Origin of the sequence: Paraburkholderia phenoliruptrix (genome assembly GCF_019511605.1) — a bacterium.
Taxonomy (GTDB): domain Bacteria; phylum Pseudomonadota; class Gammaproteobacteria; order Burkholderiales; family Burkholderiaceae; genus Paraburkholderia; species Paraburkholderia phenoliruptrix_A.
Map to the genome: position 1 here is coordinate 1 of NZ_JAEUAV010000005.1, position 115,343 is coordinate 115,343.

A 115,343-nucleotide genomic window follows, 5' to 3' on the forward strand; every position below is an offset into this window, starting at 1 on the left:
GGGCGGGGGCGTTTAGCGTACGGACTCGCCGCCCATCGCCCTTGTATCAGTTGCCGGACGTCCCTCATTTCCCCCATACGTCATGCTGCGCGGACGGCATGTAAGCCCTGAAAAAGGGCTGTCTGCCCGATGCAACGCTTCGCCTGCCTGACCCCGCCCGTCATCAGCGCCTGCTAAACGTCGAGTCTTGATCTGACGCAAGTGGGTGCGGCAGGGCACCACAGGTAGGCCACTGCTTGCGGAGATACCATGAACGCATCGTTAGACGGGGCGCAGCAAAACGACGTAGCCCTGTAGAGGATGAAGCAATTGAGTTTCATCAATGGATCGTATTTATCAGGAGTATGAAATGTCTGCCACCTCCGTTCTGATCAGCATGGCTCCGATGTGGGGCATTCTGCTCATCGCATCCTGCTCTGCCGCGTATCTGGTTTTTTGGCGCAAGGTAATTAAATAAACACGCGCAGATTCCGCGTGCGAGCACCACGTGGGGCTCCTATGCGCCCACGCAACTTGCAAGGGTGACTACGACTGTCCGCGGACTGTCGGCGCGCTTAACGAGCTGCTCCACGGTGCCATGCCCAACGCAAAGTTCCGCCAGCGCCGCGTCAGGAGATACGGCCATCCGACGGCAACGCATTGAAACGCCACAGAAGCGCGGTTCTGTCCCGTCCTGTGACCGCGAGGCGACTGGGAGCTGACTGTGACCTGACCGTCTGCCGCGCTTGACCCAGATCAACGGGACAGTCTCGCGCGAGTGCGTAATATCGGTTCATGGTGGACAGAATTGCGGAGACAGGCCATGCGTGTATTCCTTCCGGGGCTACTGCTTAGAACGACGGTATGTTCAGTCGCTTGCCTGGCCCTTTCAATTTCCTATGCCGAGGTCCCGCCGGGCCCACCCTCGGCCTCGCCGGGTCAGCTGACGACGCCTGCAGAGCGGGCCGACTTTTGCGCTCAGATGCGCGAGGCGCCAACCGGTGCGAAGCGGCAGGCGGTCGCGCGAAAATGGCACGATCTGATGATCGCGCATGCAAAGGAGCGGGGCGTCGAGGTGCCACCCGGCATGCGTCGTTACGATGGACAGCACATGATGGACCACGACGGCGGGATGCACATGGGCATGGACGTGGACATGATGAGCGTGATGTGCAATCAGGGTGATGCAGGCGCCGCTGCATCCAGTCCACCTGCCGCTGCCGGTCTGGAGACCGGTCACAATAGGGGCATTACGTATGTGACAGGAGGCGTGGGCGAGGACGAAGCCGCGGCAATCCGCGCTGTCGCGTCACGCTACAGCATGCGAGCGCGGTTCACCACGAGCACCGGAGAGTTCACCTCCGATGTGTCGGTGCGCCTGTTCACGTCTGACGGGAAACTGATCTTCGCGGCAATCACAGACGGGCCCTACCTTTATGCGCAAATCCCGCCGGGCCGCTACCGGCTCAGCGCGACGCTGGATGGCGTGGAACGCTCACAAGGCATTGCGATACCGACGCATGGCGGCATCGGCGTTTCGTTGACATGGCCTGCCGCGCGTGCAGGCGCGGCAGGCTGATAGCAGTGATGCACCGGAGGGCGGCGACGTGGAAAGCTAGGTCCCCATCGCCAGCGCTGCAAATACCGCGTCTTCATTTAGCCGCCGTTCGAGAGCAACAAGCGTTTTCAGTGGCGACGAGGTTCTGCTACGGCGGTGCTGACATTCCACAAGATCGCAGCTGAATCGCCACCGCTTCACTCGGACAGCGAACAGACCGGGCGGCAGCATTGCCAGCAAATCGCCGAAGCTGACGCGCGCCTATAGCCCCGTCCAGCGGCAGAAAGCGCCCACGATATCGTGCAACTCGTGGCAGCAGCCGCGGAGCAGGTCCAAGGTCGAGAAAGGAGGGCGGACGCCGCCGCAGGCATCGAGGTTCAGACATGAGGAAAACGATTGCTGGAACCGTCATCCTGCTCGTCGCCATTGCTTTGCTCGGGGGCTGCTTGCCGCACTACGACGCAGATGATGTCGAGCGCAAAGCTGCACTGGGCGACCTGCTCCAGCAGTACGCGGAACGCACCGAGCTTTCGCGGCAACTGATTGCTCTGGTACAGCCTGCCTCGCGCGAGAACAGCGGGCTTGCCGATGCGGTGACCGCGGCACAGGCCAACCTCGACTGTATGCGCACCGACCGGGAGGCGCTGCTGGAACAGATACCTTTCGAGCGGTTCGAGATTGCGCAGCGCCAACTGGGGGACGCAATATCTCGTCTTGTGATCGAGGCCGGCAACGATCCGCACCTCGATCACGATGCGCGCTTCAGGTCCTTGCTCACACAACTGGCCGCAGCGGACCGGCGAATCGTCACGAAGCGAAAGGCATACGACGAGGCCGTTGACCGCTACAACCGCAGCCGGAGCGGCTATTTTCATGACATCGAGGCGCGCACGCTGACGTTTCGTATGCCGCCAGCACCCGGCCCGGTTGTAGCGATACCACCCGGCAACCGCGCGCTAACTCCAATGCGGTACGCGACCCTTTGCACGTATGGTCGAACGGTCGTGACATAGGCGCGGAAGGCGCCTGGCGCTGCCTGTTCCTCCGGGGCGCATGTGCCTCGCAGTGTTGCTGAATATCCGTTGACCAAGGTCAGACGGCGGGAATCATTCGGGCCGATCATTCAGTTAGCTGTGGCGATGGCCTGATCGAGGCGTCGGGGCTCGCTTGCGCAACCTCTACGAGGAGCGATTGATGTTCCAGAAGATCGTCGTGGCGCTGGACGGCAGCAATGCGTCCAAACGGGCGCTGTATGAAGCGCTCAATGTTGCCGAACTCGCGCAGGCCCGTTTGCACGCGGTATATGTCGTCCACCCGTGGTGCATGTCGCCGTATGCAGGCTATTTCGATCCAGAGCGGCTACGTGAAGTGCTACGCGAAGACGGGCGCCTTGCTCTCGATGCGGCGCGCCAGGCCATGGCCGAGCGTGGTGTGCCCGGCGACACCGAGATCGAGGAGACAGACGGCGCGGCCGACGATATTGCGCACTGCCTCGCCCGTTGTGTGAAACGGGAAGGGGCCGGCCTCGTCGTGATGGGCACGCAGGGACGGCATGGAATAGGGCGATGGGTGCTGGGGAGCGTGGCGGAAGCGTTTGCCAGGCGCGCAGACGTTCCCGTGCTGCTGGTCAGGTCTTCCGATGCTACGAACGCAATCTCTTCAGGCCGGTGAGGCATAGCAAAGGAGATTACACATAGGCGCCCCAAACTTCCGCCTGACGGTTGACTTCAATCAATGGCCGCGTGCAAGCGAGCCGTAGGCTGAGTAAATAAAGCGATCCCGGTGCGGCACACCCTGTATCTGTGGATGCACGTCATGGTATCGGTTCATGGACAGCGAGTTCAAAGCCGTCATAGATAGTTAGGAGGACAACCTTATGAAACCGGACAGTCAATTGAAGCAGGAAGTCGAGGAGGAACTGATGATGAGTCCGGCCGTCGACGCAAATGGAATAGGCGTTGCCGTGGTCGACGGCATCGTTACTCTCACGGGACATGTTCCGAGTTATGCGGCGAAGGTCGCGGCCGAAAAGTGCGCGCAGAGAGTCGCCGGGGTCGTCGCCGTGGTGGTCGGCATCGACGTCAAACTGCACAAGTCCGACGAGCGGACCGACGAGGACGTTGCATTGAGCGTTCGGGCCGTGCTCGACTGGATTGCGGGCCTCGAGGAACATGCAATCAGGATCAAGGTGGAAAAGGGTTGGGTGACGTTGAGCGGCGAGGTCGAAGACGGTTACCGCAGCCGTATCGCCGAGAAAAATATACGTCACATGCGCGGCGTGACGGGGTTGACGAACGACATCAGGATTCGAGGCTCAGCTTCCGCTATCGACATTGAATGCAACATTCGCAAAGCCATTGAGCGCCACACCGCACGCGAGTTGAAGCATGTGGGCGTCCAGGTCGAAGACGGCAAGGTGACGCTGTCGGGCCATCTCAGTTCGGCCGCTGAACGCTCCATTGTGACCGGTGCTGCGCGCTCGACACATGGCGTGAAGGCGGTTGTCGACCGTCTTGTGATCGGCTGATGTGAACACGTGGTCGCGGGCGGTGGGAATCTTGGTTCCAGAGACTGGTCGCCGCGACCCGTGACGGAGAACTATGCGATGGCCGTTCGCCGGCCGCCGTCAACAAGCGGAACCCGTCAATGTGTTCCGATTAGTAATTTGACATAAGATAAATTATCAACAGAACGGCTGTAGCGGCTATTTACAGATGTCGGGTTTCCGCCAGATTGAAATGTCGTGTTTGCGTGTTCCAAATCGGCCACTTCGGCGCCGGCTGCATGATCCAGCCAGCCCGCACGCCGCAGACCAAAGTCACCGCATTCCTACGAGCAACAACCCGTCGCGCCAACCGACCGGTCTCAATCCAACGTCCGCGATCCGTTGCGTCCCGCGCCGGTTTCATACGCATACGCATACCCAAGCAGCGCCGCCTCATCCCATTGCCGCCCGACGAAGATCAGCCCGAACGGTGCGCCCGACAGGTAGCGGCCCGCCGGCACCACGATGCCCGGCAGCCCCGCAATGTTGATCTCGCCGACCGTCGTCTCCTGGATCACTTCGGTGCCGTGAAGCGGAGGAATTTCACATCGCATTTGCGGAAAAACCAGCGCGTCCAGCCGCTGCGAGGTCATGACCGTTTCAAAGATGCGCAGATAACGGGCCTTCAGTTCGATGAACTCCGGCATCTCCGGCGGCAACGACGGATCAGCCAGCGCCGTCCTGAAGTCGGCCAGGTTATGCAGATAGCGCAGCACGCCGTTGGGTCCGAACGCATCGTCGTCCCGGGTCGCTTCGGCAAACTCCGCGAAGGTCTTGAGAGGCGCATGCTTGCCGAGCCGTTGCAGATACTTCTCAAGATCGTAAGGAATCGATTCGAGACCGCGCGCATCGAAGTGCTCAAGCGGCGGAGTCGGCTTTCGCAGATCCGCGAATCCGGAGCCCGCGAACGGATCGTCGACGAGCTCCGCGCCCAGAGCCGTCAGTTCCCCCTTGACGCGTTCATACAGCGTGGCGGCTTCGTCCGAAAGCGGCTGCGCGCGCCAGCCGGGGCCGTACAAGCCAATGCGCTTGCCCCTTAGCGCATTCGCGTCGAGCGCCGACGTATAGCCGCCTTGCGGCTGCTGACCGACGCTCGCGAGGGTTTTCGGGTCCTCGCTAGAGTAACCCGCGAGCACGTCGAGGCATAACGCGGCGTCCCTCACGTTCCGGGCAATGGGCCCCACAACGTCCCGGTTGCCCGACAACGGCACGACGCCCGCATTCGGAACCAGCCCGATGGTCGGCTTGATGCCGACGAGTCCCTGCGCCGAAGCTGGGTTTTGAATCGATCCGCCGGTCTCTTCCGCGAGTCCAAGCACCGCCATGCCCGAGGCAACCGCCGACGCGGTCCCGGCACTGCTGCCGCCCGGCACGCGATCGGGCATGGCGACATTCATCGTCGGCCCCGCCCAGCTATCGTTGGCATGCGATCCCGTATGGCTCAGGATGGGCACGTTCGTCTTGCCAAGCAGAATTGCTCCGGCACGCCGCATGCGTGCCACGACCGGCGCGTCCCGCTCAGGCATCAGGTCGACGCCGCCCTTCTTGCTGTACAGCCTCGCCCATCCTGCCGTAGTCGGAAAACCGACCATATCCATCGGATCCTTGATGACCACCGGCACGCCCGCAAGCGGCCCCAGCGCTTCGCCGGCCGCTCGCCGCGCGTCGATCTTGCGCGCATCGTCGATCGCTTGCGGATTGAGAAAGATCAGCGCGTTGTACTTCGCGTTGTCGCGCTCGATTCTGTCAAAGCAGGCGCGCGTGAGTTGCTCGGCCGTCAACGTGCCGGCCCTGAAAGCCGCCTGCACGGCTTCCACCGTGAGAGCGTCGAGATCGATGTCCATCGCCCTGCCCTGTGTCATTTAATGCTCCTGTTGGATTGTCGGTGCGCTAAGCGCTCAAAGCTGGACGCCGCGCGTGAGCGCGCCGTCGACCACGAAATTCGCGCCGCTCACGAAACTCGCGGCCGGACTCGCGATGAATGCCACCGCATTGGCAATTTCCTGCGGCCGGCCCATACGGCCGGTCGGGTTCAATGCAAGCGCGCGCTCGAACAGCGCCGCATCGTTATGCTCGATCCAGTCCCACACGCCGCCCTCAAAATACACATTGCCCGGCGACACGGTATTCGCGCGAATGCCCTTTGCCGCGAGCTGATTCGCCAGCCCTTGCATGTAGTGAACGAGCGCGGCCTTGAAGGCGCCGTAGGGGCCCGCGGCAAAGTCGATTTCACGCGCCGATACGCTCGAAATCGCGACGATCGACGCAGCGGCGCTCACCTCCAGAAACGGCATCGCCGCATCAACGAGATTGACGGTGCCGAGAAGATCCGTCTCGAACTCCTTGCGCCACGATTCGATGTCGTTGCCGATCGCGAGCGCGCTCACGTTGGCCACCACGATGTCGAGGCCGCCCCACTCGTCACCGATGCGGGCGACCCACGCCTTTAGCGCGGCGCCGTCCGACACGTCGACGGCCGTGCCCGACGCGCGTGCACCGCTCAGCTCTGCTAGCGCGCTCGCAGTTGATTGCACAGCCAGCTCATCGCGCGCACAGATGGCGACCTCTGCGCCTTCCGCAGCGAGTGTCCGCGCAATCGCAAGACCGATACCCTTGGTGCCGCCGGTCACGATCGCCTTCAAGCCTTTCATTTGCAGGTCCATGTTCGCCGCTCCTGTGCGTGTCGATCAGAAAACGTATGAAGGGGCGCTCAGTCCCGCTCTCGCCCTTCCCCGGATGCCAAGCCGCGCGCGATCTGCAACACCTCTCCCGCCTGAATGACGGAGTGACAGATATCGTCGATGGTCACGCGCTTTTCCATCGCCTGGGCGCGCAGAATGTCGTAGGCCTCGCGCTCGCTCACGCGATGCATGGTCATCAGAATGTTCTTTGCGTCCTGCAGATGCCGGCTGTCGAGCAGCTTCTGTTCGAGCTTGGCGATACGCTGTGCATGCTGACGCGAGCGCTTCGCGTGATACAACGCCATCACCACGGTCGCCAGCAGCCCCGACGCCCGGATCGGCGTTGTCACAATGCCGTCGGCTCCGAGCTTGATGGCCTGATCGATGAAGGTCGGGTTCTCGTACGCGACCACGCAGATAACGGGCGGCGCATCGGGCCCCGACCATTCGCCGCTCGGCGCGCGCTCCTCGGGTAACAGCGCGCGAAACACCAGGTCGACGCGCTCGGGCAGCGTGTCCATCGGCGGCCAGCATCGCTCCACGTGAAAGCCCATACGCCGCAGATGGTTCGCGAGCGTTTGCCCGTCGTCGTCGTCCGGATGAAAAACGACCACGCGCGCGTTACGCTCGAGGATCGAACTGGTGAGGCTGCGTTGGCCTCTGCCCGGATGCGCGCTCACGTCAATAATCCCGCGTGCTCAGCTTCGTGACCCAGTCCCCGAGCGTCTGACGCGTCATGTACGGATCGGGGCCGACGGCAAACTTGGATTCGCGCAGGATCGTGAACTGGCCGTCCGCATTGGCGCGGCCGATGCGCGGATAAAGCGCCATATGGTGATTCACGGGGTCGATCCGCACGCGGCCTTGCGGCGCGCTGAATTCCGAGCCGAGCAGATGGGGCATGATGGTCGCAAGCTCGTCGGAGCCTGCGCGTGCGAATGCTTCCGCGAACATGTGCATCTGATAATACGCAGCCTCCCAGTTCATGTCCGTGGGGATGTCCGTGCCATAGCGCGACTGATGATGCGCAACCGCGCGATGATTCGCTTCCGTGTCGATACTCTGGAAATACGGGGCCGCCGTGATGTGCCCCGCCGCGATGCCGCGCTCCATTGCATGAATTTCGGTCTCCGAGGTATTGAGGCTGCCGATGGGCATTCTGGCCGGATCGAAGCCCGCGTGTGCATAGGCGTCGTAGAGATACGGCACGGTCGTGCCTATCACCGTGCAGAAAATCCAGTCCGGCGATTTGCGGCGGATATCCGCGACGACCTGCGCAAACTGATCGCGCGTTGCGTCTAGCGGCAGATAACGCTCACCGAGAATCGCGCCCTCCGGGTGCTGGAGGATCAGTTCCTGCATGGTCCGATTGCATTCGTACGGATAGACGTAGCTGGAACCCACGAAGTAGACCCGGGCGCCGAAGGTTTCCGTCATGAAGTCCGCGAGCTGCACGCCGTTCTGATTCGGCGATGCGCCGCTGTAAATGATGTTGTCCGAGTACTCGAAGCCCTCGTACATCTGTGCGTAGATGAGAAGCCTGTTGTGCTTTTCGACAATGGGCAGCATCGCCTTGCGGCTAGTCGACGTATAGCCGCCAAAAATGGTGTTGACGCCGTCTTTCACGATCAGCCGCTCGGCCAGTTCGCGAAACGCGGCGGGATCGGAGCCGGGGTCGTAATGGAGCGCGACGAGTTCCCGTCCGTCAATACCGCCGCGCGCGTTGATCTCCTCGATGGCGAGGCAAGCGCCGCGCCATTGAGATTGCTCGAGCAACGCGGTGGAACCGCTCGTCGAGCACAGCAGGCCCACTCGGATGGTATCGGACAAAGCCATTTAATAACACGCTCACGGATAGGCGCGAAGCGGCCGCTTCGCGCTTGGGTCGATTCTTTTAATGGATGCTTCCGGCAAGCCTTTTGCCGGGGCACTGCGTTACTTGAGGTAGTGCTTGGCGACCATAGCGCCGACCGTATACTTTGGATCGACAAAATTGCCGAGTCGAACTTTGCCCACCTGACTCAGCATCATGTAGGCGTCCCATTTGTCGAAGCCGTATTCGGCGGCCATCCACAACACCAGTTCGCGATAGGCGATGCGGGTGGCGTCTTCCAGTGGCCGTGCGCTGCCGATGCTCATCAGCGCGTCCTCGTTTTCGAGTCGCGGCCAGTCGATTTGCCATTTTCTGATGAGATCGACGCGCACGGTCGTCGTGCTTTGATACTCGACGGCCGTGCCGCACACCTCGCCGTCGCCCTGACAGGCGTGCGCGTCGCCGATGAAAAGGCGCCCGCCGGGCGAGCGCACCGGCAGATACGTGATGCTGCCCGGGCCCATGTCCGGCACGTCCATGTTGCCGCCGTGGTTGTCGGGCGTGAGCGAATTGATCGAATCGATTTCCGGCGAGAGGCTGAGCGTGCCGATATGCGGCTTATAAGGCAGCGTATTGCGCTTGCTCCAGTACACGTTCTCTTCGTCGATCTTGATCTTGCGCACGACTTCCGGCAATGGCTCGTTGAGCAGGGCCGTGTAGTCGGTACCCGTCAGCCCGCCGAAGTTCGGAATCATGCAGCAGAAGCCGTGCGGATCGTCGCCGCGCGGCGCCATTTTTTCGATGTACACGGCGACCACATCGCCCTTCTCCGCACCCTCGATCATGATCGGCCCATTCTGCGGATTGAGAAACGGGACCTGCAGCACCTGCGACGGTTTGTCGGTTTCTTCCTTGATCTTGCCCTCGAACGCATCGCGCGTTTCCACCACGATTCGATCGCCAGGCTTCACGTGCAGCACCGGCTGCGAATATGGGCCGATGGTGTAGTGATACGTTTTCTGCAGCTCCTCCGTGAGATGGTGTTCCACCGGTTCCCGACCAGCGCCCACACCGCGTCTCATCATGATCGAATCCTCAAGCCATTTCATGTTCCGCTCTCCGTCACAGCGCCAGATACTGGCGAATCAGTTGCTCATCCCCGAGTTGCGCGGGACTCAATGTGTCGACAATCCGGCCTTTGTCCATCACGCAGCAGCGTGTCGCGATCCGTTCGACCATGCCCATGTCCTGCTCGACGAGCACCACGCCGATACCGGTTTCGCGTGCGATCTGCTGCAACGTCTCGCCGATCAGATCGACGATGGACGGCTGGATGCCTTCAGACGGTTCGTCGAGCAGCAGCACCTTGGGCGCGCTAATGAGGGCGCGTGCAATGGCCAGTTGCTGCTGTTCGCCGCCGCTCATGGTTCCCGCCTTTTGCGCATAGCGTTGCTTCAGAACAGGAAAGTAGCCGACGACCTGCTCTCTCATGCGAGCCGCCTGCGCGCGATTCGCCTGTGCACCCACCTGAAGGTTCTCGGCCACCGTCAGCGCGCCGAAAATCTCGCGGCCCTGCGGCACATAGCCCATGCCTTTCTGCGCGCGAACGTAGGGTTTCTCATGGCCGATTGCTTCGCCGTCCAGCCTGATCTCGCCGTTGTCCAGCTTGACCAGTCCGATCAGCGTGCGCATCAACGTCGTCTTGCCGACGCCGTTGCGGCCGATCAGCGCGAGCACCTCGCCTCGCGCGACGCGCACCGACACGCCGTTGAGCACGCGGCCGCCGCCGTATCCCGATTCCACGCCTGAAACGTCGAGCAACACGCTCATTTCTTCTTCCCCAGATAGACTTCGGCGACATCGTCGCGCGCGAGAATCTCGTCGAGCGGTCCGTCCGCGAGCAGGCTTCCGCCATGCAACACCGTCACCCGCGAGGCGATCTGCCTGACGAAGGTCATGTCGTGCTCGACCACCATCATCGTAAGACCGGCGTCCGAGAGACGCTTGATGAGCTCGCCCGTTGCGTGCGTTTCTTCCACCGACATCCCCGCCACCGGTTCGTCCAGAAACAGCAGTTTCGGACGCAGCGAGACGGCCATCGCGATCTCGAGCCACTGTTTCTTGCCGTGCGACAGGTTGCGCGCAAGCACGTTCTCTTCGTTTGCCAGCATGAAGCGCTGCAGCAGCTCATCGAGGCTTTCAGGACGATCGTCCTTCGCGCGATGCAGCGACAGCTTCAGGTGCTGGCGCACGCTCAGGTCCGGAAATGCGCCGGGAATCTGAAACTTGATGCTCATGCCCATGCGGATGCGCTCGTGCGGCAGCACGTGGCTCATGTCCTCGCCGAGAAATATGACACTGCCTTCCGAAGGACGATGCTCGCCGGTGATGAGTTTGAAGAACGTGCTCTTGCCCGCGCCGTTCGGGCCGATCACGCAGCGTATCTCGCCCGCCTCGATTTTGAAGTCGATGCCGTTGATGACGTGCGCGCCGCCAAAGTGCTTCTTGAGTCCGCGCGTTTCCAGCAGCGTCGTCATGACTTGCCCTCCTCTTGCTTCAGGCATGCTGTGCGCTGGTGCGCCCCATCGCGTGCAGGGCCCGACAGACGTTTCAGTTGCCGTGTGACGAATGGCAGCAGGCCTTCGGGCGCGGCCAGCACGACGATCAGCAGGATCGCGCCGAGCAGGATCAACGCATACTGGCTACCGTACACGGCGAGATTCTGCGAGACCCAGACCAGCAGCGCGGTGCCGAAAATCGTGCCGCCAATGGTCTTTCTGCCGGAGGTCGCGACCCAGATCACGGGCATCGCGGCCGCGGTGAGGCCCATTGTGGACGGCGTGATGTAGGACCCCCAGATCGTATAGAGAGCACCTGACAGGCCGCCCAGCGTGCAGCCGAGCACGAACACCAGCAACTGGTGACGGCGAATATCGACGCCCAGCATCTCCGCGCGTTGCGGATTCTCGCGGATGGCGATGAGCGTGAGACCGAAGGTGCCGTCGAGCAGTCTGCGCATGACGGCGTAGACCACGATCAGCAGGGCCAGCACGAGGTAATAGAAGCTTGCGTTCTCCAGTGTCAGCGGCCCGCCCGGCCAGGGAATCGTCAATGGCGCCATGCCCCCCATGCCGTTGTAGCCGTTCAGCCGCGCCTCGCCGATCGCCCATTGCGGCCCCGCCGTCTGCGACATGAAGGTTTCGAGCACGAGCGTGACCGACAGCGTGACGATGCCGATGAACACGCCCTTGATGCCGCCATAGAAAATCATGTAGCCGATCAGCGCGGCGACCACGACGCTCACCATGAGTCCCACGCCCAGACCGAGCCAGGACTCGAACCACATGTCGCCGTAGTTCAGCGTGAAGATGCCATAGCTATAGCCGGACAGTCCGAAGAACGCGGTTTGTCCGAACGACAGGATGCCGCCATAGCCCCACATCGCAGCGAGGCCCACGGCGCTAAAGGCCCATAAAAGGCAGTACGCGAGGTTGCCGCTCGTATTTGCGTCGACGATGAGCGGCAGACACAGCGCCACGAGCCACGGGGCGGCATGCAGCGCGCGTGACGTGCCGCTTTTGCGGGCCAGATGCGAAGACATGTTCGATCGCGTCACATCCGTCTCCTAGCGCAAGCGTGTGAAGAGATTGCCGAGGCCCTGCGGCAGCAGGCGAATCACGACGATGACCGTCACCAGCAAGCCGATCTGCCCGAACAACTGTCCATAAGAGGCCGTCAGCGCCGTCTGGATGATGGCGAGCACGCCGGCGGCCGGCGTTGTCCCCGCAATTACGTTCGCGCCTCCAACGACCACTGAAACGAATGCCTGCACGATGAAGTTGCTGCCCATTGTCGGCACCGCCGTCATGGTCGGGGCATACAGCGCGCCCGTGAGACCCGCCAGTCCCGCGCCGAGAGCGAAGGTCAGCGTATAGAGCCTGTCGGTACGCAAGCCGAGGCATTGGGCAATGTTCGCGTTCTGGATCGTCGCGCGTGCACAGACGCCATAGTTGGTCCTGAAGAACAACAGATAGAGACCGAACAGAATTGCCAGCGCGATGAGCGGCAGCAACGCGCGATACGTCGAGAACGAATAGTCGCCGACTGAGAACGAACCGAACGGCGTGCCGATCCCTTCCATCGACGGCCCCGCGACCAGCAGCATGGTCTGCTGCACGATCAGGCTGATTGCCCACGTCGCCACGACGGAATCGAACAGGCGGTTGTACAGATGACGGATCACGAGCCGTTCGACGATCACGCCGGCAAGCGCTGCCGCGATTGCGCCGAGCAGCATGGCGAGCGGCAGCGGCACGCCGCGCTTCGCCGCGATGATCGTGACGTAAGCCCCGCACATGATGAACTCGCCGTGCGCGAGGTTGATGACGCCCATCATGCCGAAAATCACCGCAAGACCGAGCGCCGCGAGTACCAGATAAGCGAAGTTGTCGCCGAACTGATAAACGAGCGAATAGAGAACCGATAAAGTGGCCATGCATGCTCCACGGTCAGGAAGCCGGCGTGCGCGCCTGCTGCAGGTGTCGGCCGCGCGCCGGCGTCGGATCAGGACTTCTTGGGCAGGTTCGACGGCGTGTACTGACGATGATCCGGCCTGTTCGGCAGATCGCAGCCGACCTTGCCGAGCCAGTACGGCTGAACGTCGTCCCATACCTTCGGAATCTCGACGGAGTGATCTTCCTTCACGTGCACGAGATAGATCGTATGACTTGCGTGATGGCTTTTCGGATCGATGCAGACCTTGCCTTGCGCGCCTACCGTGCAGATGTCGCCGCTTTCCAGCGCTTTGCGCACCGCGTCCTGGTTCGTCGACTTGGCCTTTTCTGCGGCGGCCTTGTAGAGATAGATCGCATCGTACGCATTCGCCGCTTCCTGGTTGATGTACGGCTCGTTCGGGAACTTGGCGTGAAAGCGCTTCTTGAAGTCGTTGCTGGCGGGTGAATCGACCTCTTCCACATAATTCGCCGTCACGTACATGTCCTTCAGAGCGGGCGGTTTGAAGCGCTTATGCTCGTAGGCCTGACCGACGTTGACCGAACTCGCCATCGGCAGATTCAGATGCGCGGATGCCTGCTGCTCGTAATACGACGCCTGGTTCGCGCCGACCAGCAGCGTGACCACGAAGTCGGGCTTCGCCTTCTGGATGTTCTGGATCGTCTGGCCGAATTGCGATACGGATAGCGGAATGAATTCCTCGCCGGCCATCGTGCCGCCGTTCTCCTTCACGATGTTGCGCACCCATTCCGCCGAGATCTGCCCGAAGTTGTAGTCGGCGGCGATGGTGTACACCTTCTTGCCGTATTTCTGCATCATCCATGGAATGAGCGTCGAGAACTGCTGCTCCGGCACAGCGCCGGTCACGAAGGTGTTCGTATCGCACACGCCCCCTTCGTACTGGTTGTCATACCAGTAAAGCTGATGCGCGCGGTCCATGATGGGCCGGATCGCCTCGCGCGAGGCACTGGAGAACGCGCCGAAGATCACGTCGGGCTTGTCTGTCTGGACGAGACGCCGCGCGAGTTCCTGAAACTTGGTGTTATCCGATTGCGTGTCGTAGGCGATCAGCTGAACGGGGCGTCCCAGAATGCCGCCCTTCGCGTTGATCTCCTCCACCGCGAGCTGGGTCGCGTGAATCTTCGGAATGGTCGCCAGCGCGAAATTTCCGGAAGCGTCCTCCAGCAAACCGATTTTCACGGGATCGGCGGCGCTCGACGCGAGCGAGGTCAATGCAAGTCCTGCGGTGAGGGCGAGACGGATCCAGCCCGACGGCTTCAGCAACATGCGGGTTCTCCAGAGGTAGGCGGCAAAACAGGGGAAAAAACTGGACAAAAAAAAGCCCCCTGACGAACTGGCAGTTCGTCAGGGGGCTTCTGTGCCGGGTCCCCGGGCGGACACCTTTGTCAGGCCACGAGGGATGACCCAAGTCTAAAGCGCCGTATTTTTGATTGTCAACAGCGGACAAAAATCCGCGCAAGCGCCTGCTTCAGTGTTTACCGGTCGCGCTCCGTTCGGTGCTGCGCCGGCAGGAAAGAACGCGCTAGCCGCGGATGAAAACCACCACATCCGATTCTGCGCCAGATCACTTCAGGGTGAACACATCGATATAACGTTAGGTATCCGGATCAAATTGTGCACGAGTAGAGCTATCAATTGCCTACGAACAGACAGGTTGCAAGCGCACCTAACCGCCTTTAACTGGCCACCTGAAAATCGCTAAAACCGGTCATTTCCCAAAGCCACCCGCACAGCTAATCTTTGCATCACTCACTCATTCATTCATCCGGAAGGGAAACTGACAATGAAGCTGATGCATGTGGATGCCAGCGCGAAGCGGGAGCGGTCCAACTCCCGTGCACTGAGCCGCTACTTTCTCGAGCGCCTGCGTGCCGCGCACGCAGACCTTCAGCTCGACTATCTGGACGTTGCAGCGGATACGCCGCCGCATGTGGACGAAGCATTCGCCATTGCAACCTACGCTGCGCCGCATGAGCGCACGCCGGCCATGCAAGAGCGGCTCGCGGCCTCCGATGCGCTGTGCAAGCGCGTGCTTGCCGCCGACGCACTGGTCCTGGCCATGCCCATGTACAACTGGTCGATGCCATCCGCATTCAAGGCGTTCGTCGACAGCATTTCGCGCAGCGGCGTGACGTACACGCATGCGGACGACGGCAGCATCGTCGGCCAGCTCGCGGGCAAAAAAGTGCTGTTCATCACGAGCCGCGGCGCGGACCTGCGGCCGGGTTCGCCGTATGAGTCAATGGATGCGCTCACGCCCGCCCTCAAAGCCGCGTTCGGTTTTCTCGGCGTGAAGAACCCGACTTTCGTCGACGCGCAGCCGCTGCAGTTCGCAAACCAGCAAGCGCGCGCAGAAGCGCTCAAACGGGCGCGCGACGAATTGGCGGCCATCGCGCTCGCGTGGGCCGACGCCGCGCGCAACGCAAGCGCCGGGCAAGCCACACGCCCCGCACAGTATGAAAACCTCGACTCGGAGATCGCGCAATGAAACTGCACACACTGATGGTCGCCGCAACACTTGCCGGCGCAGGCATGTTCGCAACCTCGCCATCCGCATGGGCCGCGGATGCAGCCGCCCACGAAAGCCACGAAAGCCACGAAACAGTTACGCCCGCCTTCGCCGAAGCCATTGCAAATGTGCCCGGCAAAAAGATGACCGCGCTCGTGGTGGACTATGCACCGGGCGGCAAATCCTCGCCGCACCGGCATGGGCAGGCGTTCGTGGTGGCTTACGTGTTATCCGGCTCGATTCGCAGCGGTGTCGACGGCGGCGAGCCGCACGTTTTTCATGCGGGCGAGCACTGGGTCGAAAAGCCGGGCGCGCATCATACGGTTAGCGAGAACGCAAGCGACACGGAACCGGCGAGGCTCCTCGCCATCTTCGTGGCAGACAGGAACGACAACAAGCTCGTCACCTTCGACCACCAGTAGACGCACCCCGCTTCTTTCAGACGGTTTGAACTGCGCTGTTACGCGATGCGTTTTCGCGCTAGAACTTTGGATGGCATTCGAAGTTCACCGAAGAAGCGTGCGTAGTGAGCATCGCCACCCCGCTCACCGATTCTTCGTTGATGCTGCTCTGCATACCGAGGCGCTCGCAGTAATCGCGCGCCTCGTTCAGTGCTTCTCCATGCGCGCGGGCCCAGGCCATGCGTCCGCCCGCGGCATGTGCGGCGACCGTGTAGGTGCCGGGTTTATCGGTGGCGACGACATGGGTCGACGTTGCGCAGCCGGCAAGCAAGCCGCCTGCCGCGAGCACCGCAATGGCGAGGCGCGCCCAATCGCGAAGCTTGTTCAACATGATGCACCTGAGTGTTCTGATCGTTCCGCGCATGACCGCCAGGTGCGGTCTTGCTGGTCACATTGGTTGGCAATATTTCGAATCGGATTATCGCGAATCTGCCGCGCGAGATCAGCCTCACCGGTCGAAAACACTGTTGCCGCTGTCCGAACAATCGTCCGTGCACACGCACGCCGGGCGCACCGTCCCTGCGCGCATTGGCGTGCCGGAACTGTTTAAAGCACTTCCCCATTCATGGTCGAGCGACTAGTCTTTAACGACATCTTCTGAACCATCCGGACCATGAACTGGAGGAGACATCGATGGAACTCGAAACACGTACCATGAAACGTGTAACGGTTCGGCTCGTGCCGTTCCTGATCGTCTGTTATTTCATCGCCTATCTGGACCGCGTGAACGTCGGCTTTGCGGCGCTGCAGATGAACAAGGCGCTCGGCCTGTCCGCGAGTGCATTCGGCTTTGGCGCAGGGATTTTCTTTATCGCGTACTTCTTCTTTGAAGTGCCGTCCAATCTTCTGCTCGAGAAATTCGGCGCGCGCCGCTGGATTGCGAGAATCATGTTCACGTGGGGCGTGCTGGCGGGCGCAATGGCGTATATCCCACATATCGCGCAATACACGGGGCTTTCGGCCGCGCATGTCTTTTACGGCTTGCGCATTCTGCTGGGCGTGGCCGAGGCGGGGTTCTTTCCTGGCGTGATCTTTCTGCTCACATTGTGGTTTCCCGCGGCGTATCGCGGCCGCGTGGTCGGCTATTTCATGGCGGCGATTCCGCTCTCCACGGTGATAGGCGGGCCGATCTCGGGCGCCCTGCTTTCCATGGACGGCCTCGGCGGCCTCGCCGGCTGGCAGTGGGTCTATCTGATCGAAGCGCTGCCCGCCCTGCTGCTGGCATTCGCGGTGTGGTTCTACCTGACCGACAAGCCGGCCGATGCCACCTGGCTTGCCGCCGACGAACGCACGTGGCTCGTCGCGCGCCAGCAGCAGGAACGCGAGCATCGCGAGGCGGTGCGCGCCTTCAGCGTGAAGGAAGCGCTGTTCAATCCGCGTGTGCTCGCGATCGCGCTGATCTACTTCGGTGCGAATGCAACCAACTACGGCCTGAGTTTCTTCCTGCCGCAGATCGTGAAGTCCTTCGGCTTGACCAATCTGCAGACGGGCTTTGTGACGTCGTTGCCGTATATCGTCGGCGTGATCAGCATGGTGCTGTGGGGGCGTCACTCCGACCGCAAGCTCGAACGCAAACGCCATGTGGCGATCGCATTGACGGTGGCGGCGGCCGGCATCGCGGCGTCGGCGGGGCTGGATAATCCGGTGGAAAAAATGATTGCGCTGTCGATTGCGGGCTTCGGTATTTTCGGCTGCCTGCCCGTTATCTGGACGCTGCCTGCGGCGTTCCTGTCGGGCGCCGCGGCAGCGGGCGGCATTGCCGCAATCAATTCGCTCGGCAATCTGGCGGGATTCTTCGGACCTTATGCGATGGGCTGGATCAAGGACAGCACTGGCGGCTTTGGCGCGGGCCTTTTGTGCCTGGCAGGCGCGGGACTGGTCGGCGCCGCGGCCGCCCTGCTGCTGCATCATGACGTCTCGCTGGAGACCGCGGCGGGTTCGGCAAGGCGTGAGGACATGGCGCGACCGGGCGTGGCGGAGTATTGAGCGGCGCGGGTGCAAAGGTGCTGGGGGCGCTGAACGACGGATGAAAGCGGACTCAGCGTCTGCTTAAAGCCTGCTTGAAGCCAACGTTAGGTCGGGTCGAGCCGAGGTCAGGGGCGACTTGAGGCCAGCTTGAAGCGAACTCAAAGCACGCTTCAAGCCGACTAAGAGCGAACTAAGAGCCAACTGCAAACCCAAGCCAAACCCAAGCCAAACCCAGGCGAAACCAACGCCAAACCAAGGCCAAATCAAGGCCAAATCAAGGCGAAACGAAAGCCCACTTCAAGCACGGTCAAAGCCCACCCAAAGCACGGTCAAAGCCGGGGCAAAGCACGCTCCAGGCACGCTCCCAGCCCACCCAAAGCACGCTCACACCCAGTCCAGCGCGCTCACGGCGCGTTACCCGCCCTGCCGGCCTGACCGTCGACGCCCGCTGCGTCCGGCGGCATCACGTCATCGGGCGTAGGCGTCGGCGCCGATGCGGCCGTGCCGGCGCCGCGCGCCTCGCCGTGAACGGGATCGCCGGGCAATGTCGGACCTGAAGCGCTGCCAGGCGCCGTCAGCAGCGGCGGCAACGCCCGCGATTCTTCGGCAGCCGCGCCCGCTGCGCTCGCCCCATCCGCCGCGCCGGAGGTCCCGCCAGCCAACGCGGACGCAGACGCAGACGCCACCGCAGCCGCATCCGATGCCGAAGCCGCAGACGACGCCCCCTCACCCGGCTCACGCCGCGTCACACTGCGCGCGGTGACGGGCGCCTGCTGCCGGGCCGGCGACGGCGTCGGCGCAAACACGTGCTCGAACCACGCGCGCAGCCGCTCCGAGCGCTCGGCAAACCAGCCCGGCTGCTGCTCGGTAGCGAATTTCACCCGCGTATCGACGAGTCTCGAGCGCTGCGCGCGCTGAAAGAAATCGCCGACGATAGGCAGCGCGCTATGCGCCCCTTGCCCCCAGTAGTCGCTGCGCAGAGTCACGCGGCTGTCGTTGAAACCGACCCACGCGCCCGCCACCAGTTGCGGATGGATCAGGATGAACCAGCCGTCCGCGTTGCCCTGCGTGGTGCCGGTCTTGCCGGCCACGTCGCCGCGCACGCCGAAGCGGCTGCGTATCGCCGAGCCGGTGCCGCGGTTGACCACGTCGCGCATCACGTCGACTAGCGTGCGGGCTGCGTCGGCAGGCAGTTCCTGTTGTGGCGGCACCGGCGCGAAGTCGGCCAGCACTTCGCCGTTGCGGTCCTCGATACGCGTGACCATGACCGGCTCGACATAGCCGCCCAGGTTGGCAATCGTGCCGTAGGCCGACACCATTTCCTTCAGCGTGACGGGGCTCGTGCCCAACGCGAGCGAAGGCACGGCCTCGAGCGGGCTGTCGCGCACGCCCATTGCGCGCGCGAGCCGCGCGACCTTGCCGGGGCCGACCGTTTGCATCAGTTGCGCGGTGATGCGGTTGCGCGAATACGCAAGCGCGTCGCGCAGCGTGATGGGCCGCTCGCTCGGATCGTCTTCGTCGCCCGGACGCCAGACTTCGCCGCCTGCCAGTTGAATTTCGACAGGCTGATCGAGCAGCGTGTCGGACGGTTTGGCGCCCGCCGCGAAGGCCGCCGCGTAGACGAACGGCTTGAAGGTCGAGCCCGGCTGACGCCGCGCCTGCTGCACATGATCGAACGGATCCTGGCTGAAATCGCGGCTGCCTACCCACGCCTTGATCTGGCCGTTGCGCGGGTCCATCGCGAGAAAATCGGCCTGCACGCGGGTTTTAGATTCGCACACCGACTGCACGAGGCTGCGGTTTGCCGACACGTGCTTGAGCGCCTCGTCGTCGGAGAGGCCGGCGTCTTTCGCGGCGCGGTAGTCGGGCGTTTCGCGCAGGAACGTCGAGAGCAGTTCCTTGCCGTTCGAACAACCGGCGCGGCTGCCCCACGCCGCGTTCGCAATGCCTTGCAGCTGGTTGCCCTGAAGGACCACGGCCTGCGTGGCCATGGTTTGCAGACGCGAATCGATTGTCGTGCGGACCACGAGGCCGTCGGAATAGATGTTGTAATCGTTGCGGTCGGCCCACGCCGCGAGCCACTTGCGCAATTGCTGCGAGAAATGCGGCGCCGGTCCGGGCGGCTCGGTCTGCCGTTCGAAGTCGATGCGCAACGGTTTTTTCCGCAGCGTCTCGTATGCGGCTGGCGTGAGCTTGCCGAACTTCACCATCTGCCCGAGCACCGTATTGCGCCGCTGCAACGCGCGCTCGGGGTTGAGCACCGGGTTGTAGTAACTGTTGCCCTTCAGCATGCCGGCGAGCGTCGCGCTTTCGAGCACGTTCAGCTCCGACGCGGACTTGTCGAAGTACGTGCGCGCCGCCATCTCGATGCCGTACGCGTTGTAGAGAAACGGCACGGTGTTCAGGTAGGTCTCGAGAATCTCGTCCTTGGTGTAGAGCGCCTCGATCTTGAAAGCCGTGATCGCTTCCTTGAGCTTCCTCGTGAGCGTCGGGGCGCGGCCGATTTCGTCGGGATACAGGTTGCGCGCGAGCTGCTGCGTGATCGTCGAGCCGCCCTGGCGGTCGCCGGAAAAGGTGTGCAGCGCGGCGGATGCGGTACGCCGCCAGTCGAGCCCGAAATGCTGATAGAAGCGGTGATCTTCGGTGGCGATCAGTGCGTTCACCACGTTCGGCGAGATGTCCGCAAGCTTGACCCACTCGCGGTTGGACGGCTTGAACTCGGCAAGCAGCTTGCCGTCTGCCGAGAGAATGCGGGCGGGCTGTTCGACCTTGGCCTTGCGAATATCGCCGATACCGGGCGTGAACGGAATCAGCATCAGCACATACAGCACGACGAGCACCGGCAGCGCCGCGCACGCCTTCAGAAGGCCGCGCCGCGTCGGATGACGCACGTGCCACAGCGCCCCGGCCACGAGCGGGTTCGCGCGGGTCAGACCTCGGTCGAGTGTCTCGAGAATCAGGGAAAAAAGGCGCTTCACACTGGCTACCGTCGGCGGGAAAAGGCTGAATCGTACCAAGATGTGTGGCGCGAACCGATTTTTATGCCGCTGGAATACGCTTGCCGTCTCGCGTCGCTCGTGGGCACGCGGCTGCCGGCTTGCGGCGCCTCGTGCGGCTCGCCGGCCCCTGCCGTTTCCTGCTGCCGCTTCCCGCTACCGTTTCCTGCTGCCGTCCCGCGTGCCGCGGCGGCAGCCGGCGCGGCCCACTATAATGTCGCCAATTCCGACAAGAGGTGCTTCATGATCATCAAACCGCGCGTGCGTGGCTTTATCTGCGTCTCCACCCATCCGACGGGCTGCGAGGCCAACGTCAAGGAACAGATCGACTACGTCAAGGCACGCGGCCCTATTGCCAACGGTCCGAAGAAAGTACTCGTGATCGGCGCATCCACCGGCTATGGACTGGCCGCGCGCATCAGCGCGGCGTTCGGCTGCGGCGCGGCCACGCTCGGCGTGTTCTTCGAGCGCGGCGGCAGCGAGACCAAGGCCGGCACGGCCGGCTGGTACAACAGCGCGGCATTCGAGAAATTCGCCAGCGCCGAAGGTTTGTACGCAAGCAGCATCAACGGCGACGCGTTTTCCGACGAAGTCAAGGCGCGCACCATCGAGATCATCAAGCGCGATCTCGGCCAGGTCGACCTCGTGGTGTACAGCCTCGCCGCGCCCAAGCGCACGCATCCGAAAACCGGCGAGGTGTTCACGTCCACGCTCAAGCCGGTGGGCCGCGCCGTCACGCTGCGCGGCATCGACACCGACAAGGAAGTGATCAAGGAAACGGTGCTCGAACCGGCCACGCAGACCGAAATCGACCACACGGTCGCGGTAATGGGCGGTGAAGACTGGCAGATGTGGATCGACGCGCTGCTCGAAGCCGGCGTACTGGCGGACGGCGCGAAAACCACCGCGTTCACCTACCTCGGCGAGAAGATCACGCACGACATCTACTGGAACGGTTCGATTGGCGCGGCCAAGAAGGATCTCGACCAGAAAGTGCTCGGCATCCGCGAAAAGCTTGCGGCTAAGGGCGGCGACGCGCGCGTGTCGGTGCTGAAGGCGGTTGTCACGCAGGCGAGCTCGGCGATCCCGATGATGCCGCTCTACCTGTCGCTGCTCTTCAAGGTGATGAAGGAGAAAGGCACGCACGAAGGCTGCATCGAGCAGGTGTATGGGCTGCTGAAGGACAGCATGTACGGCACGGCGCCGCACATTGACGACGAAGGCCGGTTGCGCGCGGACTACAAGGAACTGGACCCCGAGGTGCAGCAGCGTGTGGAAGCGCTGTGGAATCAGGTGACGAACGACAACATCTACGAGCTTACCGATTTCGCCGGGTACAAGACGGATTTTCTGCGTCTGTTCGGGTTCGAGATCGCGGGTGTCGACTACGAGGCCGACGTCAATCCGGACGTGCAGATTCCGCGACTCGTTCAGGTCTAAGCGTTCTGTCTGTATTCGGTCTGTCTACGGGTTTTTGCGGAGGTTTGCCGGGCGGTTGACGGGTGTTTGCGCCTCGCGCGTTTTCTCCCGTTTCGGCCCGCTTTCTGCGATTCCCGCGTGTTGTGAAAACGCGTAGGTGATTACGCCGCCCGTCCTGACGTTCAGTCGCCGCCCCCGGTCGCCGGCCCTTGGACGAGTGGCGTGTGCGCCAGGGTACGCCCGGGAATTGCCGCTGACGAATTCTGCGTGATATTGTTAATCCATGCGGAGGACGGCCGTACGCCGCCTCCCCCGGAAAGCACTTACCGCAGCGAGCGTCGCCATGAGTGATGTACGCCACCACCTGAGTCCGCGGGACCGCCTCGAGCTGTTGTGCTGGCTCACGTGCGGCAGTCTCGGCGCTTACTACCTCAACGAGGACTGGCCGGACGCGGCGTTCCACGTGCAGGCCGCGCACAAATGGCTGGACCGCCGCGCGCGGGAGGCCGACTGGCTCTCCATCGCAAAACTCTCTGCAACGGCGCTGGAAATTGCTCGCCGGCACGCGCGTTTTGTCGACACCGACTGGGCGCGCGACGCCGTCGAGGAAATTCTCGATACCGACGAACTCGATCCGCAGGCACGGCTCGTCCGCCAGGTTCTGGCGGACTGCGAGCGCGCGCTGGCTGACCGGCGCACCGCGGACTGATTCCTGGGCACAGGCGGCGGCGCGATCACCGCCAATGACGCATGCGTCATTGCGCAACGCATGCGGGGGCCGGCACTTCACTCAAAGTACACATACGCTCATTGCCGGCCCGACGCCCACCTATTTCCGCTCGGGCGCACGGCCCTTCATGAAGCGTGCGCCGGAGAGAATCAGCAGCGCGATGAGCACGCTCAGAATTGCGGTGGCCTCGCGCCCCAGCCCCGCCGCGACCCCGACGCCCGCGCTCAGCCACAGGCTGGCGGCCGTGGTGAGCCCGCGCACCTCGCGCTCTGCGCTGAGTTTGATGACGGCGCCTGCGCCCAGAAAGCCGATGCCCGACACGAGCCCCTGCAGCACGCGGCTCATGTTGTCCTGCGAGAAACCGGCTTGCAGAGGCACCACGACGAACAGCGCGGCGCCTACGGCGACCATCATGTGGGTGCGCATGCCGGCATCGCGCCGTGAGATCTCGCGCTCAAAGCCGATCACACCGCCGAGCACGAGAGCGAGACCCAGACGCATCAGCACCTGCGTGACGTCCGCGGTGCTGCCGAGGTCTGAGAATTCGCCCTTCACCGTTTGCCAGACAGTTGCCCATACCGTTTGCGATCCGCTCATCATGTACCCGACCCGACGTTTGCGAAAACGCCAAGCATAGCCGGGATGGAGTCTCGTGGGCAGACCCGTGCAGTCCGACTCCGACAAAACGATGCGCGGCGCCTGCGGCGGGGGGCGCCGCCCGCGGCCCGCGGCCCGCGCCTCAGGCAGACGCGGTCTTCTTCACGAAAGCGCTGACCACCGCCTCGAGTTCTTTCGTAATGGAGGTCATCACTCCGGCCACCACCGCGAATTCGCGGCCCGTCACGTTGGTACGGCTCGCCACGATCTGACCGTTGAAGGACACGATATGAGCCTCCTTCGCGATGGATTTGATCCGTTCGATCAGTTGCTGCTGTTCCCTCTTCTGCATGCGTGCAATGCGCCGGCTCTCCTGTTCGTAGACTGCCGTCACCGCATGCAGGTCGTTGAGCAACGGATCGGCCGAAGCGATCAGCGCCTCGACCGCTTGCTCGGCGCGCGCAGGGTTGCGTGCAATCGCATCGAGCGCCGCACCGGCGAGTGCAATGAAATCGGCGATCTTCTTTGCGACGTGGCTATTGCCGCTGGCGTTGCGCGTGTCGCCCTTACCATGGAACGCCTCGCGCAACGCCGGCGAAAAGAGCCCAGGCAAACCGTCGCGGCCTTGCACGAGCGCCGCGTGACTGTCCGCAAAGGTTCGCAGCGTATCTCGCGCGACGGCGAGCGCGCCGTGGCCCTCGCCTTCACCCCTGCCTTCGCGCAGTGCGAGCATCGCCTTGAAGACGATACGCTGAGACAGCATCCGTTGACGCCCGGCAATGTTGATCAACGAGCTCAATACCTCGTTTGTCACCTCATTTGATGCCTCGGTTTCCGCTGTATCGGAACGCACTACCTGAACCCGTTCTATCGTGGTGGCCATATCGACTTCTAAAGATCCAGCTCGGCGGGCCGCGTCCGCGCGCTTGTGGTTGCGCACCGACGCGGCCGCTGCCCGACTACTCTATTGTCCAACGCCGGGCATTGCGTCATTCCGTTGCGTGCGCATGCAGTGCGGCCGACTGCATCGACCACGCCATCCACGGACGGCGCAGCGCAACGATTGCGACGAACGCACATGCAGCAAGCGCACCGAACGTCGCAAAGCCCATCTGGTACGAACCGGTGCTCTCTTTTGCAATGCCCATGACCACCGGCAGATAGAAGCCGCCAATGCCGCCCGCCGCGCCGACAATGCCCGACATCAAGCCGGTGCGGCCGGCCCAGCGATGCGGCACGAGCTGAAACGTCGCGCCGTTGCCGAGCCCGAACGCCACATACAGGCAGACCAGCAGCGCAATGCCGCCCGCCAGCGTCGGCATGACTGCCGCGAATACGAAGTCGCACAGCGAGATCGTCGCGAGCAGCACGGTCAGTGCACGCACGCCGGAGACCTTGTCGGCGATCAGGCCGCCGAGCGGACGCACCAGAGCGCCGGTCGCCGCAAGCAGCGCCATAAAGAGCCCCGCGTCGATCTTGGAGAGCTGATAGAGGTTCGTGAGCAGCAGAGAAACATACGAAGACATCCCGACGAAACCGCCGAACGTGATGCTGTACACCAGCATGATGACCCACGTATCGCGCTCGGCGAGCACCGCGCGATACCGCTTGGGCAGCACTGCGATCGCAAGCAGCGCGCCGATCACCGGCAACAGCAGCACGCCGGTCTTGCCCGCGCCGAAAATGCCTGCCTCGACGAGCAGCACCAGCACGATCAGGCCGACCAGCGTCACCACGAAGCTGCCGAACGCGCGCAACACACTGCCGGTTTTTACACCCGCGTCGTTCGCCCAGAAATACAGCGTGATTCCGGCGATTGCGAGCAGCGGCAATGCACCGCCCGTTGCAACCTGCCAGCCGTAGTGCGTGGCAAGCTGCGGAAACAGAAAGCCGTCGAGCACCGCGCCGATATTGCCCGCCGCCGCGAGCCCCAGCACGAGGCCCTGCACCTTCGGCGGATAGTTACTGCCTGCCATCGGCAGCGCCACCGCGAAGCTCGCGCCACCCACGCCGAGAAACACGCCGAGCACCAGCAGCAGCGTGTACGACGGAACGAACGGCAGCACCGGCAACACGATGGTGGGCACTGCCGAGAGCAGCACGCCGAGCAACGCAATGCGCTTGCCGTGCGCCGACTGATAGAGGTTGCCGAGCGTCACGCGCAGAATTGCTGCCGAGAGCACCGGCACGGCGACGAGCAGCCCCTGCTGCGCGGGCGTCATCGCAATGCTCTTGCTGATGAACGGCGCGAGCGGGCCGTATAGAACCCACACCGTAAAACCGGTATCGAAATAGAGGAAACACGCGACCAGTGCGCGCCAGTCTCCACTCTTAAGCGAATTCATCACGTTTTTCATCAGACATCCTCACTAAACTGTTTTCCGATCACCCGACTCGCCGCATGCATCGCCACGCACCGGAATGATTACTTTGTTGGACCCCGCGCTGTTAATGCAACGTCCATGCCATGCGGGTCGTTCTCGCTGCGGAACTGCATACTCCATGAAACCTGCAATCGATGACTTCGCGCAGCGCGTCAATAAACGTCGCGTGCGTAGCGCTTTTCCTGCACGAGACGGCTCACGTATTCGCCGGCTTTTTCGTCACTCATCGCGCCGTGCCGCGTAATCACGTCCCTGAGCGCAGCGTCGACATCGCGCGCCATGCGGCTCGCGTCGCCGCATACGTAGAAGTGCGCGCCCTCTTCAAGCCACGCCCACAGTTGCGCGCCGTGCTCGCGCATGCGGTCCTGCACGTAGACTTTCTGTGCCTGGTCACGCGAGAACGCGACGTCCAGACGGGTCAATACACCGCTGTCGCGCAGCGCTTCGAGTTCGTCGCGATAGTAGAAATCGGTGTCCGCATGCTGCTCGCCGAAGAAGAGCCAGTTGCGGCCCTTGTCGCCGCGTGCACGCCGCTCGTGCAGGAAGCCGCGAAACGGTGCAACGCCGGTGCCGGGGCCGACCATGATCATCGGCGTGTCGGATTGATGAGGAGGACGAAAGTGTGCGGACTTCTGCACGAACACCGGTACGTTCACGTCGCCGGCGCGGTCCGCGAGAAAAGTCGACGACACGCCTTTGCGATGGCGCCGTCCATTGTTGTAGCGCACCGCCGCCACCGTCAGATGGACCTCGCCCGGATGAGCCTTCGGACTCGATGCAATCGAATAGAGGCGCGGCTGCAACCGCTTGAGCATGCCGGTCAATTCCGCGGCGGTGAGCTTGACGGGAAACTCGTGCAGCACGTCGGCGAGCTGTTGGCCCCATAGCCACTGCTTGAGGTCCGCCTTGCGTTCGGGCGCGAGCAGTTCGCGCAATGCACCGTTGCTGCTGCGTGACGCGATGAAGGCGAGCGCATCCGGATTGGGGCGGGCAATCTCATAGTGCTTGCCGAGCGCATCCGCAAGCCGCATTTCGCCGGCACCCGCGACGTGCACCGGCGCATCGGCGGACACGCCCGCGAGTTCAAGCAGCTCGTCCACTAGTTCCGGGCAATTGCTCGGCCACACGCCCAGAGCGTCGCCGGCTTCGTATTCGAGCCCGGAGTCGGCGGTGGCAAGCGAGAAGTAGCGCGTGTCCTTCGCCGCGCCCTGCCGGTTCAGGCGCAGATTGGCGACGAGCCGCGAGGCAGCCGGACGCGTCTTGGTCGGCACGGCGCCGGGCACCACCGCGTTGATCATGCCGTCTGGCGGCACCGCGTGCAGCGCAGCATCTTCTTCCTTGATGCGCACGATCACGCGCTCGAGCCATGCGTCCGCGGTTTCCTGATACTCGCCGTCGCAATCGACGCGGTCCATCAGACGCATCGCGCCTTGCGCAGCGAAACGTTCGTCCAGTTGCCTGCCGTGCCCGCAAAACTGGTCGTAGTTGCGATCGCCGAGCGCGAGCACGGCGAAACGCACGCCATCGAGACGCGGCGCATGCTCGCCACGCAGTTGCGTCCAGAAGCCTTGCGCGTTATCGGGTGGATCGCCGTCGCCGAACGTGCTTGTCATCAGCAAAACGTATTGCGCCTTAACGAGCGCCGACATCGCGTAGTCGGCCATGCAGGAGGTGCGAATTTCAAAGCCGGATTCCATCAGACGCGTCGCGTAACGCTCGGTGAGGGACTCCGTGTTGCCGGTTTGCGATGCCCATAGCAGCGTGACCTTGGGACGCATACGGACGATCCGCACCCCGGCCTCGCGCGGCTCGGCCAGCGCGTTATTAGACGCCGCATGCGGCGCGGCCGGAGCGTTTGCACTGCGGCTGTAGAGGCCGGCAAGCAGACCATCCACGTACAGCCGGTTGGCAGCCCGGATGGGCGCCGCGCCCGGCAACACCGGAACGGCACCGAAGCCTTGGGTTGCCGCCGAACGCAGCCCGTTCACGAAGCCCGCAAGGTAGGCGCGTTCGCTCTCGTCGAACGAAGGCGTGGGCGTGGGCGGCAATTGCAGGAGGTTCGCGAATGCGTCGATAAGCGGCACGTTTGCCTCGCTCGCGTTTGCCGTGGCTTCTGTGCTCGCCACGCCGTTCCCGGTGCTCACGGTGCTCACGGTGCTCGCAGCGCTCGCGAGGCCGTGTGCCGTCGCGGCGGCGACCGAGGTTTCGGAGAGCGCCGCGGTGTCGTCGTCGGGAACGGATTGCATCGTGTCGACCTCCACGCGGCTCAGAGAGACTGCGCAAAATTTCAGTTCAGGTTGCTGCGAAACAGGATCGATGGCGTCGCTCGTCACTGCGTTGATGCACAGGTCGTCGCCGAACACATCGTTCCAGTGCATCGGTGCAAAGCAGTTGCCCGCGCTCACGCGATCGCTCACCAGCGCGGGCAGGACCGCACGGCCACGGCGAGAACGCACTTCGACAGCGTCCTTAGGCTGAATGCCGAGCGTGGCCGCGTCTTGCGGATTGATCTCGACAAAAGGCCCTGGGTTCAGCTTGTTGAGCATGGCCACCTTGCCGGTCTTCGTCATGGTGTGCCATTGGTGTTGCAGGCGACCGGTGTTCAGCACGATCGGAAACTCGCGGTCGGGCGACTCGGCCGGCGCCGCGAAGGCGCGCGCGAAAAACGTTGCGCGGCCAGTCGGCGTCGGAAACACGAGCCGCGCGCGCGTGCCGTCGGTTTGCCTGAGCGGCTGATTCACGCCGTCGTTGAGGTAGCGAATCGGGTTGCGCACGGCGCCATCGCAGGACGCGAGCGGCCATTGCAGCGGCGTTTCCCTCAGTCGCCGATGACTCGCGCCGCGCAGGTCGTAGCCTGTTTTCGGATTCGACGCGCGGGTAATCTCCGCGAACACTTCTTCGGCGCTCGCGTAGCTGAACGCCTCGGCAAAGCCCATTTCGCAGGCAATACGCGCGATGATCTGCCAGTCCGGCAACGCGGAGCCCGGCGGCTCGATGCCCTTTTGCATCAGCGTGAGATTGCGCTCCGAATTGATCATCACGCCTTCGGCTTCGGCCCACAGCGCGCCCGGCAACAGCACGTCTGCGTAGCGGTTGGTCTCCGTGTCGAGAAACGCGTCCTGAGAAATCACGAGTTCGGCCGCGCTCAAACCGGCAATCGCGTTCTGCCGGTTGGCGACACTCGCCACCGGATTCGTGCAGATGATCCAGCATGCCTTGATCTCGCCGGCCGCCATGCGCGCGAACATGTCGATGGTGCCGTTGCCCACTTCGGTGCGCAGCGTGCCCTTCGGAACGCCCCACAGGTCTTCGATAAACGCGCGGTCTTCGTCGACCAGTACCGAGCGCTGCCCCGGCAAACCCGGTCCCATGTAACCCATTTCGCGGCCACCCATTGCGTTGGGCTGCCCCGTCAGAGAAAACGGGCCGCTGCCGCGGCGGCAGATCTTGCCCGTCGCCAGATGCAGGTTGCAGATCGCGTTGGTGTGCCACGTGCCATGCGTGCTCTGATTCAGGCCCATGGTCCAGCAGCTCATCCATTCGTGAGCCATGCCGATCATCTGCGCGGCGCGGCGGATGTCGTCCACGGCAAGCCCGGTGATGTGCGCGACTTTCTCGGGCGTGTAGTCGGCGAGAAACGCGGGCATCGCGTCCCAGCCGACGGTGTGCTCGTCGATAAAAGCGCGATCCGTATGGCCGTTTTCGTGCAGCAGATGCAGCAGACCGTTGAGCAACGCGAGGTCGGTGCCGGGCCGGATCTGCATGAACAGGTCTGCTTTTTCCGCAGTCGCATTGCGGCGCGGATCGACGACGATCAGCTTCGCGCCGGCCTTCACGCGGTCCATCATGCGCAGGAACAGAATCGGGTGGCAGTCCGCCATGTTCGCGCCGATCACGAAGAACAGGTCGGCATGGTCGATATCGTCGTACGATCCAGGCGGCCCGTCGGCGCCGAGCGAGAGCTTGTAGCCGCTGCCCGCGCTCGCCATGCACAGGCGCGAATTCGATTCGATGTTGTTGGTGCGAACAAAGCCCTTGGCGAGCTTGTTCATCAGATACTGCGCCTCGATCGACATCTGCCCCGACACATAGAACGACAACGCGTCGGGTCCGTGTTCGTCAAGGAGCTTGCGCAGGCGCGCTGCCGTGTCGGTAATCGCCTGTGCCATCGGCAGCGGCGCCGGGTCCTGGCCGCGCGCATGCCGCACGAACGCACCCTCGAGCCGCCCCGACTTGCGCAGCGCGACGTGTGCCGACTGTCCTTTGGTACAGAGCCGCCCGAAGTTCGCGGGGTGCTCCTTGTCCCCGGAAATCTTGACCACCTGCCCGTCCTCGACGTGCAGCACCATGCCACAGCCAACGCCGCAGTAAGGGCACACGGTTTTCACATTAGTCGAAGACATGGCGGATAAGCTCGTTCAAGGAGTCAAGGAAACGCGAGCAAAGAAAGCGCGCAACTCAAACGGCGACCCACACCTGGCCGTTTTCGACACGCGCGGGAAATGCGCTCACCGAATTCGCCGGTGTTTCCAGACACTCGCCCGTGCGCAGATCGAAGTGATGCTTGTAGATCGGCGAGGCCACCACGACACGCTCGCCGAGGCTGCCGATCAGCCCGCGCGAGAGCACCGCCGCGCGCGAGCCCGGATCGTAGTTCTCGATCGCGTAGACGGCCGCTTTGTCGTTGTCCGTGGTCACGTGAAAGACGGCAACCTGCTCACCGTTGACGAGCGCGCAGACGCCCGTGTTGGGCACAATGTCGTCGAGCGTACAAACGGGTGTCCAGGTTTGCGGCAAGCGGTCGTTACTCATGGCGTGGCTCCTTTCCAATCACGCTGAAAATCACACTGTTTCCACGACGACAGGAATTGCAGCCAGCTTCGACTGACGCTCGTCCGGTGTCGCCGGCCGGATCTGGCCGCGCTCCTTCACGAAGCTCACCGTGCTGTCCGCTGCGTCGCTGTTGACGAAGTGACGGAAGCGCTTGCGTGTCTCCGGATCGCTCACCGCCTTCTTCCACTCGCATTCGTATGTATCGATCACGCGCTGCATGTCCGCTTCGAGTTCCGCGGCGACTTGCAGCCTGTCATGCACCACCACGTCGATCAGATACTGCAGACCGCCTTCCAGACTCTCGCGCCACACGCTCGTGCGTTGCAGACGGTCGGCGGTACGCACATAGAACATCAGGAAGCGGTCGATGTAGCGCACCAGCGTGCCGCGATCCAGATCCGACGCGATCAGTTCCGCATGGCGCGGCTTCATGCCGCCGTTGCCGCAGACGTACAGGTTCCAGCCCTTTTCCGTCGCAATCACGCCGACGTCCTTGCCCTGCGCTTCCGCGCATTCGCGCGTGCAGCCCGACACGCCGAACTTGATCTTGTGCGGCGTGCGCAGGCCCTTGTAGCGGTTCTCCAGCTCCACCGCGAGTCCCACCGAATCGCCCACGCCATAGCGGCACCACGTCGAGCCCACGCACGACTTCACCGTGCGCAGCGACTTGCCGTACGCGTGGCCCGATTCGAAACCCGCTGCAATCAGCTCTTCCCAGATGAGCGGCAACTGCTCGACGCGCGCGCCGAACAGGTCCACGCGCTGGCCGCCCGTGATCTTCGTGTAGAGGCCGTATTTCTTCGCGACCTGCGCGACGGCAATCAGGCCATCGGGCGTCACTTCGCCGCCTGGCATGCGCGGCACGACCGAATAGGTGCCGTCGCGCTGGATGTTCGCGAGGTAGTAGTCGTTCGTGTCCTGCAACGACGCGTGCTCCTTTTTCAGCACGAATTCGTTCCAGCACGATGCAAGAATGCTTGCCACCACCGGCTTGCAGATATCGCAGCCGAGACCGTGCCCATGTTTTGCGAGCAGTTCGCCGAAGCTGCGCACGCCCTCCACCCGCACGATATGAAAGAGCTCCTGGCGCGAATACGCAAAGTGCTCGCACACGTGATTGTTCACGGCGAGGCCCTGCTTCTTCATCTCGGCCTTCATCACCTGGGTGACGAGCGGCACGCAGCCGCCGCACGAAGTGCCCGCAGTGGTCGCGCATTTGAGCGCGCCGATGTCGGTCGCGCCCGCGCCCACTGCCGCGCACAGTTGCGCCTTCGACACGTTGTTGCACGAACAGATCTGCGCGCTCTCGGGCAGCGCGTCGACGCCGAGGCCCGGCTTCGCTGCGCCGTCGCCTTGCGGCAGGATCAGGAATTCCGGCGACTCCGGCAGCGCGATGCCGTTGAGCATCATCTGCAGCAGCGTGCCGTACTCGCTCGCGTCGCCGACCATCACCGCGCCGAGCAGCTCCTTGCCCGACTCGGAGACCACCAGCTTCTTGTAGATCTGCTTGCGCTCGTCGCTGAACTGGTAGGCGCGGCTGCCCGGCGTCGTGCCGTGTGCGTCGCCGATGCTCGCCACGTCCACGCCCATCAGCTTGAGCCTGGTGCTCATGTCGGCGCCCGCGAAGGTCGCGTCGTTGCCCAGCAGATGTTTTGCCGCCACCCGCGCCATGTCGTAGCCCGGCGCCACGAGACCGTAGACCATGCCGTTCCAGGCCGCGCATTCGCCGATTGCGTAGATGTGCGGGTCGCTCGTGCGGCAGCTTGAATCGATCGCAATGCCGCCGCGCGGGCCCAGTTCCAGACCGCACGCACGCGCGAGTTCGTCGCGCGGACGGATGCCCGCGGAGAACACGATCATGTCCGTGTCCAGATGCGTGCCGTCGGCGAACAGCATGCGGTGCGTGCCCGCTTCACCGTCGACAATCGCCGTGGTGTTCTTCTGCGTGTGCACGCTCACGCCGAGTTCCTCGATCTTCGTGCGCAGTACGCGGCCGCCGCCTTCGTCCACCTGCACCGCCATCAGGCGCGGCGCGAATTCCACCACGTGCGTTTGCAGGCCCATGTCGCGCAGCGCCTTCGCGCATTCGAGACCCAGCAGGCCGCCGCCGACCACCGTGCCCGTCTTCGAGCGCGCGCCGCACTCCTGCATTGCTTCGAGATCCTCAATAGTCCGGTAGACGAAGCAGTCGCGCCGCTCGCGGCCCTGCACCGGCGGCACGAACGGCGAGGAGCCGGTGGCCATCACTAGCTTGTCGTAGGCGAGGGTTTCGCCGCTGGCAAGCGTCACGGTGCGCGCATCACGGTCGATCGACACGGCTTTCGCATTGAGTTTGAGCAGCACGTTCTCGCGCTCGAAAAAGCCCGGCTCGACAAGCGACAGGTCGTCCGCGGACTTGCCCGCAAAGAATTCCGACAGATGCACGCGGTCGTAGGCCGGACGCGGCTCTTCGCACAGCACGGTGATGTCGAGGCCGTGCGCGGCGTCCTGCGCCAGACACTCGACCAGTTTGTGACCGACCATTCCGTGACCGATTACGATGATTTTCATGAGCGCGGTTTTCCTCGAAGTGCTGGGCATCGGTCGCCGCGCTGCCGTCGTCGGCAAAGCGGCGCCGGAAATAAAAACGGCGTCCCGCGAACCAGTCGATGACTGAGTCCGGGGGACGCCGTTGTCCTGTCCATGGTACTGCGGCAAGCGCTTTGTGTAACGCTCGCGGCGGATCGCCGTTGATCCGATGGGCGGGTTAAATGCAAAGGCTATGCCAATCACGCCTCGCGTGCCTGCAAGCCGCGCCACGCGGCGCTTCGCGCGCAATTGCGATGACCGGTCCCGCCTTCAGCACAGGACACATTTCGATGCAGCCCGGCACAGCAATGGTGCGACGCAGCACTGTGCACGTGCGAAAAGCGGGCGCGGCGACGGTGCGTGCGGTGCTTCGCCTCGCTCGATTCGCAGCCTCATCACGCTGCACCTAATGGCTCCGTGAAGCGCCGTAGCACGCGGGGCTCAGCAGCTTCAGGTGCCCTCTGCAACGCGTTGCCCGGATACGCGGTCAGCCGTTGGCCTGGTCCTTGCATAAGCTGGCGCGATACCAGTCATGCGTGCGTCAGGCAATCAGCGCGAACGGCCGGAGCGCTTCGCGAGACACAACGTCGTGCCTCGTGCGGCTTAGAGCCTTGAGCAGTACAGCAACATCGGACAACGGCGTCCCCTCGTGATCGGCACGAGCGGACGCCGTTTTTGTTTGGGCGTCGGCGCCACGCCTGGGCGCCGCCACACAGTGAATCAGAAGGACATCGCGATGAATAGGAACTTCGGCAAGGTCACCTTATTGAGCGCCGGTCCCGGCGAACTCGATCTGCTCACGTTGCGAGCCGTCAAAGCGCTCGCGGCGGCCGACGTCGTTCTGCTCGACGACCTGGCTAACCCTGAGATCGTGACGCTCGCCCCGCAGGCGCGCGTGATTCGCGTGGGCAAGCGCGGCGGCTGCCGCTCGACCCCGCAGGCTTTCATCGAACGCCTGATGCGCCGTTATGCACAGAAAGGGCTGCACGTGGTGCGTGTGAAAGGTGGCGAAGCACTCCTCTTCGGCCGCGCCGGCGAAGAGATTGCGAGCTTGCGCGAAGCCGGCATTCCGGTTGCGATCGTCAACGGAATTTCGTCGGGCTTCGCGGCTGCGGCGAGTTTGGGCATCTCGCTCACGCATCGCCGTCATTGTCATGGCGTGACGTTCGTGACCGCGCATACCGAAGATCACGGCGAACCGGACTGGGCCGCGCTGGCGGCCACGCGCACCACGCTCGCCATTTATATGGGGATGCGGCGTATCGGCAGCATCGCCGACGCCCTGCTCAGAAGCCTGAGGGCCGACACCCCCGCAGCTGTCGTGCAATGGGCCGGCAGCGTCGACGAACGGCGTTTGCTCACGCGTCTGGACCGGCTCGCCGCCGATGCTGACGAGGCCGGCTTAGGCAGTCCCGCGGTGATCCTGGTTGGCGATGCAATCGGCGAAAGCGAGCCAGCGCTGTGGGCGCGAGACATGGCATCGCGCGAGGAAGCGGTGCATGCGCGGGCTGCGTGAAGTGCGGGAAAGGCAGGTCAGAATAAGCAGGTCAATAAAAGCAGGTCCGGAAAGCAGGTGCGTCAAACAATGCGGGTGCGCAAAAGCACCTGAAAGCACCTGAAAGCACCTGAAGGCGCACGCAAGGCAATGAAAAACACGGCGGAAAAGAAAAAGCGTGGCCGTCCTGCGTAGACGGCCGCGACTGCGACACACCTAGTCGCCGAAACCAATCTCCGCTTCGAACTCCTGCCCTACCCGCAGCCACGTGCCCGCACCGCTCGTCACCACCGCGTTGTTGCCGAACGTGACCGCACCGTTGCGCTGCGGATTCGCGCGATACACGCTCAGCGTATCGGACGGTTCGTTGGGCCATTCGGGGTCGCGCTCGCCCTTCGCCTGATCGATGGTCGGCATCGGGCAGCGCGCGCATAGCTTGACGAGGCGCAGTTCGACACGCGCTTCGGTCGGCTGCGTGCCGTCCATGCCGAGCGTCTCCACATAGTCTTCTTCATACGCATCCAGCCCGGTAAGCACGATGTTCGGACGAAACCGGTCGATTGGAATGGAAGGCGCGCCCTTCGCATTCAGCCGCGTGTTCAGGTCGTCGAGCGACGCCTGACCGATCACGAGCAGCGGAAAGCCGTCGGCGAAGTGAGTCGTGGCCCCGCCCACGCTCTGCGTATAAACCGGATCGACAATGCGCTCGCGCTCGGGATCGAAGCGCAAGAGCCGCACGGGCATGCCGAGGAAGTCCGAAAACCACGCGGCGCACGCATCGCCCGTGTCGAGCCCGTAGGCGGCATCGCGCCACACTTTTGTCGCAACCTTGGCGGGCGCGCTCAGTTGCGCGGCGTCGAGCGGCGTGCGCAATTCGCTCATGCCGGGTGCGCGGATCACCAGTTCGTGCCCGGCAATCTCCACCTTGATCAACGCCATGCGCGGATGTGCGCGCTGCGTGAGCATCGCGCCCTCGGCATCGACAGCCATCCAGTAACGATCGTATTCGAGCCCCGTAGCGAGCAGACGCGCCTCATTCAGCGCGATACCCGCGCACGATTTGATCGGATAGATGAAAAGCTCGCTGATGGTCGGCATGATGGGGGCCCCGTACGGTTCGCACGGTTTGTTATGTAAGAGGGCTCGATTGTAATTCGGAGCCGGCCGCCTCGTTCGAACCGCGATTCGCAACGGCGTGGGGCCCGCCCCGGACGCCGGCGTTTCCTCGTCGCCCGGCTCGACGTAGAATTCCAAGGCTTGGCACCGGCATTGCACATGCTGACAAGGTAAGCGAACTCAAGCGCGGCCGCGCGTTACATCGCCCGCCGCGGTGCCCGCCGCCTCTTCAGGCGCCGGGCGGACGTACGAAAGCATCCATACCATGAACGAGACAGGACATTGATTATGCTGAGCAAACCCGTGTTGACCGTAGCCGAAACGACCCGCATTCTCGAGGCCGCGCGCACCGAAGCCGAGAAGAACAAATGGGCCGTCGCGATCGTCGTCGTTGACGACGGCGGCCACCCGCTCGGCATGCTGCGGCTGGACGGCAGCGCGCCCGCGAGCGCGTACATTGCGACCGAAAAAGCCCGCACCTCGGCAATCGGCCGCCGCGAAACCAAGGTGTACGAGGACATGATCAACAATGGCCGCACCGCGTTTCTCAGCGCCCCGCTCTCGGGTACGCTGGAAGGCGGCGTGCCGGTCATCGTCGAAGGCCAGGTGGTCGGCGCGGTCGGCGTGTCGGGCGTGAAGTCCGATCAGGACGCGCACATCGCCAAGGCCGGCATTCAGGCACTGGGCCTCTGAGCCGGCCGTGGCGAGAGGCATTGCCCGCGCTTCACGAATGCCGTCGTGATGGCGTGGCCCACAACAGGACGCAGCAACACGGAAAACAGCAAAGCAGCTTGACCGGGTAGTAGCCCCAACGCGAGCCGATACCCCACAGCGGCCGCATTCAGACAGATGGAGCAGTCGATGACTCAGATGAACCCGCGCGGCGGCCTGCAGGTCGCCGTCAATCTCGAACAGTTCGTCGAAACGGAAGCCCTGCCCGGCACCGGAATCGACAGCGCCGCATTCTGGTCCGGTTTCGACGCCCTCGTGCACGAACTGGCGCCGAAAAACCGCGCGCTACTCGCAGAGCGCGACCGCCTGCAAACGGAACTGGACAACTGGCATCGCGCCAACCCCGGGCCGGTGCGCGACTTGCGCGCCTATCGTGCGTTTCTGGAGGGCATCGGCTATATCGTGCCCGCACCGTCGAACGTGAAGGCCACCACTGCGAACGTCGACACTGAAATTGCCGAACAGGCAGGCCCTCAACTCGTGGTGCCGCTGTCGAACCCACGCTATGCGCTGAATGCGGCGAACGCGCGTTGGGGCAGCCTCTACGATGCGCTCTACGGCACCGACGCGATTCCCGAGGCCAACGGCGCCGACCGGCAGAAAACCTTCAACCCGGTGCGCGGCGCAGCGGTGATCGCCTACGCCCGCAAATTTCTCGACGAAGCCGCGCCGCTTGCGAACGGCTCGCATGCGGACGCAACCGGTTACAGCGTAAAAGACGGCAAGCTCGTCGTCGCGCTGAAAAGCGGCACCAGCGAGCTGAAGACGGCCGCGCAGTTCATCGGCTATCAAGGCGAGGCCGGCGCGCCCTCGGCCGTGCTGCTCAAGCACAACGGCCTGCATTTCGAAATCCAGATCGATGCAAACGATCCGATCGGCAAGACCGACGCTGCGCACGTGAAGGACGTGGTGCTGGAAGCGGCGGTAAGCACCATTATCGACTGCGAAGATTCGGTGGCGGCCGTGGACGCCAACGACAAGGTCCAGCTCTATCGCAACTGGCTCGGCCTGATGAACGGCGATCTGAGCGAAGAGGTCGCGAAAAACGGCAAGACGTTCACGCGGCGCCTGAATGCGGATCGCCAATATGTCGGCGCGGACGGTAAAACGCCGGTCACGCTGCACGGCCGCTCGCTGCTGTTCGTGCGCAACGTCGGCCACCTGATGACCAATCCGGCGGTGCTGACGAAAGACGGCGCGGAGATTCCCGAAGGCATTCTCGATGCGGTGATCACCACGCTGTGCGCGCTGCACGATCCCAGCAACAAGCTGAACTCGCGCACCGGCTCCATCTACATCGTCAAGCCGAAAATGCATGGTCCGGCTGAAGTGGCGTTCGCAAGCGAGTTGTTCGCGCGTGTCGAAGATCTGCTGAAGCTGCCGCGCAATACGATCAAGATGGGCATCATGGACGAGGAGCGCCGCACGAGCGTGAATCTGCTTGCCTGTATTGCCGAGGCGTCGGAGCGTGTGGCGTTCATCAACACGGGTTTCCTCGACCGTACCGGCGACGAGATGCACACCGCAATGGAAGCGGGCCCGATGATGCGCAAGGGCGACATGAAGTCGAGTACGTGGATTGCCGCGTACGAGCGCAGCAACGTGCTCGTCGGTTTGCATGCGGGCCTGCGCGGCCGCTCGCAGATCGGCAAGGGCATGTGGGCCATGCCCGATCTGATGCATGCAATGCTCGAACAGAAAATCGTACACCCCAAGGCCGGTGCGAACACCGCGTGGGTGCCCTCGCCGACCGCCGCGACGCTGCACGCGCTGCACTATCACCAGGTCGACGTGCAAGCGGTTCAGCAGGAGCTGGAGCGCACCGACTATGCAAAGGTGCGCGACGAACTGCTGGACGGTCTGCTGACGATTCCTGTGGTCGAAACCGCAAAGTGGAGCGCCGACGAAATTCGCGCCGAACTGGACAACAACGCACAAGGCATTCTCGGCTATGTGGTGCGCTGGATCGACCAGGGCGTGGGTTGCTCGAAGGTGCCTGACATTCACGACGTGGGCCTGATGGAAGACCGCGCGACGCTGCGTATTTCGAGCCAGCACATCGCCAACTGGCTGTATCACGGCGTGGTCACGCGCGAGCAGGTCGAAGAGACTTTCAGGCGCATGGCGAAGGTGGTGGATCAGCAGAACGCCGCCGATCCGTTGTACAAGCCAATGGCGCCGAACTTCGACACGGTTGCATTCAAGGCCGCGCAGGCGCTGGTATTCGAAGGCCGTCAGCAGCCGAGCGGCTACACGGAACCGTTGCTGCACAAGTTCCGCCTCGAAGTGAAAAAGGGCTGAGCATGCCGGTCGCCGCGACTCGAACGGATGCAGTTCGAGTCGCGGCAAAAAAAGACGGGCGCCTCGCGTGGCTGCGGGGCGCCCGATTTCAAAGCGCTGGTGTTGCCGCGCTCTCTGCGTGATCAAATTTGTTTCATCGAGGCTGCCTGATCCAGGCGGATCACCGCAGCGGATCGAAGCGAACCTGAGCGTATTCTGTCCGACGCGCGAAAACGACTCCCGTACGCGCGCCGATCTCCGCCTTCGTCAAGCCGCTTCAGCGGTGTACTGTGCCGGCAGGTCCTGCCCGTTTGCCTGCATATAAGCCTGCAGATACGCTTCGAACTCGTCCTTCACCTCGGGATGGCGCAACGCGAACTCCACCGTCGCCTTCAGATAACCGAGCTTGCTGCCGCAATCGAAGCGCGTGCCGAAGTAGCGATACGCAAGCACCTGTTCTTCGGTGAGCAGCGACTGAACCGCGTCCGTCAATTGCAATTCGCCGCCGGCACCGGGCTTGAGCGCGCGAATGTGCTTGAAGATGGTCGGCATGAGCACATAGCGCCCAACCACGCCGAGGTTCGACGGTGCCTTGTCCGGTGCCGGTTTCTCGACAATGCCCGAGAGCTTGATGACGTTGTCTTCCCACTCGCGGCCGTCCACCACACCGTATGAGCGGCTGTCTTCGCGCGCAATGGTTTCAACGCCGATCACCGAGCTATGGTAGTGATTGAACGTATCCACGAGCTGGCTCATGACCGGCTTCGAGCTGTGCAGCAGGTCGTCTGCAAGAATCACCGCGAACGGGCTTTGACCGACCAGCTTTTCGGCGCATAGCACCGCATGACCGAGACCCAATGCTTCGGCCTGGCGAACATAGAAGCAGTCGACGTTGGCGGGCTTGATGCTGCGCACGAGGTCGAGCAGCTTCTGCTTGTTGCGCGCCTCGAGCTCGGCCTCGATCTCATACGATTTGTCGAAGTGATCTTCGATAGCGCGCTTGCTGCGACCCGTCACGAAGATCATCTCGGTGATGCCGGCAGCAACTGCTTCTTCGACAGCGTACTGGATCAGCGGCTTGTCGACGATAGGCAGCATTTCTTTCGGACTTGCCTTGGTAGCCGGCAGGAAACGTGTCCCGAGGCCCGCTACGGGAAACACGGCTTTGGTGACTTTCAGCATGGTAGGCATTCCCAGATCGGTTAGAAATTGGTTTGCGGGCATGGCGGCCCTTCGACGTCGGCGCAAAGGCTAACAAAAAAGCCACGCGAGATCACGCCTGAAATTTCTCAAACAGTACTTAATAAGGCCAGTTTGGGTGGATTTGCGCTTCGCATAATATGAAAGACAGCAAGATTTACAGTGCAGACTCGAATTATTTTCGGGAAATTCCGAAAAATTTACCCGTTGTGCCGTGAGTGCGGCGGGCCGCAGGCATTGCTTTATACGGGCCGCCGCGCGGCTTTCAGGAGCGGGCTTCCTCGTTCTCGTCCAGTTGCGGCAGCTGACCCGGATTGATCCGGAAACGCCGGATGGGCTCGTTGCGCAACGCCTCCCGGTAGGCGGAGGCGGCAACGAGAATCAGCAGGACGGCCACGCCGGCAAGCAAATGCAGGTTCATGATTACACCTCTCATCAGGAGAATCCGTGCTGTAAATTAGCATGACAAAAGGGACAAATAATTGTTCGGTTTCAAGGCAGCGGCTCAATTACATTTCGTCACAAAATGGCGCCTTTTAACGAAAGGATGGCGAAAAGGCGGCCGATTTTTTTATCGATTTTTTGTCCGCGCGGTGCACTAGCATGTGATGCACCGCGCGCGGCACGCGCGCGCATCCGCATTGCCACACTTCGAATAAAGGACCGCGCATGAGCGACTCAGCACTGGAAGCCGCCGGCTCATCCCTGCCCCTCACACCGCACGCGAGCCCGCTCGCGCCTCGCGCACAAAGCGAGGCGCGCGCCGACAGCGCGGGCAAAGAACACGTGATCGACGCTATGCGCGGCTTCGCCGCGTTGCTCGTCGCGTACTTCCATTGCCGGCAGATCGAATGGGTCGGCATGCAGGCTTTCCATCAGAATGCCGGGCACTCATTCAACCTGAGCACGATTGCCGCGTATCTGACCTTCCCTATCGCGTGGGGCTCGGCTGGCGTGCCGATTTTCTTCGTGATCAGCGGCTACTGCATTCACCGCAGCGCCGCCATGCGACTCGCGGGCAATCCGGCGTACCGGCTCGACGCCGCGAACTTCTGGGCGCGCCGTTTCGCGCGCATTTATCCGGTGCTGCTTGCGGCATTGCTGCTGACGCTCGCACTCGACTGGTTCAGTCTGCAATTGCCGCCGGTCAGTCACAAGATTCGCGAGATCGGTCTGGGCGCTTTTCTGGTCAATCTGTTTTCGCTGCAAGGCGTGGCGGGCAAGACGTATGGCTCGAACGGCGCGCTGTGGACGCTCTCGCTCGAAGTGCAGTTCTATGCGATCTATCCGCTGCTATTCGCACTGCGCCGGCGCATCGGCATGAACTCCGTGCTGGCAATCGTTGCCGTGGTCAACGTCGTGTCGGCGTACGCGCTCGAGCGGCACGACATTCAGTTCTTCACGTCGTACTGGTTTTCGTGGACGCTCGGCGCATGGATTGCCGACGCGAAAGCGCACGAGGCGTCGCAAACGCGCTCGTCGTGGTGGCTCTATGCGCTCGCCGCGGCGTTCGTCGTGCTGGGCTGCGCGGCGTTTCACTTCGGACAGTACGGTGCGTTCCAGTTGTGGGCGATTGGCTTCGCGTTCTATCTGTACCGGGCGCTCGAGGATAAGAAGAGCGAAAAGAACGAAAAGGGCAACAAGGGCAGCGAGAGCAGCCACAACGCACGCGCCGGTTGGGGCCTGCGGCTTCTGTCGCACTTTGGCGACTTCAGCTTCTCGCTGTATCTGATCCATCTGCCGATCTTCGTGCTGCTGTCCTCGCTGCTGTACCGCTCGTCGCTGCAGATGTCCATCTGGCCGTCGTTCGGGTACATGCTGGTCGCCGTGCCCGCTGCCTATGTGTTCTACCGGCTCGTCGAATTGCCGGCGATGAAGTGGTCGGCCAGCTTGAAGCCGAAAGCGAAAGGCGCATGGCAACGGTCGTGAATCGAAAAGAGCCGAAGGCCGGCGAGTTTTTCGCTGACCTTCGGCTCCGCGCTGATCTTCGAATCCGTTGTCCCGGTCTTTGCTGCGCAGGCTGACGTCAGGTCAGCTTCTGCTGTATGGGCTTGCGTGATGCCGGCTCGCGTAACGCCCACTGGCGCACCGGCGCCAGTTTGTGCAACATCCACTTGCGCATCGCCGACTCGCGCCGTCTGACATTCGCGCAATGCGCGTTGAAGGTCTGGCGCGCGGCAGTTAGCACTGCGCGCCAGACCTCCAACCAGATCATGCGCGAGCAGCCTTTGCCGCGCCCGCCACGCGCCTCAGGATCCGCTCGACGCTCTCCACGTAGGCATCGGTCCCAAAGCGGCTGAGCGCCGTCCTGTAGCCGTTTTTGACGAGCCTTGCGCGCAGTTCGTCGTTCGAGCGCAGCTCGGCCAGTGCGTCGGCCAACGCGTGCGCGTCGCCGGGCGTGCACAGCACGCCGTTTTCGTAGTCGTCGACGATCTCCAGCACGCCGCCCGCCCGCGCGGCCACCACGGGACGCTGCGCGAGCATGCCCTCGACGATCACGCGGCCAAACGGCTCCGGCGTGATCGACGTGTGCACCACCACGTCGACCGCGCACATGCACGCCGGAATGTCGTGCTGGAAGCCGAGAAAATGCACACGGTCGCCCAGATTGTGCGCGTCGACGAACGCATGCAGTTCGATCTCGTACTGGTCTTCGCCGAAGAGCGGCGCGCCCACCAGCACAGCGTGCATATGAGGATTGAGCACCATTGCTTCGAGCAGCACATGCTGGCCCTTCCAGCGCGCGAGGCGGCTGAACGAGCCGACCAGAAACGCATCCGGCGGCAGCTTCAGGCGCTCGCGCAGCGTGGCTTGCGGCACATTGCGCAAGGCGTCGAACGGCGCGGCGGAAATGCCGTTGAACACCACGTCGACGCGCTTGTCGTCAAAGCCGGTGAGCTGCGCGAATGCACGCGCCGACGCAGCCGAATTCGCGATTACGTGAGTGAGGCCAAGCCGCGCGCACCATTTGATGATCGCGAGCTGCTTGCCGCCGAAATGCTCGGGGCTCACGATATCGCGCAGATGCCACACCACCGGCCGCTTCGCGAGCTTGCCGGCCACCGCGCCGATCACCATCGCGCGCTGTGTGTTCGCATAGATCACCTGCGCGCCGCGCGCGCGCCGGGCGGTCGCGCGCACGAGCGACATCAGCCCTTTGAGCGCCGCGCCCTTGGGCAGCGAACCGCCCTGCTTGCGCACGTTGCGCAGCGCGCCGGCGTCCAGCACCTCCACACTCACGCCCGCCTTGTCGAGCGCCGTGCGAAACGGGCCGTCGTCGAACAGCACGACTTCAATGCGCGAGCGCAATGCCTTGACGATCTCGAGCAGTGACAACTCGGCGCCGCCGAGCACGCCGCTTTGATCGACGGCGAGAATGCGCGGTGCGCTCGCGGCAGGCGTGGCCCGATACGGCACGTAGGGCGGCAGCGTTGCATTGCGCAGCGCCGGCACCGAAGCGCGTACATGCGCGAAGAAGCGCTCGCGGAAATTGGCCGCGGAGAAACGCTCGGCGTTGGCGCGGCAGTCGAGCGGCGAAAAGCGCCTGGCATTTGCTTCGAAACGCTCGATCGCAGAGACAATCGACTCTTCGCTCTGCTCGTCGAAGAACATGCCGGTCGGGCGCGGCTCGGACAAATCACGCACCGTTTCGAGCGCCCCGCCCTTGCCAAATGCGATAACGGGGGTGCCGCAGGCCTGCGCCTCAACGACCGAAATGCCGAAGTCCTCCTCGGCGGCGAACACGAACGCCTTGGCGCGGCTCATCCGGTCCTTGAGTACATTGAACGGCTGGTAGCCCATGATCTCGACGTTCGGACCGGCCTTCGCGCGGATCTTCTGCATGTCCGGCCCGTCGCCGATCACGACGAGCTTGCGCTCGGGCATGCGTGCGAACGCCTGCACGATGAGATCGATCTTCTTGTACGGCACCATGCGCGATGCAGTCAGATAGAAGTCTTCCTTCGCGGTGCATAACACGAAGGCTTCCACGTCGACCGGCGGAAAGATCACCTGCGCGTCGCGTTGATACACCTTCTTGATGCGACGGGCAATGAACTCCGAGTTCGCGACAAAGCCGTCCACCGAGTTCGACGTGCGAATGTCCCAATTGCGGATGTAATGCAGAATCAGCCGCGCCATCGCGGACTTGGGTCCGCTCGTCAGCTTCGACTGCTGCAGATACTGATGCTGCAGGTCCCACGCATAGCGGATCGGCGAGTGCACATAGCTGATATGCACCTGGTCAGGGCCGGTGAGAATGCCCTTGGCCACCGCATGGCTGCTCGAGATCACCACGTCGTATGCGGACACGTCTAGTTGCTCGATCGCCAGCGGCATGAGCGGCAGATACGTGCGGTACTTGCTGCGCGCGAGCGGCAGATTCTGGATGAACGACGTGGTAACGGGCTTGCCGCGCAGAAAGCTGCGGTCGTCGAGAAAGTCGACGAGACTGAACAGGTCCGCGTCTGGAAAGCACGCGACGATCTGCTCGAGCACCTTCTCCGCACCCGCGTAAGTGACGAGCCAGTCATGCACGATCGCAATGCGCACGGCTTTTTCGCTGCGCGCTGCGCTGTGCCGCGGCGGCGTCTGTATGGCAGGAACGGTGGTGAGTTCGGCCAGTGCGCTGCGCGTCGGCGGTTGCAGCACGGCTTCTTCAAGGACTTCGTGGTTCATGCGCTTTTCCTCGGATTCAGTCGCAACAGCAGTGAGCGCGCCAGATCGCGCAAAGCGGGGGTCATCGTGATGGACCAGGCGATGTTCGCGCCGACCATCAACACGCCGGCTACGATCGCCATGGCGAGCCCCGGCAGGAAACTGGAAAGCCACAGGCTCGCCAGCAGGAAAGCGAGATGCGCCAGCATGTCGAGCGCGATCTGCCGCGCACGGATTGCAGAAAGCCGTAGCAGTACGACGTAGTCGAAGAGCGCGCGGCCGGCCACCGCCATCGCGGCGCCAGTCAGGCCGAAGTACGTGATGCCGAGCCACAACGCCCCTGCAAAGAGCGGCAATTCGAAGAGGCCGACGCGTGCGGCCGTAGCCGGATTGACCTGCGACTGGATCAGGATGCGCGTCACGTTGGCCTGCCCGACGAGCCACACGGCGACGATCATGATGCGTCCCACCGGTGCCGCGACGGTGGCGATCTCATTGCCGACCCACAGGTGCAGGAACGGTTCGAGCACGAGCATCGCGACAAGCGCGACGGGCGTGAACACGCCGTTGAGAAATTCGAGCGACTGCTGCGTGATGGTGTCGGCGTCCGCACGCCCTACCGCCGAAAGCCGTGGAAAGAGCGTGCGCACCATTGCAGTGGGCACGATGTTCAGGCGCGTGACGAGGTTTTGCGGCACCGTGTAGTAGGTGACGAAACGCGCGCCGAGGCCCGTGCCGAGCATCACGCGGTCGAGCGATTCGGCAATCATGTTGGTGACGCTTGCAATCAGCATCCACCCGCCGAAGTTGAAAAGCCCCCTCGCCACGCCGAGCTGGGGCGGCAGAATACTGCGTATTTCCAGCACTTTCAGCGCCGAGCGGCCGAGCAGAATGGCGGCGAGAATACGTGCGAACACTGCTGCGGCGAGCACGTTCTGCAGGTTCGCGCCGAGCCACAGTGCAGCGCCGAGCGGCAACAACTGGAACAGGAAGGTGCCGATGGTCTGGTTCGTGTTGTACACGCCGAACCGCTCTGCGCCGTTGATCGCGCCCGCAAACACCCACGACACGTTGGCAAGCGGAATCGCCACGGCGAGCCACGGCAGCGCCATGTAGACCTCATGCTGAAGTTCGGGCGAAACCTTCGTGAAGTACGCGGTATAGAGAAATGCGCCGAAGTAAATGATCAATCCGCCGATCACACCGGTTGCAAGATTCAGCCACGTCGCGCTCCAGAACACCCGCGCGCTTTCGCCTTTGTCGCCCGAGGCGCGCGCCTTCGAAATGTGGTTTTGCGCGGCCATGCTCATGCCGAGATCGAGAATGCCGAAATAGCCGATCAGCGTCCACACGAGACTGATCACGCCGTAGCGTTCGACGCCCAGCAGTTTGATATACGACGGCACGGTGACGAGCGAAACGAAAGTCGGCAGTACGAGGCCGAAGAAATTGATCGCTACGTTCTTGAGAATGCCTTTGTCCATCGGGTGCCCTGGTTTCGACTGCGATTGCCGGTGTTGTTCTTCATCTGTTCGTGCCGCGCCCTGCCGCGGCGGCGCAGTGCGCCGTGCATTGATCCGTCATGGCTTCCAGCGGTACATCAGCACCTTGCCGCGCGCGTCTTCCTCGACGAATACGAGGTACTCGCCGTTGCTGCGCTTGGCCGCGCTAATGCCGTTGGGCACGTCCACCCAGCCGGACGCGCGGCCGACTTCCGGGCCTGGCCGGATCACGCCGAGTTCGCGGCCGTTGTCCTTGTCCCATACGTGGACCGCGCCCACCGGCTCGACGCCGAAGATGTACTGCCCCTCGACCGTCACGCCGATGATCGTGGCAATGGGTTTGCCCTGGGTCTGCCAGGGCAGCGTGATCGAATAGCGCTGCACCGGCTTGCCGCTCGACCATTTGTCGTAGCGCACCAGCACGCGGCCCACTTCTTTCCAGAAGCCGCGCTCAGCCGGTGTGTCGGGCGTGTAGCCAGTCGCGTAGAGCGTGTCCGTGTCGGGCTCGTAGATCGCACGATGCAGTTCTGCAAACGGTTGCGGCACCGGGTATTGCGTGATGTCGGAGTACGCATAGACGGGGTTGCCTTTTGCGTCCAGGCCGCCAAAGCGGAACCGGTAAATGCCCTTGGTATCGCGCGTGCGCCAGATGTCGCCGGCGGTGTCGACCCACCAGCCCCAGCCGCCCGCGAGCTTCGTGCCGCTTGTGTTGAGCGCGAATTCGTCGACATTGAATCTGCCGTCGCCGTTTGCGTCGCGCCAGATCCAGTCGCCGCCGGGCGGCGCATTCGGCACTTTCGCCACCGCGCGCTCGCGGCCCGCGATAAAGCCAGACGGAATCGCCGTTTCGCCGTCGTGCTGCGCGTCGAAGCGATAGATCTTCAGATGGTCCGCATACATGTCCGTCAGATACAGGAAGGTGCGGCCCTTCAATTTGCGGGCGATCGGCAGGCCCGGATACTGGTCCGTGTGAAAAACCGGGTCGTCGGGATACTTGAAGCGATTCGAGAGGAATCCGACATATTTCCAGTCCTGCCCGGCGGGCTTCGACAGATCGAGTTCGAAGCGTTTGTTGCCGCTATACACGCTGTCGGGGCGCGCCGGATCGATCCATGCGCCGTCGACGAAAAGCAGCCCCTGCACCAGCCAGTTCTGTTTGCCGTCGGGCGCGTAGCTTTCCAGCGTCGCGCCGAGGCCCGCGCCGATCGGCTCGTAACGCGGCCCGATGCCGTTTGTCGATACATAGACATCGCCGCGCGCATCCACGCCCACGCCGGTGAGTCCGTTAAAGCGCTGCGGCCCGGGCCGTCCCGCGACGCCGCTGAAAATGCCTCCCCGCTCGCCGAGCGAACCGGTTTGCTCATAACGTCCGTCGCGCTTGTCGAAGAACAGCACCTGCTGACGCGGTCCGTTATCGGCAATGAGCACGCGGCCTTTCGTATCGACGGCGATGTCCACCGCGACCGTGCCGGCCGGCAACTCGAAGTTTTCGTCGAGGCGTTTTCCGGCCGCCGTGTAGTGCTCCACATGCGGCGTGCGATCGTTGCGCGTGCCGCTCAGCACCCACAGCGTGCCGTCCGGCGCGAGCGCAAGGCGACCCGGTTCGTGCACGCTCCACGTGGCCTTCTGCTGCATCGATTCCGCGTCATACAGCTCGACGCGATCGCGCGCCGTGTTGGCTGCATAGAGTGTCGTGTCGCTCGCCGCAAGGCCGCCGATTTCCGCGCTCGTGCCGGTCGGCACTTCGTTCATCATCAGAAAGCCGGCCGCGAGTTGCGCATGCGGGTCCGCGCGCTTCGCCGCGGGCTGGAACGGTGCCGCCTGCTTCGGATCGGCAATCTGCCGGCGCGAAATGCCGAACCACTGCTTGCCCTTTTCGGGCCACACGCCCTGCTCGACGAGGCGGCCTTTCTCATTGCCGACCGCAATCGCCACGAACGCATACTTGCGATTGATGGCGATCGCGTTGCCGCCGCCATTGCCCCAGCCATGCGTGCCGCCCGCGAAACCGAGCATCTTGCCGTTCTGGTAGACGCTCGCCTCCGCTCCGCTCTCATCCCACGGCGCATTCGTATAGACCTTGCCGTCGGGCGCAACGGCAATCGCCGTGATGTTGATCTGCGTCCACGTGCCGTCGCCGAAACCGAACGTATTGCCGATCCATGAAGTTTTTGCGTTCAGCGCCGTTTCGGCGCGCGCGGCAAAACCGGCCGACAAAGCGGCCAGGCCAACAATGCACGCGCATACCGCGAGACGGCTCCTGAACGTGGTACGGGGCAAGGCAGGTCCTCCAGTCGAAACGGATCGATGCTTTACAAAACGGCGGTGTTGCGGCGCTGGCATGCACGAACGCAAATACAGTGAAGCGTGACGGCAAGCAGGATGACGGCATGCGCCGCGAGCCGCGTGGCGAGCGCTAGGCAAGAAGGCGCGCCCTTCGCTACGCGGCTCCCGCGCACTCGAAGCGCGTGTGCATGACGAAGCGGATCGCGGTGCTCTGCGCACGCGCCCTCCTTCGCCACCCTCTGCGCACGGCTCACATTACGCGTAAAAAACCTCGCGACGAAAATCGAAAATAATTCAAAAATATTCGATGATTTTGATTGCAATAAAGAAATCAATTTTAAAATTGATTAAAGGAAAAGTTTGCCTGTCGGGCGCCGTGCGCGGCGCATCTGTGCCGCCGCCTTCGCCGTGTTTTTACCGGTATGGTGTCGTTTCGCCGGCAGGCGCGCCACTTCTTTCATAGCATCGCCGGGTGCGCGACACCAGCCGCGAACAACCACGAAACACGCCGGCAAATGCATAACGAAACACCCTGTTGCAATCTGATTCATTTATCCATTTCATTCGCGTTTTTTCGCGATTTTCTTTTGCCTAGAATCGATTGCAATCTTGTCGCGGCCGTGACGGGCGCGGCACTCTTTCGTGCAACGCCCTGCGGCATTCCGCGGCCTCCCCGCTTTACACCATGGACGGTTCATGACTGCTAGCGCCCTGCCCATCGCGCCTTCCCATTCACGCCGCATCGTGCAGCTCGACGGCTTGCGGGCGATCGCCGTGCTCGCGGTGTTCGCGCAGCATGCGCTGAAGGCGCCGCTGTGGATGGGCGTCGATCTGTTTTTCGTGCTGAGCGGCTTTCTGATCACCGGCATCCTGCTCGAGCGCAAGGCGCGCGGCCAGTCGTATTTCGGCTATTTCTACGCACGCCGGGCGCGGCGCATCCTGCCGCCGTATCTGCTGCTCATGGTGGTGTCGTCGATCCTGTTCGGATTCGGCTGGGCGCAGCATTGGCAGTGGTACGCGTTCTTCGCGACCAACATAGGCGATGCGCTCAATCAGAGCGGTCACGACAGTCTGAACGTGCTGTGGTCGCTCGCCGTGGAAGAACAGTTCTATATTGTCTGGCCGTTCGTGATCCTGCTCGTGCCCGAGCGCGTGCTCGCGTGGGTAGCCGCCGCGCTGATCCTGCTCGTGCCGGTGCTGCGCGCGGTGGCTACGCCGTGGTTCGATTCGTTCTGGCCGATCTATTACCTCACGCCGTTTCGCATGGACCTGCTCGCGGCGGGCGCGCTGCTCGCCGTCGCGGTGCGGCGCGACCGCGACGCGCTCGAACCGTTCAAGGGCCTCGCGGTGCTCGGCATGCTCGCCGCGCTGGCGGCGCTCGCGTGGCTGCACCTGCACTTTCCGCGCTTTCGCGCAGCCAATACGCCGCTCTCGAACGCGGGGCTCTACAGCATCTCGCTGGTGCTGTGCACGTCCGTCGTGGTCATCGCGCTGCAAAGCCGGGGCATCGTCAAACGGCTGCTGTGCAACCCCGTGCTGGTGTATATCGGCACCATCAGCTACACGATTTATCTGATCCACCTGAGCGTGCTGTATGCGCTGTGGCCGCTGAACATGAGCCGCTATGTCACGGCCGCGCTGGCGCTTGCTATCACCCTCGCCTATGCGAGCTTCACGTGGTTCGCGTTCGAAAAACGTCTGATCTTCGGTTCACGCGGCAGCGCGCACACAACGGCCGGCGCCGCTGCGAGCGTGCCGGGTACGGCGTCGCAAGCGCCGCAAAGCCGCGCATGAGAAGCCCGGCATGGCCTGCCGTCGCGGCCCTGCTCGCGTTGCTCAGTGTGCGCTGTGCGGTGGGCGCGGGTGCGGCCACCGAAGCAGCGCAGGCAGAGCAAGCCGCCAATGCAGCACCGCGCGAGATTGCCATCGAAGCCTACGGCGACTCGACGACGCTCGGCATTTCCTGCAGCGAGGGCCATTGCGGGCCGCAGCCGCAGAACGCCGTAGCGTACCTGCAGGACGAATTGCAGATGCATCACGGCAAGCGCGTTCATGTCGTCAACTATGGCGTGGGCGGCACGACAGCCTCGCAACTGCGCGACGGCACCGGCAATCGCCGCGCCGGACCGACGGCCGGTTTGCCGTGGCGCGCACGGCTCGCGGCATCTCCCGCGCAGATCGTGCTGATCAACTACGGCATCAACGAAGTCATGCAGAACCAGACGCCCGAGCAGTTCTACGCCGCGCAAACCGCGCTCGTGGAAACCGCGCGGGCGCTCGGCAAGGAGCCCGTGCTGGAAACGTCGAATCCGATGCCAGACAACCGGCTCAATGCCCGGCTCGCGACAATGGCCGCGATGACCCGCCGCGTGGCCGCCGAGCAGCGGGTGCCGCTTGTCGACCAGTTCGCGTACATCAGCAGTCTGCCGGACTGGAAAACGCTGATGTCCGATGGCGCGCATCCGAAGCCGGGCTTGTACAGGCTCAAGGCCGAGCAGGATTTTCAGGTCGTCGAACCGCTGGTGCGGCGGCTCCTGGATGGCACGCTCTGAGGTGCTCTTTTTTTCTTTTACCAATATTGAAGGCAAGCTATGAGCCAACCACGCAAAGCGATCATCACCGGTGTGTCCGGACAGGACGGCGCCTACCTGACCAAGCTGCTGCTCGACAAGGGCTATCAGGTGACCGGCACCTACCGGCGCACGAGCTCTGTGAATTTCTGGCGCATCCGCGAACTGGGCGTGCTCGATCATCCGAATCTGCGGCTGGTCGAGCACGACCTGACCGATCTTGGCTCCACGCTGCGCCTGCTCGAAGGCGCACAGGCCGACGAACTATATAACCTGGCTGCGCAAAGCTTCGTGGGCGTGTCGTTCGATCAGCCGGCGACCACGGCCGAGGTAACCGGCATCGGGGCACTGAATCTGCTGGAAGGCATTCGCATTCTCAGCCCGAAAACGCGCTACTACCAGGCGTCGACCTCGGAAATGTTCGGGCTCGTGCAGGCGGTGCCGCAACGCGAGGACACCCCCTTCTATCCGCGCAGCCCGTATGGGGTGGCCAAGCTTTTCGCGCATTGGTCGACCATCAACTACCGCGAGTCGTATGGCCTCTTTGCCAGCAGCGGCATTCTCTTCAATCACGAATCGCCGCTGCGCGGGCGCGAATTCGTCACGCGCAAGATCACGGACAGCGTCGCCAAGATCAAGCTCGGCAAGCAGGACGTGCTGGAGTTAGGCAACCTCAGCGCGAAGCGTGACTGGGGCTTTGCGCTCGAATACGTGGAAGGCATGTGGCGCATGCTGCAAGCGAACGAGCCGGACACTTTCGTGCTCGCGACGGGCCGCACCGAAACGGTCCGCGACTTCGTGCGCATGGCGTTCGCCGCAGCCGGTTATCAGCTCGAATGGTCGGGCAAGGAAGAGCGCGAGACCGGCATCGACGTGGCCACGGGCAAGACGCTCGTGCGCGTGAATCCGAAGTTCTACCGGCCCGCCGAAGTGGACCTGCTGATCGGCTGCGCGGACAAGGCCCGCGAGAAGCTGGGCTGGGAGCCGAAAACCAGCCTCGAACAGTTGTGCCACATGATGGTTCACGCAGATCTCGGGCGCAACGAGCATCACGAGACCTTCTGAACCGGCGCCGCCCTCGCCCGCATCGCGGTGGATGCGGGCGAACGCGGTGGCTCGTTGCGGTTCGATTTTACGCACGACCAACGCACGACCAGCGCACGACCAACGCACGATCAGCGCACCCGAATACTCAACACGCAAAACTCAGCGCGCAAGAAAATGCGCGCAAGCGAATGCACACAACAAAAGGCGCCGGCTCTTGTAGAAAAGGGCCGGCGCCTTCGTCATTGCGCTCTCACACTTCAGTGCACTCCGCCCGCCGCAATGGCCTCCGCATACACCGCCGCGACGCGCCTGGCGATCACCGAGTTATCGAAATTCTCGCGCGCATAGCGCCGGCATGCATCGGCGTCGGGCAGCTTCAAGGTGCCGCTCAGCGCGCCCGCAAGACCCGCCGCGATCGCTTTTGCGCCCGTCTCAGGCAACACGAGATTGGGTGAGAGCCCCGCCACCGCTTCCGGCAGGCCGCCCACCGGCGTGACCAGCACCGGCGTGCCCGAAGCGAGCGATTCGACGGTAATCAACCCGAAGCCTTCGAGCGCCACGGTCGGCACCACACTGATATTGGCCGCGCGATACAGCGCCGCCAGGTGCTGATCGGGCACGAAGCCGAGCAGCTTCACGTTGTCCTGCAAGCCGGCTGCGTCGATACGCGCCTGCAGTTCGTCCGCGAGACGCCCCTTGCCGGCGATCAGCAACAGCACGTCCGGGTGTTGAGGCTTCAGCAGCTTCACGGCGTCGATCAGATCCTCCAGCCCCATGCGCCGCACGAGGCGCCGCACCGCCAGCACAATGGGCCGGTCCTGCGGCAATTGCAGCTTCAAACGCGCCTCCGCCGGTGTGAGCGGCAGGTTAAACTGCTCGACGTCGACACAGCCGGGCACCACGCGCACGCGCTCCGGCGAGATGCGGTAGCGCGAAGTCAAAATCTTGCCGAACGCCTCGGAAAGCACGATGAGACGCGACGAACGCGCATACACCGACTGCTCCAGATAACGCTTCGCGCGCTGGCCGAGCGAGTCCGCGCCTTCTACGTGGCTCTCGTCGGCCCACGGTCCCTGAAAATGCGAGACCTGCGGAATGCCGCGCGTCACGTCGAGCCCAGGGAAGGTGTACAGCGCGAAGTGCGACGAGATCACGTCGGGGCGCGAGACGCTGATCTCATGGCGCAGCGCGCGGCGCGCGGCCATCAGGCGCAACGGCAGCGACTGCGCGGCGGAGCCGAAGCCGTTGATCGCGCCGCCGGTGTCCGCGGCAACCTTCGGCGAGCCGGCCACGACGCCGCGCACCGCGACGCCCGCGCCGGGCAGCGCGCCGACCAGCGAGTAATACATGCGGTCGAGGCCGCCTGCGCGCTCGGGGAACCAGTGCATACCGATCTGCAGCGATTTGATTGAACTCGTCGTCATTGTCATTCCCCTTTGTGTTCTGTGAGGTATTCGGTGAGTGGTGATGCCCGGCTGCGCGAAGCCGCCATGCGGCTCAGATTCGCGCGCCGTTCACGCTGGCCGGCTTGTGGCCGGCCTCATTCAGTCATTCCACGCTGTTGTGCCCGGCTAGCGTGTTCAGCGTCAACGCGTCGGTCTTCGCGACCACCGCGGCCTCCGCCTCGCTGCGCCGGCGGTTCTTCTGCTGCCCTTCGAGCTGCCGATAGAGCGCGATGTATTGCGCGGCCATGCGCGCCCAGCCAAAGCCGGTCGCAAGCTCGCTCGCGGCCGCGCCCATCTTGCGGCGGGCGGCGTCGTCGGCGGCAAGGCGCGCCACTGCGGCGGCGAGCGCCTGCGGGTCGTCCGGATCGTCGAGCACGATCCCGCAATCCCGCGTGATGATCTCGGCGCCGCCCGCCGTGCGCGCGGTGACGACCGGCAGCCCGGCCGCCATCGCTTCGAGCAGCGACAGGCTCATGGCCTCGTAGCGCGACGGAAAGACGAACGCATCGACGGAATGCATCAGCACCGGCATTTCCTTCACGAGCCCGAGAAAGTGCACGCGCTCTGCAATACCGAGCGCCTTCGCTTCGTCGGGGTACGGGCTGCCCGGCAGAAAACCGGCCACCGCGATATGCACGTGTTCCGGCAGATGCCTGAGCGCGGCGAGCACGGTGCCGAGGTTCTTGCGCGGCGTGCGCAGATCGCCGACGAACAGCAGCAGAAACGCATCCTGCGGCAGGCCGAATTTCGCGCGGTCGCCGGTGGCCGCCGCGAAGCCGCGCGTATCGACGCCGTTATAGATCACGTCCACGCGGTTTTCCGGCGTCAGGCCGATTGCGCGGATTTCGTCGGCGACCTTTTGCGAGACCGCCGTGATGACCTTGGAGCGCCGGTATGCCCAGCGCTCGAAAAACGCGTTGCAGCGCGTGTAGATCGACTGATACGCGGACCACACGCCCTTGGTGAGGCCGAATGGGTAGTACTTGCTGCCGAGCCAGCCGCTGTGCACGAAGTGCGACGTGTTGACGTCGGCAGGCATCCACGTGATGAAGCCGTTCACGTGCAGCACGTCGTATTCGCGGCGATGCGCGCGCAGCCAGAGCGCGCTTTTCAGCGCGAACACCTGCTGGCGCAGCAGATTGGTGGGCCACCAGCGGCCGATTTTGATCGGCACCCAGCGGACATTCGGATGAACCAGCAGGTCGGGCGCCACGTGCGAGGCGATCAGCGTGACGCCGATGCCCTCGTCGAGCGCCGCGCGCGCGATCTCGTGGTTGACGCGCCCCTGGCCGTCGTTATGGCGCACAACGTGCGTGACAATGGCGACTCTCAATCAGTGCCTCCGTGAAAAATTGGCATGCGCGATGACGCGCTCGCGCGGTTGAGCTTTTCGTAATGCACCGCGGACAGAATCGAAAAAACGCTCGTGAAAAGCAGCAGCCCGCCCGTGCCGACCAGCGAATTGGTGAACACCAGCATCGCGAAAGTGGCAAGACACAGGCTCAGGCAGGCCGACACGTACTTGTCGCTGCGCAGCCGGAACGACGCGAGCACGGCGCGCGTGAGCAGCCAGACAATGCCCGACATGTAGAGCAACGTGCCGGGCCAGCCGAGCACGAACGGTATGTTCATCACCCCGCTGTCGAAGTTGCCGTACTGGCCGAGTTGACCGCCGTCGTTGGACAGCTTGGTCGACGTGCCGGTGGCGCCCATGCCTTCGCCTGCGACATCGGTGAAGGCGGTCTTCGCGAAGGTCGCGTAAAACTCGTTGCGCGCCGCGTAGCTCTGGTCGTCGTTCAGATTGACGATGGTGGACAGGCGCGCCTGCATCCGCTCGGCCACCGGACCGACGGCGAGCAGCGGCACGCACAGCCCCGCGAGCAGCACCGCGCTCGCGACGATACGCACGCGCACCTTGTTGTTCGACTTGACCAGCTGGATCAGCAACGCGATAACCCAGCCGCCCCACGTCGAGCGCACGAGGCTCAACGCAAACGAGAAGAAGCCGAGCGCCGCGGCGACCCAGCGCACGCGGTGGGTGGCGGCCATCACGTAGACCATCGCGCCCATCATCGCGAACGCGAACGGTCCGGACGAATTCATCGTGCTGAACACGCGCACGCCCATCGGCACCGCGTCGCCCTGCGAGTTCATCTGCGAGCCGAGCATCCACAGCGCGTCCCACTGCGGCATGATGAAGAACTGGATCAGCCCGTAGCCGCCCATCACCAGCATGCCCCAGATGAACGTGTTGACGACGGTGTCGCGATACTCGGGATACTGGCGCGTATGCGCCATGATGTGAAAGCCGATCAGGATCGGATAGAGCCAGTTCGCGAGGTCGTAGGTCGCCGCGAGCGGGCCGCTCGAGACCACGCCGACGAGATACGCATAGATCAGTCCCAGCAGGATCAGCAGTACCGGCAGGCCGCGCCGCTGGCCGAGCAGCCGGTAATAGCGCAGCAGCGAGAGCGCGCTGATCATCGTGACCGCGAGCGGCGCGACCTGGATCAGGCTGGTGGGCGTGAACGATCCTTTGGACCAGTCGGCGAGGCGGCGCACTTCCGGGCTCAGGAACCACAGCCACCACATGAAGCCGATATAGCGCGCCGGGCTCTTGAAGTAGAGCCACAGGCCCGTGAGAATCGCAAGCAGCGGAAAGGCGAGCGTGAGCACCGTGCCCTGATGCGCGACGATCAGCATCGCGGTGATCAGCCACAACAGGGCGGCCGGCAGCCACTCGCGCCGGCCGCGCGACGCGCGTGCCGGGCGCACGCCGGGCAGGCCCGGCACGCCACCGGCGCCCGGCATGCCGGGCGCGGGCGGAACACCGGCTCGGGAAAGCGTGACCATCGCTCAGAGACCTCCGCGCGATTCCGGCGCGGCGCCGGGCTGCGCGGGGCCACGCGCGGCCTCGTCCGCGTCCTCCTCAGACACGCCGCGGCCGCGCGCAAGCGCCCGCGCACGCAGCATGTCCTGCGTGATGCGCACGTGCTGCATCGCGTAGTGCTCGGTAGTCAGCTCGCGCGCAATGAGACCCGCGGCGGCCGCCTGCGCCTGGCGCAGCGCTTCGAGCGGCGCGCTGGCGAGGCGATCGACCGCGTCGCGCAAAGCCTGCGGGTTGAACGGCGGAATGTAGCTCGCCTCGCTCGCCGGAAAATAGTCCTGCAGCGCGCCGACGTTGGTCACGACCATCGGCTTGCCGACCGCCGCCGCTTCCAGCATCACCGTAATGCCGGAGGCGTGCGTGTTCGGCCGCAGCGGCACGACGATCACGTCGGCCCAGTCATACAGCTCGTGCTGTTTCCTGATTCCCGAAAAGAGCGCGATTTCCACGTTCGGCGCGCGCAGCGAGGCGGGAATCCGCCGGCGCGTGGCGAGCTTCACCGTGTAGCGCGCGTCGTGGCCGAACGCCTTGATGAGCGTCTCCCAGTCGCGGTCGCGGTCGTTGCCGATCGCAGCGATGCGGATCGGCGAATGCGGCTTCCACTCGGTGGGCGCCTTCACTGGAAAGTCGCGTGTATTCAGGCCGTACAGCAAGGGCTTCGCGTCGCGATTGAAATAGCGCTTGCAGAGCGCGGCGTTTTCGCTCGCGAGCGTGGTGAGCTGGTCGGCGCGCGTCATCAGCTTGCGATACAGCCAGCTGCGCACGATGCCGTATGAAGGCCACTTGTCGAGCAGCCACACGCTTTGCGCGAGCAGCAGCGGCGACGCGTTCGCGCCGGCCTTCCTGCCGCACAGCAGCAGCATCAACGCAGCCGACAGCCATTCCTGTTCGGTGTGCGTCCAGATCACGTCCGAGCGCAGCATCTCAGCGCGATTGCGCCACGTGTGAATGAAGTCGAAGCCGAGCGCCGCCTTCAGCGCGCGCCGCACGAGCCGCACCGGTTTGCTTTCGCGCGCGTCCTTCGAATAGGTGAGCGCGAAGGCGTCCGATTCGGCGTGGTGATAGCCGTACAGGCAGCCGATGTTGTCGCCCTGTCGATAAAAACGCGGATCGGCGCCGTAAAACAGATGAACGTGGACCTTCGTTGTCATGCACAGACTCCCTTGCCGATGCTGTAGCGTGTTGACACTGCATGCCGCTCGCGCCCGTTGCGGTAGCCGCCTCGTCAGGCGGTGCGCGAGAGCGCGCGGCGCGCCTCGTGCGCGCCGCTGCGCACCGCCCGCCAGCGCGACAGCTTCAGGCGCGCCTCTTTGGACAGCAGACCGAGCACCGCATGCGTGAGGCCCGGATACACCCGCGTGCCGACGAGCGTCCACCACCACCACGCGGTTTCGCGGCGCAGCGGCGGCAACTGGTCGCGCAGGATCAGATGGAAGTTGAACGCGGCGTTGCGCAGCGCCGCCATGGTCTGCGCGTCGCGGCGGTCGTCGTCGAAACGCTCCGCGGGGAAATGATCGACCGCGACGCGCGGGTCGTACATCAGCTTCCAGCCGGCGTTCTTGACGGCGAGACTGAACGCCATGTCGTTGTGAACCTGAGCGCCCGCGCCGCGCAGCCGTGCATCGAAACGGATGTTGCGCACCGCCTCGCGCCGGTAGCTCATGTTGGCGCCTTTCAGAATGTCGACTTCGCGTGCGCCGCCCACGCCGAGATGGTGGTTGCCGATGATCTTGCCGTGCGCCGTGACCTTGCCGACGAGCTCACGTTCGCCGTCGAGCACGCGGCCTTTTTCGTGCACCCAGTCGCGCCCGCCGAGCGCGCCGAGGCGCGCGTCGCCTTCGAACGCGGCGGCGATGCGCTGTACCCAGTCGGGATGCGGCGCGGCGTCGTCGTCGGTGATGGCGATCACGTCGCCGCTCGCCGCGTCGAGTCCGCGATTGAGCGCCGCGACCTGGCCGGGCACCTCGACGAGCGCAACCGACAGCGGCAGCTTGCCCGGCACCGCCGGGTCGCGCAGGCAGGTGTGGGTCGCCTCGTCGTCGGCGCGCGCCACCACCACGACTTCATCCGGTGCGCGCGTCTGTCGTTGCAGCGCCGCGAGGCAGCGCGCGAGATCGGCCGGGCGGCGGTATGTCGGAACCAGTACCGTCACTTTCATTGCGATGTCCTTGTTGCGATGTCCTTGATTGTTTCAGCGGGCGCCATGCGCCCCCCTCTTCACTCAGGTGCTCAGGTGCTCAAATATTCCTGGACCGCTGCGTAGCTGCGGTCGTAGCCGCCGCGAGCCCGCGCCGGCATGCCGTTGAAGATGCCGCCCTGCACCTGCACGCCGGCCGCGCGCAGGCGCTTGAGCGCGTCGATGATTTCGCCTTCGCTGTGCATGCCCGAGCGCATTACGAAGAACGTCGAGCCGGCATACGCGCCGATAATCGACGCGTCGGTCACCGCGAGTACCGGCGGCGTGTCGATCAGGATCACGTCGTAACGCTTCGCGAGACCGTCGAGGTATTGCGGCAGCCGCGGCGACATCAGCAGCTCGGACGGATTCGGCGGACGGCGCCCGCATGAAATGAAGCTGAGGTTCTCGGTTTCGGAGGTACGGATCGCCTCTTCGAGCGAGATCTGGCCGCTCAGCAATTCGGACAGGCCGTTTTCCTGCGGGCCGCCCAGATAGCGTTCCAGCACGCCGCGCCGCATGTCGCCGTCGATCATCAGGACGCGCTTGCCCGAATGCGCGAGCAGCACGGCGAGGTTGACCGTGAGGAAACTCTTGCCGACGCCCGCCATCGGGCCGGTGAGCATGACGATGCGGTTTTTCGCGTCCATCAGCGTGAACTGCATCGAGGTGCGCAGGCTGCGCAGGCTTTCCACCGTGACGTCCTTCGGCCGCGCATTCGCGAGCACCGAGCGCAGGCGCTCGCCGCCGCGCTGCAAGCCGTTCTCGAGCAGCGCCTGTTCCGAGCTCAGCGGCACGAGCCCGAACACCGGCAGATGGAAAGCACGCTCGATATGCTCCGGATCGTCGATGCCCTTGAACATGTTGCGGCGCAGGAACACAAAGCCGGTGCCCGCGATCAGCCCGAGAATCGTCGCGGCGGACAGGATCAGCGCCTTTTTCGGCTTGACTGGCGAGCCCGGACGCAACGCGGCGTCGACGATATGCACGTTGCCGCCGGTGCCCGCCTTTTGCACCGACAGTTCCTGCACGCGATTGAGCAGCAGCACGTAGATGTCTTCCGCGACCTTCGCGTCGCGCTGCAATTGCACGGCTTTCACTTCGGTGGCCGGCAGATCGCGGAAACGGTCTGCGTATTTCGCGCGCTGTGCCTGCAACTCGGCCATCTGTTCGCGCGCGGCCCTGAGCATCGGATGGTCGTCGCCGTAACGCTCGGTGAGCTGCGCCATCTGCAGGCGCAAGCCGGCAATCTGCTGCTCGTACTGCACGCTGCCTTCGAGGTAGACCTTGGCCTCCTCGCTCGCATTGATGGAGCCGGACTGGCGCTGATACGCGGTGAGCGCGGCCTCGGCGCGCTCGAGGTCGGCCTTCAGGCGCGGCTCTTCGCTCTTCAGGAAGTCGAGCATCTTGCTCGCGTCGGCCTGCTTGTTCGAAATGTGCTGACGCACATACGACTGCGCGAGCGCATTGGCGACGAGCGCGGCGTGCTCGGGGTTCTTGTCCTCCAGCGAGATCTGGATCACACCGGTCTGCTTGCCCTGCTCCTGCACGCTGATCGCCGACTGGAACGCGCTGATCGCGTCGAGGTCGTTCGCGCGGATCACGGTGAACTCCTCGCCCGGACGCGCCACCAGCTTGTTGACAAGCATGGTCACGCCGCCGCCCTGGGCCTGCTGGCCGACCTGGCCGCGCAGCAGCAGCGCGCCGTTCTCCGCATACAGCTCGTAACGGCCGCCGTCGAGCGCCTTCATGGTCAGCTTCTGACCTTCGAGCGCGGGCAGCACGTCGATCGAAGCGACATCGGCCACTTCGCCGCCCCATGCATACGACGTCAGCCCGAGCCACGGACGCGCCAGCTCGCCGGGCGTCGCGACGCGCGCCGCGATGCTGCCGAGCAGCGGCACCGTCTTGGGCGTGACGCTGAAGTTCAGCTTCATCTGCTCGACGACAGGCGCGACCACGCCGCGGCTCTTGATGATTTCGATTTCGGCGTCGGTCGGCAGCGACCCGGAACCGGAGTTGATCGCCGCGCCGGTCTGCGTCTGCGTGAGCGCCTGCGACGTGTTGTCGGCCTGCTCGACGCGCACGTGGGCATCGGCCGAGTAGATCGGCTTGGCGAGCACGCAGTAGGCGCCCGCTATCGCGACGACCGCTGCCGCGATGGCGATGAGCCACCAGATGTCGTCGATGATCACCTGCACCAGTTGCCCGAGGACCACGTCCTCTTCTTCGGTCCTGAGCGGACCGGCCATGTGTGGAGAAATTTGATTGCTCACAATTCGATCCCGGGTCTGGTTAGCGCGTCAGTTGTTTCAGGTAGAACAGCGTCTGCACGCTCGGCAACACCTGCTGCAACACGCGGTTGAACGTGGTCGACGCGGCGGTGCCCACATACACGACGTCCATCGGCTGCAACTGGAACTGCGCGGACAGCATGATTGCGTCGGGCTGCGTCATGTCGAGGCGGTACACGTCGGGCGTGGTCGGATGCTCGCGCATGCCGCGCATCACGAAGATCTGGCGCGGGTTCGCGTCGGTGTCGAGAATGCCGCCCGCCTGGGTGAGCGCGTCGGCAATCGTCAGGCGGCCTTTGAGCATCGGCACCTGGATCGGTGTCTTCACCTCGCCCATCACGAAGATGCGGCTGTTGCTCCGGTCCGGCACGTTGATCACGTCGCCGTTTTGCAGCATCACGTTCTGCGTGGTGTCGCCGCTGTCCAGCATGCGGTTCGCGTCGAGCACGTAGAGCTTGTTGTTGCGCGTAAGGCGCACGCGCTGGATGTCGGCGTCGGCGGTCGTGCCGCCCGAGCGCGTGAGCGCGTCGACGAGCGTGAGCGGCACGTCGCTCACGGCGAGCGGGCCCGGCGTCTTCACTTCGCCGGTGACCTGCACTTTCTGGCCGCGATACGACAGCACGCGCACGTCCACCTGCGGATTGCGGATATAGCGCACGAGGCCGCTTGCGAGCTGATCGCGCAGCTCGCCGACGGTCTTGCCCGCGGCCCTGATGCGGCCGACGAACGGGAAATAGATGGTGCCGTCCGCGGCAATGGTCTGCCCGTACGGATCGGCCTGACCCGGCAGCGCAGCCGTGTACGGCTGCTGCAACGCGCCCGCGATGGTCTGCGTGCTGGTGCCGCCCGCCGACAGCGTGCTGCCCTGCGGCGTGGTCAGTTCAGGGTGATCCCACACGGTAATGCCGAGAATGTCCTGCGGCGAGAGCCGGTAGACGTATTGCGACGGATCGGCGAACGCCGAGGTGGGAAGCGGACGCGGCGGCATGTTCGCCTCGGCCTGAGCCTGGGCGGCGACCACGCTTGCGTCGATCACGTGGACCGGATAAGTCTCGGCGGCCTGGCTCTGGTGCTGGCCGTCGTCTTTCAGGCGCGACGTATCGAGGTAATTGCCCGGTGCGGTTGCGCAGGCCGACAGAAAGGACGTCAGCAAAAGCGTGGCGGCAAGCTGCGCGCGCACGCGTGTGAAGGAGTGTGTAGCGAGTGTTTTCGTCAGCATATTTTTTTCAGCCATCCCATGACCAGATGTTCGATGAGCACGAGACTCTCCCGATAAGCGGATTCCTCGCCGCCGTGCGGGTCGGCGACGTCGCAGACGTCTTCCCACTTGCCCAGCGGAAAAACCTTGCCGCGCGAAGCCGGATCGAGCGCTTCGACCTCGCTCACCTGCGCGCGCTCGCTCACGAGCACGAGATCCGCGGACCGCACGAGCTGCCGGTCCAGACGCCGCGAGTGATGCGGACCCGAGGCGACGCCGCGCTCGGCGAGCAGGCGCCGCATGAGCGGGTCCATGCGCTGGCCGTTCATCGCACGAATGCCTGCCGAATGGAACGCGATGGACGACGCCGCTGCGTGACGCGCCTTGAACAGCATTTCGGCGGCGGGCGAACGGCACACGTTGGCGTGGCAGACGATCAGAACGTTGGCGAACATGGCGGGCTCCCGGTGTGGCTCCTTGTTAGGCGCGGCGCTTTCGTGCGCGCGCGCTTGCAGGTACGGTTCAGTCGACATTGGGCGTCCACCCCGGCCCTGGTCCTGACAACGAACTCGCAGGCGTGCCTGAGAGCGGACCCGAAAGGCGACATGAAGGCGACATGAAGGCGACATGAAGGCGGCATGAAAGCGCATCTGCAAGCGGCGCGCGCAGCAACCTGGCAGCTCAGTGGCCTGCCTGGGCCGCAGCGAGCGCAGCGGGCTCGATGACCGGCACGCCGTTTGTGCCGACTCTGGCGGGCGCATTGCGCAGCGCATGCTGCCGCCCGATCGCGTGATATTCGATGCCGAGTTCGAGCAATGCATCAGGCTCGTACAGGTTGCGGCCGTCGAAAATGAGCGGCGTTTTCAGCATGGTTTTCAGCGCGGCGAAGTCCGGGCTCTTGAAGACTTTCCACTCGGTCAGGATCACGAGCGCGTCGGCGCCCTCGGCTGCTTCCATCTCTTCGTTCACGAACTGAAGCCGCGCGTGCTGCTGCGGCACCTCTTTGAGGTCGAGCGCGAATACGCGCTTCGATTCGTCTATCGCGACCGGGTCGTATGCCTTCACGCGCGCACCACGGCGCAGCAGTTCCGCGATCAGCGGGCGGCTGGGCGCTTCGCGCATGTCGTCGGTATTCGGCTTGAATGCGAGACCCCACACGGCGAACGTGCGATCCGACAGATCTTCGCCAAGACGCGCGACGATCTTCTGCCCGAGCACCTTCTTCTGCGTGTCGTTCACCGCTTCCACGGCCTCCAGAATGCGCAGGTTCGCGTTGTGATCGGCGGCCGTGCGGATCAGCGCCTGCACGTCTTTGGGGAAGCACGAACCGCCGTAGCCGCAGCCCGCATACAGGAAGTCGTAACCGATGCGCGGGTCCGAACCGATGCCGCGGCGCACCGCCTCGATGTCCGCACCGACGCGATCGGCGAGGTTCGCAAGCTCGTTCATGTACGAGATGCGCGTGGCGAGCATGGCGTTCGCCGCGTATTTGGTGAACTCCGCCGAGCGCACGTCCATGTACAGCGTGCGTTCGCGGTTGCGATTGAACGGCGCGTAGAGACGCTTCATCAACTCGCGCGCCTTTTCGCCGGGCACGTCGTCATCGCAGCCGAGCACGATGCGGTCGGGTCGCGTGAAATCTTCCACCGCGGCGCCTTCCTTTAGGAACTCGGGGTTCGAGACGACCGAGAACATGTGATTCAGGTTGCGCGCCTGAAGCTCCTGCGCGATCACTTCACGCACGCGCGAAGCCGTGCCGACCGGCACCGTCGACTTGTCGACGATCACCTTGAAGCCCGTCATATGGCGGCCGATGTTGCGCGCCGCGGCGAGCACGTATTGCAGATCCGCCGAGCCGTCTTCGTCCGAGGGCGTGCCCACCGCGATGAACTGGATGTCGCCGTGCGCGACCGCCGCTTGCACGTCGGTGGAAAAGGTCAGGCGCCCGGCCTTGCGGTTGCGCGCAATGATCTCCTGCAGACCCGGTTCATGAATCGGCACACCGCCGCCGTTGAGCACGTCGATCTTGCGCCGATCGACATCGAGACAGAACACGTCGTGGCCGATGTCGGCCAGACAGGCGCCCGTCACGAGGCCCACGTAGCCACTACCGATGATCGTCAGGTTCATGTATTACCTCGCAGGAAATTTGAGTGGGTGTTCAATATGCATTGCTGCCGACAAAGCCCTTCCACAGCGTCAGCACGACGATCTTGATGTCGAGCCAGAAGGTCCAGTGCTGCATGTAGTACAGGTCGAGCTTCACGCGGCCCATCATTTTCTCGATGCGGTCGGTCTCGCCGCGGTAGCCGTTGATCTGCGCCCAGCCGGTAATGCCCGGCTTGATCCGGTAGCGATGCATGTAGCCTTTCACCAGATCCTTGTAGATGTCGTCGTGTTCCAGTGCATGCGGGCGCGGCCCCACCACCGACATCTCGCCGCGCAGCACGTTGATGAATTGCGGCAACTCGTCGAGGCTCGTGCGCCGCAGGAAAGCGCCCACCGCGGTAATGCGCGGATCGCGGCGCGTGGCCTGGGTAACCTTGCCGGCCTCTTCCTTGTGCACCCGCATCGAGCGGAACTTGTAGATCTCGAACTCGTGTCCGTCGATACCCTTGCGTTTCTGGCGGAAGAACACGGGACCTGGCGAACTCAGCTTGACGAGCACCGCGATCACCAGCATGACCGGCGCGAGCGCGGTCAGCGCGGCAAGCGCGAAGAGCCGGTCGAAAATGCGCTTGGGCAGCACGCGCAAATCGGTGATCGGCGAGGCGGCCAGGTTGATCGCCGGCACGCCGAGCAGTTCCACCATCGGCTGATTGAAAAGCGTGAGACTGCGTACATCCGGAATGAAGCGGATATTCACGAAGTCGTTGCGCAGATCCATCACAATGCGATGTATTTCCTTTTCCTTCGAAATCGGCAGCGCGAGCCACAACTCGCGAATCGCGCGCTGGCGCACGAGCTGGATCATGCGTTGATAGTCGCGCTCGACCGGCACGCCTTCTATCGCGTCGAGCGCGTCCGGGTCTTCGTAGTGGTTGATCGTGCCGTCCTCGTCGAATACGACGACGGGGCTAAAGCCCGCTTCGGGACGGCTGCGCATCTGCTGGATCAGAAAACGTCCATACGGCGCGCCGCCGACAATGGCCACTGCGCGCTGATTAAAGCCCTCGCGGCGCAGCCCGCGCAGAATGGAGTAGACGATCACCTTGGTCACGACCAGCAGCACGATAGTGGCAACCGCCCAATAGACGAGCCACAGCCGCGACAGGCTGTCGGCGCGATGCAGGCTGAAGCTGATCAGCACGCCGGTGACCTCGACCATGATCCAGCCGCCCGCGACTCGGCACAGCAGGTCGTAGAGCGGCTTGCCGCGCCACGACTGATAAATGCCGAGCGCGGGAAAGAACACGACCACGAGCAGCACGTCGAAGGCCAGCGACACGCTTTGCATATCGTCCAGCCACATCGTCTTGCCGCTGTGCACGGCCGCCGCAATGGCGGCGCCGAGCGCGACCATCGCGATGTCGATCAGTCTCGATAGAACGCTCAGCATGCGCTGCCCCTCAGTTCGTCAGTCAAGTGCCATCCCGTTGGTTAGGCGGCTGCCCGCTCGGTTGCTGTTCAAAAGAAGGCTCGCTCCCGCTCCGGCTGCGGCGCACGCAACGCCGGTAGCCGCGTCGGCAATTAATTGCCCGACGCGCAACCGATCAAAGCCGTGCCAATTGCAATTGCGCTTTCCGCCTTGCTGAACCGGTTGCTCGGCCGCCCGCGAAAAACGTGTCTCGGAATGAGTGAATGTCCTTCTACAGGCATCAATAAAGCGTTATTAAAATTCGCGCCGCAAGGACGCAAAAATCTCAAAATGTATCGGTCAAATGTGCCGATTTTTTTAACAATTTTGTGCGGCATTTGTTACCGGAAACGCCATCAAGCTGCTGCTTTTTAAGCGGATTTGCCGTAATTCGCGGGCCTGAGGGGCAGATTCGGGCGCGTGTCCCGGCGGGTTGTCAGTGTGCGTGGCTGCTTACAGGTGCGAGTAAAAAAAATTGGCGATTCTTTTTCGCCGTAATTTTTTGCTTTTAGAAATTCCCGGCGACATTTTTTGTTCATCCGGCCACTGTCTTTATCGCGCGCCTTATATAGTTTTCATTTAACGCGCTTTTATTGAATTCGAGGTTCATGATAAAACTCGACGCATTCAACCAGTCCCGAGGAGTTCATCATGACAGCTCCGGTTACGGCCACGTCCGCCGACACCCGGCCCACAGAAGCGCTCAGCGCGCACGTCAAACTGAAGGTGCATCCCGTGATCCTGGCGGGCGGCTCCGGCACGAGGTTGTGGCCGATGTCGCGCGAACAGCACCCCAAACAACTGATCGGTCTGCTAGGCGAAGAGTCGCTGCTGCAATCCACCACGCGTCGTCTCGACGGGCTCGAAGCCGGCTATCCGCTCACCGGCAAACTCGTCGTGGTGGCGAACGAGGAACAGCGCTTTACGACCGCCGAGCAGTTGCGCACCATCGGCAAGCCCACGCGCCTGATTCTCGAACCGGTGGGTCGCGATACCGCGCCAGCGCTGACCGTGGCCGCGCTGTCGGTCGCCGCGCAGGACGAGGACGGCATCATGGTGATCATGCCCGCGGACCACGCGGTGACCGACACCGAAGGGTTCCATGCGGCAGTGGCCGCTGGCGTGCAGCATGCGGCGGCCGGCCAGATCGTCACGATGGGCATTGTGCCGACGCGCGCCGAAACGGGCTACGGTTACATCCGGATCGGCGCGGCCATTGCAACGCCTGGTAATCCTGACGAAGCACAGGCTGCGGATCATGCGGCAAGCGCTGCCGCGCTCGCTGCGCACAAGCTGGACCGCTTTGTCGAAAAACCACATCTCGAGCTGGCGCAACGCTATGTCGAATCGGGCGAATACTGGTGGAACAGCGGCATTTTCATCATGCGTGCGTCGACGTGGCTCAAGGCGATCCGTCACTTCCAGCCGGCCATCTATGAAGCATGCGAAGCGGCCCACGCGGGCGGCAAGGCAGACGGCGACTTTTTCCGCCTGCAGCGCGACGCATTCGGCGCGTCGCCTTCCAATTCGATCGACTACGCGGTAATGGAGCAGCTCGGCCACGATCAGAGCGTCGCAGCGGGCGTCGTCGTGCCCTTGCAGGCGGGCTGGTCGGACGTGGGCTCGTGGGACGCGATCTGGGACATCTCCGACAAAGACGCGGACGGCAACGTGGGGCGGGGGCGCGTGATGTTCGAAGGAGCCTCCTCCACCTTCGCGCATTCCGAAGGACGCCTGATTGCCTGCGTGGGCACCCAGGACCTGGTGGTGGTCGAAACGGCCGACGCGATTCTCGTCGCGGACAAATCGCGCGTGCAGGACGTCAAGAAGATCGTGGGCCGCATCCGCAGCGAAGGCGGCCTCGAAGCGGCCAACCATCGAAAGGTGCATCGCCCTTGGGGGAACTACGATTCCGTCGACACGGGCGAGCGTTTTCAGGTGAAGCGCATTGTCGTCAAACCGGGCGCACGCCTCTCGCTGCAAATGCATCATCACCGCGCCGAACATTGGATCGTCGTGCGCGGCACCGCACTCGTCACGCGAGGTGAAGAGCGCTTTATCGTCTCCGAAAACGAATCCGCTTATATCCCGCTCGGTGTCACGCATCGTCTAGAGAACCCCGGCAAGATGCCGCTCGAAATGATCGAGGTGCAATCCGGTTCGTATCTCGGCGAAGACGATATCGTGCGCTTCGACGACACTTATGGGCGCCAGTAGCGGGTGCCAGTAACGTACACCGGTAAGTACCGCCGCTTGCGTCCTGAATCTGCTACGTCAGGTCGCTTGCAGGAATAGCGTTGTACTACAGCGAATGAAGCGGGAACCTGCGGCGGTTGCTCCGACAGCCGCGGGGTTACTGCGCGCTCATCCCGCGTGGGAGATGAGTTCTGTGTGCGACGGATAACGCTCTGCCTTGTCGCGTTCGGTTGCTGCAAGGGCTGCTGCTGCGTTGGCTGCGTTGGCCGCATTGACTATCGTCGCGGCAGCGGCCGGGCTGCTTGCTGCGTTCAGGTTCACTGCGCCCGTCAACGTCCCCGTCAACGTGCCGGTGAGTGCGCCAACGGGCGGCTCGCCCGTGTAACGACGCAGCGGGCCGCGAAACGCATTCAACGAACCATGCAACGGCGCGCCGTGATGCACGGCAACCTGCTCCGCCACATGACGCATGCCCGACATGTAACCGGCCTGCGGCGCGGCATAGGCCGCGTGAGCCGTCGATGCGGCCGATGCGCTCAGTGCACCCGGTGCAGCCGGCGCGGACCGGTGCAGCGGTACATGCATCGACATGGCGGGCGACTGCGGTGTGCGCAAGGGCAGCGCCGCCTCTGCAGTTTGCGTTGCCTGAACTGCTCGCGCGGCCGCCTGCGTCGCGCACTCGCGGTCGATCCACTGCGCTGCCCACTCGAACGCATAGTGCTCGGCGGAATCCGCGTCGGCGAAGCGCGGACCGACGAGACCGGAGCGCTCGACGCGCTTGCCGTCTTTCATGATTTCCGCCCATGCGCGATACATCGCATTGGGCACGCGCTCCGCGGCTACGTAGATCAGATAGCCATGACGTTCGGCCACCTGGCGGCCGCGCGGTGCGAGGCTTGACGACAGCGGGCTGCGCTGCAGCGCGTGTCCCGAGATTCCGCGCGCCGATGCAATGGCCGAGTCCAAGCCCTGCATGGCGGCACCGACTGCGCCCGCTTCGTTCATCGCGCGCAGGTCGGCGCGCAGCGGCGGGCGCGGTGCGTAAGCAACGGACGGCGTCGGCAAAGCCGGTGCGCGCGGCACGGGCGCATGCGCTGCATGGGTGAGATGGGCTGCGTGCGCAGACCGTTCGGCCGGGGCATCTTGCGTGGCTTGCGTGGCTTGCGTGGCTTGCGTGGCTTGCGTAGCTTGTCCCGCCGCGGACGCGCCATGGTCGAAGCCCGCCAGTTGACGCGTGATGTCCGCGATTGGATCAGCCGAGCGCCACGCCCGCAGCTGGGACGCCTGAGCCGGGTGCAGCGCGTTGGACGCGTTGCCGCCCGTGCCGGGCGCCTGCCATGATTCTGGGCTCTTCCACGATACGCCGCGCGGACTCTCGTCCCGCGCGCTGGGTGCTTGCGCAGCCGGCGTAGCGGGTTTGGCCGCGACGGGCGGCACCGGTTGAGGCACATACGCGAACTTGCGTCCGGTCTTGGACAGAAGCCGGACCATTTCGAGCAGCGTACCGTTCAGTTGCCATTCTTCGAAACGGCGCCGGCACGTGGGACCCGACGGATAGCGGCCCGGCAGCTTCGACCAGGGCTCGCCGGTAGTCAGGATCCACAACACCGCATTGGCCACCACACGTGGGTCGGCGCGGGGCCGCCCGCGTCGGTTCAGACGGACGGCCGGCTCATCGGAGACAAGCGCTGCCAGCAGCGCCCATTCGTCATTGCTTAGCTCATCGAAAAACATGGATTTTCTCCACGCAGCCTGGCCGGGCCGCGGCTTTGGGCGGACCACGGATTCAGCCTTCACGATCCGTGTGTCGCCCTCGGTTGCACAAATATGTCTTGTACGTTCTGTTGGCTGGTCACCGCCGCCCTGAGTCAGTGCGGTTTATCCCTATTGCGAAGCACAAAACGTGGTCTCACTCGTGCATGGGAGAATTGTGCACGAAGCATACCATCCCCAGGGTTTGCGTGAATATCGTTGAGACAAGTGTTACGGATAGAAACAAACTTGTGCTTTTCACTCCGTTAATTCACGTCATGCCGTAACGGAAATGCTTCCTGCGATAGCGCTGAAATTGTTATTGCATGCCGTAAGAGCCGGCAAATGGAGCGGCAAAAGCGCTGTGAATGTGCGCGTTGAATCGCGAGAAGCCGCACGGCAAAGGGCGCCGTGTCGCCTGAGCGGATTCGACAGCGGCCCTGGGCGATGATTCGGCCCGTTGCACGTCTGCGCGTCCTCGCGGTTTCGTTGCGCGCGCATCGAGTCGAGGGTGCCCAGGCACGATGACATGACTGTGGCAATGAGCAGCCGCGTCGTGCGCGCGTGACGCGGCTCGCGTCGAGTCGCGCGCCGGCTTTTGCCCGCTTTGCAGCGGGCCTCGCTGGAGTTCTTATCGGATTGGAGTGGTCGCGCCTTCGCCCACCACCGTGGTCCATTCGCGCACGCGCCAGCGCGCGACAAGCCCTGCCCGCACATAAGGATCGGCTTGCGCAAAGGCTTGCGCAGCCTGAGGAGTGTCGCCCTTGAAGAGCAGCACAGCCGTATCCACCGGATCGGTCAATGCGCCGGCAAGCATCAGTTCGCCGCGCTCCACTGCCGCCCAGGCGAGCTTCAGATGCGCGTCGCGATACTCGCCGCGCCGTTCCAGATAGTCCGGCACGAGGTCATAGGTCAATAGATAATGCATGAGAAAGTCCTCCTGGTTGGTTCAACTCTCCATACAGCACCGCAACGCCCGACGACGCACGGATACGACGCCCAGGCGAATTGCCGATTAAGGTTTTTTGGCAGGAATTTCCTTACGAATTGCCATTCATGTGCACTCGCAGCAATTTGGTGCGGCAATCGGGGGGCGCAGTGCCAATTTCAGCCTCCCTTTGTGAGCCCGCTCGACGAATTTCCGGCGGATTTACATCGCTCAATTTAATCTGCAATGCATAGCATGATTGCTTGTCCGCATTCACCCCGTCTGGCGGATGCCAATTCGGGCCGAAGCCGCTTCGTCAGGGAAAACGAGCGGGCGCGGATGTCAACGCGAACGCCCTCTTCACCGTTGATGCACACAGCATTTGCCATAATGGACTTGCCGAGGGCCGGTTGCCGTCGACGCCCACGCGCATCAAGACCACAACTACCCACAACGATGGAGTGTCACATGAAAATGCAATCTGCAATCGCGGCCATGGTGCTCGGCGCCGTACTCGTTTCCCCCGCGTTCGCCCAGAACAGCCAGCAGACCAAAATGGCCGACTGTAACAAGCAGGCCGGCGACAAGAAAGGCGACGAGCGCAAGGCGTTCATGAAGAGCTGCCTGTCGGCCAAGCCGGCCGCTGCGCCGATGAGCCAGCAGGACAAGATGAAGGCATGCAACGCCCAGGCGACCGGCAAGAAAGGCGACGAGCGTAAAGCGTTCATGAAGAGTTGCCTCTCCTCTGCACCGGCCAACTGATCGCCGGATTTCCCACACGCGCCGCGCTTCTCTTTGCTTATCTTCTCGCTTCTCATCCCCTGCTTCTCGCGCGGCGCGGCGCGCCATTCCCGTAGCGCGCTGTTGCGCCTCGCATTCCGCACTCCCGGTTGCGCCTTTCCGGCGCGCGCTTCGCTTCCCGTCCTGGACCGCTCGCCCGAACGCGGCGTTTTTCTTCTATGATGGCTGCGGAGACGGCCCACCCCACACAACATTCATACGGGCCGCCATCTTGTCGTTGATGCCGCAAAGCATCGATTGGAGGCAAGGATGGTATCGAAGCATAAAAACCGCTGGTTGAGGCGGTGGCTGGTCGTCATCGTGTTTTGGGCGGTGCCCGTGGCGATCGTTGCAGTCAGCGAAATTCGCGAGGAGATGGCCTACAACGCCGTCGACCTGGAGCGTGCGCTGACCACCTGGAATTTCACCGACGCGCAACGGGCAGCCGGCGCTCCCGCGCGTTGTCACGGCAAGCCGGACGAAGCGCAAGCGGCCGGTTGTCCCGCCGACGTACTGGCGGCCAATGCGCAGCGCCAACAGGACGCCCGCAATGAATACAGCGTGCGCCGCTCTACCCTGATGATCTATCTCTGGCACGCGTTCGTTGGCTACTGGGTCGTGCCGGCGCTCGCTCTGCTTTTCATCGGCGTGCTGATCGGCGCAGTGCGCCGCGCTCTGCGGCGCCCGCCATCGGTCAAGAGCCCGGCCAAGCACGGCGGTTGATCCGCCCGGCACCCCTCTCTGTGCGGCGCCAAGACAACACTTTTCGGCCGACGCCAGCGCGAAATACAGCAGGCGCGAGTCGGTAAAAAATGGAGCACGGCGCACCTTTCGCGGGCGTCTGCCCGCGCCTCGGGCGCGCGAGGCGCGCTGCGCCGAAGCCCGCTCGACCACGCTCGTACCCAGCTCGCGAGGGCGGCCGCGGGACCGGTCAAATTTACAGCCGGCTCTTTTCGATCTGCCGCAAAGCCCCGTCACATAAGGCTTTTGGCCTTTCGAGCGAGGGCGCCTTTTAGCGCCCCGTGTGTTATAACTCAAAGGCACCCGCGCGATTTCTCGCGGTTGCGCCCCGGAACCATACGGAGAAAAACGATGCAAAGACGACACTTCATGTTGAAGACAACCGCTGCGCTCGCTTTCGGAGGCCTTGCTCTCGCCGGATGTACGACCAACACCGGCGGCCGCGATACGGCCGCTACCGATTCGTCCAAACGCCGCTCGATCGACGCGGACGTCGACGGCACCATGTCGCGGCTGTACACGACCGTGAAGGGGTCGCGCGAACTGGTTGCCAAGGCGCGCGGCGTGCTCGTGTTCCCGTCGGTGCTGCAGGCTGGCTTCATCGTCGGCGGCCAGTACGGCGAAGGCGCGCTGCGTGTGGCCGGCACCAGCGTCGGCTACTACAGCACGATTTCAGGCTCGTTCGGGCTGCAGGCCGGCGCGCAGTCCAAGGCCATCATTTTCCTGTTCATGACGCAGGACGCACTCGACAAATTCCGCAACGCGGACGGCTGGTCGGTGGGCGGCGACGCATCCGTCGCGCTCGTGAAAATGGGCGCGAACGGCGCAATCGATACGAACACGGCCACGGCACCCGTCGAGGTATTCGTGCTGACCAATGCCGGGTTGATGGGCGACCTGTCCTTGCAAGGCACGAAGGTTACGCGCCTGAAGATCTGACGTTGAGCGCGAAGCGGGCGGGTTGCGTCAGCGGCCTCGCCCCGCGTCTGGGAGCGGCGCTCCGCTGGTGGCCTGAGCCGCCGGGCTGGCGCCGGCGTTGGTCCGCGTTGGTCCGCGTTGGTCCGCGTTGGTCCGCGTTGGCCTGCGTTGGGCCGCGTTGGGCCGCGCTGGTTTGCGTTGGCCTGTTTCGCAGGGGTGTCCTTTTCTACTACGTGCATCGCCACGCGGGCTGTTGTTAGCAGCGGGTTGACCTCGCCTCGCGCGGTGCAAGCGCAACGGCCGGCGCCACAGCGGTTCGCGACCAGGGCTTCTCGCAGCAAGGCCGGCGCTCACCACGAGCGCCGGCCCTGTTTCACTGTTCACCGGGTATAGCCGCACAAGCCGGCTTCACGGCAGCCCGCCCGCCGGCTCACGCCGGGCTCAGCGCCCGGAGCTATCCACTACCTTGAAGCGCGAACGTTTCTGCGCGCGAATCACCGACTGATACGCATCCACATATTGCTGTGCCATGCGGTGCGACGTGAAGCGTTCCTCGAAGCGCTGCCGCACGCCCGCACGCGGCATTCTGTGCAGGCGATTGACGGCCGCCACCGCGCCGATTTCGTCTTCGACGATAAAGCCGGTCAGCCCGTCTTCGAGCACCTCCGGCACCGAGCCGCGATTGAACGCCACGACCGGCGTGCCGCACGCCATCGCCTCGATCATCACGAGGCCGAACGGCTCCGGCCAGTCGATCGGAAAGAGCAGCGCATGCGCGCCCGAAAGAAATTCGGCCTTCTGATGATCCGCAATCTCGCCGATGAATTCGACGTACGGCAGGTCGAGCAGCGGCCGGATTTCGCGCTCGAAATATTCGCGATCCGCGGCGTCCACCTTGGCGGCAATGCGAATAGGCATGCCGCACCGCCCTGCAATGCGGATAGCCGTGTCGACGCGCTTTTCCGGCGAGATACGGCCAAGAAATGCGAGGTACTTCTGCTCGACCGGCTGCGGCGTATAGAGCTGCTCGGGCAGGCCGTGATACACGGTGGTCAGCCAGCGCGCCTGCGGCAGCGGATGGCGCTGCGCATTCGAAATGGAAATGACCGGCGCGGAGTGGAACGTGTCGAACACCGGCTGCTGCTCGGGCAAGTCGAGGCGCCCGTGCATCGTCGTGACGAAAGGGGTGTCCTGGCGCTGGAACACCGAGAACGAGTAATAGTCGAGGTGAAAATGCAGGACATCGAACTGCTCGGCCTGGCGGCGCACCAGTTCCATCAGCAGCATGTGCGGCGCCACGCGGTCGCGAATGCCCGGGTCGAGCCGCAGCGCGCGCGGCCACACCGGCTCGAGCTTCGCACTGGTGACGGAGTCGCCGCTTGCGAACAGCGTCACGTCGTGGCCGAGTTCCACCAGCGCTTCGGTGATGTACGACACGACGCGCTCTGTGCCGCCATATAGCTTCGGCGGCACGGACTCGGTCAACGGGGCGATCTGCGCAATCTTCATAGTTGTCTCCGTGAACTGACGGCTCGCGCCGCGGCTTGTGCCGAGGTCGCTATGCGGTGCCGCCAGCGGCGCCCTGGCGAGCGCCGGTCTACGATCAATGCACGGTGGCCGCGCACGAGCGCGGCTGGCATCGGAGCATTATTCCCTGGCAGGACTTAAAAAGCGCCCAGTATTGCATTTCATGGGAGCTGTTACATCTAGCTTACAAGCCGCCGGGCAACGAAATAACCGCCGCATCGCGCGCCGCGTAGTTCAGCGCGACGGCCACTTCCACGCCGGCATGTCGCGGTCGTCGGCATCCGCAAGACGTGTGGCGCCAAAATGCTTTTCCAGCACGAGCGACTCGCTCGCCTCCTCCCGCTCGAGCGCTGCGATCAACCGCGCCGCGTGCGAGACGACCAGCACCTGAGAATGCGCAGCGGCTTGCGCGATCAGGCGGGCCAGCGCCGGCAGCAGATCGGGATGCAGACTGGTTTCCGGCTCGTTCAACACCAGCAGCGCCGGCGGACGCGGCGTGCGCAGCGCGGCCACCAGCAACAGATAGCGCAGGGTTCCATCCGACAACTCCGCGCCCTTTAGCGGACGCAGCAGGCCATGCTGGTGCATCAGCACTTCGAAGCGGCCGTCCTGCGCCGCGATTTCGAGGCGCGAGCCGGGGAACGCATCGTCGATGGCGGCGTCGAGCGCTGTGGGATCGCCAATCTCGCGGATGGTCTGCAACGCGGCAGCGAGGTCGGCGCCGTCGTTGGAAAGCACCGGCGTATGCGTGCCGATTTGCGGCATGCGCGCCGGCGCGTTCGAATCGGTCCGGAAGTAATCGTAGAAGCGCCACGCACGAATCTGCTCGCGCACCGCGATCATTTCAGGCGCGCTGCGCGGGTCGGCGAACTCGGTCATCATGCTGTCGAAGCTGGCAACCGGCTGCGGCACCGTTTGCCATGCGCCGGTTTCGTCACGCGTGCGCAGCGCAGCGCCCTGCCGGTCGACGAGCAATGCGGACGGCCGCAGCACCGGCCCGCTCCAGATGCATTCCCGTTTGATCACGGGGTCCAGCACGAAGCGGCTGGAATCCGGAAGCGGGAAACCAAGATCGATCGCATAACTGAACCGTTCGCCGGCGAAGCCAAGCCTCAAGCTCACCGGTGCATTGCGCCGCGTGCCCTGCACTTCGGACTCACCGCTCAGCATGCTGCGCGAGAAGCGTTCCGGGCCGGCCCATAAGGTCGACGGCAGGCCGCCTTCGCGCGCGAGCGAGGTGATCACGCCGCCGCGCGCCGTGTCGGCGAGCAGCCGCAGCGAACGGTAGACGCTCGACTTGCCGCTGCCGTTCGCGCCGGTAATGACGTTCAGCCGCCCGAGCGGCACGATCAGTTCGCGCAGGGACCGGTAACCGGCGATGGCAAGCGCGCTCAGCACGCAGCCACCCGCGAACGAAAGCACCGGCGATGCGCGGACGCTGCCCGAGAGGAGACGCCGTTGCCGACCGCGTTCGGCCTTCTACGCAAGCTCCCGCTCATCACCGATGCCCGCCGCCCGTGGCCGGCTTCTGCAACGGCACGCTGCGCAGGTCATGCAGGAAGCTGTCGCGCCACACGCCCAGATCGTTCTTGCGCAGCGCCGCCATGTTGATCTCGTGACGCCGCTGGCGCGCGTCCAGCGGCATTTGCAGCGCGCGCTGCAAGGCCTCGCACATGCCGATCGCATCATGCGGATTGACGAGCAGCGCGCCCGTCAACTCGGCCGCCGCGCCCGCGAAAATGGACAGCACCAGCACGCCGGGATCGTCGGGGTTCTGCGCCGCGACGTATTCCTTCGCGACGAGGTTCATGCCGTCGTGCAAGGGCGTCACAAAGCCGATCTGCGACTCGCGAAACAGCGACATCAGTTTCCAGCGGTCGTACTGCTGGTTCAGATACCGGATCGGCGTGTAGTCGAGGCCAGAATAGCGCCCGTTTATGCGCCCGGCTTCGTACTCCAGGTCCTGGCGGATCTTCTGATAGGTCGCGACGTCCGAGCGCGTGGGCGGCGCGATCTGCACGAGCGTGACGTTGCCGCGCCATTCTGGCGAGCGTTCCAGCAAGTGCTCGAACGCGCGAAAACGTTCCACCAGTCCTTTTGAATAATCGAGCCGGTCCACGCTCATGATCAGCTTGCGGCCTTCCAGGCTCTGCTTCAGATCGAGCACGTGCTGACGGCTTTCATAGCGCTTCGCCTGCTCGGCAATTTCATCAGGAAACACGCCAATGCGGTAGACGCCCGTGCGCAGCTTGCGGCCGAACGCTTCCACCACGCCGTTCGACACCGTGCCGCGCGCGTGGCGGGTCACGTAGTCGTGAAAGGCCTGTTCGTCGGTTGCGGTCTGAAAGCCCAGCAGGTCGTAGCAGGACAGCGACTTCACCAGCTCTTCGTGAGGCGGAATGTTGAGCAGGATCTGCGGCGACGGAAACGGAATGTGCAGGAAAAAGCCGATGCGGTTCGTAATACCTTCGCTGCGCAGCGCCTCGGCGAACGGGATCAGATGGTAGTCGTGAATCCAGATCACGTCGTCGGGCTCGAGCAGCTTGATGAGCTTGTGCGCGAGCCACGCGTTCACGCGCCGGTAGCCGGCGTATTCCTCGCGCTCGTAGCGGGCGAGGTCGTTGCGGTAGTGGAATACCGGCCACAGCGTGGCATTCGAAAAACCGCGGTAATACTGGTCGTAGTCCTTGCGGGTGAGGCCCACGGTCGCAAAGGTGACCGCGCCGTCCTGTTCCAGTGTGGGCCCGGCGTTCGCAACGGTCTCGCTGACCACGTCACCGCTCCAGCCGAACCACACGCCTCCCGCGTCCTTCAGCGCGCCGAACACGCCGACGGCGAGGCCGCCCGCCGATCCTTTGGTTTCCGTCGGCGTTGCGACGCGATTCGACACGACGATCAGTCGGCCCATGTTGCAAGTCCTCCTTGTTTTTCGCGCGGCATCCGCCTGGGTGCAGCCAACGCCCGCCACGCAACGGATGCCGGGAAACTTCTCGCATGGTGCACGCCATGCCGCGCATGGTTAATACAGTGAGTGGTTGGTTCGACCCTTTGTCGAACGATCGGTTGCATCGGTTGGCCATCCGGCCAGGGCTCGATGCGCGTGGCGTCCGTTTCCAGCGGGCCCGCTGTGGCGTGCCATGGCGTGGCAGCGTGCCGTGGCGGGCCGTTCATGCGCTGCGTCGTGAGGCGCACGAGTTCGCGCCGTGCATCAGGCCGTTTCCTTCGCGTTATGCGGCGACGCAGTGGAAGCGGACCAGGCCCCGGAAGCCGACGCGGGTGCCGGCCCTGGGCGGCTTGCCACCGGGTCCGCCTCGGTATGCGCCGCGGTGCTGCCGGCCGGCGTGCGCGCGCGGCGCGGCACCCAGTCGAGCGGCTCGCCGTTGCCGTGCTCCACGTTTTCAAGTTCCGCCGACACCTCCGCGCGCGAGCGCGGCAGATACTGAGGATAGTGTTTCTGAATGAAGTCGATCAGCCCCTCGCGCACGCGGCAACGCAAATCCCAGTTCAGCCCCGAATCGAGGGAACTGACGAGCGCGCGCAACTGCATCGAGCGCTCGGTGCCCTCGGTGACCTGCAGCACCTGCACCCGCCGGTCCCACTCGGGCGCCGCCTCGACGATGCGCGCCAGTTCCTCGCGCAACGGCGCGAGCGGCATCCGGTAATCGACGTAAAGAAACACCGTGCCGATGATCTGCGAGCTGCTGCGCGTCCAGTTGGAAAACGGGTTTTCGATAAACCACTGCAGCGGCACGATCAGCCGCCGCTGATCCCACAAGCGCACCGACACATAGGTTCCGGTGATTTCCTCGATACGTCCCCACTCGCCCTGAATCACCACCACGTCGTCAAGACGGATCGGCTGCGACAGCGCGATCTGCAAACCCGCGATCAGGTTGCCGAGCACCGGCCGCGCAGCAATACCGGCGACCAGACCGGCCACCCCGGCGGATGCGAGCAGGCTCGCGCCGATCTGGCGCACGTTCGGGAACGTCATCAGCGCGCCGCCGACGCCGACAATCACGATCACCAGCATGACCGAGCGCGCGAGCACTCTCGCCTGCGTGTGGATGCGGCGGGCGTGCAGGTTGTCGGCGGTATCGAGCGGATGAGCCTGGATGATCGCCTCGCCGATGGCTGCGGCCGAACGCACGGAGAGCCAGGTCAGCGCGCCGATCAGCGCGATCGCCGCGGCGTCGCGCAGCGGCGCGATGAAGGTGAGCGTGTCGGGCGCTTCCCACCAGACGGCTTCGAGCGCAACGATCAGCAGCACGAACAGCGCCGGCTTCTCGATGTAACGCAGCACGACACTGGTAAGCGGATAAGGCCGGGCGATGCGGGTGACGATGCGCGCGCCCACGCGGTGCACGCCCACGGCGATCAGTCCCGCGATGAGCGAGACGAGCAACGCGCCAGGCCAGGTGTGCAGCGGAGCTTCGGCGATGTGATCCAACTGGTCGAGTCGATCGAGAAAAGCCATGTAGGACCGTTTCCTCCTCGCTTGAATGTGGATGGGCCGGCCGCGCATGGCGCGGCAACGGCACGGGGACGATGCGCGCGGCGCGATTCAGCCGGCCGGCACGCCCGCGTAACGGCGCGGAACCGTAGTTCCGCGCAAGGGCTCGAAGAAGCGCAACCCGGGCAACCGGGCGGGATCGAGCCCAATGAAGCGCAACTGAGGCGCAACTGAGGCGCAAGCGGAGCACGACTGAAGCGCACATGACGCGCACCTCACGCGCTCGGTGCAGCGCGCGGAGCGAACCGTGCGCCCCGCCAGCGTGCCGGCCGCACCCGCGAACGGCGGTGCCCCGGCTCATCATGTTGAACGCGTGTCCGGAAATGCGGACTCACGCGGCGAAACAAAAAACTGTGAACAACCGTTAAAACGTACGCGAAGCTGACAGCCCGCCGCAAAGCGCGCGAGCCGCCTGCGTTCAGCTTCGGCTCAGCTCCCGCTCTTGCAAGGAAACGCCTTGCCGAGCCCGAGCGAAATCGCCGTGCTCGCGTTGTAACCCGCCACGTTCGGATTTTCCGCGATGTACTTGCGCACAGCGTCCGTCAATTGCGCCGAACGCGCGTCCTGAGGCAAACAGAAATACTGACCGACGCGCGGGCCGGTGGTGCCGCCAATCGCGTCGATGGTATTGAAGATGCCGTCGGCGGCACCCTCGATGTACGCGGCGCACGCGCTGCGCGAGGCCACGTCGGTCTTCGTGCACAGCTTGTTGAGGTCGCCTCCCGTAAACGCGGCCGCCGATAACGGTACGGCAAACGCGCTGGCGAAAATCAAAGCCCGCAGCATGGTGTTCCTTTCCAGGGTCGTTTATCAGGCGGTCTGCTGCCGCATCGGACGGTGCGCGCCCCAGGGCGCGCCAAAACCGTCATTCTGCACTGTTTTCCGGCGCGGCAGCACGCACGCGCCGCTATCTTCAGGCAATAAGGTACGGAACCTGCGCGTTACTTAGGCTGCGTCTGCTGCATTTGCTGCAGGCGTGCGGTCAGGCCTTCGACCACGTCCGGCTCCTTGTAGGTCTTCGCGAAGTCGAGCGCCGTCAGGCCGAGCTGATTCTTCACGGTCAAATCGGCGCCGTTGTCGAGCAGCAGCTTCACCGTCGACACGTGCCCGCCGCGCGCGGCCATCATCAGCGGCGTGGTGCCGTTGGGCGAACCGGCATCCACGTAAGCGGAGTTGTCGAGCAGCAGTTTGACGATGTCGTCGTGACCGTTTGCGGCCGCGTAGTGCAGCGGCGCCCAGCCCTTCTTGTTGACCTCGGCGTCCTTGGCGATTAGCTGCTTGACGAAGTCCAGGTCGCCGTTCAGCGCCGCCATCATCATCGCGTTTTCGCCGGCCTTGTCCTCGATCTCGACGTTGGTCTTGGGATTCGCGAGCAGCAACGCGCCCACCTTGTCGGACTTCTCGCGCGCGGCCAGCACCAGCAGCGGCATGCCGTAATTGTCGACGCTGTTCGGGTCCATGCCTTTGGCGAGCAGTTTCCGCACGCCGTCGACATCGTCGAACTTGACCGACTTGATCAGCGAGTCGATCGGCGCGGCCACGGCCGCCACCGGCACGGCGATGAGCGAGGCCAATGCGGCGCACGCAAGCGTCGCTGCCATCGCAACGCGCGAGACACGGCGGCGCGCCGGCGAACCTTGGGAAAAGCGCGTCGTGCGCGAATGCGGTGCGTGGGTCAATGTCGGTTCGTTCATCATGTTTTACTTTAGAGTTCTGCCCTATCCTGTTGATTCTGCTACGTTCTATACACCAGCCGGAGCCGGAATCCGGAACAGGCGGAAGAAGTTCTGCGTTGTCGCGGCGGCCAGCGCCTCGTCGGTCATGTCGCGTTGTTGCGCGATGAAACGTCCGACATAACTCACGTACGCAGGTTCATTAGGTTTGCCGCGATACGGCACGGGCGCGAGATACGGCGAATCGGTTTCGATCAGCAGGCGCTCCAGCGGCACGCGGCGCGCCACGTCCTGCACGTCGGTCGCGCTCTTGAACGTGACGATGCCCGACAGCGAGATGTAGAAGTTTTGCGCCAGCGCCTGCTGTGCGACCGTCCACGGCTCGGTGAAGCAATGCATGACGCCGCCCGGCTCGCTCGCGCGCTCCTCGGCCATGATGCGCAGCGTGTCTTCCGACGACGCACGCGTATGGATGATGAGCGGCTTGCCCGTGGCGTGCGCCGCGCGAATGTGCGTGCGAAAGCGCTCGCGCTGCCATTCCATGTCGGCAATCGAGCGGCCTTCCAGACGGTAATAGTCGAGGCCCGTTTCGCCGATCGCGACGACCTTGGGGTGCTGCGCGAGTTCGACCAGCTCCGCGACGCCCGGTTCGCGCATGTGCTCATGGTCCGGATGCACGCCCACCGACGCATACACGTTCTCATGCCGGCTGGCGATGTCGAGAACGGACGGCAGCGTTTCCAGATCCACCGACACGCACAGCGCATGCGTGACCGAGTGGCTGCGCATGTTCTCGAGCACCTGCGGCAGGCGCTCGGCGAGTCCTTCGAAATTGATGTGACAGTGCGAATCGACAAACATGGTGGTGTCCTGCAAATGGGTACCTGAAGCGGATCAACCGGCCGCGGCGGAGGCGTCGAGGCGCTTGCCGAGGATCACGAGGTCGCGCTCCACGCCGTCGAGCACGGCCACGCGCGGCAGCGACCCCCACGTGTCGAAGCCGAAACCGCGAAAGAGGCGCAGGCTCGCCTCGTTGTGGCCGAAAATGAAGCCGAGCGCCGTGTCGATGCCGAGCGCTGGTGCCGCCGTGAGTGCCGCAGCCAGCAACTGCTTGCCAAGGCCCTTGCCGCGCGCGCGTTCGTCCAGATAGATGCTCAGTTCCACGGTGCGCTGATAGGCCGGACGGCCGTAAAAGTCCGAGAAACTGAGCCATGCGGTCACGCGGCCCGGCTGCCCGGCGTCTTCGACCACCCACAGCGGGCGTTTGTGCGGCCCATGCGCGTGAAACCACGCAACCCGGCTCTCGATGCTGACAGGCTCGAGGTCGGCGGTCACCTGGCGGGAGGCGACCGTCGAGTTGTAAATGGCGACGATGGCGGGCAGATCGTCGAGCGTGGCATCGCGGTAGGACAGGCTCATGGTGCGTTCAGGTTGAAATGAAGGACCGGCGTACGGAAAACGTTCGATTCGAAGCCCGCTGGACGCCGCGGGCCGCGCCGTCATGCAAAAAGCTCGCGGTAACCGAGAAACAGCTCCTCGAATACGAGCCGCGCGTTCAGCGGGTGATTCTCGACCGCGCGCTGCCGCGTGACGGTGCGCATGAAGCGCGCGAACGCGCTCGCGTCGGCCTGCGCCGCGCAGCGCGCGAGCGCCGCCGAGGCCTGCGGAAAATAACGCGGGGCACCCGCCGTGCGCTGGGCAAGCAGGTCGTAGGTCCAGCGCTGCAGCCAGCCGAGCACCAGCGGCACCGGCAGCTTCTGCAGCGCCTCGCCGCACGCAAAGGCGTCGCATTCGGGCCCTGCGGCGAGTTGCTTGAGCGTCCAGTCGCGCAACGCACGGTTTTCGTCGCTGGCGAGCGCGAGCGCGGTAAGCGGCGCGCCGCCTGCTTCGGCGAGCAGCGCCTGGGCCTCCTCCACGCCTTGCGCGGCGAGCCACTGGGTTGCGACTTCGGATGCCGGCAGGCTCATTGGCCATTGGCGGCAACGGCTGATGATAGTCGGCAACAGCCGGTCGATGCGCGCGGACACCATCAGAAACACCACGCCCGCCGGCGGCTCCTCGAGCGTCTTCAGGAGCGCATTGGCTGCCGCGACGTTCAGCGCTTCGGCCGGGTACAGCACCACCACGCGGGCGCCGCCGCGGTGCGAGCCGACGCCGACGAAGTCCAGCAAGCCGCGAATCTGCTCGATCTTGATTTCCTTGCTCGGCGTGCGTGTTTTTTTACCTTCGTCTGCATCGGACTTGTCGGCTTTTTCCGCTTTGTCGTCCGCGCCGTTGCCGATGCCCGCTTCAGCGGCAAGCGCCTCGGGCACGACGATCCGGTAATCCGGGTGATTGCCCTGTGCGAACCAGTTGCACGCGACACACTCGCCGCACGGCTCGCCGTTCGCCTGCTGGGCTTCGCACAAAAGACCCTGTGCGAGGTGCTGCGCAAAGCGCAGCTTGCCGATGCCCGCCTGGCCATGCAGCAACAATGCATGCGGCCAGTGGGCACGCAACTGCTGCAGGCGGTTCCAGTCATCGGTCTGCCACGGATAAATCATTGTTTGTCTTTGAAATCAATTGGTTGCAAGCAAAATCCGAGAAACTACGCGATGCAGCGGCGCTTTGTTAGCAACGCACATAGGGCTATAAAATCAAAGCTTTGCGAGCAGATCTTCAAGCTGTTTCTGGATTCGGAGGATGCTCTGCGACGAGTCAATGATAGCGAACCGATAAGGCGCCTCCTCGGCGCGGCGCAGGTATTCGGCGCGCGTGCGCTCGAAAAAAGCCGCCGATTCCCGCTCGAAACGGTCCGGGTCACGGGCCGCGCTGCGCCGTTCATTGGCAATCTCGGGCGCGAGGTCGAACAGCACCGTCAGATCCGGCTGGAAGCCGCCCTGCACCCAGCGCTCCAACGTTTCCAGCTTGTCGCGCGGCAGGCCGCGACCGCCGCCCTGGTAGGCGAAGGTGGCGTCGGTGAAGCGGTCGGACAGTACCCAGTCGCCGCGCGCGAGCGCCGGCTCGATCACTTCTGCCAGATGCTGGCGGCGCAGCGCGAACATCAGAAGCGCCTCGGTTTCCAGATCCATTTTCTGATGCAGCACGATTTCGCGAATCTGCTCGCCAAGCGGCGTGCCGCCGGGCTCGCGCGTCATGACGACCGAGCGGCCGGTGGCCGCCACCTTCTGCTCGAGCCGCTCGCGGAACCAGGCGAGATGCGTCGTCTTGCCGGCGCCGTCTATGCCTTCGAACGTGATGAATTTGCCGCGCGCCATTTATTGCCCTCGAATATATTTGTCCACGGCCTTGTTGTGATCGCCGAGTGTGTCGGAAAAGATGCTGCTGCCGTCGCCGCGCGAGACGAAGTACAGCGCGTTCGTCTGCGCCGGGTTCATCGCCGCCTGCAGCGAGGCGACGCCGGGCAGCGAGATCGGCGTGGGCGGCAGGCCCATGCGGGTGTAGGTATTGTAGGGAGTGTCCGTCTGCAGGTCCTTCTTGCGGATGCGCCCGGTGTAGCTCTCGCCCATTCCGTAAATGACCGTCGGGTCGGTCTGCAGCGGCATGCCTACCCGCAGACGGTTCGCGAACACTGCCGCGACCATCGGGCGGTCCGACTTCTTGCCGGTTTCCTTTTCGATGATCGAGGCCATGATCAGCGCCTCGTATGGCGTTCTGTACGGCAGATTGGGCGCGCGCGCAAGCCATGCTTCGTCCAGGCGCACCCGCATCAGGTGGTACGCGCGGCGGTACACGTCCAGATCGCTCGTGTTCTTGTCGAACAGATAGGTGTCCGGGAAAAACAGCCCCTCGCCGTTGCCGAGCGACGCTTCCGGCGCGCCGATCGCGCTCATCAGTTGGGCATCGTTCATGCCTACGCTGTCGTGCCTGAGCGCGGGGTTCGCGTCGAGTTCCGCGCGCATGCGCCTGAAGGTCCACCCCTCGATGATCGTCGCGACATACTCGTTGACGTCGCCGCGAGCAATTTTTTGCAGCACTTCGTAGGGCGTCACGCCGGTCTTGAACTCGTAGTTGCCCGACTTCAGTTCGCTCTGAAGCCCGAGCAGCCGCGTCATCGCGATAAACAGCTCCGGCTCGACCGGCACGCCGCCGCGATTGAGCTGCAGCGTGACGCTGCGCAGGCTGCTGTGCGGTTTGACGGTGACGTCCAGTTGCGCGGGGTTCAGCTCGAGCGGGCTATTGGCCCAGTGGTATCCGCCAGCAATCGCAGCTGCGGCCAGCACGAGAACAATCGAGCCGGCGATCAAACATTTCTTGAAGAGGGACATGAAAACGTGGCTGGGTTGGACTGCATATAATACTTGTTTGCCTTAGCCAAAGTCAGAATTGACTGTTCCCGGAATCCATGACCACACCGCTCGCTACCGCTTCAGGCAATCCTTCGGCCGGTTCCCCGGCGACTCCCGTGGGCAGCTCTTCGGGCGCCGCCCCGGCCACATCGGCCGGCGTGGCGTCGAGCGCGGCCGCAACCGCGCTGCCGGTCCTGCCGCGCCCGTCGGCCGATGAGTTCGACGCCGCCCTCGAACACGGCGCCTTCACGGTGCTCACGCAGTTTGGCGTCATCGACGCAACCGGCGACGACGCGGCGGCGTTTCTGCACGGTCAACTGACGAACGACACCCAGCATCTCGATGCAGCCAACGCGCGCCTTGCCGGCTACTGCTCGGCAAAGGGCCGCCTGCTCGCCTCGTTCCTGACCTGGCGCAGCGGCGACACGCTTCGCCTGCTGGTTTCGAGAGACCTGCAGGCGGCGGTGCAAAAACGCCTTTCCATGTTCATCCTGCGCGCCAAGGCGAAACTCGCCGATGCCAGCGGCGAACTCGCGGTGATCGGCCTTGCGGGCGACGTGCGCAAGGCGCTCTCGGGCGTCTTCGACGCGCTGCCGGACGGCGTTCACGTGAAGGTGGACGGCGCGGCCGGCTCGCTGATCCGCGTGCCCGACGCGTTCGAGCGCCTGCGCTACCTGTGGATCGGGCCCAAGGCGCAGATCGAAGCGCATCTGCCCGCGCTCGGCGAAAAGTTGCAGCAGGTCTCGCCGGCGGTGTGGGACTGGCTCGACATCCGCGCGGGCGAGCCGCGTATCACGCAGCCGGTGGTCGAACAGTTCGTGCCGCAAATGGTCAATTTCGACGTGCTCGGCGCGGTCAATTTCAAGAAGGGCTGCTATCCCGGCCAGGAAGTGGTGGCGCGCAGCCAGTATCGCGGCACGATCAAGCGGCGCACCTCGCTCGCCAACGTGGCGGGCGAGCTGGACACAGTGAAGGCGGGCGTCGAACTCTTCCACTCCGACGACCCGGGCCAGCCGTGCGGCATGGTGGTGAACGCGGCGTCGGCGCGCGACGGCGGCGTCGACGTTCTGGTGGAGATCAAGCTGGCCGCGCTGGAAAGCGGCTCGGTGCATCTCGGCGCTGCCGACGGCCCGGCGCTGCGCTTTCTCGCACTGCCCTACGGACTGCCCACCGAGGTTTGAGCGGAGCATTACTGCTTTCGACGCCGCGGCCGGCCGCAGTCAACGCGGCGGCCGAGGTGGACCGGCTGTTGGGCCGCTGTTGGCCCGCTGTTGGCCCGCTGTTGGCCCGCTGTTGGCCCGCTCTTGGCTGGCTCTTGACCGGCCTTCTCGCCTGCATTCCTGCTCGCCCTTGCGTTTTGACGCAACAACCGGGAGAGGTCCCCGATGTGCCTGATCGTGTTCGACTGGCGACCCGATGCGCTCGACGGTCCGCTCTTCACGCTTGCCGCGAATCGCGACGAATTTTTTCGACGCACGGCCCAGCCGATCGGCTGGTGGCACGACGCGAGCGGCGTGCTGGCGGGCCGCGACCTGGTGGGCGGCGGGACCTGGCTCGGCATGTCGCGCGACGGCCGCTTTGCCGCGCTCACCAACTACCGCGCGCCGCACGACATGCGCGTGGATGCGCCGACCCGCGGCACGCTCGTCAGCGACTGGCTGAGTTCCGGGCGCCCCGGCGTTCACCTCGCGCCGGGCCGGGGCGAAACCGACGTCAACCATAAGGCCCCGCGCGAGAATCAAAGCGACGCCGGGACCGGCGAAGACAACGTCGGCGCGGAGCACGAATCTCCCCTTGCCTACCTGCACCGCGTCGCGCGCACCGGCGAGATCTACAACGGTTTCAACCTGCTGGTGAGCGACTGGAAGCGCCGGGAACTGGCGTGGTACTGCAATCGCTCGAACCTCGCGCCGACGCTGCTCGCGCCCGGCACGCACGGCATCTCCAACGCGATTCTCGATACCCCGTGGCCCAAGCTCGTCAGAAAGCGCAGCGAGCTGCGCGAATTGCTCGCGCGCGATCCGATGCCGCCGCTCGAACGTCTGATCGACCTGATGCGCGATCCGCGCGTGGCGTCCGACGCCGAGTTGCCTTCCACCGGCATTCCGCTCGAACGCGAGCGGGCGCTCTCGGCAGCGTTCATCGAAACGCCCGAGTACGGGACGCGCGGCACGACAGCGCTGCGGGTCGTCGCCAACGGCGAGATGGTCAGCGTGGCGGTGGCGGAACGCAGCGACGACAACGGCTCGCACCGCATCGTGCGACCCGGCGATTTCGAACGCAGCTTCGCGTTCAACGTCGAGCGGCAGATCGCCTAGTCAGTCTATGCGCCATGCTGCGCGCAGCGCCGCTGCGGCATCCGCATGCGCCTGCGCGACGTCGGGCACGTAGCCGCCCATCTTGAAGAATTCGTGGATCATGCCCGGATAGCGCGTGAGCGTCACCGCATTGCCCGCGCTACGCAGTTTCTCGGCGTAGGCGTCGCCTTCGTCGCTGAGCGGGTCGTATTCGGCGGTGGCTATCCAGGCCGGCGCAAGACCGCCGAACCCGGGCGCACCGCGCGTGCCGTCGAGCGGCGCGAAACGCCAGTCGTCGCGATCGCCGGGGTCGCGCACGTACTGGTTGAAGAACCATTGAATCGTATCGCCCGACAGCAGAAAGCCATTGGCAAGACGCGAGTGCGAATCGGTCTGCTGATAGCCGGTGGTGCCCGGATAGATCAGCAATTGCAGCGCGAGCGGGATACCGGCGTCGCGCGCGAGCACCGCGCACACCGTCGCGAGCGTGCCGCCTGCGCTGTCGCCGCCCACCGCGAGCCGCGCCGCGTCGATGCCGAATTCCGCCGCGTGCGCGTGCAGCCAGGTGAGCGCGTCGAAAGCGTCGTCGACGGCGGTCGGGAATTTGTGCTCGGGCGCGAGCCGGTAATCCACCGAGAGCACCGCGCATTGGCCGTCGCGCGCGAACATGCGGCACAGTGCGTCGTGCGTGTTGACGCTGCCCACGGTGAAGCCGCCGCCGTGATAGTAGACGAGCGCCGCGGCAGGCTCGGCCCAGCTCGGCTCGCTCGCGTGATAAAGACGCGCGCCGATCGCAGCGCCGTCGCGTGTGGGAATGCGCAGGTCTTCCACGGCGAACATGGGCGCCGCTGGAATCTCCAGAATCGGCGCGCTTTTTTCATACGACGCGCGCGCCGCTTGCGGCGTCATGTCGTGCAGCTGCGGGCGCCTCGCGCGCGCGATCATGTCGAGTACCTGCTCGATCTTCGGATTCAACGGCATGTGACGTGAGATGACGTGTGACGGCGCGCAGGCGCCCAAGGTTGACGATAGGTGGAGACTGCGGCTGGGCGGGTGCGAGACCTCGGCTGCCGCATCGCCCGGTAGCTGACTTCAGTCCGCGCCCGCGCTCTTTACTTCCGGCTTCAGCGACATGGGATCGGTCGGGTCGCGCAATTGCTCGATGTCCGCGTGACGCAGCTTGACCGTCGCCATGATGGCCGGATGCGTGATGATATAGAAACGCCGCTCTGCGATGGCCTGAAACGCGAGCCCGGCGACCTCGGCGGCGCTCAGCTTGCCCGCCTGCACCGCGCGCTGCAACTGCTTGCCGGCGGCGATCTGCGAGCGCGTCGCGCGGCCCTCGTTGCGCAGCCCGGCGGGCCGTGCGCGCTCGGCGTCCGCAATGCCGGTCGGCACGAAAGCCGGACACAGCAGCGAACAGCCGACGCGAACACTGGCGTCGCGGCCGGCCTGCGCGAGTTGCAGGTCGTGAAAAAGCGTTTCGGTGAGCGACACCACCGCGTGTTTCGAAGCGTTATAAACGCCCATTGCCGGCGGCGACAGCAGCCCCGCCACGGAAGCCGTGTTGACGATATGCGCGGGCTCGTTCTGCGCGAGCATGATCGGCGTGAACGCCCGCACACCGTGCGCGACGCCCATCACGTTCACGCCGAACACCCACGACCAGTCGTTGGCCGAACTCTCCCACACAAAACCGCCCGAGCCCACGCCCGCATTGTTGAAAAGCAGATGGACCTTGCCGAATGCGTCGAGCGTGGCCTGTGCGAGCCCATCTACCTGCGACGGATTCGCGACGTCGGTCGGCACGCCGATCGCGTCGGCGCCGGCCGCGCGCAACGCATCGACCGTTTGCGCGAGCGCCTCGGCGTTCACGTCCGCGAGCACGAGCTTCATGCGCAGCGTCGCGGCCTGTTGCGCGAACGCGCGACCGAGGCCGCTCGCCGCACCGGTAATGACCGCGACCCTGCCGGCAAATTCGAACATCCGTCGACTCCTTGATGCGATGATTCTTTGTATGCGATTCGATGGGCGGCTTGTGAAGCGCCTCGCTAAACCATTCGTTGCTCGACTTGCTGCAATTGATTGGGCGGCTCGCTGAGCGACTTGTTGAGCGACTTGTTGCGCGGCTCGCTCGGCGGCTCGTTAAGCGACTTGTTGAGTTGCTCGTTGAGTTGCTCGTTGAGCGGCTCGCTAAGCAGCTCGCTCATCACCTCGACCAGCGCATCAAGCAACGCTTCGGCGCCCCGCCCCGACGAGCCGCCCCGCTCAGATCAGCTTGACGAGCTGCTTGCCGAAATTCTTGCCCTTCAGCAAACCGATGAACGCCTCGGGCGCGGCGTCGAGCCCTTGCGCGATGGTCTCGCGATACTGCAGCCTGTTTTGCGCGACGAGCGTGCCGAGCTGCTTGAGCGCTTCGGGCCACACGTCCATATGCTCGCTCACGATGAAGCCTTGCACGAGCAGCCGCTGCGTGAGTATCAGCGACGGCTGCCTGAGCGGCACCGGCTGGCCGTCGTAGCCCGCGATAAATCCGCACAATGCGATGCGGCCGAACGCATTCATGCGCGCAAGCGTTGCGTCGAGCACCTCGCCGCCGACGTTCTCGAAGCAACCGTCAATGCCGTTGGGCGTCGCCGCCTTCAGGTCCTGATAGAGGTTGCCGGCCTTGTAGTCTACGCAGGCGTCGAAGCCCAGCGTCTCTACCACATAACGGCACTTCTCTTCACCGCCCGCGATGCCCACCGCGCGGGCGCCAGCGAGCTTCGCCAGTTGGCCGACCACGCTGCCCACTGCGCCGCTCGCCGCGCTGACCACCACCGTTTCACCCGCCTTCGGCGCCACGATGCGGTTCAGCCCGTACCACGCGGTGACGCCCGGCATGCCCACAGGTCCAAGATAGGCCGACAGCGGCACGTGCGTGTCGTCGACTTTCTGCACGCCTGCGCCGTTCGACGTGCCGTATTCCTGCCAGCCGAACATTCCCACCACCTTGTCGCCCACGGCGAACTTCGGGTTGTTCGACTCGATCACTTCGCCGACCGTGCCGCCGATCATCACTTCGCCGAGCGGCTGCGGCGCGGCGTACGACTTGCTGTCGTTCATGCGGCCACGCATGTACGGGTCGAGCGACAGGTAGTGATTGCGCACCCGCACCTCGCCCTCGGCAAGCGGTGCGAGCGGCGTCTCGACGAGGCGGAAGTTATCGGGCGTGACCGCGCCTTGCGGACGCGAAGCCAGCACGAACTGGCGGTTGATCTGGGGCATGTCGATCGTCTCCTTGGTTGCGGATTGGCCGGATCTGCTGATCGTACTGACTGTGCTGCTCGCGGTGATTGCGCTGAGCGTGCCGGGTGTGCCGCAGGTGCCGCGTGTGCCGCGTGTGCCGATGTCGCGCTGGCGCATACGCGCTGCGGCTGCATCAGAAAACGCATGCACCGACACCGCTTGCGGCGCACGCGCTGCAATTGCCTCAACCGTCGCTAGGACCGGGTTTTGCCGACGGGTCGCTGCGCAGGCGCTGGCGCGTCACATCGCGGCCCACCGCAAGCCGGCGCATGTACTTGAAGGTGCCGAGCGCCTTGGCGACGAAGTGTCCCTCGCTGTCGCGGATCTCGCCTTCGCAGTACGCCATGGTGGTCGAGCGGTGCAGCACGCGAGCAGTCGCGCGCAACTCGCCGCGGCCCGGCTGCATGAAGTTGACCTTCATTTCGACAGTGACGACACCCACGCCGTCGCCCGCGAGACTGCGTGCGGCCATCGCGAGCGCGACGTCGGCAAGCGTCATGGTCACGCCGCCATGCGCGACGTCCCACGTATTCATGTGTTCAGGCAACAGCGGCAGCATCACTTCGCTGGCACCGTCCGCGGCCGACACCAGTTGCGCGCCGAGCCGGTCGACGAAAGGGCTCTCGGGCAGCGACGCAGCGCCCGCGGTGGATGAAATTGAATCTGTCATTGCGGCTTTCGGTTTTCCCTGTCCTGACTTGCGAGTGCGCGAAGCTGCCCACGCGCGGATACACCGGTCATACGCGGATACACCGGTCATACGGCGAATCGCAGACGCGCGCAACGCATAGTGCGTAAAGAGAGGGAATCATACCTGCTATGGGGTTTCGCGGTCGCGAGCAACGCGTGGCGTGGCGCGGCATGCCGCGTGCTCACTTCGCGTCGGTGCGAGCATTGCCTGACGCTCGCACCGACACTCGCGCCGACGCACTCACGCCGCCTGCGTCGCCGCGCGCCGCCATCGCTGTCGCGAGGCCACCGAGCTTGCGCACCGCTTCGTCGGCGAGATCGAGGTCCGTGCTCGGGCAGCTCAGACGAATGAAGTGATCGAAGCGGCCCGCATTTGAAAAAACCGTGCCCGGCATCACGCGAATGCCTTCTTCCAGCGCGGCATGGAAAAAGGCGGCCGACGACACCACGCGCGGCAGCTCGATCCAGAAGAACATGCCGCCGGCGGGCGGCGTGAAACGCGTGCCCTCTGGGAAAGACGCGCCAAGCGCCGCCGACATCCGCTCACGCTGCAAGCGCAGGCGGTCGCGCAAGCGCCGCAAATGCCGCTCGTACGCGTTCGTCTCCAGAAACTCCGCGAGCACGACTTGCGACAACTGCTCGTTGTGACGCGACTGCGCGAATTTCAGCATGCCGATACGCGGATGCCAGCGTCCGCCGTTGATCCAGCCGATCCTCATGCCGGGCGCGAGCGTCTTGTTGAACGACGTGCAATGGATCACGGTGCCGTCGGTGTCCCAAGCCTTCAGCGAGCGCAGCGGCTGGCCGGTGTCCACCAGTTCGCGATACGGGTCGTCCTCGATCAGCGCAATCCGCGCCGCCGCGCACAACTCGACGAGCCTTGCCTTGTGCGAATCGGGCATTACGCTGCCAAGCGGGTTCTGCAGATTCGGCACCACCACTACGGCCTTGATGTCGGGATGCGTGTTCAAGGCGAACTCGAGCGCCTCGACAGCAAGGCCGGTGCTCGGGCTCGCAGGAATTTCGAGCGCGCGCAACCCGAGGCTCTCCAACGCCTGCAACAAACCGAAGAAGCACGGCGATTCGACAGCGACTGTGTCGCCCGGTTGCGTGACCGCCCGCAACGCGAGGTTGACCGCCTCGATGCCGCCGTGCGTCATGATGATGTCGTCCGCGCCGATCTGAATGCCGGCGTCTAGCGCACGTCGCGCGATGATCGCGCGCAACGCCGGATCGCCCTGGTCGGGGCCGGCCGCGGTGAGCAGCGTGGGCCGCCGGCGCAAGGCGCGCAGCGCCGCTTTCTGCAACGCATCGGTCGGATACAGATCAGGCGAGGCAGTCGCGCCGCCCAGGTTGAACGCGTCCGGATAGCGCTGAAATTGCGCGACGATGGTCGAAATGGCCGAATGAATGCCGACGAATTGCGCGGCGCCGGGCAGCGTGGCGAGGTCGGGTTCGGACGCGGCGGGCAACGCGGCCTTTCGCGACGCACGAACGAAATAGCCGGCGCGCGGCTGCGCCTCGATCAGCGCCTCGCGTTCGAGCACGCGGTAACTCTCGGTTGCCGTCGCAAGGCTCACGCCGTGACGCTGCATCAACGCGCGTATCGACGGCATGCGCTCGCCCGAGCGCAGCACGCCGTGGTGAATCGCGCGACGGTACTGCGCCGCCAGTTGACGATAGAGTGGCTCGCCGGCTGCTGCATCGTTTGGCGGCGCAAGCGGTACGCCGGTGTGGGCCTGGCTGTGCGATGGCATAACTTGTTGAGTACAGATTGCCGATGAACGGCTCGTGACCCGATGGTGCGCAGTCCCCGCGCACCGCAACAGATACACATGCAGTGCATTTTGACCGATACAGCGCATTAAACAGCGCGTCTGTACCGGTTCAGATGCTGGTTGCCTGCGGCTGTTTTCATCGGCACCGGCGCAATAAGCTGGACAGCATGCAAACGGTAACCGGGAGACGTTCATGTCAGCTTGCGCCAACCCAGCAGTATGCCGCCTCGCCGCCGGCCAGATTGCCCTTCACGACCTGCGCGCGCGAAGCTGCGTGATCGCCCTTGAAGGTGATCTGCAACTCGCGTTTCGCGATCATTCTCTCGCATGGCTCGGCGAGGCGCTCGCCCCCACGTCGATCGTGCTGCGCGAAGGTCAGTGCTTTATCGTGCCGCAACGCGGCGTCGTGTCGATCAGCGCCTCGCAGACACGGGCGGCGGCTTTCGCGCTGCAAGCATCGCGCACAGCAGCCAGCAGCCGCGCGCGACCGGCGCATCTCGCGCGCCAACTCGCCGCGTTTCTGAAGACCACATGGCGGCGCGCCGCCTGAAGGCGGCGGTGCGGCCACTACCGGCCGCCCGGGCCTCAGCCCTCAGCCCGCCCGCTACAATGCATGACCTTATCCGCTCTTTGAGGTGCCGGTCATGTTCTTCGTCCGTCCGCTGTTCAGCGCGAGCCTGTGCCGCGTCGCTGCGTTATGCACGCTTGTCGTTACGCTCACCCTCGGACTCGGCGGATGCGCGGGACTGTTCGGCGGCGACCCGTTGCGCGTGAGCGTGGCGGGTATCGAACCGCTCGAAGGCCAAGGGCTCGACATGCGCTTTGACATCAAGCTGCGCGTGCAGAATCCGAATGAATCGGCGATAAGTTTCAACGGCGTGTCGCTCGACCTCGAATTGAACGGAAAGTCGTTTGCGAGCGGCGTCAGCGATCAGGGCGGCACAGTGCCGCGCTTCGGCGAAACGGTGCTGCACGTACCGCTGACGGTGCCCGCGTTCGCCGCGGTACGCCAGGCCTTCGCATTCGCCGGCGCCGCGCAGTCCGGACAGGTGCCTTACGTTTTGCGCGGCAAACTGGCAGGCGGCCCGTTCGGCACGACGCGTTTCGTCGATCAGGGCACGCTCAGTCTGCCGCCCAGTCTGCCCATGTCCGGCTCTGCGCTGCCGTAATCACGCCACTTCGAAGAGGCCTGCTGCGCCCTGCCCGCCGCCAATGCACATGGTCACCACGACGAGCTTCGCGCCGCGCCGCTTGCCTTCGATCAGCGCGTGCCCGGCGAGCCGCGCGCCCGATACGCCATACGGATGACCGACCGCGATTGCGCCGCCGTTCACGTTCAGCCGTTCGTGGTCGATGCCGAGCTTGTCCGCGCAATACAGCACCTGTACCGCGAACGCCTCGTTCAGTTCCCACAAGTCGATGTCGTCGACTTTCAGGCCGGCCTGTTTGAGCAGCTTCGGCACCGCGAACACCGGGCCAATGCCCATTTCGTCCGGCTCGCAGCCCGCCACCGCGAAGCCGCGGAAAATGCCGAGCGGCTGCAGACCTTCGCGCTCCGCGAGCTTTGCATTCATCACCACACAGGCCGACGCGCCGTCCGAAAACTGGCTCGCGTTGCCCGCGGTAATAACGCCGCCCGGCAGCGCCGTGCGGATCTTCGAGACGCCTTCGAGCGTGGTGTCCGCGCGAATGCCCTCGTCGCCGCTCACGGTCACTTCCTTCGTGAAGAGGCGCCCGGTCGCCTTGTCGGCGACGCCGGCCAGCACGGTCAACGGCACGATTTCGTCCTTGAAGCGGCCGGCTTCCAGCGCGGCCGCGGCGCGCTGCTGCGAGCGCACGCCATATTCGTCCTGACGTTCCTTCGAAATCGCATAGCGCTTTGCGACGTTCTCGGCGGTCTGCAACATCGACCAGTAGATTTCCGGCTTGTTCTGGCTTAACCAGCCTTCGGTCATCATGTGGCGGTTCATCTCGTTCTGCACGCACGAAATGGATTCCACGCCGCCCGCGACGAACACGTCGCCTTCACCGGCAATCACTCGCTGAGCGGCAAGCGCAATAGTTTGCAATCCAGAAGAACAGAAACGATTCACCGTCATGCCCGGCACGCTGACCGGCAAGCCGGCGCGCAGCGCGATTTGCCGCGCGATGTTCATGCCCGTGGCGCCTTCGGGATTCGCGCAACCCATGATCACGTCCTCGACGCGCGCCGGGTCGAGCTTTGCGCGCTCGACCGCGGCCTGGGTCACATGGCCGCCGAGCGTCGCGCCGTGGGTCATGTTGAAACCGCCGCGCCACGACTTGGCGAGGCCCGTGCGAGCGGTCGATACGATTACGGCGTCAGTCATGCAAATCTCCTGCGTGTCAATGTCGATAGTGGCGCGCGACGATGCGCGGCAAGGGCATGCGCCACTTCAGTCGTTCGCTCAGTCGCTCTACGCAAGCGGCGTAGGCGCGCCGTCAGCCGTTGAAGCCGCGGCCCGTTGCCGCGAGTTCTGCGATGCGCGGCGCGAGTTGCCACGCGTCGCCGTTGCGCTGCGCGGCATAGCGGCGTATCGCGCGCTCCACGGTGTAAAGGCCGACGGTATCCGCATACAGCATCGGGCCGCCGCGATGAAGCGGGAAGCCGTAGCCGGTCAGATAGACCATGTCGATGTCCGACGCCTTCGACGCAATGCCCTCTTCGAGAATCTTCGCGCCTTCGTTCACGAGCGCAAAGACGAGGCGCTCGACGATTTCCTCGTCGCCTATCTTGCGGCGCTCAGTGTCGGTTTCCTTCGAGTAAGCGACGATCATCTCGTCGACCAGTTTCGACGGCTGCGCGGTGCGCTCGCCCGGCTTGTAGTCGTACCAGCCGCCGCCCGTCTTCTGGCCGAAGCGCCCGGTCTCGCACAGCCGGTCGGCGATTTTCGAATAATGCATGTCGGGCTGTTCCTGATAGCGGCGCTTGCGGATCGCCCAGCCAATGTCGTTGCCGGCCAGGTCGCTCATGCGGAACGGACCCATCGCAAAGCCGAATTTTTCGATGGCGCGATCCACCTGCGCGGGCAGCGCGCCTTCTTCCAGCATGAAGAGCGCCTGGCGGATGTACTGCTCGATCATCCGGTTGCCGATAAAGCCGTCGCACACGCCGGACACCACCGCCGTTTTTCTGATCTTTTTTGCGAGCTGCATGACGGTGGCAAGCACGTCTTTCGCGGTCTCCTTGCCGCGCACCACTTCGAGCAGCTTCATCACGTTAGCTGGGCTGAAGAAGTGCATGCCGACCACGTCTTGCGGACGCTTCGTGAATGAGGCGATCCGGTTCACGTCGAGCGTGGACGTATTGGACGCGAGAATCGCGCCGGGTCTGGCGATTTCGTCGAGGCGCCGGAACACCTGTTCCTTCACGCCGAGTTCCTCGAACACCGCTTCGACGATCAGGTCCGCGCTCTTCAGGTCGTCGTAGGAAAGCGTGGGCGCGATGAGCGCCATGCGCTCGGCCACTGCCTCGGGCTTGAGCTTGCCCTTCTTCACGCTCGCTTCGTAGTTGCTGCGGATCGTGGCGAGGCCGCGCTCCAGCGCTTCCTGCTTCATCTCGAGCAGCGTGACCGGAATGCCCGCGTTGATGAAGTTCATGGCGATGCCGCCGCCCATCGTGCCCGCACCGATCACCGCCACCCGGCGAATCTCGCGCACCGGCGTATCGGCCGGCACGTCCGGGATCTTGCTGGCCGCCCGTTCGCCGAAGAACGCATGGCGCAGCGCGCGGCTCTCGGGCGTTTGCACGAGCGCCGTAAAGCACTCGCGCTCGACTGCGAGCCCCTTGTCGAAGCCATGCTTCACACCTGCTTCAACCGCATCGATGCATTTGAGCGGCGCGGGAAAATGCTTGGCGACAGCCGCGACGCTATTGCGTGCGAATTGCAGGAAGCCTTCCGCGTTCGGATGCTCGATCTTGCGCTCGCGCACTGTCGGATGCGGGTCTTCTTTCGCACCGACCTTGCGCGCGAAGGCAAGCGCCGCAGCCGCGAGATCGCCTTGCACGAGTTCGTCGAAGAGGCCCGAGCCGGCGAGCTGCTGCGAGTCGACGGGCGTGCCGGACACGATCATGTTGAGCGCGGCCTCCAGACCAATGGCGCGCGGCAGACGCTGCGTGCCGCCCGCGCCCGGCAGAATGCCGAGCTTCACTTCGGGCAAGGCGATCTGCGCGCCCGGCGCGGCGATGCGGTAATGCGCACCGAGCGCGAGCTCGAGGCCGCCGCCCATCGCCACACTGTGAATGGCCGCGACTACCGGCTTCGCGCTCGCCTCAACAGCCTTGATGACGGTGGCGAGCGTCGGCTCCTGGGTCGCTTTGGGCGTGTTGAATTCGGTGATGTCAGCGCCGCCGGAGAATGCCTTGCCCGCGCCTGTCAGCACGATGGCCTTGATGCCGGGGTCGCGCTGCGCGCGCTCGATGCCCTCCATGATTCCCAAGCGGGTCGACAGCCCGAGACCATTGACGGGGGGATTGTTCAGCGTGATGACGGCGACGCCGTCATGGGTTGTGTAGTCCACTGCCATCTGCCTGCCTCCGTGCGATGCATCGCATCCGTGAGATGAGGCGGCGCGCGATGCGCCGCCCGTCCGGTTCGCCGAGCCGGTGCATGGTCCAGCTCCAATGCGCCGGCCTTCGCCTTCAGCTTAGGCGGCGGCTCCGGTGTCAGCAGGCAGAATACACAAAAAAGCACGCTCGTTCAATTTATCGTCAGGCGGGGTTTCCCCTGGCGAGCGGGCAATCCGCGCCGTGCAAGCGGTCTTCGAGTACGGACGGCAGCACGTGGTCGCGGAACATGTCGCGCAACTTGAGTTTTTGCAGCTTGCCGGTGGCCGTATGGGGCAACTCGTCGACGAAGACGACGTCGTCGGGAATCCACCACTTCGCCACCTTGCCGTTGTAGAACGCCAGCAGTTCCTCGCGCGTCACCTGCTCGCCCGCGCGCCGGACCACGACGAGCAGCGGCCGCTCCGTCCACTTCGGATGCGCGCATGCAATGCAGGCTGCCTCCGCGACAGCCGGGTGAGCGATCGCCACGTTTTCGACGTCGATCGAACTGATCCATTCGCCACCGGACTTGATGACGTCCTTCGAGCGGTCGGTAATCTGCAGGAAGCCGTCGCGGTCGATGGTGGCCACGTCGCCGGTGGGGAACCAGCCGTCCACGAGCGGCGAGTCGTCCTTGCGGAAGTAACGGTCGATCACCCACGGCCCGCGTACATACAAATCGCCGAATGCGACGCCGTCCCACGGCAATTCCTTGCCGTCGTCGCCGACAATCTTCATGTCGACGCCGTAAAGCGCATGCCCCTGCTTCTCCAGCAGCTTGCGCTGCTCGGCCACTGGCCGCTGCGATTGTTCCCACGTGAGCTTGGACAACGTGCCGAGCGGCGACATCTCCGTCATGCCCCACGCATGAATCACCTGCACGTTGTAGTCGTCGACGAAGGTGCGCAGCATCGCGGGCGGACACGCGGAGCCGCCTATCACCGTACGCTCGAGCGACGAAAAACGCGAGCCGGTCTCGCGCAGATGGTTCAGCAGGCCGAGCCAGACGGTCGGCACGCCAGCCGAGTAGGTGACGCGTTCGCGCTCCATCAGTTCGAACAGCGACTTGCCGTCCAGATCCTTGCCGGGGAACACGAGCTTCGCGCCGGTGAGCGGCGCGGCGTGCGGAATGCCCCAGGCGTTCACATGGAACATCGGCACGACGGGCAGCACCGAATCGCGAGCGGACAGGGCCATGGCGTCGGGCAACGACGCGCCGAACGCATGCAGCACCGTCGAGCGATGCGAATACAGCGCGCCCTTCGGGTTGCCGGTCGTGCCCGACGTATAGCAGAGGTACGAAGCCGCGCGCTCGTCGATGAGCGGCCATTCGAAATTGCCGTCCTGCGCTTGCACCAGCGTTTCATAACTGAGCGCCGGTGTTTGCATCGCGGGCAGATGCGCTTCGTCGGCGAGCGCAATCCAGCCGCGCACTTTCGGGCATTGCGGCGCGAGCACGTCGACGAGCGGCGCAAACGTGGTGTCGAACAGCACGTAGGCGTCATCGGCGTGATTGACGATGTAGGCGATCTGTTCGGGAAAGAGCCGCGGGTTGATCGTGTGGCACACAGCGCCGAAGCCCGTCGTGCCGTAATAGGTTTCCAGATGCCGGTAGCCGTTCCACGCAAGCGTCGCGACGCGCTCGCCGGACTGTACGCCGAGTGCGATGAGCGCCTGGGCAAGCTGCTTCGCGCGCCGTTCGCAGTCGCGATACGTATAACGGTGGATGTCGCCTTCGATGCGCCGCGACACGATCTCGGCGCTGCCGAAATGCCGCGCGGCATGCGCAAGCAGCGAGGACACGGTGAGCGGCACGTCCATCATCTGACCAAGCAGCGGCATCGTCATAAAGAGTCGTCTCCTCGCGTTTTTTGCGTTTCAGGGATGCGGATCGGAATGCGCCGTTCGTGATGCCGTTTTGCGGTGCCTGCTTTTGATGCCGTTTTTGTTGCGAACTGTGACGCCCTTTGCGCTGCGATTCATCACGCCGTCCACCGGTCCACCGGCCGGGCCGTCAAATTGCTGAAGCTTGTGGCACAAGCCGGCGCCGCGCCGGGCAACGCACCGGCAGGCCCGCTGCAGCGCCGCGGGTGCGGACTTACAATATCGGTTAATAGTGAGGCGCTCAACATGTCGTTTTCCCCAAGCATTGCAGGCTCGAACGGGCCTGTGGCGGCACTTTCCGAAGCTCTTTTCACCTCCGCCGACAACGCGTTCGCGCGGCTCGGCAGCACGTTTCTCACCCGTCTGCCCGCCACGCCGCTCAGCGCGCCTTATGTTGTCGGCTTCTCTGCGCAGACCGCGGCGCTGCTCGGACTAGAGCCCGGGCTCGAAAAAGACCCGGAGTTCGCCGAGCTCTTTTCGGGCAATGCCACGCGCGAGTGGCCAGCCGAGGCGCTGCCGTATGCATCGGTGTATTCGGGGCATCAGTTCGGCGTGTGGGCCGGGCAGCTCGGCGACGGCCGCGCGCTTGGACTCGGTGAAGTGGAACACGCCGGCCAGCGCTACGAGCTGCAACTGAAAGGCGCGGGCCGTACGCCCTATTCCCGCATGGGCGACGGGCGCGCGGTGCTGCGCTCGTCGATTCGCGAGTTCCTGTGTTCGGAGGCGATGCATCATCTGGGCATTCCGACTACCCGCGCGCTGTGCGTGATCGGCTCGGACCAGCCAGTGCGGCGCGAGGAAATAGAAACGGCCGCCGTGGTAACGCGCGTCGCGCCGAGCTTCGTGCGCTTCGGCCACTTCGAACACTTCTATTCGAATGACCGCACGGACGCGCTGCGCGCGCTCGCCGATCATGTCATCGAGCGCTTCTATCCGCATTGCCGCGAAGCCGACGATCCCTACCTCGCGCTGCTGAACGAAGCGGTCGTGTCCACCGCGGATCTGCTGGTCGAATGGCAGGCGGTGGGCTTCTGCCACGGCGTGATGAATACGGACAACATGTCGATACTCGGCCTGACCATCGACTACGGGCCATTCGGCTTCATGGACGGCTTCGACGCCGGCTACATCTGCAATCACTCGGATTCGCAGGGCCGCTATGCGTACCGGATGCAACCGCAAATCGCCTACTGGAACCTCTTCTGCCTCGCGCAAGGACTGCTGCCGCTGCTCGGCGAGCGGTACGAAGAGAGCGTGCGCGCGGACAAGTCGATCGAAGATGCGCAGCGCGTACTGGCCGGCTTCAAGGACCGCTTCGGTCCCGGGCTCGAGCGGCGCATGATGGCGAAGCTCGGGCTCGCCGCCGAGCGCGAAGGCGATGCGGCGCTTGCAAACCGCCTGTTCGACGTCATGCACGCGAACCGCGCAGATTTCACGCTGACGTTCCGCAATCTCGCGCGCGTCTCCAGGCACGACGCAAGCGGCGACGCGCCGGTGCGCGACCTGTTCCTCGATCGCGCCGCCTTCGACGCTTGGGCGAACGACTACCGCGCGCGGCTGTCCCATGAAACACGCAGCGACGCGGAACGTGCCATTGCAATGAACCGGGTGAACCCCAAATTCGTGCTTCGCAACCATCTGGCCGAAACGGCGATCCGTCGCGCGAAAGAGAAGGATTTTTCTGAACTCGAACGTCTGGCCGCCGTGCTGCGCCGTCCGTTCGACGAACAGCCCGAGCATGAAGCCTATGCCGGCTTGCCACCCGACTGGGCGAGCTCGCTGGAGGTGAGCTGCTCGTCCTGACACCCGGCGCACTCCCATCACAAGCCTGAGACAGAACCGACCATGAACAATCCCGACGACCTCAAACACGACGCCCCCGCAGTGCAGAAAGACGACGCCGAGTGGCGCAAGCAGCTTTCGGAGATCGAATATCAGGTGACGCGCCATGCCGCCACCGAGCGCCCATTCACCGGCCGTTATCACGATCACTGGGAACGCGGGGTCTATGACTGCGTGTGCTGCGGCACGCCGCTCTTCGAATCGGACACCAAGTTCGACGCCGGCTGCGGCTGGCCGAGCTACTTCAAGCCGATCAACGGCGAGGTAATTGCCGAGAAAACCGACCGCTCGCACGGCATGCTGCGCATCGAGGTGCAATGCAAGAACTGCGGCGCGCACCTGGGCCACGTGTTCGAGGACGGCCCGGCGCCGACCGGTCTTCGCTACTGCATCAATTCGGCTGCGTTACAATTCGAGCCCAAGTAGCGTAGCGCCGTGGCGGTGCGCGGCGCGCGCCGGGTGGACCGGTCAACCGGCCCGTCCCGCGGCCGGACTGGGCGCCGGGTTCACGCTGGCGCGCATGGGTCGGCGGCCGGTGTGGTGTTAGCGCGGTGTTAGCGTGACGTTAGTCTCCCGCCGGCTGGTGCGGTGGCGGTGGCGGTGGCGGTGCCCGTGGCCGTATGACGGCGCGCTCCCGCAGCGTGTGCTGCGTCGTTCGAAACGAACCCACGCAAGGCCGTTGCCGTGGCGCCGTTCGCCGCGAGCCGGTTGCGCGAGGCAAAGCCTGACGCCGCTCGCCGTCACGACTGCAATACACGAGCCGTTCATCGCACTGCGCCACGTTGCACTAGTGCCCCTCTGACTCACTCTGCGAGTTCCCGTTCAGCAATGAAATTCCTGTTCGATCTGTTCCCGATCATCCTCTTCTTCGTCGCCTTCAAGGTGTGGGGCATCTTCACGGCGACGGCAGTGGCGATCGTCGCCACGCTGGTGCAGATCGCGTGGGTCGCCTTCCGGCACCGCAAGGTGGACCCGATGCTGTGGGTGAGCCTCGGCGTGGTGACCGTGTTCGGCGGCGCGACGCTCGTGCTGCACAACGACACCTTCATCAAGTGGAAGCCGACCGTGTTGTACTGGGCTTTCTCCGTGGTGCTGATCGTCTCCCAACTCGCGTTCAGCAAAAACCTGATCGAAGCGATGATGGGCAAGCAGATCACGCTGCCCCACGCGATCTGGGGCAAGCTGAATATCATCTGGGCGATCTTTTTCGTGCTGCTCGGCCTGCTCAATCTGTTCGTCGCGTACAACTACACGACCGACCAGTGGGTCAATTTCAAACTGTTCGGCGCGACCGGCTGTCTGGTGGTGTTCATCGTCGGACAAAGCTTGTGGCTGTCGAAATACATGAAGGAGGAATGACATGAGCGACGCGTTCATGCACGCGACGACCGCCGAGCGCGCCGGGCTGATCGAGGCGCGCCTCACGGCCGCGCTCGCGCCCATCGCGTCGATCCAGATCACCGACGACAGCGCACAGCACGCCGGCCACGCGGGCGCTGCCGCCGGCGGTCATTTCAGCGTCACGATCGTGGCTGCCGCGTTCGCCGGCAAGCCCCGCGTGGCGCGGCATCGCATGGTGTATGATGCGCTGGCCGATGCCATGCAGCGCGGCATTCATGCCCTTGCAATCACGGCTTACACGCCCGAAGAATTCGCTTTGTTGTCCCGCTAGGAAAACTTCCGATGACCTTGAAGAAAACCCGCCTTTGGGTATTGCTGGCTGCATTTGCGGCCGCACCTGCATTCGCACAGAACATCGCCGTGGTGAACGGCACGCCGATTCCCAAGGCGCGCGCCGACGCGCTGATCGAGCAACTGGTTCATCAAGGCCAGCAGAATTCGTCGCAATTGCAAATGGCGGTGCGTGAAGAGCTCGTGAACCGCGAGGTGTTGATGCAGGAAGCGCTGCGCCGCGGTCTGCAGAACCGTCCGGACATCAAGGCGCAAATCGCCGTCGCTCAGCAAACCGTCGTGCTGCGCGCGCTGATCGAAGACTTCGTGAAGAAGAACACGCCGAGCGACGCGGAAGTCACCGCGCGCTACAACGCGCTGATCAAGGACGCGGGCGGCAAGGAATATCACCTGCACCACATCCTCGTCGACAACGAGCAGCAGGCCAAAGATCTGATCGCGAAGATCAAGGGCGGCGCGAGCTTCGAAGAGCTGGCCAAGCAATTCTCGAAGGACCCAGGCTCCGGCAAGAACGGCGGCGACCTCGACTGGTCGGATCCGAAAGCCTATGTGCCCGAGTTCGCCAACGCGGCCACCCATCTGCAGAAAGGCCAGATGAGCGACGAGCCGGTGCACACGCAATTCGGCTGGCACATCATTCGTGTCGACGACGTGCGCAACATCACGCCGCCGCCGCTCGAACAGGTGCGCGCGCAGATCGTGCAGCAGATCCAGCAGGAAAAACTGCAAGCGTTCGAGGAAGGTCTGCGCAAGAACGCAAAGATCCAGTAAGCCGGTCTGTTTGCTGCGTCAGAGCAATGAGAAAAGCCGCCCGAGGGCGGTTTTTTGTTTGATGCGGGCTTTGTGTTTGATGCGGGCTTTGTGTTTGATGCGGGTTTTGGTTCGACGCAAGGCTTAGCGTGTCGCGGGCGTCGCGGGTTGTGCAAGCTTTGCCCGCAACGCAGCCGCGCATCGGCGGATAAACAGGAGGCCGCTGCATCGCGCAGCAGCCTGCCCCGCCCGCCTGTCAACCCAACCAGCGACGCGCGTTCTGGAACACGCGCAACCACGGACTTGCGTCGGTCGCACCCTCGCCCCAGCCTTGCGGATGCCAGCTCATCTGCACCGCGCGGTGCACGCGCTCAGTGTGCGGCATCAGCACCGTGAAGCGGCCATCGGCCGTGGTGACGGACGTAATGCCCTCCGGCGAACCGTTCGGGTTGAACGGATACTGCTCGGTTGCCTGGCCGCGGTGATCGACATAACGCATGGCCACCGCCACCTTCGACGCATCGCCTTGCTGCGAGAAGTCCGCATAACCTTCGCCGTGCGCGACCGCGACCGGAATGCGCGAGCCTTCCATGCCGGCAAAGAAAATGGACGGCGACGCCTCGACCTGCACCAGCGAGAAACGCGCTTCGAATTTCTCGGACTTGTTGCGCGTGAACTTCGGCCACGCTTCAGCGCCCGGAATCATCGACGCAAGGCTGCTCATCATCTGACAGCCGTTGCAGATGCCCAGCGCAAAGGTGTCGTTGCGGCCGAAGAACGCCGCGAACATGTCGGCGAGCTGAGCGTTAAAGCGAATTGCCTTCGCCCAGCCTTCGCCCGCGCCGAGCGTGTCGCCGTACGAGAAGCCGCCGCACGCCACCGCGCCCGCGAAGTCCGCGAGATTGGCGCGCCCCGCGAGCAGGTCGCTCATGTGCACGTCGTGCGCGTCGAAGCCCGCACGGTCGAACGCATACGCCGTTTCCAGGTGCGAGTTCACGCCCTGCTCTCGCAGAACCGCCACACGGGGACGCGCGCTCTTGCCGATGTAGGGCGCGGCGACGTCTTCGGCCGGATCGAACGTCAGGACCGGCGTGATGCCCGGATCAGCCGCGTCGAGCAGCGTGTCGTATTCCGCGTCGGCGCAGGCGGGGTTGTCGCGCAGGCGCGAAATGCGCCAGCTCACCTCGCTCCACGCGCGATGCAGTTCGACGCGCGGCGCTTCATACACCTTCTTGGCGTCGCGATAAATTTCGATCACGTCGCGCTCATTGATCTTGCCGATTACGTGCGAGCAAGCCGACAGGCCGTGCTCGCGCAGCACACCGAGCACCGCGTCGCGATCGGCCGCGCGCACCTGGACCACGGCGCCGAGCTCTTCGGTGAAGAGCGCGCGGATCGTGCGGTCTTCACGGCGACCGCTCGTCTGCTTCGCCCAGTCTTTGGCGTCGCCGTAGTCTGACTCGTGATGCGGATCGAGCACCAGCATGTCCACATTCAGCGACACGCCCACGTGACCCGCGAACGCCATTTCGCACACCGTTGCCCACAGGCCGCCGTCGGAGCGGTCGTGGTACGCGAGCAGCTTGCCGTCTGCATTCAGCGATTGGATCGCGTTGAAGAAACGCTTCAGGTCTTCCGGAACGTCGACGTCCGGCACGGTGTCGCCGATCTGTTGCGTGACCTGTGCGAGGATGCTGCCGCCCAGACGATGCTTGCCGCGGCCCAGATCGATTGCGATCAGCACCGAGTCGCCGACACCGTCGGCCCCGCTGGTGCGGCGCAGTTGCGGCGTAAGGTGACGACGCACGTCTTCGACCGGCGCAAACGCCGAGATGATCAGCGACACCGGCGCGACGACTTCCTTCGCGACGCCGCGCTCTTCCCACTTGGTGCGCATGGACAGCGAGTCTTTGCCCACAGGAATGCTGATGCCGAGCGCCGGGCACAGTTCCATGCCGATTGCCTTGACCGTGTCGTAGAGCGCTGCGTCCTCGCCCGGCGCGCCGCAAGCCGCCATCCAGTTGGCCGACAGCTTGAGCTTGTCGAGCGACGCGATCGGCGCGGCCGCGATATTCGTGACCGCCTCGCCGACTGCCATGCGGCCCGAGGCCGGCGCGTCGATTACGGCGAGCGGCGTGCGCTCGGCCATGGTCATGGCTTCGCCGCGAAAGCCGGCGTAGTCCATGGTCGTAATGGCGACGTCCGCCACCGGCACCTGCCACGGGCCGACCATCTGGTCGCGCGCGGTCGTGCCGCCCACCGAGCGGTCGCCGATGGTGATCAGAAACGACTTGCTCGCGACCGTAGGATGGCGCAGCACGCTCACCGCCACTTCAGAGAGCGCGATGCCGGTCACGTCCACGGGCTGCAACTTCGGCTCCACGCGCGTGACGTCGCGATGCATGCGCGGCGCCTTGCCGAGCAGCACTTCCATCGGCATGTCCACCGGCTGATGAGCGTTGTCGTCCTTCAGTTCAGGATCGATCAGCTTCAGTTGACGCTCGGCGGTGGCCGTGCCGATCACCGCAAACGGGCAGCGCTCGCGCTCGCACATGGCCGCGAAGCCCGGCAGATCAGCCGGCGCAATGGCGAGCACGTAGCGCTCCTGCGCTTCGTTCGACCAGATTTCGCGCGGCGAGAGGCCGCTTTCCTCGAGCTGGATCTTGCGCAGATCGAAGAGCGCGCCCTTGCCCGCACCGTCGACGACTTCCGGGAACGCGTTCGACAGGCCGCCCGCACCCACGTCGTGAATGCTCAGAATCGGGTTCTTTTCGCCGAGCTGCCAGCACGCGTTGATGACTTCTTGCGCGCGCCGCTCGATTTCCGGGTTGCCGCGCTGCACCGAGTCGAAGTCGAGTTCGGCAGTGTTTGTGCCGGTCGCCATCGAGCTGGCCGCGCCGCCGCCCATGCCGATGCGCATGCCCGGACCGCCGATCTGGATCAGCAGCGACCCTTCCGGCAAGTCGTGCTTGTGCGTGTGCTGGTCCGAAATATTGCCGATGCCGCCCGCGATCATGATCGGCTTGTGATAGCCGCGCACCACGCCGGCCACGTTCTGCTCGTACACGCGGAAATAGCCGCCCAGATTCGGCCGGCCGAATTCGTTGTTGAACGCGGCGCCGCCGAGCGGGCCGTCGATCATGATCTGCAACGGCGAAGCAATGCGGTCGGGGCGGCCATACGCTTGATGCGTGTGGTTCGGGTTGCGATGCGCGAGCGGCTCGGCGACGTCGCGCGCGTTCTCCCATGCCTCGACGCCGTCCGGCAATTCCAGATTCGACACGGTGAAGCCCGTGAGGCCCGCCTTCGGACGCGCGCCGCGGCCAGTCGCGCCCTCGTCGCGGATTTCGCCGCCCGCGCCGGTCGCAGCGCCAGGGAACGGCGAGATCGCGGTCGGATGGTTGTGCGTTTCCACCTTCATCAGCGTGTGCGTGAGCTCGACGCTGCGGCGATAGTGCTCGGGCAGTTCGTTCTTGCCCAGTTGCTCGGGCGTGCGCGGGAACCAGCGCTCGGCCATGCCGCCTGCCATGATCGCCGAGTTGTCCGAATAGGCGACGATGGTACCTTGCGGATTGAGCTTCTCGGTATTGCGGATCATGTTAAAGAGCGAGATGTCCTGCTTCTCGCCGTCGATCGTCCATTCCGCGTTGAAAATCTTGTGACGGCAGTGCTCGCTGTTAGCCTGCGCGAACATCATCAGCTCGACATCGGTCGGATTGCGGCCGAGCTTCGTGAACGCGTCGACGAGATAATCGATCTCGTCTTCGGCAAGCGCGAGGCCCAGTTCGGCATTCGCGGTTTCGAGCGCGCCGCGGCCGCGACCCAGTACGTCGACTGTTTGCAGCGGCTTGGCGGGCAGTTCGTCGAACAGATGCAGTGCATGATCGCGCGACGGCGCGACGCTCTCGGTCATGCGGTCGTGCAACGCGGCGGCCACGGCTTCGCGCGTTTCGTCCGAAAGCGCTTTCTTGCCGCCCAGCAGGCCGCTTTTCAGCGTGACCGTGTACTCCACGCCGCGTTCGATGCGGCGCACCTGCGTGAGCCCGCACAGATGCGCAATGTCCGTTGCCTTGCTCGCCCACGGCGACACCGTGCCGAAGCGCGGCACGACCAGAAACGTTTCGGCCGAGCCGCGCTCGCTGGTTTCTTCGAGCGGCTGGCCGTAGTGCATAAGCGCCTCGATCTTCGCGTTGTCCTCAGCGGAAAGCGGGGTCTGCGCGTTGACGAAGTGCAGATATTGCCCGCGCACGCCCGTGATGTTCGGGTCGATGCGCGTTAGCGTTTCGAGCAGGCGGGTTTGACGGAAATCGGAAAGGGCCGAAGCGCCGGGGAAACACGAGAAGTGGGCCATGGACTTGACGTTGCGTCGCTAATGATGCCGATGATTGATGCCGAAGAGCCGCGCGCGATGGCGACATGAGGCGGGAAGGAAGTCCGGGATTATACCCCGGGAACGCTGTTCCAGCCGCCCCCGCCGTGGCCCCGCCCGCATCCGGCGAAGCGCCGCATACCGTCGCTTGCCGCAATGCGGGCGTGACCGCGGGCCGTCGTTGACTGCTATCATTCGGCCTTTCATCAGATCGGTGCGAGCAAGGCGTGTCCTTGCTGCCGGCCTCGTGTCGCGAGCCGTGCCCGGAAAGCGTTTTCCGGAACCCGCCGCGGCGCGCGAGGCCCGGCCGCGCCGCATGTCACGCCCTGGCGCCTCGCCCGGCAAATCGAATCAGAAGAATGGATGTCATTGTCATTGGCGGCGGGATTGCCGGCGTCGCCACCGCTTATCAGCTTCGCGCGGCCGGCCACCGCGTATGCGTCGTCGAACGCCATGCCACGGTTGCGCAGGGCGCAACCTATGGGCACGGCGGCACGGTCCTGCCGACGCCGCTCGACGTCTGGTTCGGCCCGACTTTCATGGCAAGCCGCCATCACGCGAAAAACGGCGTCATCAGCAAACCCGGTTTCAGCGGACCGGCGCGCCAGTTCGTCAAGAAGCTGGCCGCGCTGCAGGAACCGGAGTCATTCAGCCGCCAATACGGGCTGTTGCGGCCATTGATCGAGTCCTCGCGCGAGGCGATGGCGGACATGGAAGCCCGCTTTGGCTACGAGTTCGAACAGGCGAGCGGCCTGCTCTATCTGGTGCGTTCCGGTGACGAATGGGAGCAGATTCAGCCGGCGCTCGGCCTGCTCGCGCGCCACGAGGTGCCGCACCATGTACTCAGCCCGGCGGAATGCGCGGCTTACGAGCATTCGGTGCGCACCGAGCCGGAGTTCGCGGGCGGCGTGCTGTTCGATCACGAACGCACCGCCAATTGCCCGCTGTTTGCCAAACTGATCAAGCAGACACTGGACAACCAGGGCGGCGTGCAGTTCATGCTCGGCTGCGAGGTCTCGGCGATTCGCCTCGACAGCCAGCGCGCGGCGGTGGAGCTGGCGGCGCGGCCGGGCGTGTCGAGCCGTTCGCGCGAAGTCGACGTGATTCATGCGGACGCCATTGTGGTCGCTGCCGGCCAGGGCAGTCTCGCGCTGCTCGAACGACTCGGTTTGCGGCTGCCGCTGTATCCGCTGCGACTGCATACGCTTGTCGCGCCCATCGCGCATGAAGAGTGCGCGCCGCATGTGGCGATTGTCGACGCGGTCAAGCGCATCACCATCAGCCGGATGAATCACCGCTTGCGCATTGCCGGCGGCGCTGTCCTGCAGGCCGCCAACCAGCTCGACAAGCCGCTTGCCGAGGCGGTGACCGAGGAAGCGCTCGCGCTGCTCGGCCAGGCGACGCACGACTGGATTCCGGGAGCCGCGAGGATTTCGGCGGCCTTGCCGTGGGAAGGCACGAGGTTGCTGTCGCCGGATGGCCTGCCGGTGATCGGCAACGCGCTGCATCCGCGGCTTTTTGTGAATGTCGGCCATGGGCCCGCTGGCTGGGGGCTGGCCTGCGGAGCGGGCAAGCTGGTGGCGGAGCTGGTCGGCGGCAAGACGCCGGACTTGCCCGAGGCCACGCTGGCCGGATTGCGGGCGGAGCGGTTTTAGGGGCGGTGGCATCGCCTTACACCGCGCCTCGTCTTCGATCAACGCACGACACGTCCATCGGCACTACCATAGCGGTTCCAGAAGCTCTCGCGCCTGACATGCAGGCGCTCGCCCTGCTCTGCCATGACCGCTGCCGACCTCACGCCCCCGACGCTCATCCGCCCCGAAAACCGCGCGCTGCCGCTTCTGACGCTCGCCGATCTGCGAATCGCCGAGGCCCAGGCCGCCGCGACCCTGCCGGCACACACGCTGATGGACCGCGCCGGCAAGGCTGCCGCAAGCTTCCTGTTCGACCAGATCGCGCGCGACACGTCGACGGAAAAGTCGCGGCAGCGCGTCTGGCTGTGCGCCGGCCCGGGCAACAACGGCGGCGACGCGCTGATTCTCGCGGCCGAACTACACAAGGCAGGCATTGCCGTCGATGTGTGTATGCCCGTCGAAGTGAAACCGGATGACGCCCGCTGGGCACTCGAGACGGCGCGCGCAGCCGGCGTGGCGATCACCCAGGCGCCGCCCGCTTCGCTCGACGGCTACACGTGGCTGGTCGACGGCATGTTCGGCATCGGCCTCACGCGTGCGCTCGAAGGCGCGTTCGCGGACCTCGCGCGACGACTCTCGCAGCGCGCGAGGACACGCGCGCGTAGCGGCGGCGTGCTCGCGCTCGATGTTCCAAGCGGCCTCGACAGTGATACCGGCGCGATAGTCGGTGCCGTCGGCACCGGCGACGCCGTGGTGCGCGCGACGCACACCATCACCTTCATCGCCGGAAAGCCTGGCCTCTTCACCGCGCAGGGCCGCGATCTCGCCGGCGCGGTGACGGTCGCGCCGATCGGCGTGGACAGCACGGCGCGCGACTCGATCCGGCTGAACGCGGCGGAACTGTTCGCCGGCTTTCTGCCGCCGCGCGATTTCGCGACCAACAAGGGCACCTTCGGCAGTCTCGCCGTGGTGGGCGGCGACACCGGCATGTGTGGCGCGCCGATTCTGGCCGCACGCGCCGCGTTGTTCAGCGGTGCGGGCAAGGTTCACGTCGCGCTGCTCGGCGCGGGCGGCCCTCCCTACGATCCGCCGCATCCCGAGTTGATGCTGCATGGCGTCGACGCTCTGCCGCTTGACAAGATGGACGCGCTCGCCGTGGGATGCGGCATGGGCCACGGCGAGCGCGCCGCACGCGTGTTGCATGACGTGCTGCAACTGGACGTGCCGAAACTGCTCGACGCCGACGCGCTCAACCTGATTTCCAAAGACGCGGCGCTGGCCGCGGCCGTCACCGCACGCGGCACGGCAGGCGATCCTTGCGTGCTCACCCCTCATCCGCTCGAAGCCGCGCGCCTGCTGGGGACCGACGCTGCGGGCGTGCAGCGCGACCGCCTGAGCACGGCACGCGCGCTCGCCGCGCGCTTTGCTAGCGTGGTGGTGCTGAAAGGCTCGGGCACGGTGGTCGCTGCCGCCGACGGCCGTCTGACGATCAATCCGACCGGCAATGCCGCGCTCGCGACGGGCGGCACCGGCGACGTGCTCGGCGGCATCATCGGCGCGCTGCTGGCGCAGCGGCTGCCGGGCTACGAGGCGGCGCTCGCGGGCGTCTACCTGCACGGACTCGCCGCCGACACGCTGAGCGCGCAGGGCCACGGCCCCGCCGGACTGACGGCAGGCGAGCTCGCGCCGATGGTGCGGACGTTGTTAAACCGCATGTTCTATCCGGCGGCGCAAGCGTAATCGCGCGATGACATGCGTCGTGGCTCGGCTAGCCGCGGCGCGTCTTATACCGCCTGGCTAAAGCGCTGCCGCCCGTCGCGCAACGCCGCTATACTGAGGGACTGCATGACCTGCCGTGCAGACGTGCTGGCGCCGCGTGGGCGTTTTGTTGCCGCGTTGTTGTCGGTTTTTTTGTCGCGTTGTTGCCCCTTTGTCGCCCCTTTGTTGCCCCTCTATGTGATTGCGGCAACGAGTGTCGGCCACTGTGCGCGCCGCGCGTGGCATCGAATCGCGCGCGAAGCGTGCGCAATCGCCGTGAATGATCGCGAATCGCAGTGAATCGTTATGAATCGCGAGGCATTCGACGCAGCGCGGCACAGGCGCAGCGCCTTGAGTCCCGCGGCGTCGGAGACTTTGCGGCGAACGCGGCTGTACGGCCTCGCTCTAACAGCATCGTTGCATCATCCTTGGCGGCGCTTTGCGCGCGCCTTTCTTCGTGCCCCTTGGTTAGACGGACGCTATGACCCAGAACTCGCTCACCTCCTGGTCCTCGTTGCAAACGCATTACGAACAGATTCGCGACGCGCATCTGCGCGACTGGTTCGCCCCCGGGAACGATCCCGCGCCGACGCGCGCTGAACGCTTTGCGTTCGCGGGCGGCGGTCTCGCAGCAGATTTCTCGAAGAATCGCATCACCGACGAAACCCTCAAACTGCTCGTGCAGCTCGCGCGCGAAGCCGGCGTCGAGAAGCGCCGCGACGCCATGTTCGCAGGCGAAGTCGTCAATCCCACCGAAGGCCGCGCGGCATTGCATACCGCGCTGCGCGCGAGCAACCCGAATGCGCCGTTTCACGCGCAGGTGCAGGCCGAGCGCGCGAAGATGGCTGCTTTCGCCGAGCAGGTGCGCAGCGGCGCGTGGACCGGCTACACCGGCAAGCGCATTCGCCATGTCGTGAACATCGGCATCGGCGGCTCGGACCTCGGGCCGAAGATGGTCGTGCATGCGCTGCATCATCTCGCCACGCCTGAGATTGCCACGCACTTCGTGTCGAACGTGGACGGTGCGGACCTCTACAACGTGATGCAGCAGATCGATCCCGAAGAGACGCTCGCGATCATCGTGTCCAAGACTTTTACGACGCTCGAAACCATGACCAACGCGCGCTCGCTGCGCGACTGGTTCGTCGAAAAAGGCTGTCCGGAAAATGCACTCGCGAAGCACTTCGTCGGCGTGTCGGCGAATCCAGCCGAAGTCGTGAAGTTCGGCATCGCGAAAGAAAATGTGTTCGAAATGTGGGACTGGGTGGGCGGCCGCTATTCGTTGTGGTCGGCCGTCGGTCTGTCGATCATGATCGCGGTCGGGCCGCAGCAGTTCGGCGAACTGCTAGCGGGCGCCAACGAAATGGACGAGCATTTCCGCAGCGCGCCGCTCGAAAAGAATCTGCCGGTGCTGCTCGGCATGATCGGTATCTGGTATCGCAACTTCTTCGGCTCGCAAAGCTACCTGGCGGCGCCCTATTCCGAAGCGCTGCATTTCCTGCCGTCCTATCTGCAACAACTGGAGATGGAGAGCAACGGCAAGTCGGCGCGGCTTGACGGCGCAATGGTCGATTATCCGACCTCAGCGGTGACATGGGGCGAGCCGGGCACGAACGGGCAGCATGCGTTCTTCCAGATGCTTCATCAAGGTCCGACTATCGTGCCGATCGACTTCATCGCCGTGCTGACGCCCGAGCATCCGCTCGTCAGCCATCACGCGAAGCTGCTCGCCAACTGCTTCGCGCAAAGCGAAGCGCTCATGTTGGGCCGCACGCTCGAAGAAGCGAAAAAAGTCGCCGGTCCGGACAAGCCGGAGCTCGCGCCGCACCTGGTGTTTCCGGGCAACCGTCCCACCACCACCCTGATTCTCGAGGCACTCACCGCGCGTTCGCTCGGCGCGTTGATCGCGTTGTACGAGCACAAGGTGCTGGTGCAGGCGTCGGTATGGAACATTAATCCGTTCGATCAATGGGGAGTCGAGCTCGGCAAGATTCTCGGCAAGGTGGTTGAAGCGGATCTCACGGCGGCGAGCGTGGACGAAAAGAAGCACGACTCCTCGACGTCGGCGTTGATCGCGCGCGCACGCGCAGCGTTGAAGCGCTGACGGCCGGCGCCGGCTCAGGTGCCGGCTCAGGTGCCGGCGCAGGTGTCGGTGCTGTGCAAGCGTTCTGCCGGCGTTGTACATGCGCGTCTTGCAGTCCGATGGTAAGAGCGGGCCCGTCGCGGCCCGCTTTTTTTTGGCGGCGCGCCTGTCGTCAGGAAAGGCATTTCATGGAGCGACGCGTACTCGTTCGTCGCGGCCGTAGAACCCAACGCGCAGGAGCGCGCGGACAAGTGGTGCAAGCCATTCAAGCGCGGCAAGTTCGAGGCGTGTTTGCTCGCGTTCTACTTCGTAGAAGCGAGGTGACTTTTTCTCTCGTTTCAAGCAATTTTCCGTCGATTGTGACTCCTGCTTGACGATGCCAGAATTCCGAGCTCGATCATTTCGCTAGCCAATTTGCCATTAGCGCCTCAGTCCTCGTTCGCGTATGACGTGGACTGGTGCGAGCCTCCGGCGTCGTGATGTGAGATTGGCAACGGGCAATGGCATACGGCAGCCGCATCGGCGAACACCTACTGGAGAACGCGATAATGAAGAACCCTGAGAATCCGACGGTGGCGCTGATCGGCCCCGGCGCGATCGGCACGACGGTAGCGGCGGCGCTTCACGAGGTCGGCCGCACACCGATCATTTGCGGCCGTTCCGCGCATGCCGGCCTCGAGCTTCGTTTCGATGGCGGTCAGATTGCCGTACCCGGACCTGTGCTGACCGATCCGGCCGCAATCAAAGGCGCTGTTGACCTTGTTTTTGTCGCAGTCAAGGCGACGCAGTTGGATGCCGCGGCACCTTGGCTGTCGGCATTGTGCGACGAGTCGACGGTGGTTTGCGTGCTGCAAAATGGCGTCGAACAAAAGAAGCTAGTCGCACGCTATTTGTCCGGCAACCCGGTGCTGCCCTCGGTAGTATGGTTTCCCGCTGAACGCGAGAGCGACGCCTCAGTGTGGCTACGGGCCCAGCCGCGGCTGACCTTGCCCGATGCGCCCGAGACTGGCGTTGTACTTGCAGCTCTGCGCCACACACGATGTTCAGTGGACGTGCAGGCCGATTTCACGACCGTCGCGTGGAGAAAACTGCTACAAAACGCCGTGGCGGGGCTCATGGTACTCGCGGGTCGCCGGGCCGGCATGTACTCACGACCAGACATCACGGAGCTGTCGCTCGTCTACTTGCGAGAATGCCTCGAAGTGGCACGCGCGGAGGGTGCAGCGCTCGGCGACGAGGTGCCTCAGGAGATTCTCGATGGACTCTTAAAGGCCCCACCCGACCTAGGCACCTCGATTCTTGCGGACCGACAGGCGGGCCGCCCGCTCGAATGGGACTGTCGCAACGGCGTTGTACAGC

At 64.2% G+C, this 115,343-nt stretch carries 92 protein-coding genes (1 of these 92 running past the window's edge); 34 read left to right on the forward strand and 58 right to left on the reverse strand.

What is annotated here, in order from left to right:
* Positions 1-1,021: 1,021 nt before the first annotated feature.
* The 4 genes from JNB89_RS09170 to JNB89_RS09185 all read left to right on the forward strand — a co-directional run bounded on the left by JNB89_RS09170 (position 1,022) and on the right by JNB89_RS09185 (position 4,064).
* Positions 1,022-1,558, forward strand: a complete 537-nt coding sequence (locus tag JNB89_RS09170) for a hypothetical protein (RefSeq protein ID WP_220361985.1) — start codon at positions 1,022-1,024, stop codon at positions 1,556-1,558.
* A gap of 362 nt (positions 1,559-1,920) precedes the next feature.
* Positions 1,921-2,550: a LemA family protein gene (locus tag JNB89_RS09175; RefSeq protein ID WP_220361986.1), complete on the forward strand. Its 630-nt coding sequence runs from the start codon at positions 1,921-1,923 to the stop codon at positions 2,548-2,550.
* A gap of 181 nt (positions 2,551-2,731) precedes the next feature.
* Positions 2,732-3,208, forward strand: coding sequence for a universal stress protein (locus JNB89_RS09180; protein ID WP_220361987.1), 477 nt, complete (start codon positions 2,732-2,734; stop codon positions 3,206-3,208).
* Positions 3,209-3,413: 205 nt separating this feature from the next.
* Positions 3,414-4,064 (forward strand): BON domain-containing protein, encoded by a 651-nt coding sequence (locus JNB89_RS09185; protein ID WP_220361988.1) that lies wholly within the window; start codon positions 3,414-3,416, stop codon positions 4,062-4,064.
* A gap of 338 nt (positions 4,065-4,402) precedes the next feature.
* Here the strand turns inward: JNB89_RS09185 and JNB89_RS09190 are convergent, their stop codons facing one another.
* From JNB89_RS09190 to JNB89_RS09235, 10 genes are all read right to left on the reverse strand, one after another.
* Entirely contained in the window at positions 4,403-5,944 is a 1,542-nt protein-coding gene (locus JNB89_RS09190) for an amidase (protein WP_220361989.1), read from the reverse strand.
* 36 nt (positions 5,945-5,980) lie between these two features.
* Positions 5,981-6,745: an SDR family NAD(P)-dependent oxidoreductase gene (locus tag JNB89_RS09195; protein WP_220361990.1), complete on the reverse strand. Its 765-nt coding sequence runs from the start codon at positions 6,743-6,745 to the stop codon at positions 5,981-5,983.
* 47 nt (positions 6,746-6,792) lie between these two features.
* Positions 6,793-7,443 carry an ANTAR domain-containing response regulator gene (locus JNB89_RS09200; RefSeq protein WP_220361991.1) on the reverse strand — a complete coding sequence of 217 codons (651 nt, stop codon included), beginning with the start codon at positions 7,441-7,443 and terminating at the stop codon, positions 6,793-6,795.
* Between the two features lies 1 nt (position 7,444).
* Positions 7,445-8,599 (reverse strand): transporter substrate-binding domain-containing protein, encoded by a 1,155-nt coding sequence (locus tag JNB89_RS09205; protein ID WP_220361992.1) that lies wholly within the window; start codon positions 8,597-8,599, stop codon positions 7,445-7,447.
* Between the two features lie 99 nt (positions 8,600-8,698).
* Complete coding sequence (locus JNB89_RS09210) at positions 8,699-9,685, reverse strand: acetamidase/formamidase family protein (RefSeq protein ID WP_220361993.1); 987 nt, start codon at positions 9,683-9,685, stop codon at positions 8,699-8,701.
* Positions 9,686-9,698: 13 nt separating this feature from the next.
* Entirely contained in the window at positions 9,699-10,406 is a 708-nt protein-coding gene (locus JNB89_RS09215) for an ABC transporter ATP-binding protein (protein ID WP_220361994.1), read from the reverse strand.
* Positions 10,403-11,113: an ABC transporter ATP-binding protein gene (locus tag JNB89_RS09220; protein WP_220361995.1), complete on the reverse strand. Its 711-nt coding sequence runs from the start codon at positions 11,111-11,113 to the stop codon at positions 10,403-10,405. Before JNB89_RS09220 ends, JNB89_RS09215 begins: the two co-directional genes overlap by 4 nt.
* Positions 11,110-12,177 (reverse strand): ABC transporter permease subunit, encoded by a 1,068-nt coding sequence (locus JNB89_RS09225; RefSeq protein WP_220361996.1) that lies wholly within the window; start codon positions 12,175-12,177, stop codon positions 11,110-11,112. The genes JNB89_RS09220 and JNB89_RS09225 overlap by 4 nt, the downstream gene beginning before the upstream one ends.
* 24 nt (positions 12,178-12,201) lie before the next feature.
* A complete protein-coding gene (locus JNB89_RS09230; RefSeq protein WP_013339287.1) occupies positions 12,202-13,071 on the reverse strand; it encodes an ABC transporter permease subunit in 870 nt (289 codons plus the stop codon).
* A 68-nt stretch (positions 13,072-13,139) separates the two neighbouring features.
* On the reverse strand, positions 13,140-14,375 hold the full coding sequence (locus JNB89_RS09235; protein WP_220361997.1) for an urea ABC transporter substrate-binding protein: 1,236 nt from the start codon (positions 14,373-14,375) through the stop codon (positions 13,140-13,142).
* Between the two features lie 517 nt (positions 14,376-14,892).
* On the opposite strand from JNB89_RS09235, the gene JNB89_RS09240 reads away from it, so the two are divergent.
* Both JNB89_RS09240 and JNB89_RS09245 read left to right on the forward strand, forming a co-directional pair.
* Complete coding sequence (locus JNB89_RS09240) at positions 14,893-15,597, forward strand: FMN-dependent NADH-azoreductase (protein WP_220361998.1); 705 nt, start codon at positions 14,893-14,895, stop codon at positions 15,595-15,597.
* Positions 15,594-16,040: a cupin domain-containing protein gene (locus JNB89_RS09245; protein ID WP_220361999.1), complete on the forward strand. Its 447-nt coding sequence runs from the start codon at positions 15,594-15,596 to the stop codon at positions 16,038-16,040. Before JNB89_RS09240 ends, JNB89_RS09245 begins: the two co-directional genes overlap by 4 nt.
* Positions 16,041-16,098: 58 nt before the next feature.
* On the opposite strand, the gene JNB89_RS09250 is transcribed toward JNB89_RS09245, so the two are convergent.
* Positions 16,099-16,410: a hypothetical protein gene (locus JNB89_RS09250; protein ID WP_135895878.1), complete on the reverse strand. Its 312-nt coding sequence runs from the start codon at positions 16,408-16,410 to the stop codon at positions 16,099-16,101.
* Positions 16,411-16,712: 302 nt separating this feature from the next.
* Here JNB89_RS09250 and JNB89_RS09255 point away from each other — a divergent pair, with 302 nt between their 5' ends.
* Positions 16,713-18,065, forward strand: a complete 1,353-nt coding sequence (locus tag JNB89_RS09255; protein ID WP_013339282.1) for an MFS transporter — start codon at positions 16,713-16,715, stop codon at positions 18,063-18,065.
* A gap of 386 nt (positions 18,066-18,451) precedes the next feature.
* Here JNB89_RS09255 and JNB89_RS09260 read toward each other — a convergent pair whose 3' ends face one another.
* Positions 18,452-21,025: a penicillin-binding protein 1A gene (locus tag JNB89_RS09260; protein ID WP_220362000.1), complete on the reverse strand. Its 2,574-nt coding sequence runs from the start codon at positions 21,023-21,025 to the stop codon at positions 18,452-18,454.
* Positions 21,026-21,286: 261 nt separating this feature from the next.
* Between JNB89_RS09260 and fabV the strand changes: the two genes are divergently transcribed.
* Positions 21,287-22,483 (forward strand): enoyl-ACP reductase FabV, encoded by a 1,197-nt coding sequence (gene fabV, locus JNB89_RS09265; protein WP_135895875.1) that lies wholly within the window; start codon positions 21,287-21,289, stop codon positions 22,481-22,483.
* Positions 22,484-22,805: 322 nt separating this feature from the next.
* The gene (locus JNB89_RS09270; RefSeq protein WP_013339279.1) at positions 22,806-23,171 is read left to right on the forward strand and encodes a hypothetical protein; all 366 of its coding nucleotides are present in this window, start codon (positions 22,806-22,808) and stop codon (positions 23,169-23,171) included.
* A 120-nt stretch (positions 23,172-23,291) separates the two neighbouring features.
* Here the strand turns inward: JNB89_RS09270 and JNB89_RS09275 are convergent, their stop codons facing one another.
* The 6 genes from JNB89_RS09275 to nirB all read right to left on the reverse strand — a co-directional run bounded on the left by JNB89_RS09275 (position 23,292) and on the right by nirB (position 33,556).
* Positions 23,292-23,792, reverse strand: coding sequence for an MgtC/SapB family protein (locus JNB89_RS09275; protein WP_220362001.1), 501 nt, complete (start codon positions 23,790-23,792; stop codon positions 23,292-23,294).
* A gap of 139 nt (positions 23,793-23,931) precedes the next feature.
* A complete protein-coding gene (locus tag JNB89_RS09280; RefSeq protein ID WP_220362002.1) occupies positions 23,932-24,672 on the reverse strand; it encodes a type IV pili methyl-accepting chemotaxis transducer N-terminal domain-containing protein in 741 nt (246 codons plus the stop codon).
* A gap of 106 nt (positions 24,673-24,778) precedes the next feature.
* Entirely contained in the window at positions 24,779-26,146 is a 1,368-nt protein-coding gene (locus JNB89_RS09285; protein WP_218741937.1) for an MFS transporter, read from the reverse strand.
* 179 nt (positions 26,147-26,325) lie between these two features.
* Complete coding sequence (locus JNB89_RS09290; RefSeq protein WP_220362003.1) at positions 26,326-30,576, reverse strand: bifunctional nitrate reductase/sulfite reductase flavoprotein subunit alpha; 4,251 nt, start codon at positions 30,574-30,576, stop codon at positions 26,326-26,328.
* 55 nt (positions 30,577-30,631) lie between these two features.
* Positions 30,632-30,985 carry a nitrite reductase small subunit NirD gene (gene nirD, locus JNB89_RS09295; RefSeq protein ID WP_013339268.1) on the reverse strand — a complete coding sequence of 118 codons (354 nt, stop codon included), beginning with the start codon at positions 30,983-30,985 and terminating at the stop codon, positions 30,632-30,634.
* A gap of 30 nt (positions 30,986-31,015) precedes the next feature.
* Positions 31,016-33,556 carry a nitrite reductase large subunit NirB gene (nirB, locus tag JNB89_RS09300; protein WP_220362004.1) on the reverse strand — a complete coding sequence of 847 codons (2,541 nt, stop codon included), beginning with the start codon at positions 33,554-33,556 and terminating at the stop codon, positions 31,016-31,018.
* Positions 33,557-34,310: 754 nt separating this feature from the next.
* On the opposite strand from nirB, the gene cobA reads away from it, so the two are divergent.
* Positions 34,311-35,090 (forward strand): uroporphyrinogen-III C-methyltransferase, encoded by a 780-nt coding sequence (gene cobA, locus JNB89_RS09305; RefSeq protein ID WP_220362005.1) that lies wholly within the window; start codon positions 34,311-34,313, stop codon positions 35,088-35,090.
* A gap of 195 nt (positions 35,091-35,285) precedes the next feature.
* On the opposite strand, the gene JNB89_RS09310 is transcribed toward cobA, so the two are convergent.
* A complete protein-coding gene (locus JNB89_RS09310; RefSeq protein ID WP_220362006.1) occupies positions 35,286-36,167 on the reverse strand; it encodes an MOSC domain-containing protein in 882 nt (293 codons plus the stop codon).
* A 306-nt stretch (positions 36,168-36,473) separates the two neighbouring features.
* On the opposite strand from JNB89_RS09310, the gene JNB89_RS09315 reads away from it, so the two are divergent.
* Together JNB89_RS09315 and JNB89_RS09320 are read left to right on the forward strand one after the other, a co-directional pair.
* Positions 36,474-36,878, forward strand: coding sequence for a heme-binding protein (locus tag JNB89_RS09315; protein ID WP_013339264.1), 405 nt, complete (start codon positions 36,474-36,476; stop codon positions 36,876-36,878).
* A 168-nt stretch (positions 36,879-37,046) separates the two neighbouring features.
* Positions 37,047-39,218: a malate synthase G gene (locus JNB89_RS09320; RefSeq protein WP_220362007.1), complete on the forward strand. Its 2,172-nt coding sequence runs from the start codon at positions 37,047-37,049 to the stop codon at positions 39,216-39,218.
* A 246-nt stretch (positions 39,219-39,464) separates the two neighbouring features.
* On the opposite strand, the gene galU is transcribed toward JNB89_RS09320, so the two are convergent.
* Positions 39,465-40,379, reverse strand: coding sequence for a UTP--glucose-1-phosphate uridylyltransferase GalU (galU, locus tag JNB89_RS09325; protein WP_220362008.1), 915 nt, complete (start codon positions 40,377-40,379; stop codon positions 39,465-39,467).
* 283 nt (positions 40,380-40,662) lie between these two features.
* The gene (locus tag JNB89_RS09330; protein WP_013339261.1) at positions 40,663-40,818 is read right to left on the reverse strand and encodes a hypothetical protein; all 156 of its coding nucleotides are present in this window, start codon (positions 40,816-40,818) and stop codon (positions 40,663-40,665) included.
* Positions 40,819-41,066: 248 nt separating this feature from the next.
* Between JNB89_RS09330 and JNB89_RS09335 the strand changes: the two genes are divergently transcribed.
* Positions 41,067-42,326 (forward strand): acyltransferase family protein, encoded by a 1,260-nt coding sequence (locus JNB89_RS09335; protein ID WP_220362009.1) that lies wholly within the window; start codon positions 41,067-41,069, stop codon positions 42,324-42,326.
* Between the two features lie 282 nt (positions 42,327-42,608).
* Here the strand turns inward: JNB89_RS09335 and JNB89_RS09340 are convergent, their stop codons facing one another.
* The 4 genes from JNB89_RS09340 to JNB89_RS09355 form a co-directional block, all read right to left on the reverse strand.
* Complete coding sequence (locus tag JNB89_RS09340) at positions 42,609-45,074, reverse strand: glycosyltransferase family 4 protein (protein WP_220362010.1); 2,466 nt, start codon at positions 45,072-45,074, stop codon at positions 42,609-42,611.
* Entirely contained in the window at positions 45,071-46,537 is a 1,467-nt protein-coding gene (locus JNB89_RS09345; RefSeq protein WP_220362011.1) for a flippase, read from the reverse strand. Before JNB89_RS09345 ends, JNB89_RS09340 begins: the two co-directional genes overlap by 4 nt.
* Before the next feature lie 96 nt (positions 46,538-46,633).
* Positions 46,634-48,835: a hypothetical protein gene (locus tag JNB89_RS09350; protein ID WP_220362012.1), complete on the reverse strand. Its 2,202-nt coding sequence runs from the start codon at positions 48,833-48,835 to the stop codon at positions 46,634-46,636.
* A 353-nt stretch (positions 48,836-49,188) separates the two neighbouring features.
* A complete protein-coding gene (locus tag JNB89_RS09355; RefSeq protein WP_220362013.1) occupies positions 49,189-49,392 on the reverse strand; it encodes a hypothetical protein in 204 nt (67 codons plus the stop codon).
* Between the two features lie 145 nt (positions 49,393-49,537).
* Here JNB89_RS09355 and JNB89_RS09360 point away from each other — a divergent pair, with 145 nt between their 5' ends.
* Genes JNB89_RS09360 through gmd form a run of 3 tightly spaced genes read left to right on the forward strand, consistent with a single transcriptional unit; the run spans position 49,538 to position 52,476 of the window.
* Complete coding sequence (locus JNB89_RS09360; RefSeq protein WP_220362014.1) at positions 49,538-50,635, forward strand: acyltransferase family protein; 1,098 nt, start codon at positions 49,538-49,540, stop codon at positions 50,633-50,635.
* A complete protein-coding gene (locus JNB89_RS09365) occupies positions 50,632-51,393 on the forward strand; it encodes an SGNH/GDSL hydrolase family protein (RefSeq protein WP_220362015.1) in 762 nt (253 codons plus the stop codon). The genes JNB89_RS09360 and JNB89_RS09365 overlap by 4 nt, the downstream gene beginning before the upstream one ends.
* Positions 51,394-51,432: 39 nt before the next feature.
* Complete coding sequence (gmd, locus tag JNB89_RS09370; RefSeq protein WP_013339253.1) at positions 51,433-52,476, forward strand: GDP-mannose 4,6-dehydratase; 1,044 nt, start codon at positions 51,433-51,435, stop codon at positions 52,474-52,476.
* A 239-nt stretch (positions 52,477-52,715) separates the two neighbouring features.
* On the opposite strand, the gene JNB89_RS09375 is transcribed toward gmd, so the two are convergent.
* The 10 genes from JNB89_RS09375 to JNB89_RS09420 form a co-directional block, all read right to left on the reverse strand.
* On the reverse strand, positions 52,716-53,882 hold the full coding sequence (locus tag JNB89_RS09375) for a glycosyltransferase family 4 protein (RefSeq protein WP_013339252.1): 1,167 nt from the start codon (positions 53,880-53,882) through the stop codon (positions 52,716-52,718).
* 124 nt (positions 53,883-54,006) lie between these two features.
* Positions 54,007-55,236, reverse strand: coding sequence for a glycosyltransferase family 4 protein (locus JNB89_RS09380; RefSeq protein WP_220362016.1), 1,230 nt, complete (start codon positions 55,234-55,236; stop codon positions 54,007-54,009).
* Entirely contained in the window at positions 55,233-56,756 is a 1,524-nt protein-coding gene (locus tag JNB89_RS09385) for a glucose-6-phosphate isomerase (protein ID WP_220362017.1), read from the reverse strand. Before JNB89_RS09385 ends, JNB89_RS09380 begins: the two co-directional genes overlap by 4 nt.
* A gap of 3 nt (positions 56,757-56,759) precedes the next feature.
* Positions 56,760-57,941: a glycosyltransferase gene (locus JNB89_RS09390; RefSeq protein WP_220362018.1), complete on the reverse strand. Its 1,182-nt coding sequence runs from the start codon at positions 57,939-57,941 to the stop codon at positions 56,760-56,762.
* Between the two features lie 74 nt (positions 57,942-58,015).
* On the reverse strand, positions 58,016-58,948 hold the full coding sequence (locus JNB89_RS09395) for a glycosyltransferase family 2 protein (RefSeq protein ID WP_135893647.1): 933 nt from the start codon (positions 58,946-58,948) through the stop codon (positions 58,016-58,018).
* A gap of 71 nt (positions 58,949-59,019) precedes the next feature.
* On the reverse strand, positions 59,020-61,218 hold the full coding sequence (locus JNB89_RS09400; protein ID WP_135893676.1) for a polysaccharide biosynthesis tyrosine autokinase: 2,199 nt from the start codon (positions 61,216-61,218) through the stop codon (positions 59,020-59,022).
* 43 nt (positions 61,219-61,261) lie between these two features.
* The gene (locus JNB89_RS09405; RefSeq protein WP_135893646.1) at positions 61,262-62,479 is read right to left on the reverse strand and encodes a polysaccharide biosynthesis/export family protein; all 1,218 of its coding nucleotides are present in this window, start codon (positions 62,477-62,479) and stop codon (positions 61,262-61,264) included.
* Positions 62,473-62,913: an exopolysaccharide biosynthesis protein gene (locus tag JNB89_RS09410; protein ID WP_013339245.1), complete on the reverse strand. Its 441-nt coding sequence runs from the start codon at positions 62,911-62,913 to the stop codon at positions 62,473-62,475. Before JNB89_RS09410 ends, JNB89_RS09405 begins: the two co-directional genes overlap by 7 nt.
* Before the next feature lie 226 nt (positions 62,914-63,139).
* Positions 63,140-64,588, reverse strand: coding sequence for a UDP-glucose dehydrogenase family protein (locus JNB89_RS09415; RefSeq protein WP_135893645.1), 1,449 nt, complete (start codon positions 64,586-64,588; stop codon positions 63,140-63,142).
* Between the two features lie 31 nt (positions 64,589-64,619).
* Positions 64,620-66,017 (reverse strand): undecaprenyl-phosphate glucose phosphotransferase, encoded by a 1,398-nt coding sequence (locus JNB89_RS09420; protein ID WP_135893644.1) that lies wholly within the window; start codon positions 66,015-66,017, stop codon positions 64,620-64,622.
* Positions 66,018-66,152: 135 nt separating this feature from the next.
* Here JNB89_RS09420 and JNB89_RS09425 point away from each other — a divergent pair, with 135 nt between their 5' ends.
* The gene (locus tag JNB89_RS09425; RefSeq protein WP_220362019.1) at positions 66,153-66,410 is read left to right on the forward strand and encodes a hypothetical protein; all 258 of its coding nucleotides are present in this window, start codon (positions 66,153-66,155) and stop codon (positions 66,408-66,410) included.
* A 276-nt stretch (positions 66,411-66,686) separates the two neighbouring features.
* Positions 66,687-68,252 (forward strand): mannose-1-phosphate guanylyltransferase/mannose-6-phosphate isomerase, encoded by a 1,566-nt coding sequence (locus JNB89_RS09430; RefSeq protein WP_013339242.1) that lies wholly within the window; start codon positions 66,687-66,689, stop codon positions 68,250-68,252.
* 147 nt (positions 68,253-68,399) lie between these two features.
* Here the strand turns inward: JNB89_RS09430 and JNB89_RS09435 are convergent, their stop codons facing one another.
* Both JNB89_RS09435 and JNB89_RS09440 read right to left on the reverse strand, forming a co-directional pair.
* On the reverse strand, positions 68,400-69,965 hold the full coding sequence (locus JNB89_RS09435) for a transposase (RefSeq protein WP_220362020.1): 1,566 nt from the start codon (positions 69,963-69,965) through the stop codon (positions 68,400-68,402).
* 649 nt (positions 69,966-70,614) lie between these two features.
* Positions 70,615-70,911, reverse strand: coding sequence for a YciI-like protein (locus JNB89_RS09440; protein ID WP_220362021.1), 297 nt, complete (start codon positions 70,909-70,911; stop codon positions 70,615-70,617).
* Between the two features lie 468 nt (positions 70,912-71,379).
* On the opposite strand from JNB89_RS09440, the gene JNB89_RS09445 reads away from it, so the two are divergent.
* The 3 genes from JNB89_RS09445 to JNB89_RS09455 all read left to right on the forward strand — a co-directional run bounded on the left by JNB89_RS09445 (position 71,380) and on the right by JNB89_RS09455 (position 73,371).
* Positions 71,380-71,673 carry a PsiF family protein gene (locus JNB89_RS09445; RefSeq protein ID WP_013339239.1) on the forward strand — a complete coding sequence of 98 codons (294 nt, stop codon included), beginning with the start codon at positions 71,380-71,382 and terminating at the stop codon, positions 71,671-71,673.
* Between the two features lie 288 nt (positions 71,674-71,961).
* Positions 71,962-72,414, forward strand: a complete 453-nt coding sequence (locus JNB89_RS09450) for a hypothetical protein (protein ID WP_220362022.1) — start codon at positions 71,962-71,964, stop codon at positions 72,412-72,414.
* 369 nt (positions 72,415-72,783) lie between these two features.
* Positions 72,784-73,371, forward strand: a complete 588-nt coding sequence (locus tag JNB89_RS09455) for a BPSL1445 family SYLF domain-containing lipoprotein (RefSeq protein WP_013339237.1) — start codon at positions 72,784-72,786, stop codon at positions 73,369-73,371.
* Positions 73,372-73,791: 420 nt separating this feature from the next.
* Here the strand turns inward: JNB89_RS09455 and JNB89_RS09460 are convergent, their stop codons facing one another.
* From JNB89_RS09460 to mltG, 11 genes are all read right to left on the reverse strand, one after another.
* Positions 73,792-74,859 (reverse strand): glycosyltransferase family 4 protein, encoded by a 1,068-nt coding sequence (locus JNB89_RS09460; protein ID WP_027211249.1) that lies wholly within the window; start codon positions 74,857-74,859, stop codon positions 73,792-73,794.
* A 252-nt stretch (positions 74,860-75,111) separates the two neighbouring features.
* A complete protein-coding gene (locus JNB89_RS09465) occupies positions 75,112-76,275 on the reverse strand; it encodes an AAA family ATPase (RefSeq protein WP_220362112.1) in 1,164 nt (387 codons plus the stop codon).
* Between the two features lie 100 nt (positions 76,276-76,375).
* The gene (gene otsA, locus JNB89_RS09470; protein WP_220362023.1) at positions 76,376-77,785 is read right to left on the reverse strand and encodes an alpha,alpha-trehalose-phosphate synthase (UDP-forming); all 1,410 of its coding nucleotides are present in this window, start codon (positions 77,783-77,785) and stop codon (positions 76,376-76,378) included.
* A 300-nt stretch (positions 77,786-78,085) separates the two neighbouring features.
* Positions 78,086-79,354, reverse strand: a complete 1,269-nt coding sequence (locus tag JNB89_RS09475; protein ID WP_220362024.1) for a mechanosensitive ion channel family protein — start codon at positions 79,352-79,354, stop codon at positions 78,086-78,088.
* Positions 79,355-79,819: 465 nt separating this feature from the next.
* Positions 79,820-80,176 (reverse strand): Rap1a/Tai family immunity protein, encoded by a 357-nt coding sequence (locus JNB89_RS09480; protein WP_007181973.1) that lies wholly within the window; start codon positions 80,174-80,176, stop codon positions 79,820-79,822.
* Positions 80,177-80,331: 155 nt separating this feature from the next.
* The gene (locus tag JNB89_RS09485; protein WP_220362025.1) at positions 80,332-81,087 is read right to left on the reverse strand and encodes an ankyrin repeat domain-containing protein; all 756 of its coding nucleotides are present in this window, start codon (positions 81,085-81,087) and stop codon (positions 80,332-80,334) included.
* Between the two features lie 45 nt (positions 81,088-81,132).
* Entirely contained in the window at positions 81,133-81,924 is a 792-nt protein-coding gene (locus tag JNB89_RS09490; RefSeq protein WP_135893637.1) for a TatD family hydrolase, read from the reverse strand.
* Positions 81,925-81,957: 33 nt separating this feature from the next.
* Positions 81,958-82,482: a GNAT family N-acetyltransferase gene (locus tag JNB89_RS09495; protein ID WP_220362026.1), complete on the reverse strand. Its 525-nt coding sequence runs from the start codon at positions 82,480-82,482 to the stop codon at positions 81,958-81,960.
* Positions 82,483-82,562: 80 nt separating this feature from the next.
* On the reverse strand, positions 82,563-83,606 hold the full coding sequence (locus tag JNB89_RS09500) for a DNA polymerase III subunit delta' (RefSeq protein WP_220362027.1): 1,044 nt from the start codon (positions 83,604-83,606) through the stop codon (positions 82,563-82,565).
* 93 nt (positions 83,607-83,699) lie between these two features.
* A complete protein-coding gene (gene tmk / locus JNB89_RS09505; protein ID WP_220362028.1) occupies positions 83,700-84,320 on the reverse strand; it encodes a dTMP kinase in 621 nt (206 codons plus the stop codon).
* The gene (gene mltG / locus JNB89_RS09510; protein ID WP_135893633.1) at positions 84,321-85,331 is read right to left on the reverse strand and encodes an endolytic transglycosylase MltG; all 1,011 of its coding nucleotides are present in this window, start codon (positions 85,329-85,331) and stop codon (positions 84,321-84,323) included.
* Positions 85,332-85,408: 77 nt separating this feature from the next.
* Here mltG and JNB89_RS09515 point away from each other — a divergent pair, with 77 nt between their 5' ends.
* Entirely contained in the window at positions 85,409-86,533 is a 1,125-nt protein-coding gene (locus JNB89_RS09515; RefSeq protein WP_220362029.1) for a YgfZ/GcvT domain-containing protein, read from the forward strand.
* A gap of 204 nt (positions 86,534-86,737) precedes the next feature.
* Positions 86,738-87,670: an NRDE family protein gene (locus JNB89_RS09520; RefSeq protein WP_220362030.1), complete on the forward strand. Its 933-nt coding sequence runs from the start codon at positions 86,738-86,740 to the stop codon at positions 87,668-87,670.
* Here JNB89_RS09520 and JNB89_RS09525 read toward each other — a convergent pair whose 3' ends face one another.
* The 6 genes from JNB89_RS09525 to JNB89_RS09550 form a co-directional block, all read right to left on the reverse strand.
* Positions 87,671-88,630, reverse strand: a complete 960-nt coding sequence (locus JNB89_RS09525; protein ID WP_220362031.1) for an alpha/beta hydrolase — start codon at positions 88,628-88,630, stop codon at positions 87,671-87,673.
* Positions 88,631-88,741: 111 nt separating this feature from the next.
* A complete protein-coding gene (locus JNB89_RS09530; protein WP_220362032.1) occupies positions 88,742-89,635 on the reverse strand; it encodes an SDR family oxidoreductase in 894 nt (297 codons plus the stop codon).
* Positions 89,636-89,700: 65 nt separating this feature from the next.
* Positions 89,701-89,859, reverse strand: coding sequence for a hypothetical protein (locus JNB89_RS09535; protein ID WP_220362033.1), 159 nt, complete (start codon positions 89,857-89,859; stop codon positions 89,701-89,703).
* Between the two features lie 58 nt (positions 89,860-89,917).
* Positions 89,918-90,916, reverse strand: a complete 999-nt coding sequence (locus JNB89_RS09540) for an NADP-dependent oxidoreductase (RefSeq protein WP_220362034.1) — start codon at positions 90,914-90,916, stop codon at positions 89,918-89,920.
* A gap of 205 nt (positions 90,917-91,121) precedes the next feature.
* The gene (locus JNB89_RS09545; protein WP_013339220.1) at positions 91,122-91,607 is read right to left on the reverse strand and encodes a PaaI family thioesterase; all 486 of its coding nucleotides are present in this window, start codon (positions 91,605-91,607) and stop codon (positions 91,122-91,124) included.
* A 202-nt stretch (positions 91,608-91,809) separates the two neighbouring features.
* Entirely contained in the window at positions 91,810-93,384 is a 1,575-nt protein-coding gene (locus JNB89_RS09550) for a PLP-dependent aminotransferase family protein (protein WP_220362035.1), read from the reverse strand.
* A gap of 214 nt (positions 93,385-93,598) precedes the next feature.
* Between JNB89_RS09550 and JNB89_RS09555 the strand changes: the two genes are divergently transcribed.
* Together JNB89_RS09555 and JNB89_RS09560 are read left to right on the forward strand one after the other, a co-directional pair.
* Positions 93,599-93,955 (forward strand): hypothetical protein, encoded by a 357-nt coding sequence (locus JNB89_RS09555; protein WP_218741918.1) that lies wholly within the window; start codon positions 93,599-93,601, stop codon positions 93,953-93,955.
* A gap of 94 nt (positions 93,956-94,049) precedes the next feature.
* Positions 94,050-94,574: an LEA type 2 family protein gene (locus JNB89_RS09560; protein WP_220362036.1), complete on the forward strand. Its 525-nt coding sequence runs from the start codon at positions 94,050-94,052 to the stop codon at positions 94,572-94,574.
* Here the strand turns inward: JNB89_RS09560 and JNB89_RS09565 are convergent, their stop codons facing one another.
* From JNB89_RS09565 to JNB89_RS09575, 3 genes are all read right to left on the reverse strand, one after another.
* Positions 94,575-95,753, reverse strand: coding sequence for an acetyl-CoA C-acyltransferase (locus JNB89_RS09565; protein ID WP_218741916.1), 1,179 nt, complete (start codon positions 95,751-95,753; stop codon positions 94,575-94,577).
* A 112-nt stretch (positions 95,754-95,865) separates the two neighbouring features.
* On the reverse strand, positions 95,866-97,950 hold the full coding sequence (locus JNB89_RS09570) for a 3-hydroxyacyl-CoA dehydrogenase NAD-binding domain-containing protein (protein ID WP_220362037.1): 2,085 nt from the start codon (positions 97,948-97,950) through the stop codon (positions 95,866-95,868).
* Between the two features lie 184 nt (positions 97,951-98,134).
* The gene (locus JNB89_RS09575; protein WP_220362038.1) at positions 98,135-99,820 is read right to left on the reverse strand and encodes a 3-(methylthio)propionyl-CoA ligase; all 1,686 of its coding nucleotides are present in this window, start codon (positions 99,818-99,820) and stop codon (positions 98,135-98,137) included.
* 282 nt (positions 99,821-100,102) lie between these two features.
* On the opposite strand from JNB89_RS09575, the gene JNB89_RS09580 reads away from it, so the two are divergent.
* The 5 genes from JNB89_RS09580 to JNB89_RS09600 all read left to right on the forward strand — a co-directional run bounded on the left by JNB89_RS09580 (position 100,103) and on the right by JNB89_RS09600 (position 104,161).
* Positions 100,103-101,659 carry a protein adenylyltransferase SelO gene (locus JNB89_RS09580; protein WP_220362039.1) on the forward strand — a complete coding sequence of 519 codons (1,557 nt, stop codon included), beginning with the start codon at positions 100,103-100,105 and terminating at the stop codon, positions 101,657-101,659.
* A 42-nt stretch (positions 101,660-101,701) separates the two neighbouring features.
* Positions 101,702-102,124: a peptide-methionine (R)-S-oxide reductase MsrB gene (gene msrB, locus JNB89_RS09585; RefSeq protein ID WP_013339212.1), complete on the forward strand. Its 423-nt coding sequence runs from the start codon at positions 101,702-101,704 to the stop codon at positions 102,122-102,124.
* 402 nt (positions 102,125-102,526) lie between these two features.
* On the forward strand, positions 102,527-103,057 hold the full coding sequence (locus JNB89_RS09590) for a septation protein A (RefSeq protein ID WP_013339211.1): 531 nt from the start codon (positions 102,527-102,529) through the stop codon (positions 103,055-103,057).
* Between the two features lies 1 nt (position 103,058).
* Positions 103,059-103,370, forward strand: coding sequence for a BolA family protein (locus tag JNB89_RS09595; protein ID WP_220362040.1), 312 nt, complete (start codon positions 103,059-103,061; stop codon positions 103,368-103,370).
* 11 nt (positions 103,371-103,381) lie between these two features.
* Complete coding sequence (locus tag JNB89_RS09600) at positions 103,382-104,161, forward strand: peptidylprolyl isomerase (protein ID WP_013339209.1); 780 nt, start codon at positions 103,382-103,384, stop codon at positions 104,159-104,161.
* A gap of 235 nt (positions 104,162-104,396) precedes the next feature.
* Here JNB89_RS09600 and purL read toward each other — a convergent pair whose 3' ends face one another.
* Positions 104,397-108,491 carry a phosphoribosylformylglycinamidine synthase gene (gene purL / locus JNB89_RS09605; RefSeq protein WP_220362041.1) on the reverse strand — a complete coding sequence of 1,365 codons (4,095 nt, stop codon included), beginning with the start codon at positions 108,489-108,491 and terminating at the stop codon, positions 104,397-104,399.
* A gap of 377 nt (positions 108,492-108,868) precedes the next feature.
* Between purL and JNB89_RS09610 the strand changes: the two genes are divergently transcribed.
* From JNB89_RS09610 to JNB89_RS09625, 4 genes are all read left to right on the forward strand, one after another.
* Complete coding sequence (locus JNB89_RS09610; RefSeq protein WP_135893619.1) at positions 108,869-110,164, forward strand: FAD-dependent oxidoreductase; 1,296 nt, start codon at positions 108,869-108,871, stop codon at positions 110,162-110,164.
* 123 nt (positions 110,165-110,287) lie between these two features.
* Positions 110,288-111,883, forward strand: coding sequence for an NAD(P)H-hydrate dehydratase (locus JNB89_RS09615; protein WP_220362042.1), 1,596 nt, complete (start codon positions 110,288-110,290; stop codon positions 111,881-111,883).
* A gap of 499 nt (positions 111,884-112,382) precedes the next feature.
* Positions 112,383-114,005: a glucose-6-phosphate isomerase gene (gene pgi, locus JNB89_RS09620; RefSeq protein WP_220362043.1), complete on the forward strand. Its 1,623-nt coding sequence runs from the start codon at positions 112,383-112,385 to the stop codon at positions 114,003-114,005.
* 527 nt (positions 114,006-114,532) lie between these two features.
* On the forward strand, positions 114,533-115,343 hold the 5' portion of the coding sequence (locus JNB89_RS09625; protein WP_220362113.1) for an oxidoreductase. The gene runs 86 nt beyond the window's last position; the window shows 811 of its 897 coding nt (coding positions 1-811); its start codon is at positions 114,533-114,535; the stop codon falls past the right edge of the window.

Excerpts from the sequence above, each read along its gene's own strand:
- JNB89_RS09170 (WP_220361985.1), top strand. The coding sequence starts at position 1,022 with ATGATCGCGCATGCAAAGGAGCGGGGCGTCGAGGTGCCACCCGGCATG.
- JNB89_RS09175 (WP_220361986.1), top strand. The coding sequence starts at position 1,921 with ATGAGGAAAACGATTGCTGGAACCGTCATCCTGCTCGTCGCCATTGCT.
- JNB89_RS09180 (WP_220361987.1), top strand. The coding sequence starts at position 2,732 with ATGTTCCAGAAGATCGTCGTGGCGCTGGACGGCAGCAATGCGTCCAAA.
- JNB89_RS09185 (WP_220361988.1), top strand. The coding sequence starts at position 3,414 with ATGAAACCGGACAGTCAATTGAAGCAGGAAGTCGAGGAGGAACTGATG.
- JNB89_RS09190 (WP_220361989.1), bottom strand. The coding sequence starts at position 5,944 with ATGACACAGGGCAGGGCGATGGACATCGATCTCGACGCTCTCACGGTG.
- JNB89_RS09195 (WP_220361990.1), bottom strand. The coding sequence starts at position 6,745 with ATGGACCTGCAAATGAAAGGCTTGAAGGCGATCGTGACCGGCGGCACC.
- JNB89_RS09205 (WP_220361992.1), bottom strand. The coding sequence starts at position 8,599 with ATGGCTTTGTCCGATACCATCCGAGTGGGCCTGCTGTGCTCGACGAGC.
- JNB89_RS09210 (WP_220361993.1), bottom strand. The coding sequence starts at position 9,685 with ATGAAATGGCTTGAGGATTCGATCATGATGAGACGCGGTGTGGGCGCT.
- JNB89_RS09215 (WP_220361994.1), bottom strand. The coding sequence starts at position 10,406 with ATGAGCGTGTTGCTCGACGTTTCAGGCGTGGAATCGGGATACGGCGGC.
- JNB89_RS09220 (WP_220361995.1), bottom strand. The coding sequence starts at position 11,113 with ATGACGACGCTGCTGGAAACGCGCGGACTCAAGAAGCACTTTGGCGGC.
- JNB89_RS09225 (WP_220361996.1), bottom strand. The coding sequence starts at position 12,177 with ATGTCTTCGCATCTGGCCCGCAAAAGCGGCACGTCACGCGCGCTGCAT.
- JNB89_RS09230 (WP_013339287.1), bottom strand. The coding sequence starts at position 13,071 with ATGGCCACTTTATCGGTTCTCTATTCGCTCGTTTATCAGTTCGGCGAC.
- JNB89_RS09235 (WP_220361997.1), bottom strand. The coding sequence starts at position 14,375 with ATGTTGCTGAAGCCGTCGGGCTGGATCCGTCTCGCCCTCACCGCAGGA.
- JNB89_RS09240 (WP_220361998.1), top strand. The coding sequence starts at position 14,893 with ATGAAGCTGATGCATGTGGATGCCAGCGCGAAGCGGGAGCGGTCCAAC.
- JNB89_RS09245 (WP_220361999.1), top strand. The coding sequence starts at position 15,594 with ATGAAACTGCACACACTGATGGTCGCCGCAACACTTGCCGGCGCAGGC.
- JNB89_RS09250 (WP_135895878.1), bottom strand. The coding sequence starts at position 16,410 with ATGTTGAACAAGCTTCGCGATTGGGCGCGCCTCGCCATTGCGGTGCTC.
- JNB89_RS09255 (WP_013339282.1), top strand. The coding sequence starts at position 16,713 with ATGGAACTCGAAACACGTACCATGAAACGTGTAACGGTTCGGCTCGTG.
- fabV (WP_135895875.1), top strand. The coding sequence starts at position 21,287 with ATGATCATCAAACCGCGCGTGCGTGGCTTTATCTGCGTCTCCACCCAT.
- JNB89_RS09270 (WP_013339279.1), top strand. The coding sequence starts at position 22,806 with ATGAGTGATGTACGCCACCACCTGAGTCCGCGGGACCGCCTCGAGCTG.
- JNB89_RS09275 (WP_220362001.1), bottom strand. The coding sequence starts at position 23,792 with ATGATGAGCGGATCGCAAACGGTATGGGCAACTGTCTGGCAAACGGTG.
- JNB89_RS09280 (WP_220362002.1), bottom strand. The coding sequence starts at position 24,672 with ATGGCCACCACGATAGAACGGGTTCAGGTAGTGCGTTCCGATACAGCG.
- JNB89_RS09285 (WP_218741937.1), bottom strand. The coding sequence starts at position 26,146 with ATGAAAAACGTGATGAATTCGCTTAAGAGTGGAGACTGGCGCGCACTG.
- JNB89_RS09290 (WP_220362003.1), bottom strand. The coding sequence starts at position 30,576 with ATGTCTTCGACTAATGTGAAAACCGTGTGCCCTTACTGCGGCGTTGGC.
- nirD (WP_013339268.1), bottom strand. The coding sequence starts at position 30,985 with ATGAGTAACGACCGCTTGCCGCAAACCTGGACACCCGTTTGTACGCTC.
- nirB (WP_220362004.1), bottom strand. The coding sequence starts at position 33,556 with ATGAAAATCATCGTAATCGGTCACGGAATGGTCGGTCACAAACTGGTC.
- cobA (WP_220362005.1), top strand. The coding sequence starts at position 34,311 with ATGAATAGGAACTTCGGCAAGGTCACCTTATTGAGCGCCGGTCCCGGC.
- JNB89_RS09310 (WP_220362006.1), bottom strand. The coding sequence starts at position 36,167 with ATGCCGACCATCAGCGAGCTTTTCATCTATCCGATCAAATCGTGCGCG.
- JNB89_RS09315 (WP_013339264.1), top strand. The coding sequence starts at position 36,474 with ATGCTGAGCAAACCCGTGTTGACCGTAGCCGAAACGACCCGCATTCTC.
- JNB89_RS09320 (WP_220362007.1), top strand. The coding sequence starts at position 37,047 with ATGACTCAGATGAACCCGCGCGGCGGCCTGCAGGTCGCCGTCAATCTC.
- galU (WP_220362008.1), bottom strand. The coding sequence starts at position 40,379 with ATGCTGAAAGTCACCAAAGCCGTGTTTCCCGTAGCGGGCCTCGGGACA.
- JNB89_RS09330 (WP_013339261.1), bottom strand. The coding sequence starts at position 40,818 with ATGAACCTGCATTTGCTTGCCGGCGTGGCCGTCCTGCTGATTCTCGTT.
- JNB89_RS09335 (WP_220362009.1), top strand. The coding sequence starts at position 41,067 with ATGAGCGACTCAGCACTGGAAGCCGCCGGCTCATCCCTGCCCCTCACA.
- JNB89_RS09340 (WP_220362010.1), bottom strand. The coding sequence starts at position 45,074 with ATGAACCACGAAGTCCTTGAAGAAGCCGTGCTGCAACCGCCGACGCGC.
- JNB89_RS09345 (WP_220362011.1), bottom strand. The coding sequence starts at position 46,537 with ATGGACAAAGGCATTCTCAAGAACGTAGCGATCAATTTCTTCGGCCTC.
- JNB89_RS09355 (WP_220362013.1), bottom strand. The coding sequence starts at position 49,392 with ATGAATCAGATTGCAACAGGGTGTTTCGTTATGCATTTGCCGGCGTGT.
- JNB89_RS09360 (WP_220362014.1), top strand. The coding sequence starts at position 49,538 with ATGACTGCTAGCGCCCTGCCCATCGCGCCTTCCCATTCACGCCGCATC.
- JNB89_RS09365 (WP_220362015.1), top strand. The coding sequence starts at position 50,632 with ATGAGAAGCCCGGCATGGCCTGCCGTCGCGGCCCTGCTCGCGTTGCTC.
- gmd (WP_013339253.1), top strand. The coding sequence starts at position 51,433 with ATGAGCCAACCACGCAAAGCGATCATCACCGGTGTGTCCGGACAGGAC.
- JNB89_RS09375 (WP_013339252.1), bottom strand. The coding sequence starts at position 53,882 with ATGACGACGAGTTCAATCAAATCGCTGCAGATCGGTATGCACTGGTTC.
- JNB89_RS09385 (WP_220362017.1), bottom strand. The coding sequence starts at position 56,756 with ATGGTCACGCTTTCCCGAGCCGGTGTTCCGCCCGCGCCCGGCATGCCG.
- JNB89_RS09390 (WP_220362018.1), bottom strand. The coding sequence starts at position 57,941 with ATGACAACGAAGGTCCACGTTCATCTGTTTTACGGCGCCGATCCGCGT.
- JNB89_RS09395 (WP_135893647.1), bottom strand. The coding sequence starts at position 58,948 with ATGAAAGTGACGGTACTGGTTCCGACATACCGCCGCCCGGCCGATCTC.
- JNB89_RS09400 (WP_135893676.1), bottom strand. The coding sequence starts at position 61,218 with ATGGCCGGTCCGCTCAGGACCGAAGAAGAGGACGTGGTCCTCGGGCAA.
- JNB89_RS09405 (WP_135893646.1), bottom strand. The coding sequence starts at position 62,479 with ATGCTGACGAAAACACTCGCTACACACTCCTTCACACGCGTGCGCGCG.
- JNB89_RS09410 (WP_013339245.1), bottom strand. The coding sequence starts at position 62,913 with ATGTTCGCCAACGTTCTGATCGTCTGCCACGCCAACGTGTGCCGTTCG.
- JNB89_RS09415 (WP_135893645.1), bottom strand. The coding sequence starts at position 64,588 with ATGAACCTGACGATCATCGGTAGTGGCTACGTGGGCCTCGTGACGGGC.
- JNB89_RS09420 (WP_135893644.1), bottom strand. The coding sequence starts at position 66,017 with ATGCTGAGCGTTCTATCGAGACTGATCGACATCGCGATGGTCGCGCTC.
- JNB89_RS09430 (WP_013339242.1), top strand. The coding sequence starts at position 66,687 with ATGACAGCTCCGGTTACGGCCACGTCCGCCGACACCCGGCCCACAGAA.
- JNB89_RS09435 (WP_220362020.1), bottom strand. The coding sequence starts at position 69,965 with ATGTTTTTCGATGAGCTAAGCAATGACGAATGGGCGCTGCTGGCAGCG.
- JNB89_RS09440 (WP_220362021.1), bottom strand. The coding sequence starts at position 70,911 with ATGCATTATCTATTGACCTATGACCTCGTGCCGGACTATCTGGAACGG.
- JNB89_RS09445 (WP_013339239.1), top strand. The coding sequence starts at position 71,380 with ATGAAAATGCAATCTGCAATCGCGGCCATGGTGCTCGGCGCCGTACTC.
- JNB89_RS09450 (WP_220362022.1), top strand. The coding sequence starts at position 71,962 with ATGGTATCGAAGCATAAAAACCGCTGGTTGAGGCGGTGGCTGGTCGTC.
- JNB89_RS09455 (WP_013339237.1), top strand. The coding sequence starts at position 72,784 with ATGCAAAGACGACACTTCATGTTGAAGACAACCGCTGCGCTCGCTTTC.
- JNB89_RS09460 (WP_027211249.1), bottom strand. The coding sequence starts at position 74,859 with ATGAAGATTGCGCAGATCGCCCCGTTGACCGAGTCCGTGCCGCCGAAG.
- otsA (WP_220362023.1), bottom strand. The coding sequence starts at position 77,785 with ATGGGCCGACTGATCGTCGTGTCGAATCGCGTCGCAACGCCGACGGAA.
- JNB89_RS09475 (WP_220362024.1), bottom strand. The coding sequence starts at position 79,354 with ATGGCTTTTCTCGATCGACTCGACCAGTTGGATCACATCGCCGAAGCT.
- JNB89_RS09480 (WP_007181973.1), bottom strand. The coding sequence starts at position 80,176 with ATGCTGCGGGCTTTGATTTTCGCCAGCGCGTTTGCCGTACCGTTATCG.
- JNB89_RS09485 (WP_220362025.1), bottom strand. The coding sequence starts at position 81,087 with ATGATGAACGAACCGACATTGACCCACGCACCGCATTCGCGCACGACG.
- JNB89_RS09490 (WP_135893637.1), bottom strand. The coding sequence starts at position 81,924 with ATGTTTGTCGATTCGCACTGTCACATCAATTTCGAAGGACTCGCCGAG.
- JNB89_RS09495 (WP_220362026.1), bottom strand. The coding sequence starts at position 82,482 with ATGAGCCTGTCCTACCGCGATGCCACGCTCGACGATCTGCCCGCCATC.
- JNB89_RS09500 (WP_220362027.1), bottom strand. The coding sequence starts at position 83,606 with ATGATTTATCCGTGGCAGACCGATGACTGGAACCGCCTGCAGCAGTTG.
- tmk (WP_220362028.1), bottom strand. The coding sequence starts at position 84,320 with ATGGCGCGCGGCAAATTCATCACGTTCGAAGGCATAGACGGCGCCGGC.
- mltG (WP_135893633.1), bottom strand. The coding sequence starts at position 85,331 with ATGTCCCTCTTCAAGAAATGTTTGATCGCCGGCTCGATTGTTCTCGTG.
- JNB89_RS09515 (WP_220362029.1), top strand. The coding sequence starts at position 85,409 with ATGACCACACCGCTCGCTACCGCTTCAGGCAATCCTTCGGCCGGTTCC.
- JNB89_RS09520 (WP_220362030.1), top strand. The coding sequence starts at position 86,738 with ATGTGCCTGATCGTGTTCGACTGGCGACCCGATGCGCTCGACGGTCCG.
- JNB89_RS09525 (WP_220362031.1), bottom strand. The coding sequence starts at position 88,630 with ATGCCGTTGAATCCGAAGATCGAGCAGGTACTCGACATGATCGCGCGC.
- JNB89_RS09530 (WP_220362032.1), bottom strand. The coding sequence starts at position 89,635 with ATGTTCGAATTTGCCGGCAGGGTCGCGGTCATTACCGGTGCGGCGAGC.
- JNB89_RS09535 (WP_220362033.1), bottom strand. The coding sequence starts at position 89,859 with ATGAGCGAGCTGCTTAGCGAGCCGCTCAACGAGCAACTCAACGAGCAA.
- JNB89_RS09540 (WP_220362034.1), bottom strand. The coding sequence starts at position 90,916 with ATGCCCCAGATCAACCGCCAGTTCGTGCTGGCTTCGCGTCCGCAAGGC.
- JNB89_RS09545 (WP_013339220.1), bottom strand. The coding sequence starts at position 91,607 with ATGACAGATTCAATTTCATCCACCGCGGGCGCTGCGTCGCTGCCCGAG.
- JNB89_RS09550 (WP_220362035.1), bottom strand. The coding sequence starts at position 93,384 with ATGCCATCGCACAGCCAGGCCCACACCGGCGTACCGCTTGCGCCGCCA.
- JNB89_RS09555 (WP_218741918.1), top strand. The coding sequence starts at position 93,599 with ATGTCAGCTTGCGCCAACCCAGCAGTATGCCGCCTCGCCGCCGGCCAG.
- JNB89_RS09560 (WP_220362036.1), top strand. The coding sequence starts at position 94,050 with ATGTTCTTCGTCCGTCCGCTGTTCAGCGCGAGCCTGTGCCGCGTCGCT.
- JNB89_RS09565 (WP_218741916.1), bottom strand. The coding sequence starts at position 95,753 with ATGACTGACGCCGTAATCGTATCGACCGCTCGCACGGGCCTCGCCAAG.
- JNB89_RS09570 (WP_220362037.1), bottom strand. The coding sequence starts at position 97,950 with ATGGCAGTGGACTACACAACCCATGACGGCGTCGCCGTCATCACGCTG.
- JNB89_RS09575 (WP_220362038.1), bottom strand. The coding sequence starts at position 99,820 with ATGACGATGCCGCTGCTTGGTCAGATGATGGACGTGCCGCTCACCGTG.
- JNB89_RS09580 (WP_220362039.1), top strand. The coding sequence starts at position 100,103 with ATGTCGTTTTCCCCAAGCATTGCAGGCTCGAACGGGCCTGTGGCGGCA.
- msrB (WP_013339212.1), top strand. The coding sequence starts at position 101,702 with ATGAACAATCCCGACGACCTCAAACACGACGCCCCCGCAGTGCAGAAA.
- JNB89_RS09590 (WP_013339211.1), top strand. The coding sequence starts at position 102,527 with ATGAAATTCCTGTTCGATCTGTTCCCGATCATCCTCTTCTTCGTCGCC.
- JNB89_RS09595 (WP_220362040.1), top strand. The coding sequence starts at position 103,059 with ATGAGCGACGCGTTCATGCACGCGACGACCGCCGAGCGCGCCGGGCTG.
- JNB89_RS09600 (WP_013339209.1), top strand. The coding sequence starts at position 103,382 with ATGACCTTGAAGAAAACCCGCCTTTGGGTATTGCTGGCTGCATTTGCG.
- purL (WP_220362041.1), bottom strand. The coding sequence starts at position 108,491 with ATGGCCCACTTCTCGTGTTTCCCCGGCGCTTCGGCCCTTTCCGATTTC.
- JNB89_RS09610 (WP_135893619.1), top strand. The coding sequence starts at position 108,869 with ATGGATGTCATTGTCATTGGCGGCGGGATTGCCGGCGTCGCCACCGCT.
- JNB89_RS09615 (WP_220362042.1), top strand. The coding sequence starts at position 110,288 with ATGACCGCTGCCGACCTCACGCCCCCGACGCTCATCCGCCCCGAAAAC.
- pgi (WP_220362043.1), top strand. The coding sequence starts at position 112,383 with ATGACCCAGAACTCGCTCACCTCCTGGTCCTCGTTGCAAACGCATTAC.